At 66.5% G+C, this 110,335-nt stretch carries 114 protein-coding genes, 1 tRNA gene and 1 riboswitch (1 of these 116 cut by a window edge); of the genes, 59 read left to right on the top strand and 56 right to left on the bottom strand.

The features are described 5' to 3' along the window. Positions 1–2 precede the first annotated feature (2 nt). Positions 3–2,315 (bottom strand): heavy metal translocating P-type ATPase, encoded by a 2,313-nt coding sequence (locus tag AABA51_RS12960; RefSeq protein ID WP_338272344.1) that lies wholly within the window; start codon positions 2,313–2,315, stop codon positions 3–5. Between the two features lie 92 nt (positions 2,316–2,407). Here AABA51_RS12960 and AABA51_RS12955 point away from each other — a divergent pair, with 92 nt between their 5' ends. Together AABA51_RS12955 and AABA51_RS12950 are read left to right on the top strand one after the other, a co-directional pair. Next, a complete protein-coding gene (locus tag AABA51_RS12955; protein ID WP_338272341.1) occupies positions 2,408–2,848 on the top strand; it encodes a MerR family transcriptional regulator in 441 nt (146 codons plus the stop codon). Then, entirely contained in the window at positions 2,845–3,180 is a 336-nt protein-coding gene (locus AABA51_RS12950) for a YnfA family protein (protein WP_338272340.1), read from the top strand. The genes AABA51_RS12955 and AABA51_RS12950 overlap by 4 nt, the downstream gene beginning before the upstream one ends. A gap of 20 nt (positions 3,181–3,200) precedes the next feature. Here AABA51_RS12950 and AABA51_RS12945 read toward each other — a convergent pair whose 3' ends face one another. Together AABA51_RS12945 and AABA51_RS12940 are read right to left on the bottom strand one after the other, a co-directional pair. Further along, positions 3,201–4,514 carry an MFS transporter gene (locus AABA51_RS12945; RefSeq protein WP_338272338.1) on the bottom strand — a complete coding sequence of 438 codons (1,314 nt, stop codon included), beginning with the start codon at positions 4,512–4,514 and terminating at the stop codon, positions 3,201–3,203. Between the two features lies 1 nt (position 4,515). Continuing rightward, positions 4,516–4,773, bottom strand: coding sequence for a metal-sensing transcriptional repressor (locus tag AABA51_RS12940; protein ID WP_119136427.1), 258 nt, complete (start codon positions 4,771–4,773; stop codon positions 4,516–4,518). Positions 4,774–4,846: 73 nt separating this feature from the next. Between AABA51_RS12940 and AABA51_RS12935 the strand changes: the two genes are divergently transcribed. From AABA51_RS12935 to AABA51_RS12920, 4 genes are all read left to right on the top strand, one after another. Further along, positions 4,847–5,197, top strand: a complete 351-nt coding sequence (locus tag AABA51_RS12935; protein ID WP_338272335.1) for a hypothetical protein — start codon at positions 4,847–4,849, stop codon at positions 5,195–5,197. A gap of 55 nt (positions 5,198–5,252) precedes the next feature. Next, entirely contained in the window at positions 5,253–5,978 is a 726-nt protein-coding gene (locus AABA51_RS12930; RefSeq protein ID WP_338272334.1) for a HupE/UreJ family protein, read from the top strand. A 15-nt stretch (positions 5,979–5,993) separates the two neighbouring features. Beyond that, positions 5,994–6,842, top strand: a complete 849-nt coding sequence (locus AABA51_RS12925; RefSeq protein WP_338272333.1) for a hypothetical protein — start codon at positions 5,994–5,996, stop codon at positions 6,840–6,842. A gap of 442 nt (positions 6,843–7,284) precedes the next feature. Then, complete coding sequence (locus AABA51_RS12920) at positions 7,285–8,010, top strand: class II aldolase and adducin N-terminal domain-containing protein (protein ID WP_338272332.1); 726 nt, start codon at positions 7,285–7,287, stop codon at positions 8,008–8,010. 258 nt (positions 8,011–8,268) lie between these two features. Here the strand turns inward: AABA51_RS12920 and AABA51_RS12915 are convergent, their stop codons facing one another. The 5 genes from AABA51_RS12915 to AABA51_RS12895 all read right to left on the bottom strand — a co-directional run bounded on the left by AABA51_RS12915 (position 8,269) and on the right by AABA51_RS12895 (position 12,173). Continuing rightward, positions 8,269–9,840: a GMC family oxidoreductase gene (locus AABA51_RS12915; protein ID WP_338272331.1), complete on the bottom strand. Its 1,572-nt coding sequence runs from the start codon at positions 9,838–9,840 to the stop codon at positions 8,269–8,271. 20 nt (positions 9,841–9,860) lie between these two features. Further along, positions 9,861–10,382 carry a Twin-arginine translocation pathway signal gene (locus tag AABA51_RS12910; protein WP_338272330.1) on the bottom strand — a complete coding sequence of 174 codons (522 nt, stop codon included), beginning with the start codon at positions 10,380–10,382 and terminating at the stop codon, positions 9,861–9,863. A gap of 53 nt (positions 10,383–10,435) precedes the next feature. Next, entirely contained in the window at positions 10,436–10,831 is a 396-nt protein-coding gene (locus AABA51_RS12905; protein ID WP_338272328.1) for a VOC family protein, read from the bottom strand. Between the two features lie 105 nt (positions 10,832–10,936). Continuing rightward, complete coding sequence (locus AABA51_RS12900; protein WP_338272327.1) at positions 10,937–11,230, bottom strand: ribbon-helix-helix domain-containing protein; 294 nt, start codon at positions 11,228–11,230, stop codon at positions 10,937–10,939. 130 nt (positions 11,231–11,360) lie between these two features. Continuing rightward, positions 11,361–12,173, bottom strand: a complete 813-nt coding sequence (locus AABA51_RS12895) for a class II aldolase/adducin family protein (protein ID WP_338272326.1) — start codon at positions 12,171–12,173, stop codon at positions 11,361–11,363. A gap of 154 nt (positions 12,174–12,327) precedes the next feature. Between AABA51_RS12895 and AABA51_RS12890 the strand changes: the two genes are divergently transcribed. Then, entirely contained in the window at positions 12,328–13,248 is a 921-nt protein-coding gene (locus AABA51_RS12890; protein WP_338272325.1) for a LysR family transcriptional regulator, read from the top strand. Between the two features lie 142 nt (positions 13,249–13,390). Here AABA51_RS12890 and AABA51_RS12885 read toward each other — a convergent pair whose 3' ends face one another. Further along, on the bottom strand, positions 13,391–15,799 hold the full coding sequence (locus AABA51_RS12885) for a hybrid sensor histidine kinase/response regulator (protein ID WP_338272324.1): 2,409 nt from the start codon (positions 15,797–15,799) through the stop codon (positions 13,391–13,393). Positions 15,800–16,089: 290 nt separating this feature from the next. Continuing rightward, positions 16,090–18,540 (bottom strand): hybrid sensor histidine kinase/response regulator, encoded by a 2,451-nt coding sequence (locus tag AABA51_RS12880; protein ID WP_338272323.1) that lies wholly within the window; start codon positions 18,538–18,540, stop codon positions 16,090–16,092. Between the two features lie 776 nt (positions 18,541–19,316). Here AABA51_RS12880 and AABA51_RS12875 point away from each other — a divergent pair. Then, entirely contained in the window at positions 19,317–19,922 is a 606-nt protein-coding gene (locus tag AABA51_RS12875; RefSeq protein WP_338272322.1) for a response regulator, read from the top strand. 6 nt (positions 19,923–19,928) lie between these two features. Here AABA51_RS12875 and AABA51_RS12870 read toward each other — a convergent pair whose 3' ends face one another. Next, positions 19,929–20,555, bottom strand: coding sequence for a hypothetical protein (locus tag AABA51_RS12870; RefSeq protein WP_338272321.1), 627 nt, complete (start codon positions 20,553–20,555; stop codon positions 19,929–19,931). Positions 20,556–20,773: 218 nt separating this feature from the next. Here AABA51_RS12870 and AABA51_RS12865 point away from each other — a divergent pair, with 218 nt between their 5' ends. Next, a complete protein-coding gene (locus tag AABA51_RS12865) occupies positions 20,774–21,457 on the top strand; it encodes a fumarylacetoacetate hydrolase family protein (RefSeq protein ID WP_425328811.1) in 684 nt (227 codons plus the stop codon). Positions 21,458–21,493: 36 nt separating this feature from the next. Here the strand turns inward: AABA51_RS12865 and AABA51_RS12860 are convergent, their stop codons facing one another. Beyond that, the gene (locus AABA51_RS12860) at positions 21,494–22,588 is read right to left on the bottom strand and encodes an ester cyclase (protein ID WP_338272320.1); all 1,095 of its coding nucleotides are present in this window, start codon (positions 22,586–22,588) and stop codon (positions 21,494–21,496) included. A 186-nt stretch (positions 22,589–22,774) separates the two neighbouring features. Between AABA51_RS12860 and AABA51_RS12855 the strand changes: the two genes are divergently transcribed. The 13 genes from AABA51_RS12855 to AABA51_RS12795 all read left to right on the top strand — a co-directional run bounded on the left by AABA51_RS12855 (position 22,775) and on the right by AABA51_RS12795 (position 35,821). Next, positions 22,775–24,031 (top strand): ABC transporter substrate-binding protein, encoded by a 1,257-nt coding sequence (locus AABA51_RS12855; RefSeq protein WP_338272319.1) that lies wholly within the window; start codon positions 22,775–22,777, stop codon positions 24,029–24,031. A gap of 162 nt (positions 24,032–24,193) precedes the next feature. After that, on the top strand, positions 24,194–25,216 hold the full coding sequence (locus AABA51_RS12850) for a carbohydrate ABC transporter permease (RefSeq protein WP_338272318.1): 1,023 nt from the start codon (positions 24,194–24,196) through the stop codon (positions 25,214–25,216). Positions 25,217–25,229: 13 nt separating this feature from the next. Beyond that, on the top strand, positions 25,230–26,114 hold the full coding sequence (locus AABA51_RS12845) for a carbohydrate ABC transporter permease (RefSeq protein ID WP_338272317.1): 885 nt from the start codon (positions 25,230–25,232) through the stop codon (positions 26,112–26,114). A 5-nt stretch (positions 26,115–26,119) separates the two neighbouring features. Further along, positions 26,120–27,172, top strand: coding sequence for an ABC transporter ATP-binding protein (locus AABA51_RS12840; RefSeq protein WP_338272316.1), 1,053 nt, complete (start codon positions 26,120–26,122; stop codon positions 27,170–27,172). 26 nt (positions 27,173–27,198) lie between these two features. Next, positions 27,199–28,509 carry a histidinol dehydrogenase gene (hisD, locus tag AABA51_RS12835; RefSeq protein WP_338272314.1) on the top strand — a complete coding sequence of 437 codons (1,311 nt, stop codon included), beginning with the start codon at positions 27,199–27,201 and terminating at the stop codon, positions 28,507–28,509. Next, a complete protein-coding gene (locus tag AABA51_RS12830; protein WP_338272312.1) occupies positions 28,506–29,570 on the top strand; it encodes an ester cyclase in 1,065 nt (354 codons plus the stop codon). Before hisD ends, AABA51_RS12830 begins: the two co-directional genes overlap by 4 nt. Further along, complete coding sequence (locus AABA51_RS12825; protein ID WP_425328844.1) at positions 29,570–30,334, top strand: SDR family NAD(P)-dependent oxidoreductase; 765 nt, start codon at positions 29,570–29,572, stop codon at positions 30,332–30,334. Before AABA51_RS12830 ends, AABA51_RS12825 begins: the two co-directional genes overlap by 1 nt. Further along, the gene (locus tag AABA51_RS12820) at positions 30,331–31,356 is read left to right on the top strand and encodes a LacI family DNA-binding transcriptional regulator (RefSeq protein WP_338272310.1); all 1,026 of its coding nucleotides are present in this window, start codon (positions 30,331–30,333) and stop codon (positions 31,354–31,356) included. The genes AABA51_RS12825 and AABA51_RS12820 overlap by 4 nt, the downstream gene beginning before the upstream one ends. Continuing rightward, positions 31,353–32,354 carry an ester cyclase gene (locus tag AABA51_RS12815; RefSeq protein WP_338272309.1) on the top strand — a complete coding sequence of 334 codons (1,002 nt, stop codon included), beginning with the start codon at positions 31,353–31,355 and terminating at the stop codon, positions 32,352–32,354. The genes AABA51_RS12820 and AABA51_RS12815 overlap by 4 nt, the downstream gene beginning before the upstream one ends. Continuing rightward, entirely contained in the window at positions 32,351–33,316 is a 966-nt protein-coding gene (locus tag AABA51_RS12810) for a cupin domain-containing protein (protein ID WP_338272308.1), read from the top strand. Before AABA51_RS12815 ends, AABA51_RS12810 begins: the two co-directional genes overlap by 4 nt. Further along, positions 33,316–34,437 (top strand): cobalamin-independent methionine synthase II family protein, encoded by a 1,122-nt coding sequence (locus AABA51_RS12805; RefSeq protein ID WP_338272306.1) that lies wholly within the window; start codon positions 33,316–33,318, stop codon positions 34,435–34,437. Before AABA51_RS12810 ends, AABA51_RS12805 begins: the two co-directional genes overlap by 1 nt. Beyond that, on the top strand, positions 34,434–35,120 hold the full coding sequence (locus AABA51_RS12800; RefSeq protein ID WP_338272305.1) for an alpha/beta fold hydrolase: 687 nt from the start codon (positions 34,434–34,436) through the stop codon (positions 35,118–35,120). The genes AABA51_RS12805 and AABA51_RS12800 overlap by 4 nt, the downstream gene beginning before the upstream one ends. A gap of 8 nt (positions 35,121–35,128) precedes the next feature. Further along, positions 35,129–35,821, top strand: a complete 693-nt coding sequence (locus AABA51_RS12795; protein WP_338276584.1) for an RraA family protein — start codon at positions 35,129–35,131, stop codon at positions 35,819–35,821. A gap of 6 nt (positions 35,822–35,827) precedes the next feature. Here the strand turns inward: AABA51_RS12795 and AABA51_RS12790 are convergent, their stop codons facing one another. Beyond that, on the bottom strand, positions 35,828–38,125 hold the full coding sequence (locus tag AABA51_RS12790; protein WP_338272303.1) for a xanthine dehydrogenase family protein molybdopterin-binding subunit: 2,298 nt from the start codon (positions 38,123–38,125) through the stop codon (positions 35,828–35,830). 35 nt (positions 38,126–38,160) lie between these two features. Continuing rightward, positions 38,161–39,336 (bottom strand): type III PLP-dependent enzyme, encoded by a 1,176-nt coding sequence (locus tag AABA51_RS12785; protein WP_338272301.1) that lies wholly within the window; start codon positions 39,334–39,336, stop codon positions 38,161–38,163. A 128-nt stretch (positions 39,337–39,464) separates the two neighbouring features. Here AABA51_RS12785 and AABA51_RS12780 point away from each other — a divergent pair, with 128 nt between their 5' ends. Beyond that, a complete protein-coding gene (locus tag AABA51_RS12780; RefSeq protein ID WP_338272299.1) occupies positions 39,465–39,896 on the top strand; it encodes an Lrp/AsnC family transcriptional regulator in 432 nt (143 codons plus the stop codon). A 16-nt stretch (positions 39,897–39,912) separates the two neighbouring features. On the opposite strand, the gene selD is transcribed toward AABA51_RS12780, so the two are convergent. Continuing rightward, positions 39,913–42,045, bottom strand: coding sequence for a selenide, water dikinase SelD (gene selD / locus AABA51_RS12775; protein WP_338272298.1), 2,133 nt, complete (start codon positions 42,043–42,045; stop codon positions 39,913–39,915). 75 nt (positions 42,046–42,120) lie between these two features. Continuing rightward, positions 42,121–44,529, bottom strand: a complete 2,409-nt coding sequence (gene hrpB / locus AABA51_RS12770; protein WP_338272297.1) for an ATP-dependent helicase HrpB — start codon at positions 44,527–44,529, stop codon at positions 42,121–42,123. A 159-nt stretch (positions 44,530–44,688) separates the two neighbouring features. Here hrpB and meaB point away from each other — a divergent pair, with 159 nt between their 5' ends. Then, entirely contained in the window at positions 44,689–45,684 is a 996-nt protein-coding gene (meaB, locus tag AABA51_RS12765; protein WP_338272295.1) for a methylmalonyl Co-A mutase-associated GTPase MeaB, read from the top strand. 325 nt (positions 45,685–46,009) lie between these two features. Here meaB and AABA51_RS12760 read toward each other — a convergent pair whose 3' ends face one another. The 11 genes from AABA51_RS12760 to AABA51_RS12710 form a co-directional block, all read right to left on the bottom strand. Then, on the bottom strand, positions 46,010–46,279 hold the full coding sequence (locus AABA51_RS12760) for an HlyU family transcriptional regulator (protein ID WP_338272294.1): 270 nt from the start codon (positions 46,277–46,279) through the stop codon (positions 46,010–46,012). Between the two features lie 149 nt (positions 46,280–46,428). Then, positions 46,429–46,944, bottom strand: coding sequence for a hypothetical protein (locus AABA51_RS12755; protein WP_338272292.1), 516 nt, complete (start codon positions 46,942–46,944; stop codon positions 46,429–46,431). After that, on the bottom strand, positions 46,941–48,941 hold the full coding sequence (gene rpoD / locus AABA51_RS12750; protein WP_338272290.1) for an RNA polymerase sigma factor RpoD: 2,001 nt from the start codon (positions 48,939–48,941) through the stop codon (positions 46,941–46,943). The genes AABA51_RS12755 and rpoD overlap by 4 nt, the downstream gene beginning before the upstream one ends. A gap of 110 nt (positions 48,942–49,051) precedes the next feature. Further along, on the bottom strand, positions 49,052–50,992 hold the full coding sequence (gene dnaG / locus AABA51_RS12745; protein ID WP_338272289.1) for a DNA primase: 1,941 nt from the start codon (positions 50,990–50,992) through the stop codon (positions 49,052–49,054). 84 nt (positions 50,993–51,076) lie between these two features. Continuing rightward, positions 51,077–51,646 (bottom strand): sarcosine oxidase subunit gamma, encoded by a 570-nt coding sequence (locus AABA51_RS12740; RefSeq protein WP_338272288.1) that lies wholly within the window; start codon positions 51,644–51,646, stop codon positions 51,077–51,079. After that, the gene (locus AABA51_RS12735) at positions 51,639–54,572 is read right to left on the bottom strand and encodes a sarcosine oxidase subunit alpha family protein (RefSeq protein WP_338272286.1); all 2,934 of its coding nucleotides are present in this window, start codon (positions 54,570–54,572) and stop codon (positions 51,639–51,641) included. Before AABA51_RS12735 ends, AABA51_RS12740 begins: the two co-directional genes overlap by 8 nt. After that, a complete protein-coding gene (locus AABA51_RS12730) occupies positions 54,569–54,832 on the bottom strand; it encodes a sarcosine oxidase subunit delta (protein WP_338272285.1) in 264 nt (87 codons plus the stop codon). The genes AABA51_RS12735 and AABA51_RS12730 overlap by 4 nt, the downstream gene beginning before the upstream one ends. Before the next feature lie 13 nt (positions 54,833–54,845). Continuing rightward, positions 54,846–56,099 (bottom strand): sarcosine oxidase subunit beta family protein, encoded by a 1,254-nt coding sequence (locus tag AABA51_RS12725; protein ID WP_338272283.1) that lies wholly within the window; start codon positions 56,097–56,099, stop codon positions 54,846–54,848. Between the two features lie 106 nt (positions 56,100–56,205). Then, complete coding sequence (locus AABA51_RS12720; protein ID WP_338272282.1) at positions 56,206–56,745, bottom strand: hypothetical protein; 540 nt, start codon at positions 56,743–56,745, stop codon at positions 56,206–56,208. A gap of 22 nt (positions 56,746–56,767) precedes the next feature. Then, on the bottom strand, positions 56,768–57,331 hold the full coding sequence (locus AABA51_RS12715) for a TadE/TadG family type IV pilus assembly protein (RefSeq protein ID WP_338272280.1): 564 nt from the start codon (positions 57,329–57,331) through the stop codon (positions 56,768–56,770). Positions 57,332–57,347: 16 nt separating this feature from the next. Then, positions 57,348–59,015 (bottom strand): TadE/TadG family type IV pilus assembly protein, encoded by a 1,668-nt coding sequence (locus AABA51_RS12710; protein ID WP_338272279.1) that lies wholly within the window; start codon positions 59,013–59,015, stop codon positions 57,348–57,350. 242 nt (positions 59,016–59,257) lie between these two features. On the opposite strand from AABA51_RS12710, the gene AABA51_RS12705 reads away from it, so the two are divergent. Continuing rightward, positions 59,258–60,691 carry a Glu/Leu/Phe/Val family dehydrogenase gene (locus AABA51_RS12705; protein WP_338272278.1) on the top strand — a complete coding sequence of 478 codons (1,434 nt, stop codon included), beginning with the start codon at positions 59,258–59,260 and terminating at the stop codon, positions 60,689–60,691. Positions 60,692–60,697: 6 nt separating this feature from the next. On the opposite strand, the gene AABA51_RS12700 is transcribed toward AABA51_RS12705, so the two are convergent. Beyond that, positions 60,698–61,222, bottom strand: a complete 525-nt coding sequence (locus AABA51_RS12700; protein WP_338272277.1) for a hypothetical protein — start codon at positions 61,220–61,222, stop codon at positions 60,698–60,700. Positions 61,223–61,403: 181 nt separating this feature from the next. Here AABA51_RS12700 and AABA51_RS12695 point away from each other — a divergent pair, with 181 nt between their 5' ends. The 3 genes from AABA51_RS12695 to AABA51_RS12685 all read left to right on the top strand — a co-directional run bounded on the left by AABA51_RS12695 (position 61,404) and on the right by AABA51_RS12685 (position 63,859). Further along, positions 61,404–62,315, top strand: a complete 912-nt coding sequence (locus AABA51_RS12695) for a pirin family protein (protein WP_338272276.1) — start codon at positions 61,404–61,406, stop codon at positions 62,313–62,315. 70 nt (positions 62,316–62,385) lie between these two features. Then, positions 62,386–63,162 carry an alpha/beta fold hydrolase gene (locus tag AABA51_RS12690; RefSeq protein ID WP_338272275.1) on the top strand — a complete coding sequence of 259 codons (777 nt, stop codon included), beginning with the start codon at positions 62,386–62,388 and terminating at the stop codon, positions 63,160–63,162. A gap of 115 nt (positions 63,163–63,277) precedes the next feature. Then, complete coding sequence (locus AABA51_RS12685; RefSeq protein ID WP_338272274.1) at positions 63,278–63,859, top strand: transposase; 582 nt, start codon at positions 63,278–63,280, stop codon at positions 63,857–63,859. Between the two features lie 57 nt (positions 63,860–63,916). On the opposite strand, the gene AABA51_RS12680 is transcribed toward AABA51_RS12685, so the two are convergent. From AABA51_RS12680 to lepA, 3 genes are all read right to left on the bottom strand, one after another. Then, complete coding sequence (locus AABA51_RS12680) at positions 63,917–64,234, bottom strand: hypothetical protein (protein WP_338272273.1); 318 nt, start codon at positions 64,232–64,234, stop codon at positions 63,917–63,919. A 173-nt stretch (positions 64,235–64,407) separates the two neighbouring features. After that, entirely contained in the window at positions 64,408–65,250 is an 843-nt protein-coding gene (locus tag AABA51_RS12675; RefSeq protein WP_338272272.1) for a DUF4747 family protein, read from the bottom strand. A gap of 623 nt (positions 65,251–65,873) precedes the next feature. After that, positions 65,874–67,673 carry a translation elongation factor 4 gene (gene lepA / locus AABA51_RS12670; protein WP_338272271.1) on the bottom strand — a complete coding sequence of 600 codons (1,800 nt, stop codon included), beginning with the start codon at positions 67,671–67,673 and terminating at the stop codon, positions 65,874–65,876. 458 nt (positions 67,674–68,131) lie between these two features. On the opposite strand from lepA, the gene AABA51_RS12665 reads away from it, so the two are divergent. Beyond that, on the top strand, positions 68,132–68,455 hold the full coding sequence (locus tag AABA51_RS12665) for a hypothetical protein (protein WP_338272270.1): 324 nt from the start codon (positions 68,132–68,134) through the stop codon (positions 68,453–68,455). A gap of 183 nt (positions 68,456–68,638) precedes the next feature. Here the strand turns inward: AABA51_RS12665 and AABA51_RS12660 are convergent, their stop codons facing one another. Beyond that, positions 68,639–69,073: a low molecular weight protein-tyrosine-phosphatase gene (locus AABA51_RS12660; RefSeq protein ID WP_338272269.1), complete on the bottom strand. Its 435-nt coding sequence runs from the start codon at positions 69,071–69,073 to the stop codon at positions 68,639–68,641. A gap of 103 nt (positions 69,074–69,176) precedes the next feature. Between AABA51_RS12660 and AABA51_RS12655 the strand changes: the two genes are divergently transcribed. Further along, on the top strand, positions 69,177–69,860 hold the full coding sequence (locus AABA51_RS12655) for an NAD-dependent deacylase (RefSeq protein WP_425328810.1): 684 nt from the start codon (positions 69,177–69,179) through the stop codon (positions 69,858–69,860). 258 nt (positions 69,861–70,118) lie between these two features. Here the strand turns inward: AABA51_RS12655 and AABA51_RS12650 are convergent, their stop codons facing one another. The 6 genes from AABA51_RS12650 to thiM form a co-directional block, all read right to left on the bottom strand. After that, complete coding sequence (locus tag AABA51_RS12650; protein ID WP_338272268.1) at positions 70,119–70,616, bottom strand: copper chaperone PCu(A)C; 498 nt, start codon at positions 70,614–70,616, stop codon at positions 70,119–70,121. Between the two features lie 49 nt (positions 70,617–70,665). Further along, the gene (locus tag AABA51_RS12645) at positions 70,666–71,034 is read right to left on the bottom strand and encodes a hypothetical protein (RefSeq protein WP_338272267.1); all 369 of its coding nucleotides are present in this window, start codon (positions 71,032–71,034) and stop codon (positions 70,666–70,668) included. A gap of 99 nt (positions 71,035–71,133) precedes the next feature. After that, a complete protein-coding gene (locus AABA51_RS12640; protein ID WP_338272266.1) occupies positions 71,134–71,898 on the bottom strand; it encodes a 3-oxoacyl-ACP reductase in 765 nt (254 codons plus the stop codon). Then, positions 71,895–72,701: a bifunctional hydroxymethylpyrimidine kinase/phosphomethylpyrimidine kinase gene (thiD, locus tag AABA51_RS12635; protein ID WP_338272265.1), complete on the bottom strand. Its 807-nt coding sequence runs from the start codon at positions 72,699–72,701 to the stop codon at positions 71,895–71,897. Before thiD ends, AABA51_RS12640 begins: the two co-directional genes overlap by 4 nt. Then, complete coding sequence (gene thiE / locus AABA51_RS12630; RefSeq protein WP_338276582.1) at positions 72,698–73,306, bottom strand: thiamine phosphate synthase; 609 nt, start codon at positions 73,304–73,306, stop codon at positions 72,698–72,700. The genes thiD and thiE overlap by 4 nt, the downstream gene beginning before the upstream one ends. Further along, entirely contained in the window at positions 73,306–74,094 is a 789-nt protein-coding gene (thiM, locus tag AABA51_RS12625) for a hydroxyethylthiazole kinase (RefSeq protein ID WP_338272264.1), read from the bottom strand. The genes thiE and thiM overlap by 1 nt, the downstream gene beginning before the upstream one ends. A gap of 71 nt (positions 74,095–74,165) precedes the next feature. After that, a riboswitch (TPP riboswitch) is annotated at positions 74,166–74,261 on the bottom strand. Positions 74,262–74,354: 93 nt separating this feature from the next. On the opposite strand from thiM, the gene AABA51_RS12620 reads away from it, so the two are divergent. Further along, complete coding sequence (locus tag AABA51_RS12620; protein WP_338272263.1) at positions 74,355–75,299, top strand: DMT family transporter; 945 nt, start codon at positions 74,355–74,357, stop codon at positions 75,297–75,299. Positions 75,300–75,335: 36 nt separating this feature from the next. On the opposite strand, the gene AABA51_RS12615 is transcribed toward AABA51_RS12620, so the two are convergent. Then, positions 75,336–76,652, bottom strand: coding sequence for an acetamidase/formamidase family protein (locus tag AABA51_RS12615; RefSeq protein ID WP_338272262.1), 1,317 nt, complete (start codon positions 76,650–76,652; stop codon positions 75,336–75,338). Positions 76,653–76,803: 151 nt separating this feature from the next. Further along, positions 76,804–77,094: a 50S ribosomal protein L28 gene (rpmB, locus tag AABA51_RS12610; protein WP_338272261.1), complete on the bottom strand. Its 291-nt coding sequence runs from the start codon at positions 77,092–77,094 to the stop codon at positions 76,804–76,806. Positions 77,095–77,294: 200 nt separating this feature from the next. Between rpmB and AABA51_RS12605 the strand changes: the two genes are divergently transcribed. From AABA51_RS12605 to ribD, 4 genes are all read left to right on the top strand, one after another. Beyond that, a complete protein-coding gene (locus AABA51_RS12605) occupies positions 77,295–77,960 on the top strand; it encodes a DUF2161 domain-containing phosphodiesterase (protein WP_338272260.1) in 666 nt (221 codons plus the stop codon). Further along, positions 77,942–78,361: a secondary thiamine-phosphate synthase enzyme YjbQ gene (locus tag AABA51_RS12600; RefSeq protein ID WP_338272259.1), complete on the top strand. Its 420-nt coding sequence runs from the start codon at positions 77,942–77,944 to the stop codon at positions 78,359–78,361. Before AABA51_RS12605 ends, AABA51_RS12600 begins: the two co-directional genes overlap by 19 nt. 158 nt (positions 78,362–78,519) lie before the next feature. Next, complete coding sequence (nrdR, locus tag AABA51_RS12595) at positions 78,520–78,990, top strand: transcriptional regulator NrdR (protein WP_338272258.1); 471 nt, start codon at positions 78,520–78,522, stop codon at positions 78,988–78,990. A gap of 3 nt (positions 78,991–78,993) precedes the next feature. Then, entirely contained in the window at positions 78,994–80,091 is a 1,098-nt protein-coding gene (gene ribD, locus AABA51_RS12590) for a bifunctional diaminohydroxyphosphoribosylaminopyrimidine deaminase/5-amino-6-(5-phosphoribosylamino)uracil reductase RibD (RefSeq protein WP_338272257.1), read from the top strand. Between the two features lie 37 nt (positions 80,092–80,128). Here ribD and AABA51_RS12585 read toward each other — a convergent pair whose 3' ends face one another. The 3 genes from AABA51_RS12585 to AABA51_RS12575 form a co-directional block, all read right to left on the bottom strand. Continuing rightward, positions 80,129–82,150 carry a capsular polysaccharide biosynthesis protein gene (locus tag AABA51_RS12585; protein WP_338272256.1) on the bottom strand — a complete coding sequence of 674 codons (2,022 nt, stop codon included), beginning with the start codon at positions 82,148–82,150 and terminating at the stop codon, positions 80,129–80,131. Positions 82,151–82,157: 7 nt separating this feature from the next. Next, positions 82,158–83,285, bottom strand: coding sequence for a polysaccharide biosynthesis/export family protein (locus tag AABA51_RS12580; protein ID WP_338276580.1), 1,128 nt, complete (start codon positions 83,283–83,285; stop codon positions 82,158–82,160). Between the two features lie 94 nt (positions 83,286–83,379). Further along, positions 83,380–84,669, bottom strand: a complete 1,290-nt coding sequence (locus AABA51_RS12575) for a capsule biosynthesis protein (RefSeq protein WP_338272255.1) — start codon at positions 84,667–84,669, stop codon at positions 83,380–83,382. 169 nt (positions 84,670–84,838) lie between these two features. Between AABA51_RS12575 and AABA51_RS12570 the strand changes: the two genes are divergently transcribed. The 9 genes from AABA51_RS12570 (at position 84,839) to AABA51_RS12530 (ending at position 91,360) form a co-directional block, all read left to right on the top strand. Continuing rightward, positions 84,839–85,426: a riboflavin synthase gene (locus AABA51_RS12570; protein WP_338272254.1), complete on the top strand. Its 588-nt coding sequence runs from the start codon at positions 84,839–84,841 to the stop codon at positions 85,424–85,426. A gap of 141 nt (positions 85,427–85,567) precedes the next feature. After that, complete coding sequence (locus AABA51_RS12565) at positions 85,568–86,146, top strand: hypothetical protein (RefSeq protein ID WP_338272253.1); 579 nt, start codon at positions 85,568–85,570, stop codon at positions 86,144–86,146. Between the two features lie 111 nt (positions 86,147–86,257). Continuing rightward, a complete protein-coding gene (ribB, locus tag AABA51_RS12560; protein WP_338272252.1) occupies positions 86,258–87,388 on the top strand; it encodes a 3,4-dihydroxy-2-butanone-4-phosphate synthase in 1,131 nt (376 codons plus the stop codon). Next, positions 87,388–87,936: a 6,7-dimethyl-8-ribityllumazine synthase gene (locus AABA51_RS12555; protein WP_338276578.1), complete on the top strand. Its 549-nt coding sequence runs from the start codon at positions 87,388–87,390 to the stop codon at positions 87,934–87,936. Before ribB ends, AABA51_RS12555 begins: the two co-directional genes overlap by 1 nt. Next, positions 87,933–88,436: a transcription antitermination factor NusB gene (gene nusB, locus AABA51_RS12550; RefSeq protein WP_338272251.1), complete on the top strand. Its 504-nt coding sequence runs from the start codon at positions 87,933–87,935 to the stop codon at positions 88,434–88,436. Before AABA51_RS12555 ends, nusB begins: the two co-directional genes overlap by 4 nt. 1 nt (position 88,437) lies before the next feature. Further along, positions 88,438–88,980: a GNAT family N-acetyltransferase gene (locus AABA51_RS12545; protein ID WP_338272250.1), complete on the top strand. Its 543-nt coding sequence runs from the start codon at positions 88,438–88,440 to the stop codon at positions 88,978–88,980. A gap of 261 nt (positions 88,981–89,241) precedes the next feature. Then, a complete protein-coding gene (locus AABA51_RS12540) occupies positions 89,242–90,189 on the top strand; it encodes a calcium/sodium antiporter (protein ID WP_338272249.1) in 948 nt (315 codons plus the stop codon). Between the two features lie 101 nt (positions 90,190–90,290). Beyond that, a complete protein-coding gene (locus AABA51_RS12535) occupies positions 90,291–90,602 on the top strand; it encodes a hypothetical protein (RefSeq protein WP_338272247.1) in 312 nt (103 codons plus the stop codon). Between the two features lie 299 nt (positions 90,603–90,901). After that, entirely contained in the window at positions 90,902–91,360 is a 459-nt protein-coding gene (locus tag AABA51_RS12530; RefSeq protein WP_338272246.1) for an MmcB family DNA repair protein, read from the top strand. A 59-nt stretch (positions 91,361–91,419) separates the two neighbouring features. Here the strand turns inward: AABA51_RS12530 and AABA51_RS12525 are convergent, their stop codons facing one another. Continuing rightward, entirely contained in the window at positions 91,420–91,617 is a 198-nt protein-coding gene (locus AABA51_RS12525; protein WP_338272245.1) for a DUF6324 family protein, read from the bottom strand. A 40-nt stretch (positions 91,618–91,657) separates the two neighbouring features. On the opposite strand from AABA51_RS12525, the gene AABA51_RS12520 reads away from it, so the two are divergent. Together AABA51_RS12520 and AABA51_RS12515 are read left to right on the top strand one after the other, a co-directional pair. Next, a complete protein-coding gene (locus AABA51_RS12520; protein WP_338272243.1) occupies positions 91,658–92,167 on the top strand; it encodes a GNAT family N-acetyltransferase in 510 nt (169 codons plus the stop codon). A 52-nt stretch (positions 92,168–92,219) separates the two neighbouring features. Further along, positions 92,220–92,296, top strand: a tRNA-His gene (locus tag AABA51_RS12515). 7 nt (positions 92,297–92,303) lie between these two features. Here AABA51_RS12515 and AABA51_RS12510 read toward each other — a convergent pair. Beyond that, positions 92,304–92,624, bottom strand: a complete 321-nt coding sequence (locus tag AABA51_RS12510; protein WP_338272242.1) for a DUF6476 family protein — start codon at positions 92,622–92,624, stop codon at positions 92,304–92,306. Between AABA51_RS12510 and AABA51_RS12505 the strand changes: the two genes are divergently transcribed. Further along, complete coding sequence (locus AABA51_RS12505) at positions 92,623–93,642, top strand: RluA family pseudouridine synthase (RefSeq protein WP_338272241.1); 1,020 nt, start codon at positions 92,623–92,625, stop codon at positions 93,640–93,642. The genes AABA51_RS12510 and AABA51_RS12505 overlap by 2 nt on opposite strands. On the opposite strand, the gene AABA51_RS12500 is transcribed toward AABA51_RS12505, so the two are convergent. Next, a complete protein-coding gene (locus AABA51_RS12500; protein ID WP_338272239.1) occupies positions 93,639–94,295 on the bottom strand; it encodes a DUF4386 domain-containing protein in 657 nt (218 codons plus the stop codon). The genes AABA51_RS12505 and AABA51_RS12500 overlap by 4 nt on opposite strands. Before the next feature lie 213 nt (positions 94,296–94,508). Here AABA51_RS12500 and rpoH point away from each other — a divergent pair, with 213 nt between their 5' ends. The 7 genes from rpoH (at position 94,509) to bfr (ending at position 98,261) form a co-directional block, all read left to right on the top strand. Continuing rightward, positions 94,509–95,405 (top strand): RNA polymerase sigma factor RpoH, encoded by an 897-nt coding sequence (gene rpoH / locus AABA51_RS12495; protein WP_338276577.1) that lies wholly within the window; start codon positions 94,509–94,511, stop codon positions 95,403–95,405. 188 nt (positions 95,406–95,593) lie between these two features. After that, entirely contained in the window at positions 95,594–96,571 is a 978-nt protein-coding gene (locus AABA51_RS12490) for a Gfo/Idh/MocA family protein (protein WP_338272238.1), read from the top strand. Then, positions 96,571–96,876: a DUF4389 domain-containing protein gene (locus tag AABA51_RS12485; RefSeq protein WP_277827784.1), complete on the top strand. Its 306-nt coding sequence runs from the start codon at positions 96,571–96,573 to the stop codon at positions 96,874–96,876. Before AABA51_RS12490 ends, AABA51_RS12485 begins: the two co-directional genes overlap by 1 nt. A 57-nt stretch (positions 96,877–96,933) precedes the next feature. After that, positions 96,934–97,179, top strand: coding sequence for a CDGSH iron-sulfur domain-containing protein (locus AABA51_RS12480; protein ID WP_338272237.1), 246 nt, complete (start codon positions 96,934–96,936; stop codon positions 97,177–97,179). 94 nt (positions 97,180–97,273) lie between these two features. After that, positions 97,274–97,447 (top strand): hypothetical protein, encoded by a 174-nt coding sequence (locus AABA51_RS12475; RefSeq protein ID WP_338272236.1) that lies wholly within the window; start codon positions 97,274–97,276, stop codon positions 97,445–97,447. Next, positions 97,444–97,680 (top strand): (2Fe-2S)-binding protein, encoded by a 237-nt coding sequence (locus AABA51_RS12470; protein ID WP_338272235.1) that lies wholly within the window; start codon positions 97,444–97,446, stop codon positions 97,678–97,680. Before AABA51_RS12475 ends, AABA51_RS12470 begins: the two co-directional genes overlap by 4 nt. A 95-nt stretch (positions 97,681–97,775) precedes the next feature. Then, positions 97,776–98,261: a bacterioferritin gene (gene bfr, locus AABA51_RS12465; RefSeq protein ID WP_338272234.1), complete on the top strand. Its 486-nt coding sequence runs from the start codon at positions 97,776–97,778 to the stop codon at positions 98,259–98,261. A 4-nt stretch (positions 98,262–98,265) separates the two neighbouring features. Here bfr and AABA51_RS12460 read toward each other — a convergent pair whose 3' ends face one another. From AABA51_RS12460 to AABA51_RS12425, 8 genes are all read right to left on the bottom strand, one after another. Then, complete coding sequence (locus AABA51_RS12460) at positions 98,266–99,201, bottom strand: M28 family metallopeptidase (RefSeq protein WP_338272233.1); 936 nt, start codon at positions 99,199–99,201, stop codon at positions 98,266–98,268. Between the two features lie 2 nt (positions 99,202–99,203). Beyond that, complete coding sequence (locus tag AABA51_RS12455; RefSeq protein ID WP_338272231.1) at positions 99,204–99,455, bottom strand: hypothetical protein; 252 nt, start codon at positions 99,453–99,455, stop codon at positions 99,204–99,206. Between the two features lies 1 nt (position 99,456). After that, the gene (locus tag AABA51_RS12450; RefSeq protein WP_425328809.1) at positions 99,457–101,289 is read right to left on the bottom strand and encodes a M3 family oligoendopeptidase; all 1,833 of its coding nucleotides are present in this window, start codon (positions 101,287–101,289) and stop codon (positions 99,457–99,459) included. Positions 101,290–101,429: 140 nt separating this feature from the next. After that, positions 101,430–101,786 carry an AAA+ family ATPase gene (locus AABA51_RS12445; RefSeq protein WP_338272230.1) on the bottom strand — a complete coding sequence of 119 codons (357 nt, stop codon included), beginning with the start codon at positions 101,784–101,786 and terminating at the stop codon, positions 101,430–101,432. 52 nt (positions 101,787–101,838) lie between these two features. Beyond that, positions 101,839–102,849, bottom strand: coding sequence for an endonuclease/exonuclease/phosphatase family protein (locus AABA51_RS12440; RefSeq protein ID WP_338276572.1), 1,011 nt, complete (start codon positions 102,847–102,849; stop codon positions 101,839–101,841). 14 nt (positions 102,850–102,863) lie between these two features. Beyond that, on the bottom strand, positions 102,864–103,583 hold the full coding sequence (locus AABA51_RS12435; RefSeq protein ID WP_338272229.1) for a J domain-containing protein: 720 nt from the start codon (positions 103,581–103,583) through the stop codon (positions 102,864–102,866). A gap of 51 nt (positions 103,584–103,634) precedes the next feature. Then, positions 103,635–104,105: a GNAT family N-acetyltransferase gene (locus AABA51_RS12430; protein ID WP_338272228.1), complete on the bottom strand. Its 471-nt coding sequence runs from the start codon at positions 104,103–104,105 to the stop codon at positions 103,635–103,637. Further along, entirely contained in the window at positions 104,102–104,713 is a 612-nt protein-coding gene (locus AABA51_RS12425; protein WP_338272226.1) for a VOC family protein, read from the bottom strand. The genes AABA51_RS12430 and AABA51_RS12425 overlap by 4 nt, the downstream gene beginning before the upstream one ends. A 73-nt stretch (positions 104,714–104,786) precedes the next feature. On the opposite strand from AABA51_RS12425, the gene AABA51_RS12420 reads away from it, so the two are divergent. From AABA51_RS12420 to AABA51_RS12400, 5 genes are all read left to right on the top strand, one after another. Beyond that, the gene (locus tag AABA51_RS12420; protein ID WP_338272225.1) at positions 104,787–105,353 is read left to right on the top strand and encodes a 5-formyltetrahydrofolate cyclo-ligase; all 567 of its coding nucleotides are present in this window, start codon (positions 104,787–104,789) and stop codon (positions 105,351–105,353) included. 56 nt (positions 105,354–105,409) lie between these two features. Continuing rightward, complete coding sequence (locus tag AABA51_RS12415; RefSeq protein WP_338272224.1) at positions 105,410–106,234, top strand: TIGR00282 family metallophosphoesterase; 825 nt, start codon at positions 105,410–105,412, stop codon at positions 106,232–106,234. Next, the gene (locus AABA51_RS12410; RefSeq protein WP_338272223.1) at positions 106,224–107,141 is read left to right on the top strand and encodes a DMT family transporter; all 918 of its coding nucleotides are present in this window, start codon (positions 106,224–106,226) and stop codon (positions 107,139–107,141) included. Before AABA51_RS12415 ends, AABA51_RS12410 begins: the two co-directional genes overlap by 11 nt. A 103-nt stretch (positions 107,142–107,244) precedes the next feature. Continuing rightward, positions 107,245–109,026 (top strand): SLC13 family permease, encoded by a 1,782-nt coding sequence (locus AABA51_RS12405; RefSeq protein ID WP_338276569.1) that lies wholly within the window; start codon positions 107,245–107,247, stop codon positions 109,024–109,026. Positions 109,027–109,049: 23 nt separating this feature from the next. Then, on the top strand, positions 109,050–109,412 hold the full coding sequence (locus AABA51_RS12400) for a hypothetical protein (protein WP_338272222.1): 363 nt from the start codon (positions 109,050–109,052) through the stop codon (positions 109,410–109,412). A 54-nt stretch (positions 109,413–109,466) separates the two neighbouring features. On the opposite strand, the gene bchJ is transcribed toward AABA51_RS12400, so the two are convergent. Continuing rightward, positions 109,467–110,057 carry a bacteriochlorophyll 4-vinyl reductase gene (gene bchJ / locus AABA51_RS12395; RefSeq protein WP_338272221.1) on the bottom strand — a complete coding sequence of 197 codons (591 nt, stop codon included), beginning with the start codon at positions 110,055–110,057 and terminating at the stop codon, positions 109,467–109,469. Between the two features lie 3 nt (positions 110,058–110,060). Then, positions 110,061–110,335 carry the 3' portion of a magnesium-protoporphyrin IX monomethyl ester anaerobic oxidative cyclase gene (bchE, locus tag AABA51_RS12390; RefSeq protein ID WP_338272220.1) on the bottom strand. 1,396 nt of this gene lie beyond the right edge of the window, so 275 of the gene's 1,671 nt are visible here — the last part of the coding sequence; its start codon lies beyond the right edge, outside the window; the stop codon is at positions 110,061–110,063.

The following is a 110,335-nucleotide window of genomic DNA, read 5'->3' as shown; positions in this document are numbered from 1 at the left end:
CCCTATGCCTCGCGGTCCGGGTTGAACCGCAGCAGACGCAGCGCGTTCAGCGTGACCAGCACCGTCGCACCGGTATCGGCCAGAATGGCGATCCAGAGGCCGGTCATACCAAACACCGTCGTCACCAGGAACACGGCCTTCAGCCCTAGGGCGATGGTCACGTTCTGGCGGATGTTGGCCATGGTGGCGCGGCTCAGCCGGATCAGCCCGGGCACGTCCGTCACCTTGTCGCGCAAGATCGCGGCATCGGCCGTTTCCAGCGCCACATCGGTGCCCGACCCCATCGCCACGCCGACGCTTGCCTGTTTCAGAGCGGGCGCATCATTGATGCCGTCACCGATCATCATCACGCCGCCGCCCTCGGCCATCGTCTTGATGAAGTTCAGCTTGTCCTCGGGCATCATGTCGGCGCGGAACTCCATGCCCATGCCGCCCGCGATGGCCGCCGCCGTGCGTTCGTTGTCACCGGTCAGGATCACCGACCCGACGCCAAGCGCCTTCAACTGCTGCACCGCTTTGACCGCATCGGTGCGCGGCTCGTCGCGCATGGCGATGATCCCAAGGCCACGACGCTCGCGGTAGATCACCACTGCCGTCTTGCCCTCTTCTTCCAACTGCGTTGTCCGCCGCAGGCCAAGCCCGTCCAGCGCCCCCGCGTCGGCGGCATGGCGGGGCGAGGCGACCCAGGCTTTCGCATCGCCGACAATGGCCTCTACGCCCTTGCCGATGATCGCCTTCGCTTCGCGCGACGGCAGGGCGGCGATGCCCGCTTCCTTGGCGCGGTTCAGGATGGCTATGGCCAACGGGTGGCTTGAGCCGTTCTCGACCCCGGCAGCGACCGCCAGCAGTTCAGCCTCGGTCACACCGTCGAAGGCGATGACGTCGGTGACCACGGGGCGGCCATGGGTCAGCGTGCCGGTCTTGTCGAAGGCCACTTTCGTCACCTTCGCAGTCGCCTCGATCACGGCACCCCCCTTCATCAACAGCCCGCGCCGCGCCCCTGCCGACAGCGACGAGGCGATGGAGGCGGGAACCGAGATGACCAGCGCGCAAGGGCAGCCGATCAGCAGCAGGGCCAGACCGCGATAGATCCAGGTATCCCAGGCCTGATCAAAGGCCAGCGGCGGCACCAGCACGACGAGCAGCGAAACGCCGACGATGGCGGGCATGTAGATGCGGCTGAATTTGTCGATAAAACGTTCGGTCGGCGCGCGAGAGGTTTCGGCCTCTTCCACCAGCTTGATGATCCGCGCGATCGTGTTGTCCTCGGCGGCCTTGGTGACCTGCACGCGCAAGGCGGCCTCGGTGTTGATCGAGCCTGCAAACACTGCATCGCCCGGCCCCTTGGTCACGGGCATGCTTTCGCCAGTCACCGGGCTGTCATCGACGCCCGACGTGCCCTCGACGATCTCGCCATCGGCCGGAACCCGGTCGCCGGGGCGCACCAGCACCATCTGGCCGATGCGCAGCGTGTCGGCGGCCACCTCGCGTGTTGCGCCGTTCTCCTCAACCAGCGCAGTCTTGGGGATCAGGTTTGCCAGCGCCCGGATTCCGTCGCGCGCCTTGTTTGCGGCCACGCCTTCCAGCACCTCGCCCACGGCGAACAGGAACACGACGAGCGCCGCCTCTTCCGCTGCCCCAATGAACAGGGCACCGACGGCGGCGATGGTCATCAGCATTTCAATGGTGAAAGGCATTCCGGCTTGCAGCGCCGAAAACGCCCGCCGCGCCACCGGTGCCACACCGATCAGGCAGGCGGCGATGAAGGCCCAGTTGGCGATGTCTTCGGACGCAAGCAACTTGACCGCCCAGGCGGTGGCCAGCAAAAGGCCGGTACCGATGACCAGGCGGCCTTTGCCGGTTTCAAACCAGCGCTTGCCCCGGTCGGCGGGGTCGTTGTGGACGTGGCCGGGCGCGCCATGTCCATCCTCATCTTCGAAGGACGCTGCGGCGGCCTTGGCCATCGTGTTGGACGAAGTGTCGTGGTCATGTCCGGCATGATCCGCGTGATCAGATCCAACGTGGCCATCGTCTTTCCCGGCGTCCAGCGTACCGGGCATCACGAAGGCCTTGGCTTTTTTGGCCTTGGTGGCCCCGATGCCAAAGCCCAGCTTCGTCACCGCCGCCTCGATCTTGTCGCGCGGCGTGGTGCCCGGCTCCAGCTTCAGAGTCAGCTTTTCCGCCATGACCGCCACGTTGACGTCGCTGACCCCCGGAAGCCGCTCTACTGCCGTCCTGATCTTGACGGCGCAGGATGCGCAGTCCATCCCGGTGACGACCCACTCCTGCGATTCGGCCTCTGATTTCTGTGCCATTTCAGACCTTTCCCACCGGAGTCTTGGCACCGGTTGCAACTGTTCAGGTTCCTCTGTAATCTCTCTAGTAACTAGAGGTGCAAGGATAAACCATGCTCACCATCGGAAAACTGAGCGATGCCGCCGGGGTCAAAGTGCCGACCATCCGCTACTATGAAGAGATTGGCCTTCTGCCCGAGGCCGAACGCAGTGCAGGCAATCAACGGCTTTACGGCCAAAAGGCGCAAGAGCGGCTGACCTTCATCCGCCATGCCCGCGAACTTGGGTTCCCGCTTGATGCCATCCGCGACCTCCTTAGCCTGTCGGACCGGCCAGACCAGTCTTGTGCGGCCGCCGATGCCATCGCCTCGGCGCAGCTTGCAGCGGTCGAGGCGCGCATCGCGCGGCTCGTGGCGCTCAAGGCCGAATTGGAGCGGATGCTGGTCCAATGCGCGGGGGGCGTGATTGCCGATTGCCGTGTGATCGAGGTTTTGGGTGATCATGCAAAGTGCCACGCGGACCATGCCGGACACCTGAGCGAGGTCACCGGATGAGTTCCGCCTCGACCGTGGCGCTGTATGCCCTTGCCGCACTGGCCGAGATCGCCGGGTGCTTTGCCGTCTGGGCCTGGATGCGGCTTGGGGCCTCGGCGTTGTGGCTTGTTCCCGGTCTCGTCTCCCTTGGTGCCTTTGCCTTGCTGCTCACACTCGCCCCGACCGATGCTGCCGGAAGGGCCTTCGCGGCCTATGGCGGCGCCTATATCGCCGCGTCCCTGGTATGGCTTTGGGCAATCGAGGGCCAGCGCCCGGATGGCTGGGATGTCACCGGGGCCACGGTCTGTCTGATCGGGGCGGCGATCATCCTGTTTGCACCGCGCACCGCCTGAAGTCTTGGGTGCGGGTCCAGTCAGGCGGTCCGGCGCGGCCAGCGCGGGTGCAGCGCATCTATCATGACGGGATGTCGGTGTGTTCCGTCATGACCCTCGCGCAGGTGCGGGTGATCGGGGGCAAGGTCTGCGTGGTCGTGCTCCAATTCCACCGGGTCATGGGCGGGCCAAAGCCGCAAAACGGCGAGCATGGCAACGATGCCGACAGCCGCAAGCCCGAGTGCGGCCTGCGCCAAACCGAACGCCGACCCAAGCCAGCCTGCCAACGGATAGGTGATCAGCCAGCAGGCGTGCGACAGCGCGAACTGTGCTGCAAAGACGGCGGGTCTGTCTTCGGGGCGGGCAGAGCGGTTCAGGATGCGCCCGATGGGGGTTTGCGTCAGCGAAAAGCCAAAACCGATCACCGCCCACAAGGCCATCAGGGCGACCAGCCCCGGCATCAGCGGTGTCATCGCCACCCCGGCCACCATCAGCCCGGCCCCACCCAGCATCACCGGGCGGTCCGCCAGATGGTCCAGCAGGCGCGGCAGCAGGACTGCCGCCAACATCGACCCCGCGCCAAAGGCCGCAAAGGCCAGCGCCACCTGCGATCCGCCCAGACCAAACCGTGCCTGCACCAGAACAACCGTGTTCACGTAGATCATTGCGCCTGCCGCCGCGACCGCCAGTTCCATGACCATCAGCCCCCGCAGGCGCGGCGTGGCCAGATAAATGCGGATGCCCTTGGTCGTGCTGGCCCAGAACTGCTCTTCCTCTGCCGGTGCGCGCATCGGCAGGGCAACCGTAACCACCAGCAGTGCAGACAGCACAAATCCCGCGACCGTGCCCCCGAACAGCACCGGAAAGCTGACCACCGTCAGCAGGGCAGCGGCCAGAATTGGCGAAAGCAACTGCTCCAGATCCTCGGTCAGTCGCATCAGAGACAGCGCGTTGGTATAGTCGCGCTCGCCCGGCAGCACGTCGGGGATGGTGGCCTGAAACGCCGGGGTGAACCCGGCCGAAGCCGCTTGCAGCACAAATATCAGGACGTAGACCTGCCAGACCTCGGTGACAAACGGCAGGAACAGCACGACGCCTGCGCGGATCAGGTCCAGCGCCAACAGAAACGCCCGGCGCGGCAGCCGTTCGGCCAATGCGGCGGTGACCGGGGCCAGAGTGACATAGGCAATCATCTTGATCGCCAGCGCCGTGCCGAGCACCAGCCCGGCATCCGCCCCAGCGAGTTGCCAGGCCAGAAGGCCAAGCGCCACAGTGGTAAGCCCCGTGCCGACCAGCGCGACAAGCTGTGCTGCGAACAGGTGTCGGAAAGTGCGGTTGCGCAGCGTGTTCAGCATCTTACAGCAGCTTGGTCAGGGCTTTGATCTCGGCCAGATCGTGATCGCCCCCGGCCGTGACGCAGTGGTCAATGTGGTCGTGGATCAATGCCCGCTTCGCCTCGGCCACCGCGCGTTCAACGGCGTGCAGCTGGGTGGCCAGATCGACGCAAGGCCGCCCCTCCTCGATCATGCCGATGACGCGGCGCAGATGCCCCTCGGCGCGCTTCAGCCGGGTGGCGATGGCGGTGTGACTTGCGTGGACATGAGGTTCTGACATATATCGAGCCTATCCCCCCTAGGGGGATGAGGCAAGCAAGGAACAGGGGAGTGCATCCCTGAAGGATAAGGCCATGAAAAGGCGCTTTGCAGGGTGGGGCAGGTTTTGGTCGCTGTGTGCGTCTATTGTGATGGCGCTATCGCTGGCCGCCGCGCCTGCCATCGAGGCCGTCAAGCATGGCCCCGGCGCGATGGCGGCCGAGGCTGACCACCGCACTTATCATTCCGAGCACGGCCATTCCCATGACATGCCAAGCGGCCACCATGATTCCGGTGACCATGATCATGTCAGCGCGGTCGTTCTTGCCCCTCATGGGGCCACGTTCCATGCGCCACCAACGCGCATTCTTCGACCGGACGGCATGGTCGCCGCTAGCACGATCCGCGAGGGCCCGCGACGGCCACCGCGCCTGATGATCATCTGAGCCGCCGCCTGCGTCAGCAGGCGGTCAGACCGTTTCATCAGTCAGGATCAACGATATGACACCCAATTCCCGGGCGCTTCTGCGTCCCCCTGTACCATGGCCAGCCTTTGCTGCGCTCTGCACACTTCTTGCCTCCCTGCTTCTGGCAGGCGCGGCCCTTGCCCATAATGTCACCGAAGGCGACGCAGGCTATGTGCAAGAGGTGACGGGCTTTCGCCCCATCGCCTTCATCTACCTCGGCGCCAAGCATATGGTGACGGGTTACGATCACCTCCTGTTCCTCGCGGGGGTGGTGTTCTTCCTTTACCGGTCGAAGGACATCGCCACCTACGTCAGCATCTTTGCCATCGGCCACTCGGTCACGATGATCGCGGGTGTCTGGTGGTCCATCTCGATCAACGCCTACATCATCGATGCGATCATCGCGTTTTCGGTGGTTTACAAGGCGCTCGACAACCTCGGCGCGTTCCGGCTGTGGTTCGGGGTGCAGCCGGATACCAAGGCTGCGACGCTGATCTTCGGACTGCTGCATGGCTTTGGTCTGGCCACCAAGATTCAAGACTATGACATCTCGCCTGATGGCCTTCTCGGCAACCTCATTGCGTTCAACGTCGGTGTCGAACTTGGCCAGTTGATGGCACTCGCCCTGATCCTGACCGCGATGACGCACTGGCGGGCGCGACCTGCCTTTGCCCGGCAGGCTTATGCCGCGAATGTCCTGATGATGGTGGCTGGCTTTGCCCTGATGGGCTTGCAGATCACCGGTTATTTTGTCGCCTGAAAGGAGGGCTGACCCATGACCAACCGTTTTGATACACCGAAAGCCCCCCTGCGGGCGGAACCACGGACGCTGGCAACAAACGTCCAGTCGGTGCCCGCCACCCCCGGCGGGCTGATCCGGTCCACCCTGTTTGCAGCCGGGGCGGCCGGGGCAATCCTCGTCCTCTTCTGGCTTCCTGCCGAATACGGCATCGACCCGACCGGCGTCGGCGGGCTGACTGGCCTGACCGAGATGGGCGAAATCAAGCAGCAACTCTCCGCCGAGGCAGAGGCCGATGCACAAGCGGCCGTAGCTTCGGCCGTGGCCCCCGCAATCCCGACTGCCGCCTTGGTGCCGGAGGAGGTCTTGCAACGCTTTGACAGGATCGATGCCCAGCTTGCCGCCCTTGCCACAGTGATCGGTGCCCCCGTCGGCACAGAAGAACCGGCTCCTGCGCCCGAACTGGCACCGCAGCCCGCGCCGGTCGCCGAAGTCCCCGTCGCCGTGATTCCCGACCCCGACCCCGTCGAAGCGGCGGTAGCTGAGGCTACCGAAGCCGCCCCTGCGGCCCCGGAGTGGCGCGACGAAGTCAGCTACACTCTTGCCCCCGGCGAGGGGGTCGAGGTGAAGCTTGTGATGGAGGGAGGCCAAGTCGCCCGTTTCGCCTGGACCGCGAACGGCGGTGTCGTCAACTACGACACCCATGCCGACGGCGGCGGACAGAGCATCAGCTACGAACAAGGCCGCGCCGTTCCTGAACAGGCAGGCGAACTGGTGGCAGCCTTCACCGGCAACCATGGCTGGTTCTGGCGCAACAGGACCGATGCGCCGGTCACGCTGACCTTGCGGACAGCTGGCCAATACGCCGAGATGCGCGCGCCCTGAACCTAGTCGCACCCGGTCACCATCTTGGCGACCGGGTGCGGTCAGCGAAAAGTGCTCTTCGTTTGTGCTTGAACCATGCCAACTCCCCAGAGAAGGTTCGACGCCAGTCCCGTTCCCTCCGCCACCAACCCTCATCCTTTGTTCTTTTGCGGATTTCGCATCGAGCCTGGGCGCTGGCCCCTCGGGGGGCGCGGCAGGCCTTCGGGCAAGCGTCGTTTCGCGCCAAGCTTCGGGCAGGGTCCCCCTGTCCCGGACGGGGCGCTGTGGCTTTGTCCCGCACACCTTTCTTGTGGCGCGGCAGAGGCGGCTGCACGCCGAAAGTGCCAAGACCGGATCGAACCCGTCTGCCAGCCCCCCAGACCGCTTCATGTGCCATCTGCAAGCAACTGGACGGACCGGCACCAGCCCGCTAGCCTCGGCGCGGATTGGAGAGGAGCCGCCGATGAATTACGCCCAGACCCGCGCCGATCTGGCAGCAGCCTTTCGGCTGACCGCGCGGGAAGGCATGCACGAGGGGGTCGCCAACCACTTTTCCATGGCGGTCAATGAGGACGGGACGCAATTCCTGATCAATCCCCGGCGGCATTTCAGCCGTATCCGCGCCTCGGATCTTTGGGTGATCGACGCCAACGACCCCGATAGCGCCAGGGGGGAGGATGCGCCCGATCCCACCGCATGGGGCTTGCATGCCAGCCTGCACCGCCATGTGCCGCATGCGCGCTGTGCCATGCATGTGCATTCCACCTATGCCACCGTGCTGGCCAGCCTTGCCGACAGCCGCTTGCCGCCCATCGACCAAAGCACGGCGATGTTTTTCAACCGCATCGTGATCGACGAAGACTATGGCGGCCTCGCGATGGAGGAGGAGGGGACGCGCTGCGCGCGCATGTTCCAGGACCCCTCGATCCGCACCATGGTGATGGGCAATCACGGGGTGCTGGTGATCGGGGAGACCGTCGCCGAAACCTTCATGCGGATGTATTATTTCGAGCGGGCGGCGCGCACCTATGTCCTCGCTCTGGCGACGGGTCGTCCCTTGCGCGAACTCTCGCCCGAGGTGGCCGAACTGACCGCCCGCCAGCAAGAGGGCGATCCACAGGCCGAGGCCGATTTCATGCGCGGCATGCGCATGGTTCTGGACGCCGAAAGCCCCGATTACGCCCATTAGGCGCGGCCCTTGGCCGCTGCCGCTTGGCACGGAATGGCGGACGGTCGGTCGTGGGTCACAAGACCCCGGCCTCGCGGGGATGCGAGGGCGGCTTGCCCCGGAGCGATCAATCCCCATCGCGGCCAGCGCGGCCGTCGTCGGGGTCGCCGGCGCGGTCGGCTCGGCCTATGTGAACAGGAAAGCCGCGCCCCGGGGGACGCGGCTTTGCCAGTTGGTCTTGGCCTCGGGCACCAGCGGATGCCCGAGCTTCGGCCGGGATCAGAGAGTTCCCGCCGACATCTGCCGCGCGATATGGTCTGCCTGACGGATCGCCAGCGCCACGATGGTCAGCGTCGGATTTTCCGCCGCGCCGGTCGTGAATTGCGAGCCGTCCGAGATGAACAGGTTCGCGATGTCATGCGTCTGTCCCCAGCGGTTGACCACGCCGTCACGCGCATTCTCGGACATCCGGTTGGTGCCGAGGTTGTGCGTCGACGGGTAGGGCGGCGTCGGGAAGGTGCGGGTCGCGCCCACCGCCTCGTAGATCGCCTGGCCCCGGGCATAGGCGTGGTTGCGCATCGCGACATCATTGGGGTGATCGTCGAAATGCACGTTCGCCACCGGCAGGCCGAACCGGTCCACGACATCGTGGTTCAACGTGACGCGGTTGGTTTCCTGCGGCATGTCCTCGCCCACGATCCACATGCCCGCCATGTTCTCGTAGCTGTCGAGCGCCGAGGTGAACTCGCGCCCCCAGCCGCCGGGATCGAGGAAGGCCGCCATGAAGGGCAGGCCGAGCGACAGCGTTTCCAACTCGTAGCCCGCGACGAAGCCGCGCGACGGATCGTGGCGCGCCTCGTCCTGGATGATGCCCGCCATGGTCGTGCCGCGCCACATCTTCACCGGTTGGTCGAACACGCCATAGACCGAGCCCGTGACATGGCGCATGTAGTTGCGCCCCACCTGGCCCGAGGAATTGGCGAGCCCGTCGGGGAACATCGACGAGGCCGAATTGAGCAGGAGCCGCGGGCTTTCGAAGGAATTGCCCGCAACGGCCACGATGCGCGCCCGCTGGAACTGCAGATTGCCGTCCCGGTCGAAATATTCGACCCCCGTCACCAGACCGCGGTCATCGTGCAGGATGCGCGCGACATGGGCGTTCTCGCGCACCTCGAGGTTGCCGGTCGCCTCGCCCCTCGGGATGTCGGTATAGGCCGCCGACCATTTGGCGCCCCATTTGCAGCCCTGGAAGCAAAAGCCCGTCTGCTGGCAGGCCGGACGCCCGTCATTGTCGGCCGAGTTGATCGCCATGCGCCCGGTATGCACCTCTTCGTACCCCAGCGCGCGGGCGCCCGCTTCGAAGACCTTGTAGTTGTTGTTGCCGGGCAGGCCCGCGCGGCCGCCGGTGCGGGTCACGCCCAGCTTGGTTTCGGCAAGCTCGTACCACGGCGCCATCTCGGCTTCGTCGATCGGCCAGTCGAGCAGGTTCGCCCCCTGAACGCGGCCATAGGTCGTCGCGGCCTTCCATTCATGCGCCTGGAAGCGGATCGAGGCACCGGCCCAATGGGTCGTGGTGCCGCCCACGGCCTTCACGATCCAGGCCGGAAGACCCGAGAAATCCCGCGCGACCCGCCAGTCGCCGGATGTGGTGCGCGGGTCGGTCCAGGCGAGCTGCCCGAAACTTTCCCATTCGTCGTTGATGTAATCCTCGGGCAGGTAGCGCCCGCCGGCTTCCAGCGCCACGACGCTGACGCCACGCTGGGCCAGTTCGTTGGCCAGCACGCCGCCGCCTGCGCCCGTGCCGATGATGACGACCACGCCGTCGTCGTTGAGGTCGAATGGAGCTGCCATGGTGTGTCCTCCCTTTCAGATCACAGCCAGGTGATGTCGTCGAAGCCACGGTAGAGATATCCACCCTGGCTGTAGCTTTCGCCCTCGTAGCCGAAGAGCGGCCAGACCTCTTTCTGGTTGTAGAGGCCGGTCACCAATCCGCCGCGGATCTGCTGGAAGAAGGGGCTGTCCTCCATGGCGCGCAGGATATCGACGCGGTCGCGTTCCCATCCGGTGCCGAGATAGCTGGGAAAACCGCGCCCACGGGCGGCCGCATCCAGCGCCGCGATGCCGGCGGTGATCGCCGCGGCCTGCTCCGCGCTGTCATAGCCGCGCACGGCGACCACGTAATATTCGTCGGCGACGTGGTCGTGCGGGTAGATGTCGCGCGCCATCTGCACCAGCGTGGCAAAGGTTTCGGGGTCCAGGTGGGTCGTCTCGATCGCCCAGGCGGCATTGGGCGCGGCGATGAAGCCTGCCCCCACCACAAAGGCACCCGCGGCGCTGGCACGTGCCAGAAGCTGGCGACGTGTCAGACCGCGTGGGGTCTCATGCTTGCTCATGTCTCTTCCTCCCTTGAAATGTGGCGGTGCCTCCCCGCACCGCGCCGGGCCGGTCACTGGAACCGGCCACCTCTTTGCAGAACTTCGATCTGGTAGCCGTCCGGGTCCGCGACGAAGAAGAAGCGCGCGATCACCTCGCCCGCCGGGGCGAAATCGACCAGCTTGCGCGGCGCAAGGCCTGCGGCTTCGAAACGGGCATGTTCGGCGGCGGCATCGGTGACGGAGACCGCGAAATGGCCATAGCCGTCGCCAAGCTCATAGGGCTCCGTCCGCCCCTTGTTGACGGTCAGTTCCAGCTCGAACGCGCTCTCTGCGTTCGACAGGTACACCAGTGTGAAATCGGGAAAGTCGAGCCGATCCGCCACGCTCAGCCCGAAAGCCTCGCGGTAGAAGGCGATCGATCTCGCCTCGTCCAGCACGCGGATCATGCTGTGGATTGCCTTGGCCAATACCCTGTCTCCTGTCCGTTGTCGCGGGTTGGAGAAGGATAGACCGGGGGTCGTGGCGGGCGGGTAGTATCGGGATACTACCCGGTCGGAATGCGGCGTATCGCGCTATTCGGCGGCCATCCGGGCCGCTTGCTCGCGCGTGCCCGAGGCCATGAACACAAGGCAGGCGGTGCGCAAGAGGGAGGTGAAATTCGGCGGTTCGCCCCGCAAGATCAGCACCTCGGAATGCAGTTGCGAGATGAAGGCGGGCGTGCTCAGCCCGTCACGGGCCGATATCTCGTCCAGAAGATCCCAGAACGCGTTTTCCAGCCGGATGCTCGTGCTCTGGCCGTTGATCCTGAGCCGCCGCGTGGTCAGGGCGTACCGCTCGGGGTCTTGTCCGGCAAAGACTTCACACATGGCTTCCTTCCCCCTTTCTTGAAAGTTGAAGGGCACCCGCCTGGCCGGGCGGATGCCGCAAGGTGATGAAAAAAGGTTCCGTGCAGCGACGCGTCCTGTCCAGAACATTCGTCGCTGCAACCGCAAAGGTTCAGTCGAACATGTCGGGTTGATCGACCACCAATTGGTTCCAGATCGTCTGGAAATGCAGCCAGCCGATATACTCGCTGCCCACATGCTCGCGCGAATAGCGGGCGCGGTCGGCCGGAATGCGGATGGGCTCTATCCCCGACGCGGCGATGGCCAGCTGCTGCTGGCAGCACCGTTCCAGCGCGATGAACCAGAAGGCGGCACTTTCGATGGAATGCCGGCTGGCGGTCAACAGGCCGTGGTTCTGATGCAGCGCGGCCTTCACGCCCTTGAACGCCTTGGCCACGTCCGATCCCGCATGGTTTTCCACCGCCACCGCGCCGCCCTGTTCACCGATCACCACGTGATCCTCGAAAAAGGCGCAGGCATCTTGCGTGATCGGGTCGATGGGCCGTCCCGTCGCGCACCAGGCAGTTCCATGGACCGTGTGAGCATGGCACATGGCGATGATGTCGGGATGTTCCTCGTGCACGTTGGCATGCAGGATGAACCCGGCGCGATTGACCGCGTGGGTGCCCTCGACCACATGGCCTGCATGATCCACGAGGATCAGGTTCGACATCTTCACCTTGTCGAAATGCACGCACATCGGGTTGGTCCAGTACAGCTCGGGCCGTTCGGGGTCGCGCACCGTCAGATGGCCCGCAAATCCGTAGTCGAACCCCTGCAGCGCAAAGGCCCGGCAGGCGGCCACCAGTCGCTCCTTGCGGTGGCGCCGTTCCTCCTCGACGGTGGCGAATTCCGGCAGTTCCGGAAAGATCAGCCCGTCTTGTTCGGGCTGGTAGATGGAAACGCGATTGCCGAGATCGAGCATGGGTCTGTTCCTCCCCCAGGATGCGGTGACGCGGGCGGGGGCGCTGCGGCCTCCTCCCTGCCGCGCGGCCCGACCGCCCTGCGCGCAGTATTGAAACATGCCGCCGAACCGGCAATTCTGATATGGCAATAACTGTTATTGCGATGGGGGATAAATGCGGGACGATCGACTTGTCGAGATGCGGGTGTTCCGCGCGGTGGTGGAAAGCGGCGGCTTCAGCACTGCTGCGCGTCTGCTGGGGGCAAGCCAGCCCTTCGTCAGCCAGACGATCCAGCGGCTCGAAGCGCGGCTCGCGACCAAGCTTTTGCACCGCACCACGCGTGGACAGCGCCTGACACCTGCGGGCGAGCGCTTCCTCGAGGCGGCGCGACATGCGCTCGACACGGTGGAACGTGCCGAGGCGACCTGGCAACAGGAGGCGGCCTGGCTCGACGGGCGGCTCCGCGTGTCCGCGCCCATCGCCTTCGGGCTTGACCGTGTCACGCCCTTGATCCCGGACTTCCTCGCCCGCCATCCGGGCCTGTCGCTCGATCTGCGGCTGACCGACGATCACGAGGACCTGATCGCCGACGGGATCGACGTGGCGATCCGGATGGGTCCATTGACCGATTCAACCCTGCGTCACCGCCGCCTGTGCAGGTTGAGCCGCTTGGTCGTCGCGGCACCGTCCCTCGTGCATCGTTACGGGGTGCCCATGACGCTGGACGCGCTTGGGCAGATGCCCATGATCGCCTGGGATGCCACGCGCGAACATCTCAACCGCTGGAATTTCGTCAAGGACGGGACGCAGCTGTCCTTTCATGCCCGCAGCCGGTTCCGGGGCAATCAGGGGATGTCGCTGTTCCAGATGTGCCTTGCGGGTGTCGGCGTGATGCGGGTTGCCGAACATCTCGCGCGGCCCGCGATCCGCGAAGGGCGCTTGGTCGAACTGTTGCCCGACCACGTGCCCTCCGACGACACGGCGATCCAGGCCGTGTTTCTGCCCGAGCGCGACATCGTTCCCCGGATCCGCAGCCTCGTCGACATGTTGGTCGACGCGTTCCGCGCCCCCGATTGGGAAGGGCGGCGACCCTGAAATCGGGGCGGATGCGGACCCGATCGCCTTCACCTGTCCCGTGCCTCCGCAGGACAGCGTCCGACCCAAGGCGTGCACTGCCCTATCGCAACGCGCGACCGGAAAATGCCCCCGCCGTCCGGTCGATGATGGCGCAGGCCCATCACTCCTCGGAAAGGGCCGGTTGCTTGGGGGCGTCGATGGCCTGCCGCACGGCCCTGACCAGCTGCGATCCCGACACCGGCTTTGACAAGACGCGGGCGAACGGCATGTCTTCCCCCGCGACAAGCCTGTCTGTCCGCGCGCTGACCAGAACGACAGGGGGCGCGGGGTCCAGGTCCGCGACATGCCGCGCAAGCGTCAGGCCATCCACCCCCGGCATCTGAAGATCGGTGACAAGAACGGACCACCCCGCCTCCCGTTCGGACAAGGCTTCTTGCGCCAGCACCGCATCGGTTTCGCAATAGGCTTCCGCCCCCGCCGTCTCCAGCATCGCGGCCAGGGCCATCGCCACATCGGGCATGTCGTCGACCACCAGCGCCCGGACACCGGCCAGCAGGTTGGGTTCGATGACATCCTCCTGTGCCGCACCGGCCTGCGGGCGATTGGCCGTGGCGGGGTCTGCCTTGGGGGCGTTGACGGGCCATGCGACGGTCATGGTCGTCCCCGCACCCTCCTCGGTATCGATCCAAAGGGACGCCCTGTTGAAGCGCAGGATGCGCGCAACGATCGGCAGGCCCATGCCCATGCTCAGGCCCCGTGCGCCGTCGGCTGCAAAGGTGTTCTGGAACATCCGCGCGCGGACATCTTGGGAGATGCCGACCCCCGTATCGCTGATCCGCAGCAGCGCCATCTCGACGCCCGGTCTGACCAATGCGCCCGCATCGGGATGCCGCGCGGGCAGGGGCGTTCCCGCCGCAAGGACCGAAATCTCGACCTTCGCGGGCCGTTCCGGCACGCCCGCATCGCGCGCATTCAGCGCAAGCTGCATGACCACCTGCAAGATCTGGGTCGGGTTGCCCCTGACCTTCACGGGATTGTCCGGCATCTTGATCCGCAGATCGTGGCATTTCGTGCGCCGCTTGCCGATCAGCGCGACGGCCTTGGCGACCAGCGCGCCCAGATCCTGTTCCTCGTCGGATGTGTCGGTGCGGGGCATGTCACGATGCGCCTCGATCAGGTCCCGCGTCATGTCCACGGCGCGACGGAGCTGAACAAGGCCATCGGCAACCGCCCCGTCTGCCGCATCCATGCCCGTCAAACGCTCGATGTTCCATGTCACCAGGCCCAAGAGGTTGTTGATCTCGTGGGCCAGCCCGCCGGTCACTTCGGCGACCGCCGCGCGTTGGTGTTCGCGGGCCAGGCTTTCGCGCAGCTCGGTCAGCGTGTCTTGCGTGGTCAGCCAGCGCTCCTGCTCTTCGGTCACGTCGAAACTGACCCCCGCGAGGCTGCGCGGCTTGCCTCCCGCATCGCGCGCGCTGACGCCGACGAAGATCTTGATCCAGACCCAGTCGCCCTGCGCGTTCAGGCGGCGGTAGGTCACCGTGCAGGATGCCAGATCGCCCGCCACCAGCCGCCCCACGACATCCTGAAGCATGGGCCGGTCCTCGGGATGCGTGGCCTGCCACCACTGGTCCGACCTTTGCACCGGCTCGAGCCCCATTTCCCGCGCCCATCTTTCGTTGAACACGGCAAGGCCCGCCGGGATGTCGTAGCTCCAGACATAGCCGCCCGCCGCATCCAGAACGCGTTCGAGCCATTGTTCCGCTGTCTTGAGGCGCGTGACATCGACCACGACGCCCTCCCAGATCACCCATCCGTCCGGCAGATCCCGCGGCACCGCCTCGGCCCGGACCCAGCGCGGCGCGCCCGGGGCGACGAGCCGCGTTTCCATGGCGAATGGCGTCTTGCGGCGCAACGCGTCACGGATTCGCGCCATCCACCTGGCGTGATCTTCCGCCGGGAAGTTGGCCATGGCCGACAAGGGTTCGGCGAGAACACCCTTGCGCGCCACGCCGAGCAGATCGAGGAAGGAGCCGTTCACATAGGTGAACCGCGCGATATCCTGACCGGGGGCTTGCAGCATGGCAAAGGCCCCGCCCAATATGGTCTTGCCGGTCAGGGTGGCATGACCTGCGCTGCTCTCGGCGATCTTGCGCGCCTCGGCGGCCCTGCGCGGTTCGGTTATGTCCTGAAAGGTGAAGAGCGCGAATGGCCCATGGGCGGCTGCGCCCAACAGGATCGTGCGGCTGCGCCCCCATTTGTCGGTGACGCGATGCTCTGACGGGGGGGGCACCCGACCCGTGCGCCGGTGCGCCTCGACGCTTGCAAGGATCCGGTCGAGCGCGCCCTTGCGCTCGGCCTCGTCGGGATAGGCGGTCTTTGCCCAGCCAGTCAGGTTTCCCAGCTCACTGGCGCGATAGCCGAATGTCGCGGTGAAGCGTGCATTCACCTCCAGCGCCCCGGCGGGATCGCGCAGGTCGTGCAGGGCGGCGGCCACGGGAAGATCTTGAAACAGATCGGCGACCCCGCTCTCCCGGCCGTGCTGCGTATCGAGGGTTTCTGCGGTCACGGAACGCATCTCCGCCCAGAATGCTGCATCTGCGGACCCCTCCGGAACTTGGTTCCCGCGCGCATGACGTGGCGGAGCGAACGGGTCGCGCCGCGCCAAAAGAGTTAATTATAGATATAAAGAACGCGCCATGGATGTAAAAAAAACTTAAGGATAACATTAAATCTTAAGTTTTGGTTTGCCACGATCCGCGCGTAGGCGCGCTGTCCGCGCCAGCCCGCCGCCGGCTTCCCCGACCTTGGATGTTCCGATCCCACGATCAAATGTCCCGCGGGCGATGCGGGAGCGTGTCAGCAGGCGCCGGGATCGACCCGTGCCGCCAGCGCCGCGCGGGTCCGCGACGCAAGGCTGCGCGCCAGCGCGGTTCCCTCTGCGACGGCGGCCCTGTCGCCTGCCCGTGCCGCGCGGTCGATCTGGTCGAGCACTTCGCCCAATGCGGTCGCACCACAGACTTTCGCCAGACCGGACAGGCGATGCACCTCTTCGGACATGGCGGCGAATTCATCCGTGGTCCGGGCGCTCGACACGTTGGACAGCACCGTTTCGGTCTCGGCGTTCAGGTTGCCGAACAGTTCGATCGCGAAATCCGGGTTCTCGGCAAGCCAGTCCACGGCTTCGACATCGATGAGCGCCTCACCCGAGGGGCGATGATCCATCGGTGCCGCCCCCGTCGCCTGCCCCGGTCCGAGGTAGCCGGGCAGGGCGGCGGCATCGACCGGTTTCGTCAGGCAGGCGGTCAGCACCCCCGCCACCACCAGTGCGGAGCTTTCGGGATTTTGCTCGGCCGTCACGCCGAGGATCGGGGTCCTGGCATTCGGGCCATCCCCGTCGCGGATCATGCGTGCCGCGCTTGCCCCGTCGAGCCCCGGCATGCGCAGGTCCATCAGGATCAGGTCGAACCGCGCGTGCTCGGCTTCGGCCACGGCTTCCCGTCCGTCCGCCACCGCCACGATCTGCGCGCCGCGCATCTCGAGGTCCCGGGCGGTCACGCGGCGGATGATCTCCTGGTCCTCGGCCAGCAGGATGCGCAGCCCGCCCAGATCCGTGGCTGTCGTGACCGGTTGCCCAAGGGCTGCCCCCGTCGTCCGGGGCAAGATGACCTTGGCGCGAAAGGTGGACCCGACGCCCGGCGCGCTGTCCACCTCGACCCCGCCGCCCATCGCCTCGGCAAGCCCCCGGCAGATGGCTAGCCCAAGACCGGTGCCACCGGGATCGAGCGTGCGCGCGCTGTCGAGCCGTGCGAATTCCTCGAACAGGCTTTCTTGATCCTCGGCGGATATGCCGATGCCCGTATCGGTGACCGACAGCGTCAGTTCGACCCGGTTCCCCGGCAGCGGCCGGGACACCAGCGCCAGCGTGATCTTTCCGTCCTGGGTGAATTTGGCGGCATTGGTTCCGAAATTCAGCAAGATCCGGCGCAGCGCTGCCGCATCGCCAAGAACCATCCCGATCTCGCCCCCCACCGCCACGTTGATCCTGTTGCCATTGCGCGCGGCGATGGGGCGCAGGATTTCGGCGGCGTCATGCACGAGGCGCGCGGGATTGAGCGGGCTCCAGTTCAGGCGCACCTCGCCCGTACCGATCCGCGCGATATCGAGCAGGTCTTCGAGCAGGGCGAGCATGTCATGGGCATCGCGCCGGGCCCGGTCGATCAGCTCGCCCCCGTCCGAGATGGGATCGCCGGTGGTCAGCATGTCGAGCAGCGCCAGTTGCGCGACAAGCGGCGTGCGCAATTCATGACCGATGACCCCGATCAGCTTTTTCTGCCGGGTCTGGGCCACGCGCAACGCCTCGACCAGCCGGGATGTCTCGTCGGCCTGTGCCTCGGCGGCCTTGCGCGCCACGCGCTGCATCACGTAACGCGCGCGGATCGTGTCGGCACCGACCAGGAGCAGGATCGTCGCAAGCACCGACAGAACCGGCCAGATGCTGCTCAATCCCAGCAGGAAAACGGGGCGATAGGGGGCCGATACCAGCAGGGTCCAGTTGGGGGCCAAGGTGAGCCGCTGCATGGCGACGATCCGGCGACCCTCCCCGGGGTCGAGTTCGGCACCGATCAGAACGGTCGCGCCGTCCCCTTGTGCCGCATCCAGGAACCCGGTGGGCAAGGGGGCCATTCTGTAGCGCTCGATGTTGTCCGAATGCGCGATGATGCGCTGCGATCCATCCACGATGGCCGAGACATGGCCCTGTGGTAGACCCTCTTCGGCCAGAAGACGCGACAGGTGCCCCGTGTCGAAGGACATGTAGAGATATCGCCCCCGCATGTAGGGGCTTGCCGCAGGGACGGCCGCCGCCAGCGTGAAGACGTATTCGCCCGCAACCTGCCCCATGAAGGCATCCGACACCGCCGGACGCCTAGTCAAGGCAGCCTCGCGTTCCGCCGCCACGATCTGCCGCGCATCGCTGCGGGGAATGGCGTCGGGAAGTGGCCCGTCCGTCCGGGTCTGCATGACGATCTCGAGCGATGGCCCGGACAAGGACAGGACGAACCAGCCCCCGAACAGGTCGCCCACCCGTTCCGCCTCGCGGCGGATCTCCGCGATATCTGTGCCGCGGGCCAGCCCATCGGACCGCGCGATCGTCAGAAGTGCGGCGCCATAGGCGCTCAACTGCCTGTCGACGAGCCCCGCCTCGGCGTGCAGCAGCGCGTCGAGATAGGCAATGTCGCGCCGCTGTTCGAGCCGTCCCGCCGCAAGGATCGAGATCACGGCCGCGATCAGGACGGCAATGGTCGCCATGGCCAGTTGCCACGGAGGGGAAATCTTTTGGGTCGGCGCTTCTGTCGGTGCGGCCACGAGCCGGTGATCCCTGAACGAACCCGAACCGATGGGCAAAGAAACCTGCACGAAAGCACATGGGCGGGCGGGAAAAACCCGCCATGTCGTCCCGATTGGGCATACGGCCCGGACCAAGGGATACGGTACAGCGACGGCCCGGGCATGGTCCTGCCCCGGCTGCGCGCAGCTTGGGGCCAACACTGCCCCTAATCACAACACCCGATCACATCACCCGATCGGAACCATGCCCCGAGGGGCGCGGATCTGGCGAAACGGCTGAGCCCTGATCATGCCACGGTACGGCGCGCGCGGTGTGGTGCCGTATTCCCGCCCGGATGCTGTCGAAGTCGGCCCGTCCTTCGGGGCGACGCCCGCACCTTTGGCTGACCTTCGGCGTTCGTCCGCGTGCTGGCCATCACCATACTTGCAAGGCGCAACTATAGTCCAGTCTTCAATTTTGGCTCTGAAAACGAAACTTAGGGGTCCGTGCGGCATGGGCCGAAGGACCCGATGCAAGCCCATGTATTGGCGTTGCAAATCGGATTCCGACCCGTTCGGCCGGGCCGCGCGCAGGGCAAAAGCTTGCTTTCGACAAAAAAGGCGATCTTTTTGTCGGTCCAATGTTTTTTTAGTAGGACTGTCTCGAATTCTGCGACCACCTGTCGTAGACTCAACTTACGTTGTGTTCGTACTAGCCAGCTCGCGTGTTTTGAGGGCACCCAAGTTGGAGCGACTCCATGAAAATCCTGATCGCTGATGATCACGCGCTGCTTGCGCAAGCCATTTCCGAAAGCCTGTCCCGTACCTCTGCTTTCGAAGTCTCCATCACCTTCACGCTTCAAGGCACGCTCGACGAGCTGAGCCTTGCGCAATACGACGTCATCATGCTCGACCTGCGCATGCCCGGCATGCATGGCCTGGCCAGCATCACCGAGGTGATCGCCAAGGCCGGCGACGGCAAGGTTGTGCTTTTTGCCGGTCAGGTCGACCGCCAGTTCCTCGACGATGCCATCACGCTCGGGGTGAAGGGCTTCATTCCCAAGACCCTGCCGCTCAAGTCGCTCGAGATCGCCCTGCGGCTGATCGCGACCGGGCAGACCTTCATCCCCCATGCCGAGCCGTCGGCCGCGGTTCAGGTGGACGACAAGCGCCCGCCGCTGTCTGATCGCGAGATCCATGTGCTGCGCCTTGCCGCCGATGGCGAGACCAACAAGGAAATCGCCCGCGAGATCGCGAATACCGAGACGCAGGTGAAGATGATCATGCGCAACATCTGCATGAAGCTGGCCGCGCGCAACCGCGCCCATGCCTGCATCATCGCCCGCGAACGCATGCTGATCTGAGGGCCGTCAGGTCGAGAGCCGCACCGGCGCGAGCGGGTCGTTTTGTGGCCCGCCCGCAATCCTGCTGCCCTGATCCGCGCGGTCCAAAAGCTGCACGCGCATGTGGCGGTGGTTGCTCAGCGCCGCAGCCAGCGCCATGGCAAGCTGCGGGCGCGTCACGGGCAGCCGGATGCTCGCATCGGCGATCAGCGCCCGTTCGCACGACAGGTCCAGCCGCGAAAAGGTGACCGAGCCCATCACGACGGGCAGGTCGGGCGCATCTTGCCGGAACTGCGCCAATGCGGTGATCGCCGCGTCGAGGTCCGTGAAATAGTCGATCCCGACCAGCACGATCTTGTCCTCGACCAGATGCCCTGCGCGCTGCCCCGCATCGCCCAGGCCGCTGCACATCTCGACCCCGCCTGTATGCTCGTCGAGCCAGCCCGCATGTTCGAGCACCTGGCAGGAGGGATCGGCCACCATGAGGATCTTGCGGGCGCAGACCTCCGCCCCCAGAAGATGCGCCGCAGCCGCGCGCAGATCGGATGGCGGGGCGTCACGGGTCTCGGGCGGCATGGCCGTCTCGGCGGCCTTGCCGGCGTGATCGCCCGAAAGCGCGCTCACCCATCCCTTGAGACCCTGCCAAACCGCCATGCGCGATCACTCCGCTATCCGGCGAATCATGCCCAAAAACCGGAACGAGCGCGATCTATCGTAAGATCGCGGGGCCAACCTTAGTTTTGCCGGCGCGCCGCGCGCGTGCATGCTGTTGCGATCCGTCCCGCAATCGACGAATGACAGGGGGCAAGACCGCCACAGGTGACCCGGCGCGAACGCCCGGCGGCGCAAGTCAAGGAGCAAGGAAGCAGGCCATGTCCGATCCCGTCATCCCCGCCCCGCAGGTGCCCATGATCCCGACCCAAGGCGGCGGTGCCTTCCCGGTGCGGCGGGTCTATTGCATCGGGCGCAACTTTGCCGCCCATGCGGTCGAGATGGGCCATGACCCCGACCGCGAACCGCCCTTCTTCTTCCAGAAGAACCCCGACAATCTCGATCCGTCGGGCCTTTTTCCCTATCCCGCGCGCTCGCAGGACGTGCATCACGAGGTCGAGCTGCTCGTCGCGCTCAAATCGGGCGGCACCGACATCCCGATCGAGACCGCGCTCGATCATGTCTGGGGCTATGGCATCTGTCTCGACATGACGCGGCGCGACCTGCAAGGCGAGGCGAAAAAGCTCGGGCGCCCGTGGGAGATCGGCAAGGCCGTGGAACGGTCCGGCCCGGTCGGCCCCCTGCATCCGGTCGCGCAGACCGGGCATCTGGGTCGGGGCGAGATCACGCTGCACGTGAATGGCGAGCTCAGGCAATCTGGCGACCTGAACCAGATGATCTGGAAGGTTCCAGAGATGATTTCCTATCTCTCGCAGTATTTCGAACTGGCGGCGGGCGACGTGATCATGGCGGGCACGCCCGCAGGCGTCGGCCCGGTCCAGCGCGGCGACCGGATGGAGGCCCGGATCGAAGGTTTGGGCGAGCTTTCGGTGACGGTCGTCTGACCCTCTGCCGCCGCGCCGCGCTGTGGGGCCCGGCCCTCAGCGCGGGGGCTTGGCCCCATGTGGTCCGAGCGCGCGCGCCATCACGTCGACACCCATCTGGCGAAACAGGTCCAGCATGTCGAGCGGCACCCAGTTCTCGCGGATCAGCCCTTCGTGGTGCAGGTAGAAATCCATCACCCGCATGAAGACCGGCTTGCCCGTGGGCGGCATCCCGCAAAAGCCCCCGCCCATATGCATCGCATAGACCGAGGGCCAGCCGCCCGTGACCGAATAGGGCCCGTCGCCGATGCGGATGTAATGGCCCGCGCCATGGCGGGCGCGTTCGGCGGTCACCTCTTCGAACGTGCCCTGCGGCCGGTGAAAGGCCACGCGGAACGGCATTTGATGACCATCGACGAACCCGTCGAGCCCCCGCGTCGTGCCGATGCCTGCCGGCCCGTACCACATCATCTTTGGGTGCCAATGCTCGCGCTGGGGCATGGCGATCAGCGCCTCGCGCGACAGCCGGCCCCGGTCGTCGAATTCGGCCAGCGTCTTGTGCATCGCCAGCGTCTGTTCGAGGCTGTCACGTCCCAGCACAGGGTCCGAGGGGTCCAGCCTGACGCCATCGGCCGTGATCGGTCCCTGCCACGGCTCCTCGACCCCGAGCGAGGGGGCAAGGGGCCACAGCCCCGCCTGCCGCATCAGGTCGAGCACATCCCACAACAGGTTGGCCTGCACCACCTGTCCCGCCTCGTCGATCTGCCAGACCTCGCCATAGCGCAGCGTCACGGTCTTGCCGGTGGCGGGGATGCCCAGCCAATCGCCCCGCATCGTGCCGCAATAATGGCCCATCGCGGCAAAGTAGCGCCGCCCGAGATAGCAGCCGCCGACCAGGATCAGGTCGCGGCGCTCCAGGTCGGGCAGGGCGGTCTTGAGCGGCCACCAGACACCGGCCAGCGCCGCCGCATTGCCCGCCATCTCGTTCATCGGATGGGCCACCCGCCACTGCGCATCGGGCCGCGCCATCCGGGCCAAAGCCTCGGCCATCTTGGCCGGAGAGGCTTCGGCCAGCGCGTCCAGCTGGCTCTTGAAGGCGGTTCGGGTCGCGCTGTCGGGCGAGGCGTCGGGGGCAAATCCATCTGACAACACGGGTGTCTTTCCTTTGGCTGTCGGGTCCTGTCCGCGCAGCCTTGGCCGAGCGCCGCGGGGCGCGCAACTTTTTTCTTGCATACGCATGCAAAAACCTTGAGCCTACATCCGGGAGCCAGCCGCTTTTGGCGATTCCCGTGCGGATCTGCCGCCGGTGAAACGGGCGCCTCGAACAGGGAGAAAGACATGAACAAGACGCTTCGCGGGCTGACGCTTTCGGCCCTTCTGGGGGGCAGCGCGCTGGCCATGACGGCGGGCGCGGCGCTCGCCGATTGCGGCATCACTGAAGGCCGCGTTTCCATCATCGGCAATGAATTCCCGGCGATCCAGGCGGTCGCGGCCCGTGCGGCCGAATGCGCCGCCGGCGGCGTGGAGGTGAACGCAAACCTCACCTCGCAGCACCAGACGCTGAACGTGGCGGGCATGTCCACGACGCCCCCCGAATACACCAGCGCGATCATCGCGAATTCGTCCATCGTGGCGCTGATCAACGACGACGTGATCCGCCCGCTGAACGATCTGGTGGCGGCCCATGGCGAGGGCATCCAGCCCCATCAGCTGATCACCATCGACGGTGACATCATGGCGGTCGCCTTCATGGCCAATGCCCAGCACCTCGTCTACCGCGAGGATGTGCTGAACGATCTGGGGCTTGCCGTGCCCACCACCTACGAGGAAGTTCTCGCCGCCGCCGAACAGATCCGCGCCGCGGGCGTGATGCAATACCCGGTCGGCGGGGCCTACGCGGCGGGCTGGAACCTCGCGCAGGAATTCGTGAACATGTATCTCGGTCATGGCGGGCAGTTCTTTGCCCCCGGCTCGGCCGAAGTGACCATCAACAACGAGGCCGGTGTCGCCGCGCTCGAGATGATGGCCGCGCTCAGCGCATACATGAACCCCGATTTCCTGACCCATGACAGCAACGCCACCTCGACCGAATGGATGGCGGGCAACGTGGCGCTGATGAACATGTGGGGCTCGCGCACGCAGGTCCTGATGGAACCCGAAGGCTCCGCGCCCGAGGTCCATACCAACACCCGCGTCGGTGGCCCGCTCATGGTGGGCGACAGCGGCGTGCCTGCCACGACGCTCTGGTGGGATGGCTGGACGGTGGCCAAGAACGCCTCCGACGCCGATGCAGAGGCGACCTTCCGCGCGCTCGCCCATGCGATCCAGCCCGGTCTCCTGAACGACGAGACCCAAGCCATGGCCGTCTGGATGATCGAAGGCTACGAGCCGACGCCGGTGTCCTCGGGGGTTCTGGCCACGATCTCGGCACAGGCGCAGCCCTATCCGATGCTGCCCTACATGGGGCTCTTGCACACGGCGCTGGGCGACAACATCGCGCCCTTCCTGCAGGGCCGCGCCAGCGCCACCGAGGTGCTGGAGGCCGTCGAGGCCGCCTATACCTCGGCCGCGCGTGAACGTGGCTTCCTGAACTGAGGCTTTGCCCGGGCATCGGCGGCGGTCTCTCGCCCCGCCGATGCCAATCCCCTGCTTTCCCGACTTTCGCGCGGCCCCTTTCGGGGTGGCCGGACCGCCGCTGACCCCATCGCGGGCGCAGGCCACCCGCCTGCCGCACCCCGACGACAGCAGGACGCCGACATGAAACACCGCACCTTCTTCTGGTTCTTCCTGCCGACGGCGGCCGCGATGCTTCTGTTCATCGCCTTTCCCATCGTCTCGGTGCTGATCCAGTCGGTCTATGCGCCGCATGAGCAGGTGATCATCGAGGTGGAAAACTGCGGCCCCTTCGGCTGCACCACCACCACGACCGTCGATCAGGAGGCGACCCGCGCCCTGCGCGAGGCGCAGCCGATGGGCCGGTTCGTTGGGCTCGACATCTATTTCAACCGCGCGCATCTGGCCGTGTCCGAGATCGGCACGCTCTGGGCCAATGCGCCCGATCTGGGCACGTTCTTTTCGCGGCTTCTGGGCCTGCCCTTCTACGGCGCGCTGTCCTTCACGTTGACCTACACCTTCCTCGTGACGCCCTTTTCGCTGATGCTGGGCTTTGTCATCGCGCTGTCGGTCAATGCGCTGCCCCGCATCCTGCGCGGCCCGACGATCTTTTTCTCGCTCCTGCCGATGATCGTGACGCCGCTGGTGGGGGGGCTGATCCTGTTCTGGATGATCGACAGCCGGGGCGTTCTGGGGGCCTTTTTCCAGTATCTCAGCGGCGATCCCGACCTGTCGGTCAAGGCATCGACCCCGATGATGTGGGTGATGCTGATCGTCTACGGCATCTGGTCATCCGCCCCTTTCGCTTTCGTCGTCTATTACGCGGGGCTTCAGACCGTGCCGCAGGACACGCTGGAATCGGCCATGATCGACGGGGCGACGCGCTGGCAGCGCATCCGCTACGTGATGCTGCCCCATCTTCTGCCGCTCACGACCTTCATGGCGCTGATCAAGATCATGGACAATTTCCGGGTCTTCGAGCCGATCATCAGCTTTCAGGCCAGCGCCCATGCGCAATCGCTGAGCTATTTCATCTATTCCGACCTTGGCGGCGAAACGCGGCTCCTGTCGTCGGCTGCGGCGACATCGGTGCTCACGATCATCGGCATCGTGATCTTGCTGTCGCCGGTTCTTGTGCGCACCTGGCGCAGTTTCGGCAAGGCCTGAGAGGGGAACCACCATGTCCACCAGCATCGCCGACCGCCGCCCCGCGACCCTGCGCGTAGCCCTTGGCGCCTTCCTCGTCTTCTGGCTCGTCCTTGCGGCCTTTCCCTTTCTCTGGACGCTCTGGGGCTCCTTCAAGGTCGAGGGCGATTTCTTTTCCCGCGCCGACTGGATGAACGCGATCTTCGGCACCCTGACCGTGGCAGAAACCGGCGCGCCCTTCACAGGTGACGGCTATTACGGCGCCTGGGTGCAGGAAGAATTCTGGCGCGCGGGCCTCAATACCGTGATCGTCACCGTGTCGGTGGTGGTCATCTCCCTGACCTTCGGCACGCTCGGGGGCTATGCGCTGTCGCGCTCGCCCTATCGCTATGCCTTCTGGCTCCTGATCCTCGCACTGGTCTTCCGCGCCATGCCGCCGATCACGCTTGTGTCGGGCTATCTGCTTCCCTTCTTCGAATGGAACCTCTGGGGGCATCTGCCGACCACCATCATCGTGCTTGTCGCGATCAACCAGCCCTTCACGCTCTGGATGCTGACGAGCTTCTTCCGCAACATCCCCAAGGATCTCGATGAAAGCGCCATGGTCGATGGCTGTTCGCGCTTCCAGGCGTTCCGGCATGTCATCATCCCGGTGATGTGGCCGGGCGTCATCACCACGGGGCTCTTTTCCTTCCTTCTTGCCTATAACGATTTTGCCGTCACCTCGATGCTGCTTTCGCGCGAGAACCTGACCATGGTGCCCAAGATCGAAAGCTTCCTCGGCACCACCCAGACGCGTGGCAACGTGATGTTCGCCGTCGCCTCGGTCGTGTCGGTGACTGCTCCCCTCTTCATCCTCGTGATGTTCTTCCAGCGCCAGATCGTCAGCGGCCTGACCGCCGGCGCCGTGAAAGGATAACCAACATGGCCGATATCCAGTTGCAGAACCTGTCCAAACGCTGGGGCACCTTTGTCGGCGTGCAGACGATGAACCTGCATATCGCGGACGGGGAATTCCTCGTGCTGCTGGGGCCCTCGGGCTGCGGCAAGACCACGACGATGCGCATGATCGCGGGGCTCGAGGATGCGACCGAGGGCGACATCCTGATCGGCGGCGCCCGCGTCAACGATCTGGAACCCAAGGATCGCGACATCGCCATGGTGTTCCAGTCCTACGGGCTTTACCCGACCATGACCGTCTATGAGAACATCCGCTTCCCGCTCAAGGTGCGCGGCATCCCGCAATCCGAACATCACGAGCGGGTCATGCGCGCATCGGCCACGGTGGAACTGGACGATTTCCTGCAACGCAAACCGGCGGCTCTGTCGGGCGGGCAGCGGCAGCGCGTGGCGCTGGCGCGTGCCATCGTCCGCAAGCCCAAGGTGTTCCTGATGGACGAGCCCCTGTCGAACCTCGACGCGAAACTCCGCGTCTCGACCCGGGCGCAGATCAAGAACCTGCACCACGAGCTCAAGACCACGACGATCTACGTCACCCATGACCAGATCGAGGCGATGACGCTCGCCGACCGTGTCGTCGTGATGAACAAGGGTGCGGTCCAACAGGTCGGAACGCCGCTCGACATCTACGACCGGCCCGCCAATACCTTTGTCGCGGGCTTCATCGGCAGCCCGGCGATGAACCTGATCGAGGGGCGGATGACAGGTGGCGTGTTCGAGGCGGATCGCGTCCGCATCCCGGGGTTTACCGGCATCGCCGATGGCCCCGTCACGCTGGGCTTCCGGGCCGAGGATGCGCGCATTGCTGAGAGCGGCGAAATCGCGGCCCCCGTCTATTCGATGGAGCTTTTGGGCGATGCCTCCATGGCCACGGTTCAGGCCGGCGGCGCGCTGGTGGCGATCAAGGCCGCAAAGGATTTCATGGCCCAGATCGGTCAGCCTATTGCCGCCCATGTTCCGGCCGATATCTGCCACCTGTTCGACGCGGCCACGGGCCAGCGGATCGAACGCCCCTGACCCGTTCTGCCAAGGAAGAGACAGACATGGCCATCACCCACCTTAAATCCGGCAAACCCGAAGCCGAGCGCGCCGAGGATGACGCCGCCGTCCGCGCGACCGTCGAAAGCATCCTCAAGGATATCGAGGCGCGCGGCGATGCGGCGATATCGGATCTCAGCCAGAAATTCGATGGCGTCACCCGCCCGGGCTTCCGCCTGACCGCCTCCGAGATCGAGGCGGCGGTGAACCGCGTCTCGACCCGCGACATGGAGGATATCCGCTTCGCGCAGGACCAGATCCGCCGTTTCGCGCAGGCGCAGCGCGCCTCCATGACCGATATCGAGATCGAAACGCTGCCGGGCGTGATCCTTGGCCACAAGAACATCCCCGTGCAATCGGTCGGCTGCTACGTGCCGGGCGGCAAGTTTCCGATGGTCGCCTCGGCCCATATGTCGGTTCTGACGGCCTCGGTCGCGGGTGTGCCGCGCATCGTGGCCAGCGCCCCCCCGGTCAAGGGCGAACCCCATCCCGCCATCGTGGCCGCGATGCACATGGGTGGCGCGCATGAAATCTACATGTTGGGCGGCATCCAGGCGGTGGGTGCCATGGCCATCGGCACCGAAACGATCGAACCCGTCCACATGCTCGTCGGTCCCGGCAATGCTTTCGTGGCCGAGGCCAAGCGCCAGCTTTACGGCCGCGTCGGCATCGACCTGTTCGCCGGTCCGACCGAAACCATGGTGATCGCCGACGATACCGTCGATGCGGAGCTTTGCGCCACCGACCTCCTGGGGCAGGCCGAACATGGCTACAATTCGCCCGCCTGCCTGATCACCAATTCCCGCAAACTGGCCGAGGCGACCCTGGTCGAGATCGACCGCCTGCTCGCCATCCTGCCCACCCGCGACACCGCCGCCGTCAGCTGGCGCGATTATGGCGACGTGATCCTGTGCGACACCCATGACGAGATGCTCAAGGTCGCCAATGACATGGCCTATGAACATGTGCAGGTCATGACCGACCGCGATGATTGGTATCTCGAGAACATGCACAGCTATGGCGCGCTGTTCCTGGGGCCGCGCACCAATGTCGCCAATGGCGACAAGGTCATCGGCACCAACCACACCCTGCCCACGAAAAAGGCGGGCCGCTATACCGGCGGGCTCTGGGTGGGCAAGTTCCTCAAGACCCACAGCTACCAGCGCGTCACGACCGATGCTGCGGCGGCGATGATCGGCGAATACGGCTCGCGGCTCTGCATGCTCGAGGGTTTCGTGGGCCATGCCGAACAATGCAACATCCGGGTGCGCCGCTACGGCGGCAAGAACGTGCCCTACGGGGTCGCCGCCGAATGACGCCCGAGGCGCTCAAATCGCTGATCGCGCCTTTGCGGGCCGCCGCCGCCACCGCGACGGCGGATGGCCTGCGGGGCGCGCTTGGGGATGTCATGGCGCCGGATGCCGATCTGCGGCTCTGCCATCCCTTCGGCGATCTGACCGGGCCGGAGGCGCTCTTCGACACCTGCTATGCGCCGCTTCTGGCCGCCATGCCCGATCTGGAACGCCGAGACATGATCGTCATGGCGGGAACCACGCCCGAGGGTCAGGATTGGGTGGGTTGCATGGGCAATTACATGGGGACCTTCACCGCCCCCTTTCTCGGCATCCGCCCGACCGGGCATCTGGCCCATATGCGCTACCACGAATTCTTCCGGGTAGAGGAGGGGCGCATCACCCAGATGCAGGCGATCTGGGACATTCCCGAACTGATGATGCTGGCAGGCGTCTGGCCCATGCCCCCGCAGCTCGGGGCCTATCTGGCCACGCCCGCGCCGATGTCGGGGGATGGGCTGTCGGTCGCGGGCGACGGGGCACTGGCCATGGATCACGTCATCGCCATGCTCACCGATCTGTGCCGCCACCCGGGCAATCCCGACCCGGCAATCATGCAGCTCGACCGCTACTGGCACCCAAGGTTCAACTGGTATGGCCCTGCGGGGATCGGCACCGCGCGCGGCACCGCCGGTTTCCGCAACTGGCACCAGATCCCCTTTCTCCAAGCCATGCCCGACCGCAAGCTCGACGCCTTGGGCGACCTGATGTCCCACTGGATCGGAGAGGGCGATTACGTCTGCGAAACCGGCTGGCCCAACATGCGCCTGACCATTTCGCAAGACGGCTGGATGGGCATCGCCCCCGCAGGCCGCGAGGTTTTCTTGCGCAGCCTCGATTTCTGGCGGCTCGAGAACGGCCTGATCCGCGAGAACTGGGTTCTGGTCGATCTGCTCGATCTCTACCGGCAGATCGGCGTCGACGTTCTGGCGCGGATGGCGATGTTCAACAAGGCGCGCAATCTCGGGCCGATCGATCTGCCGGGCGGCATGGAGCCTGTCGCAGGCGCGGGGGGGACGGCATGATCGATCTGCCCCAAACCCCCTCCTTCCGGCTCGATGGCCTGCGCGCGCTCGTCACCGGTGCCTCCTCCGGCATCGGGCTTGGCGCTGCCGCCGCGCTGGCAGGGGCGGGGGCGCATGTCACGCTCGTCGCCCGCCGTCAGGCCGAGCTTGACGCCGTGGCCGAGGCGATCCGGGCTGCGGGCGGGCAGGCGCAGACGCTCGCCCTCGACATCACCGATATCGCCGTCACCGCCGATGCCGTCGCGGCCCACGGCCCCTTCGACATCCTCGTCAATTCGGCGGGGCTCGCCCGCCACGCCCCCGCGCTCGACACCACGCCCGAGGATTACGACGCCGTCATGGGCCTGAACCTGCGGGCCGCGCATTTCCTGACCCGCGCCGTGGCGCGCGGCCTGATCGACGCGGGCAAACCCGGCAGCCTGATCACCATCTCCAGCCAGATGGGCCATGTCGGCGGCCCCGACCGCAGCGTCTATTGCGCCTCCAAGCACGCGATCGAGGGGATGACCAAGGCGATGGCGCTCGAATGGGCCCCGCATGGCATCCGCGTGAACACGGTCTGCCCCACCTTCATCCGCACGCCCCTTGGCGAACAGACGCTCAAGGACCCCGCGAAAAAGGCGTGGATCCTGTCCAAGATCAAGCTCGGCCGCGTGGGCGAGATCGCCGATATCATGGGGCCGGTGGTCTTTCTCGCCTCGCCTGCCGCAGCCCTCATCACCGGCACCCATCTTCTGGTCGACGGCGGGTGGACCGCCGAATGAGTGACGCGCCCGCCAAGGTCACCGCCCATGATGTCGCGCGGCTCGCGGGTGTCAGCCAATCGGCGGTGAGCCGGGTCTTCACCCCCGGTGCCTCCGCCAGCAAGGCGACCGTGGCCAAGGTGCGCGCGGCGGCCGAACAGCTGGGCTATCGCCCCGATCCGCTTGCACGCGCCATGATCACGGGCCGCACCCGGATCATCGGGCTGGTCGTGGCCTATCTCGAAAACCAGTTCTACCCCGTGGCGCTCGAACGCCTCAGCCGCGCGCTGCAGGATCGCGGCTACCACATCCTCGTCTTCATGGCCGAGAACTCGACCGAAAAGGTGGCCGAGGTGGTGCAGGAACTGATCGATTACCGCGTCGACGGGATCATCACCGCCTCCGTCTCCATGTCCAACGACCTGACCGCGCGGCTTCTGGCGCTGGGCATTCCGGTGGTGAACTTCAACCGGGGCCAGGATGATGCGCGGCTGACCGACATCACGTCGGACAATGTCGCGGGCGGGCGGCGCGCCACCGAATTCCTGATCGCGGGCGGCCACACACGCATCGCCCATGTGATGGGCTGGCAGGGGTCCTCGACCGGCCGCGACCGCGCCGAAGGGTTCCGGCAGGCGATGGAGGCCGCAGGTCTTGCCCCGATCGCGATGGTCGACGGCATGTATGCCCGCGACACCGCCGCCGCCGTCGCCCGCGAATTGTGCCAAGGCCCCAACCGCCCCGATGCGATCTTCGTCGGCAACGATCACATGGCTTTCGCCGTGATGGATGAATTGCGCTTCGGCCTCGGTCTCGACGTGCCGGGCGACATCTCGATCGTGGGCTATGACGATGTGCCCATGGCCGCCTGGCCCGCCTATGACCTGACCACGATCCGCCAACCCGTCAACCGCATGGTGGGCGCCACGGCGGAGGCGCTGCTTGGCCTGATCGAGGGCACGGCCAGCCCCCAGAAAACCCGCATCGACGGCCCGCTGATGGTGCGCCGCTCGGCCCGCATTCCACAAGGATACAAGCCATGAAGGGCTTTTCGAACCGCTGGAGCGATTTTCCCGATTATATCCTCGGGATCACCCGCGACATCTGGGAAGGCCGCGACATCGCGGGCCTGAACCATTGGTACGCCCCCGACATCCCGGTCCGCACACCCATGGGGGTGGCCACCGGCAATGCGGGCGTCATCGCCTCGACCATGGCGACCCTGCACGAATTCCCCGACCGCGAATTGCTGGGCGAGGATGTGATCTGGTCCGAAACCGATGGGCATTACCTCTCGTCCCACCGTATCCTGTCGACCGGCACTCACAGCGCCGACGGTTATTTCGGTGCCGCGACGGGGCGGCGCTTCGCCGTGCGCGTCATCGCCGATTGCGCGGCACGGGCCGATGTCATCGACGACGAATGGCTGGTGCGCGACAATGGCGGGCTGATCCGCCAGCTCGGGCGCGATCCCCGCGATTTCGCCCGCACCCTCATCACGCGCGAGGGCGGGCCGGAGACGGCAAACCGCCCCTTCACCCCCGCTGCCGATTGCCCCGGCTCCTATACCGGGCGCGGCAACGACAATCCCTGGGGCGCGCGCTATGCCGAAACGCTCACGCGGATCATGGCGGGCGATCTGGCCCATGTGACGGGCAGCCACGACCGCGCCGCACAAGCAGACCATGCAGGCGCCCGCCACCTGACAGGCGCACGCGCCATCGCCGACAGCTGGATGGGCTTGCGCGCATCCTTCCCCTCGGCGCGCTTCACCATCCACCACGTGATCGGGATGGAGGGCGGCCTGATGCCGCCGCGCGCCGCGATCCGCTGGTCGCTCGACGGCACCCACGACGGCTGGGGCGCCTTCGGCCCGCCCACCGGCGCGCCCGTCCATGTCATGGGCATGGCCCATGCCGAATTCGGCCCCTTCGGCCCCAATGGCCCGCGCGAGACCGGGGGACTGCGCCGCGAATGCGCGCTCTGGGACGAGATCGCGATCTGGAAACAAATCCTACTGCACACAGGTGACACGGAATGACCCCGCAAGAGATGGAAGCCCGCATCGTCCGCTACGGCGATCTCAGGCCCTGCAAGACCGCCTTCATCGACGCCCATACCCCCGGCTCGAACCAGAAGGAGAATTTCACCATCATCGGCGGCGGCGTCAGCGAAAGCCCCGATCAGCATGTCCATATCCGCGACACGCCCGGCTTCAACATCGGCGCGGCGGGCCAGCCACCCAAATGCCGCAACAGCCTGCACAGCCACCGCACCGCCGAGGTGTTTTTCGTCCTCAAGGGGCGCTGGCGCTTTTTCTGGGGCCGCTGGGGCACGGCGGGCGAGGTGGTGCTTGAAGAGGGCGACATCTTCAACATTCCCACCGGCATCTTTCGCGGCTTCGAGAATATCGGCACCGATTACGGGATGATCATGGCCATTCTGGGCGGTGACGACGCGGGCGGCGGCGTGATCTGGGCCCCGCAGGTGATCGAGGATGCGCGCGATCATGGCCTCGTTCTGGGCCGGAACGGCAAGCTCTACGACACCAAGCAGGGCCAGCACCTCCCCGATGGGGTGGATCCCATGCCGCTTCTGACCGATGCGGAACTGGCCGCTTTCCCCGAACCCACCACCGCCGATGTCGTGCCAGACTTCGTCGCCCGCTACTGGGACCTCATGGCGCTGTCCGACCGGCAGCCTGCCCGCGTGATCGCCGCCGATGGCGTCTTGCGCGACCGCCCCGGCTTCGAGGTCGAATTCCTCTCGCGCGGCTCGATCCCCGACACGCCCTACACCACCGAACGGCACGAGGTGCTGATGCCCATGCGCGGCCATTGGCGGCTGTCATGGGACGGCGGCGCGACCGTTCTCAACCCCGGCGACACCATGGCCGTGCCTCCCGGCATCGCGCGCAGCCTCACGCCTTCGATGACGGGCGAGGCCTCGCTCTACCGGGTGCGCAACACCGATGACCCCGCCGGCCTGACACGGAGATTGTGATGACCCTTCTTTCCACCCATGTCGGCAGCCTGCCGCGCAGCCAGAAGGTCGTGGATTTCCTCTTCGCCCGCGAACGCGGCGAGGATTACGACGCGGAGGCCTTCGACGCCTGCATGGCCGAGGCCGTGATGGAAAATGTCCGCCGCCAGAAAGAGGCAGGCATCGACATCGTCTCGGATGGCGAATGCTCCAAGATCAGCTACGCGACCTACGTGAAAGACCGCTACACCGGCTTTTCCGGCGACAGCCCGCGCAATGCGCCCGCCGATCTCAAGATGTTCCCGACCTTTCTCGACCGGCTGGCGAAATCGGGCGGCACGCCGACCTATGCGCGCCCGCAATGCACCGGCCCCGTGACCTCGAAAGGGCAGGGGGAGCTGCAAAAGGACATCACCAATCTCAAGGCCGCGATGGCCGCCCACGGGGTGGAACGCGGGTTCATGAACGCCGCCTCGCCCGGCGTCATCTCGCTGTTTTTGCAAAACGCCCATTACCCCGACCGCGCCGCCTATCTCGAGGCGCTGGCCGATGCGATGCGCGATGAATACAAGACGATCCTCGAGGCGGGTCTCGACCTGCAACTCGATTGCCCCGATCTCGCGCTGTCGCGGCACATGCTTTTCACCGATCTCAGCGATGCCGAATTCCTCGCGGTGGCCGAAACCCATGTCGCAGCGCTCGAACGCGCGCTGGACGGTCTGCCCACCGACCGGGTGCGGCTCCATATCTGCTGGGGCAATTACGAAGGGCCGCATTGCTGCGACATCGACATGGCCACGATGTTCCCGCTCCTGATGCGGGTGCCCGCGCGCTACGTCCTGTTCGAAACCGCCAATCCGCGCCACGGCCATGAATGGACCGTTTTCCGCGACCGGGCGGGGGATATCCCCTCGGACAAGGTGTTGGTGCCCGGTGCCGTCGACACGACCACGAATTTCATCGAACACCCCGATCTGGTCGCCCAGCGTCTGGAACGCTTCACGGCGATCGTGGGCAAGGACCGCGTGATCGCGGGCAGCGATTGCGGTTTCGGCACCTTCGCGGGCTTCGGTGCCGTCGATCCCGAGATCGCATGGGCCAAGCTCGCCACCCTGTCCGAAGGGGCAAGGCGCGCGGCATGACGCCCCTTGTCCTGATCCCCGGCATGATGTGCGACGCGCGCATGTGGGGAAAGCTGCCCGATGCGCTGGCCCCCCGGCCTGTGCATCACGCCCTGCCGGTGGAGGGCGAGAGCATCGCCGCCATGGCCGCGGCGATCCTGTCTGAGGCCCCGCCCCGTTTCGCGCTGGCGGGCCTGTCGATGGGCGGGATCGTGGCGATGGAGATGCTGGAACAAGCCCCCGACAGGGTCGAACGGCTGGCGCTTCTCGACACCAACCCGCTCGCCGAACGCGCGGAGGTCGCGGCCCGCCGCGCCCCCCAGATCGCGCGCGCTTTGTCAGGCGACCTCCGGGGCGTGATGCGCGATGAACTCAAACCCAATTACCTCGCCGATGCGGGCGATACCGCCACGCTCGACCTGTGTCTTTCCATGGCCGAGGCGCTGGGCCCCGAGGTGTTCCGCCGCCAGTCCATCGCGCTGCGGGACCGTGCCGACCGCACCGCGACACTTGCCCGCTTCACCGGTCCCGCGCTTGTCCTGATGGGGTCCGAGGACCGCCTCTGTCCCCGCGACCGCCACGACCTTATGCATGCGCTCATGCCGCAATCGCGGCTGGTGATCGTGCAGGGGGCGGGCCATCTGCCGCCGCTCGAAACCCCCATCCGCCTTCGCACCGCCCTCAAGGACTGGCTTTCCCCATGACACCGACCATGACCCCCGATCTTCTCGACCTCCTGTCGCGCGTCGACACGCCGACCGTCTGCAACGCCATCGAGGTGGCGCAGGGCAAGCGCGGCTTTGCCGCCTTCACCCGGGGCACCATGCTCTGTTCAGAACCGGGCCGCGCCATCGTGGGCCATGCCGTCACCGCCCAGATCGCGGCCCTTGCGCCCCCCACCGAACCGCCCGAGATCATCCGCGCCCGCCGCATGGCCTATTACAAGGCGATGCATGACGGCCCCAAACCCTCCGTCGCGGTGGTCGAGGATCTCGATTACCCCCAGTGCATCGGCGCCTATTGGGGCGAGGTGAACACCACGATCCACAAGGGCTTCGGCATGTCGGGCGCGCTGACCAATGGCGTCATGCGCGATCTGGGCGATCTGCCCGACGGCTTTCCCGTGGTGGCAGGCTCCATCGGCCCCAGCCACGGCTTCGTCCATGTCCGCAGCCTCGGGGAACCCGTCACCATCTTCGGCCTGACCATCGCCCAGGGGGACCTGATCCACGCCGACCGCCACGGCGCGCTCGTCATCCCGCCCGAGGTCGTGCCGCAGCTGGCCGGCGCGATCCGCAAGCTCCTGGAGACAGAGCGCCTGATCCTCGATCCCGCGCGCCAGCCGGGGTTCGATTTCGCGGCCTTCGAAGCGGCCTGGGCCGCCTTCGAAAAAGCGCGGACCTGAACGCCCCTATTCGGCGGCGATCCGCGCGGGCTTCTGCAGCATGTCCCAGACCCGCGCGGGCGTGAACGGCATGTCGACCTGCCGCACGCCAAGCGGCCAGAGCGCATCCTGAACCGCGTTGGCGACAGCGGCCAGCGCGCCCACCGTCCCCGCCTCGCCGCAGCCCTTCATGCCCAGCGGGTTCGCGGTCGAGGGGACGGGTTCGGTGTGGAACGCGATAAAGGGCGCATCATCGGCGCGCGGCATCCCGTAATCCATGAAGGTCGCGGTCAACAGCTGCCCCGTGTCGTCAAAGACGACATGTTCGGTCAGCGCCTGCCCGATCCCCTGCACCACGCCGCCATGAACCTGCCCCTCGGCCAGCCTCGGGTTCATCAGGTTGCCGAAATCATCGACCACCGTGTAGCGGTCCACCCGGACCGCCCCGGTATCGCGGTCGATCTCGACCTCGGTGATGTGGCAGCCATTGGGATAGGACCGCCCCGGCAGGGTGCGCGTCTCGGTCACCTTGGCCAGATCGGGGCGTCCGGCGGCGCGGGCGCGTCCCGCCGCCTCGATCAGCGTCACCACCACGTTCGACCCCGGCGCGCGGAACACGCCTTCTTCCGCGTCAAAGCCGATATCGGCCCGGTCCATATCCTCGGCCAGAAAGGCACTCAGCCCCGTGATCAGCGTCTCGGCCGTGGCGCGCATCGCCATGCCCTGCACCGTCACCGACCGCGACCCGCCCGTGCCGCCGCCATGGGCGATCAGGTCGCTGTCGCCCTGCACGATCTCGATGGCGTCCAGCGGCAGGCCCGTCTGGTCATGCAACAACTGCGCATAGACCGTCTCATGCCCCTGTCCGTTCGACTGGGTGCCGACATAGACCTTGGCCCCGGTCGCCGTGATCTCGATCGTCGCGGTTTCCGACGGATCGCCCAGAATGCTCTCGATGTAATAGCACAGGCCCAGACCGCGCAGCTTGCCCTGCGCCTCCGATGCCGCCCGCCGCTTGGCAAAGCCCGCCACATCGGCCTCTGCCTCCGCGCGCGTCAGCACCCGGTGGAAATCGCCCACGTCGTAAAGCTCGCCCGTGGCGCTCCGATAGGGAAATTGCGCGCTTGCGATGAAATTCCGCCGCCGCAACTCCAGCGGGTCCACCCCCAATTCGCGCGCCGCGAAATCCATCGCGCGTTCCAGCGCATAGATCGCTTCGGGCCGCCCCGCGCCGCGATAGGCGTCGATCTGCGTCGTGCTCGTATAGATGCCGCGATTGCGGAAATGGTAGGTCTGCACGTCATAGGTGCCGGTCAGAACCTTGGAATAGAGCGATGACTGGATGTTCATCCCGAAATTCGACGGATAGGCCCCCATGTTCGACAGGCTGTCGGTGCGAAAGGCCACCAATTTCAGATCGGCATCGAAGCCCAGCGTGGTCGTCACGATCAGGTCACGCCCGCCATTGTCCGACAGCATCGATTCCGTGCGCTCGCCCATCCAGCGCACCGGGCGGCCCAGCATCCGCGCCGCCTGTGCCGCGAGCAGGTTCTCGGGGTAATTCATCCCCTTCATCCCGAACCCGCCGCCCACATCGGGGTTGGTCACGCGCACCCGATCCTCGGACCAGCCAAACCACTTGGCCAATTCGCCCTTGGTGCCCCAGACGCCCTGACCGTTGACGGCCAGATGGATACGCTCGCCCTCGGGCTCGGCGTAGCAGCCGCGCGGCTCCATGCTGTTCACGATCACCCGGTTGTCGTGGCTCGTATGGGTCACGACATGGGCAGCCCCCGCCAGCGCGGCCTCGGTCGCCGCCGCATCCCCCATGGCGAAATCATAGGCCACGTTGTCGGGGGCCACCTCGTGCAGCACCTCGCCCCCCGGCGCGATATCCAACTTGGCGGGCCTGTCCTCCAGCTCCAGAATGATCAGCTCGGCAGCATCCTTGGCCTGCGCAAGGCTGTCGGCCACGACAAAGGCCACGGGCTCGCCCACGAAGCGCACCCGTCCCTCGGCCAGAACGGGGCGCGCAGGCAGGGGCGGGCGCGATCCGTCGCCGTTCTTGACGGGTGCATATTTCATCGCGTTCTTCAGACCCGCTTGCGCCAGATCCTCCGCCGTCAGGACCAGATGGACACCCGGTGCCTCCCGCGCCTCGGACACGTCGAGCGCCGTGATGACGCCATGGGCCGCCGTGCTGCGAAAGACAAAGGCATGGAGCGCGCCCTCGGGCGCGATATCGTCCACATAGCGGCCCTTGCCGGTCAGAAACCGCGTATCCTCCAACCGGGTCACCGGCTGGCTGGTTCCGAACTTGCTCATCGCTTGCGCCCCTTTTCGTATCCCGTGACGGGACACTAGGCGCATGGGCGGTGGTGTCCAGTGCCGCTTGGCTCGTTCAGCGCCCGCACCGTCGCCAGCCGCAGGCCCCCGTAGCCATTGAACCGCGTCACCGTCGCCGTGGAATAGGCCCCCATCCCGTCGATCAGCAGGTAATCGCCCTCCGCCATGTCGCAGGGCAGGGGCAGTTTGCCCGGCAACCGGTCCAGGCTGTCACAGGTCGGCCCCCAGACCAGCCTGTCACGGGCTGCGCCCGCCCTTGCCCGCCCGTCGGGGGCCATCACCCGGATGCGGTCGGTCATGCCCATCAGCGGCTGTTCCGCCAGCGCCCCGTAGATGCCGTCGTTCAGATAGACCTCGCCCATGCCGCGCAGCGATTTCACCCGCAGCGCAAGGCTGACCGCCTCGGCCACCAGCGCGCGCCCCGGCTCGCAGACAAGCGTGGGCGCCTCCTCGCCAAAGACCTCCCGCACCGCCGCCCCGATCCGCGCGAAGATCGCGTCGAGCGGCGGCACCTCGCCCCGCATCCTGTGCGACGGAAACCCCCCGCCCACGTTCAACCGCGCAAGCCGCACGCCTGCCGCCCCCGCGATCCGGCCCGCCGCCTCGATATAGGCCGCCCAGGCCTCGGGGTCCGCGCATTGCGTTCCGGGGTGAAAGGTCAGGGCAGGGCGGAACCCAGCCCCCGCCACCTGCGCCAAAAGCGCCACGGCCTCCGCCTCCGTCGCGCCGAATTTCTCGCCGAAATCATAGGCCGCGCCGCTGACCGCCAGCTTGAACCTGACCGCGACCTCCGCCCCCGGCGGCAGCGCCCCGTCCAGCTTGCGCCATTCCCCCGGCTGATCCACGCTCCAGGACGCGACACCGGCAGCCACCCCCATCGCGATCTCCGACCGCGACCTTACCGGGTTGTGGTAATGCAGCGCCGCCTCGGGGCTCAGGGACCGCACCAGCGCGATCTCGGCGGGCGAGGCCACGTCGAACCCCGCCACCCCCGCCGCCATCAGGTTGAGCAACACCGCCTCCGCCGGATTGGCCTTGACCGCATAGGTCACCATCCCCGGAAACCCCTCGCAAAACCGCCGCGCGCTGGCCTGCAACACCTCGGGCGACAGGAACAGCACCGGCTCGTCAGGCGCTTCCGCCACAAGGTAGTCGCGCGGGCTCCGGTGCAAGGGCCGTGTCTCGCTCATGCGTCTGTCCTTTGTCTTGCCGCTCCTCTCCCCAAGCCTGCCGCCAAATCCGGGCGATTTCTCTGGTCACTCTGCGCGAAATGCCCGATCATGCCGTCATATCGACAAAACTGATGGCAAAATGCCCCATGGATGATCTCGACCGCGATATCCTGCGCCTTCTGGCCGGTGACGCCCGCATGTCCGTCGCCGTCATCGCCCGAAGGCTCAAGGTCGCGCGCTCGACCGCCCAGGCCCGCCTCGAACGCCTCGAAAGCTCCGGCGTGATCGCGGGCTACACCCTCCGTCTGGGCGAGGCGCTGCGCGCGGGCCGCATCCGGGCCAGCGTGCTCCTCTCCGTCGATCCCCGCAGCCAGCCCGCCATCCTCGCCCGCCTCAAGGCCGTGGCCGAGGTCGAACGCATCCACACGATTTCCGGCCGCGTCGACCTGTTGCTCGAGGTCGGCGCTCCCACCACAACCGCGCTCGACGCCATCCTCGACCGCATCGGCGAGATCGAGGGCGTCCGCTCCTCCGAAAGCCTCATCCACCTCTCGACGAAACTCGACCGCACCCTCTGACGGGCAGGGCCCCGCCTCAGGAAAACACGATCCGCTGCCCTTCGGTCACCACCCCGATCTGTGCTGCGTCAAACCCCGCCCCGATCAGCGCCGCAACCGCGGCCTCCGCCCGCTCTTCCGGCACCGCGGCCAGCAATCCCCCCGCCGTCTGCGGATCGAACACCAGATCGCCCAACGCCCCCTCCGGCACCGCGACCCTTTCCCCCAGCGCCGCCCGGTTCTGCGCCCAAAGGGTCGACCGCACCCCCAGCCCCGACAGCCGCAGCGCCCCCGCCAGGACCGGCACTTCCGCCAGGTCCACCTCCGCCCCCACGCCCGACGCCGCGCAGATATTGCCCAGATGCCCGGCAAGCCCGAACCCCGTCACATCCGTCATCGCATGGGCCACGGGCGCCAGAACCGCCGCAGCTCCCCCCTGCGCCTGCCCCATCCGGGTCCAGGCCGCCGCCACCTCGGCCCCTGTCGCCAGCATCCGCATCTCGCCCGCCAGGACCACGCCGGTCCCGATCCCCTTGGTCAGGATCAACGCATCCCCCGGCCTCGCCCCCGCCAGCGTCACCGGGTCCCGCTCCAACAGACCCGTCACCGTGAAGCCGATGGTCACCTCGCTGCCCATCGACGAATGCCCGCCCACGACCGCGACCCCCTCGGCCGCGAAAACCGCGCCCGCCGCCGCCATCACCTCGTCCAGCCACGCGCCCTGCATCCGTGCCGCCATCCTTGGCAGGATCACGCTGGCCAGCGCCGCCTGGGGCCGCGCCCCCATGGCCCAGATATCGCCCAGCGCATGAATGGCCGCCACCCGCGCCACAAGGGCCGGGTCCTCGGCAAAGCCCCGCAGATGATCGGTCGAGATCACCTGGCGCGCCCCCCCGACCTCCAACACCGCCGCATCATCCCCGGGCCGCCCGCCAAGAACACCGGTCAGCGCCCCGGCGCCCAGCTTCGCCCCGCATCCGCCGCAGGGCGCAGGGCCCGCCATCTCGCTTGCCACGCCCTTGGCAGCCCCATCGGGCGCGCGCGGCCCCGTCATCGCGGGCAGATCGCGCAAGCCCTCCATGAACCGCGCATCGATCCGGTCCTTCCAGCGCCACATCGCGGGCCCCGCCACCACGAAACCCGCCTTTTCCGCCAGCGCCGACTTTCCGCCGAGCGAGACGAGCTTCAGGAAATCGCGCTGCGGGGCAAAGCGCCGCCGTTGCGCCCCCACCAGGTCCGCGCGCAGGTTCCAGGCCAGGACCGGGGCCGCGCGCACGGCGAAAACACCCGCCTTGGGGCGCGGCGCATGGCTCAGATACACGCAATCGCCCGCCCCGTAGATCTCCGGGTGACTGACCGAGCGCAACTGGTCATCGACGACCATGTAGCCGTCCCGCATCTCCATCCCGCAATCCGCCAGCCAGCCATGCGGCACGGCACCTGCCGCCCCCACCACCAGGTCGGCCTCGACCACGCGCCCCCCCTCCAGATGCACTGCGCTGGCACCCACGCGCAGCGGGGCCGCCCCCTCGATCCGCGTGATGCCATATCCCTCCATCGCCGCGATTAGCCGCCCCCGCGCCGGATGCCCGCCCAGCACCGCGCCCCGGTCGATCACGCAAACCTCCGCCGCCCGGCCAAGCCCGCGCATCCGCTCGGCCATGGCCATGGACAATTCCACCCCCGCGATGCCGCCCCCGATCACCGCGATCCTTGCCGGGCCTTCCCCCTCGCAAAACGCCGCCCACCGATCCGCGAAAGCGCCAAGCGGCTTGGCCGCCACCCCATGTTCGGCAAAACCCGGCAGATCGCCCATCTCCGATGTGATGCCGATATCGATGGACAAGAGGTCATAGGCGAGGGGCGCGCGCCCCGGCACCGACACGCGCCGCGCCACCGGATCGATCAGATCGACCGCCCCCAGCACCAGCCGCGCGCCTGCGAACCGCGCCAGCCGCACAAGGTCGATCTCCAGCGCCTCCCTCGGGTAATGCCCCGCAACATGGCCGGGCAACATGCCCGTATAGGGGGCCGAGGGTCCGGGGTTCACCAGCGTCACCCTGACCCCGGGCACGGGCCGCATCCCCCAGCGCTTCAACACCAGCGCATGCGCATGCCCGCCCCCGACAAGAACCAGCTCCCTGACCAGCGGCACCGACCCGTCGCGCATGTCCGTCCTTCTCTGTTTCCCAAATATCCCGGGGGAGTCGCCAAAGGCGACGGGGGCAGCGCCCCCAACCTTGGCCTACCCCCCGCGCGGCTTCGCCCGCAAGGTCGCTTCCGCCGCACGCGGGTCCTCGGGCCAGGGGTGGCGCGGATAGCGCGCGCGCATCTCCTTGCGCACCTCGGCATAGGACCCGTCCCAGAACCCCGGCAGATCATTCGTCACCTGCACCGGGCGCGATGCGGGCGACAAAAGCACCATTTTCAAGGGCATCCTGTCCGGTCCCACAACCGGATGCACCTTGGTGCCAAAGACTTCCTGCAACCGCAGCGCCACTTCCGGCACCTCGCCCGAATAATCGATGGGAATGGCACGGCCCAAGGGGCTTTCCCATGTCGCGGGCGCAAGCCTGTCGACCTCCGCCATGGCCGGATGCCCCAGCCACAGCCGCAGCGCCTCGGTCGGATCGAACCGGCCGAGGTCGGCGGCACTCCGCTCCCGCGTGAGCCAGGGCGCCAGCCACTCCTCCAACGCCGCGAGCAACGCCTCGTCCGACACATCCGCCACGCCAGAGACCGCGATCCGCGCGCGCAACAGCCGCGCCTTCTCACTCCAGTCCAGCGCCGACAATCCCAGGTCGCGAACCCCCTCGATCAGCGCCGCGATGACCGCCTCGGGCGGCGCATCGCGCCAGGCGCGATCCTCCAGCACCAGGGCGCCAAAGCGTTCCTGCTGGCGTGCCTCGACCCTCCGATGGCGCTTCGACCAATGGCAATGATCGACCCAGGCGATGCGATCGGCATAGAGCGCGCGCAACTCCGCCTCGGACAGCGCCACGGCCTGCCGCACCCGCGCCTCGCGCCTGTCGCCGTCCAGGTCGGTGGCCACGATCAGGCGTTGGCCCGCCAGCCCGTCCCCCTCGGGCAGGATCGCGCCCGCCCCGCCCGACAGGACATAGCGCGGGGCCTCGCCCGACCGCCGCAAGCCGATCCTGTCAGGATAGGCCAGCGCCGCCTGCGCGCCCGGGGACAACCTCTCTCCCGCCTCGTAGCGCCTGAGCCTCCTCGCCTCCTCCCGGATCTGCGCCACCGCGCCCCGATCCGCCCCCATCCCGCCCGGATCCTCCAGCGCGCGCAAGCGCAGCATCAGGTCGGTGCCCTGTCCCCTGAGCGGATCGCGCGCCGCAAGAAGCGCCGCAAGGCGCGCCGCGCCCGCCCCCCCGGTCACCACCATATGCCCCAACCGGGGATGCAGCGGCAGCCGCGCCAGCGCCCGCCCATGCGCCGTGATCCTGCCCTGACCATCCAGCGCGCCCAACTCCGCCAAAAGCGCGCGCGCTTCCGCCAGCGCCCCCTCGGGCGGCGGCGTGAGGAAGGCCAGCCCCTCGGCCCCGCCCCAGATCGCCAGTTCCAGCGCCAGCCCCGCCAGATCCGTCGCCGCGATCTCGGGCGGCGGAAAGGCGGGCAGCGCGCCCTCCGCGCCCTTGGTCCACATCCTGTAGCAGATGCCGGGGGCCACCCGCCCCGCGCGCCCGCGCCTTTGATCGGCCTCCGCCCGGCTCACCGGCTCCGTCACCAGCCGCGACATGCCCGATGCCGGATCGAACCTTGCCCGCCGCGCACGGCCCGCATCGACGACCACCCGCACATCCTCGATGGTGAGCGAGGTTTCCGCGATGGCCGTGGCCAGCACCAGCTTGCGCCCCTTTTGGGAGGGCCGGATCGCCGCGCGCTGATCCTCGATCCGCATCGCGCCATAAAGCATGTGAAGCGCCACATCCCCCGGCAAGGCACCCTGCAGCCGTGCCGCCACCCGCCGGATTTCCCCCTCTCCCGGCAGGAAGACAAGACACCCGCCCTCGGTCGCGGCCAAGGCCTCCAGCACTTGCCCCGCCACCGCCTCCTCCAGCCGCCGATCCTTGGGCAATGGCCGCTCCAGGTGCCGCGTCTCGACCGGATAGGCCCGCCCCTCCGACGTCAACAGCGGCGCATCCCCCAGCATCGCCGCCACCGGCCCCGCATCCAGCGTCGCCGACATCACCACCACGCCCAGATCGGGCCGCAGCGCCTGCCTTACCTCCCAGACCAGCGCCAGCCCCAGATCGGCATTGAGCGAGCGTTCGTGGAATTCGTCGAAGATCACGCAGCCCACGCCCGGCAGGTCCGGCTGATCCTGCACCATCCGCGTCAGGATGCCCTCGGTCACCACCTCGATCCGTGTCGCCTCCGACACCGCGCTCTCGCCCCGGATGCGGTAGCCCACCGTCCGCCCCACCGGCTCGCCCAGCATCTCGGCCATCCGCTCGGCGGCGGCCCGCGCCGCCAGCCTGCGCGGCTCCAGCATCACGATCCGCCCCGCCACCTGGTCCATCAGCGCGGGCGGCACGCCCGTGGTCTTGCCCGCCCCGGGGGGCGCCTGCAGCACGGCCCGCCCCTCCCGGGCAAGGGCCGCCTTCAGCGCGGGCAGGATCTCGTCGATGGGCAAGGGCACGCGCGTCCGGCTCCCGTCAGGGGTGAATGCCCTTCACCTGCGCCAGCGCCCCGACCGCCGTCAACCGGCGAATGCCGCTCGGCACTGGACAGGCCGCCGCGTGCCGGGGCAGATACGGGGACCAATGCGCGCGCCCCGACCCGAAAGAACGCCCAGCCCATGACGGATGCCCCCACAGCCCGCGATCTCGCCCCCCGCATCCTTGCAGGCGACCGCCGCGCCCTTGCCCGCGCCGTCACGCTCGTCGAAAGCACCCGCCCCGATCACCGCGCCGACGCCACCGCCCTGATCGAAGCCTTGCGAAAACCCACGGCCGATCTCGGGCGGCAGGCGCTCCGCATCGGCCTCTCGGGCACGCCGGGGGTCGGCAAATCCACCTTCATCGAGGCCTTCGGCATGGCGCTGGTCGAGGGTGGCTTGCGCGTCGCGGTTCTGGCCGTCGATCCCTCCTCCTCCCGCTCGGGCGGCTCGATCCTGGGCGACAAGACCCGGATGGACCGCCTCTCGCGCGAACCGGCCGCCTTCATCCGCCCCTCGCCCTCGGCCACGCATCTGGGCGGCGTCGCCCGCCGCACGCGCGAGGCCGTGGCGCTCTGCGAGGCGGCGGGCTTCGACGTGGTGCTGATCGAAACCGTGGGCGTCGGCCAGTCCGAAACCATGGTCGCGCAGATGTGCGATGTCTTCGTCCTCCTGCTCGCGCCGGCGGGCGGCGACGAATTGCAGGGCGTCAAACGCGGCATCATGGAAATGGCCGACCTGATCCTCGTGAACAAGGCCGATGGCGACCTCAAGCCTGCCGCCACCCGCACCGTCGCCGATTACGCGGGCGCGCTGCGGCTCTTGCGCAAGCGCCCGCAGGACCCCGAGGGTTTCCCCAAGGCGCTGCCCGTCTCCGCCATGACAGGCGCAGGCATCGCAGAGGCCTGGGCCGAGGTGCAGGCGCTCGCCCGCTGGCGCAAGGATCAGGGTTGGTGGGACCGCGCCCGCGCGACCCAGGCCGCCCATTGGTTCGAGGCAGAGGTGCGCGAGGGCCTATTGTCCCGTCTCCACCGCGACCCCGACCTGCGCCGCGCGATGGCCGATCAGGCCAAGGCCGTGGCCGAGGGCCGCCTCACCCCCGACGCCGCCGCCGCCGAAATCCTCTCCAACCTGTAGGGTGGGCAATCTGCCCACCAAAACCACCCCACCGCCTCACCGCCGCCGCCCGCATGGTGGGTCCGCGTGGTGGGTCCGCATGGTGGGTCTGCGTGGTGGGCAGATTGCCCACCCTACGCCTCCCCCCTCAACCAAATCTCAACCCGACCATGCTTGCACCCGCGTCCCAAACGGCCCCCGGACCCGTTGCACGACCCCCGTCAAGACCGTTCGCGGCCATGCCCAACAAACCCTTGCCCGGCCCCATCCCCGGCAAGATCCCGTTCACATCTCTCGAAAAATCTTAACCTATCGGTCATTTTCGGCCGAAAATCGTAACCCGATCTTAACCGAAAATCCGCTCACCCTGCTCGTCGATGACCTGCTTGGCCTTCCGGATGGAAAAGGCTTCGGCCTCCTCCAGCGTCTGCAACGTATCGGCTCGCATCAGCTGATGAACCTTGGTTTCCCCGCCCAGATCCTTCTCGATCCGCGCCGCCACCCTGTATCCGCCCGCGGCCCGCTGCGGCTCGGGGAAGATACGGAAATCCTTGTAGATTTCCGGCTCCTTGCCGGGTTTGGCGCTGCTGCCGAAAAGGCGGGAGAAGAGGGACATTGGGATGCGCTCCGTTCTGCCTAAGAGCCTAAACCTAGAACAACTAAATTGATCAAGAAAGGTTCAATAAGCTACGCAGTCAAAACTAGATTTCAAAAATTTAAAGGCAGCAGTGTTCTTGGTTTAAAAGCACCAATGCAAAAGCCGCACTACTCGTCGAAGTATTTAGGTAGATCTGTAAATATTCCTGATTTAATTACGTTCTTTTTATCATGCGCAGCATGCACACTTCGTTTATTCTTTCCAGGGCGCATCCCGCCATGCCTCTCTACGTATTCTATGTATGAGTTCCTCGAGAAGCTAGCGAACTCTTTTAATTTAGTGCAAAAAAACTCATCATTCCCGATACTGCTACCTAAGAACACAATTAAAAGGTCAATGTTCAGGTCAAGGTAGTCGTGAATATCTCCAATAATTTGTTTTTCATTTCCATCCGCACCTTCAAATTCGATTCGAAAAAACTTGTTCGCTGTATATTGAAAGGCACCTTTGGAAATGGTCTTTACTTGAATTGCGCGCGTTTCTTTCCTTCGGTATGCCCATATATCGACTGCAGGCGAATTTCCTGTCGGCATCGCAATCGTGAAGCCTAGCCTCGCAAGTTCGGAGGCCACGAGATATTCACCGACCTGCCCTGTCGAATGCAGATTTGCTTTACCGCTCACTGATCGAGGAAACTCCGCAGCTTCCGGCTCCGGCTCGGATGCTTCAGCTTCCTGAGCGCCTTGGCCTCGATCTGCCGGATACGCTCGCGGGTCACGCTGAATTGCTGGCCCACTTCCTCGAGCGTGTGGTCGGTGTTCATCCCGATCCCGAACCGCATGCGCAATACGCGCTCCTCACGCGGCGTCAGCGAGGCCAGAACCCGCGTCGTCGTTTCCTTCAGGTTCTCCTGAATGGCCGAATCGAGCGGCAGGACGGCATTCTTGTCCTCGATGAAATCGCCCAGCTGGCTGTCTTCCTCGTCGCCGATCGGCGTCTCGAGGCTGATCGGCTCCTTGGCGATCTTCATCACCTTGCGGACCTTTTCCAGCGGCATCTGCAGCTTTTCGGCCAATTCCTCGGGCGTGGGCTCGCGGCCGATCTCATGCAGCATCTGCCGCCCCGTCCGCACCAGCTTGTTGATCGTCTCGATCATGTGGACCGGGATACGGATCGTGCGCGCCTGGTCGGCGATGGACCGCGTGATCGCCTGCCGGATCCACCATGTCGCGTAAGTGCTGAACTTGTAGCCCCGGCGGTATTCGAACTTGTCCACCGCCTTCATCAGGCCGATATTGCCTTCCTGGATCAGGTCCAGGAATTGCAGGCCGCGGTTGGTGTATTTCTTGGCGATGGAAATCACGAGCCGCAGATTGGCCTCGACCATTTCCTTTTTCGCCTGGCGGGCTTCTTTCTCGCCCTTTTGCACCTGGTTCACGATGCGGCGGAATTCGCTGATATCAAGGCCCACGTATTGGCCGACCTGCGCCATGTCGCTGCGCAATTCCTCGACCTTGTCGCGGGACCGCTCCATCAGCGCCTGCCAGCCACGCCCGGCCTTTTCGGCCATCCGGTCGCACCAGGCCGGGTCCAATTCGCAGCCGCGATATTCGTCGATGAATTCGCGCCGGTTGATCCGCGCCTGGTCGGCCAGTTTCACCATGGCGCTGTCGATGGCCATGATCCGGCGGTTGATCCCGTAAAGCTGATCGATCAGCGCCTCGATCCGGTTGTTGTGCAGGTGCAATTCATTCACCAGCACCACGATTTCCGAGCGCAATTGCTGATAGATCGCCTCGTCCGATTTGGAGAAACTGCCATCCTCGTTCAGCGTCGCGGAAATGCGCTTGTCCTGCATTTCCGACAGCTTGACGTAATCGGCGGCAATCCGGTCCAGAATGTCCAGAACACGCGGTTTGAGCGCCGCCTCCATGGCGGCAAGGCTCATGTTGGCCTGTTCGTCCTCGTCATCCTCGTCATCGGCCGCGCGGCGGATCGGCTCGCCATCGGCGTCCAGCTCCTCGTCCGCCTCGCCCCGCGCCTCGACCGGCTGCGGTTTCGCGCTGGCGACAGGGGCCACCACCGGCTCGTCGTCATCCTCGCCCATCGACCGGCCAAAGGTCGCGTCGAGATCGATGACATCGCGCAGCAAGATGTCCTCGTCCAGCAATTCGTCGCGCCAGATCGTGATCGCCTGGAAGGTCAGGGGGCTTTCGCAAAGCCCTGCGATCATTGTGTTTCTGCCCGCCTCGATCCGCTTGGCGATGGCGATCTCACCCTCGCGCGACAGGAGTTCGACACTCCCCATCTCGCGCAGGTACATCCGCACCGGGTCGTCGGTCCGGTCCAGCTTCTCGGTCTCCGACGACGCCAGCGCCACCTCGCGCGAGCTCGAGGTTTCCACCAGGTCGGTGGACCCCTTGTTCGCATCCGCGTCCTCGTCGGCCTCGTCATCCTCGATGACGTTGATGCCCATCTCCGACAGCATCGACATCACGTCCTCGATCTGCTCCGAGGACACCTGCTCGGGCGGCAGGACGGTGTTGAGCTGGTCATAGGTGATGTAGCCGCGCACACGCGCTTCCGCGATCATCTTCTTGACCGCAGCCTGGCTCATATCGAGCCCGATGTCGGTTTCCTCCCCGTCCTGCGGCTTGCGATCTTCGGTGTCTTTGGCCATGGGCGGGCTTCCTTTGGCGGTTCGTGGCGCGAAGCCGGCGGGGCGGTCGGGTCGCCGAATCTTTGCTACTGCAACTTATGTAAGGCGAATCACTGATTCGCATAGGGCACTTAACGGGTTTTCTTCTCCCAGACGCGGGCCTCTATCAAGGCACGCAGACGATCCGACAGCGCGTCTGTGTCTTCGCTGACAGCGCCTTGCATGTCCGAGCCCGCAGAACGACCCGCCGTAAGGCGGCGCTGAACGGCGTGGTTGAGACGGCGACCAAGCCGCGTATCCCCCTCGGATAAATGGTCAAGATCCTCCAGTGCCTCGGTCATCTCGGCCTTCAGCGCGCGCTCGGCGTGATACTTCGCGAACTCCTCGGTCAGGCAGGCCTCGGCACGCGCTGCATCCGGCGGGCCCGCAAGGATCGGGTTGATCCGCAGATGGGCCATCGACCGCAGGCTTTCAAGGGCGGGCCCGAGACCGGCGGCGGTGCAGGCCGCCGTCATCGCCGCGTCATCCGCCGCCTCGGCGGTCAGGATCAGGTCGACCAAGGCCGCATGATCGGCGTGGCGGGGCGCAAGCCGGTCAAGATCGGTCTCGAACCGCGGGGCAAGCGCGGGATACCGGCAAAGCGTAGCGAGGATCAGCATCACCCGCAGGTCTTCGGCCGACAGCGCCCCCGACCCGAGCGCGGAGGATCGCGTTTCGGCCAAGGGCATCTGCGCTTCGGCAAAGCCGCGACCACGCCAGGGCGCGCGGTCGCGTCCCTGTTGCGCGGCGGGCCGGAACAGCGCGCGGCGCAGATCGGCCAGCGCTTCGCCATAATGGCGGCGCAGGCCCTGGTCGGGGATCTGGCCGATGGCCTGCCGTAACCGGCGGTCGAGGGCCGCGCGCCGCTCGGGCGTGTCGAACACCTGCCCCTCGGTCTCGCGCCGCCAGAGCATCCGCACCAAGGGTTCTGAGGCATCAAGCTGCGCCTGCATCGCGTCGCGTCCGCGCGCCTTGATCAGCTCGTCGGGGTCCAGCCCCTCGGGCATCAGGCAAAAGCGCAGCGTCTTGCCGGGTTCGAGCATCGGCAGGGCCAGATCGACCAGCCGCAGCGCCGCGCGCAGGCCCGCCTTGTCGCCATCCAGCGCGATGATCGGCTCATCGGCGATCCGCCACATCAGCCGCAACTGGTCGGCGGTGATCGCGGTCCCCAAGGGCGCGACCGAGGCCCCAAAGCCCGCCTGAACCAGCGCGATCACATCCATGTAGCCTTCGGCGACGACAAGGGGCTGGCCCTTGCCCGCCGCGTCCCGCGCAGGCCCGTGATTGTAGAGCGCGCGTCCCTTGTCGAAGAGCGGGGTTTCGCGGGAATTGAGGTATTTGGCCCGGGCATTGGGGTCCATCGCCCGCCCGCCAAAGCCGATGCAGCGCCCGCGCGCATCGCGGATCGGGAACATGATCCGGTCGCGAAAGGCGTCATAGGGCGCGCCGCCGTCATCGGGACGGGTGGCGATGCCGGCCTCGACCACGTCGGCCTCGGGGATGCCCTTGCCGGTCAGGGCCGTCAGCGCGCCTTGGCGGATGCCGGGCGCGAAACCGATCTCGAACCTGTCGAGCGCGCTGGCATCGAGGCCGCGGCGATCCAGATAGGCGCGCGCCTCGGCCGCGGCACCGGTTTTCAGCTGAAGCCGGTAATGCGCGACGGCGGCCTCCATCGCGGCGGCAAGCTTGGTGGCGCGGTCGGCCTGTTTCGCGGCTTGGGGGTCGCGGGCAGGCATCTGCATCCCGGCCTCGCGGGCGAGGATTTCGACAGCCTCCATGAAGCCCACATTCTCGGTTTCCTGCACGAACCCCAGCGCGTCGCCTTTGGCGTGGCAGCCGAAACAGTAATAGAACCCCTTGCGGTCATCGACGTGGAAACTGGCGGACTTTTCCTGGTGGAACGGGCAGGGGGCCCAGAAATCGCCCTTGGCCTGGTTCGATTTGCGATTGTCCCAGATCACCTTGCGGCCCACGACCTGGCTGATCGGGACGCGGTTGCGTAACTCGTCAAGGAAGCCGGGCGGGAGACTCATGCCTAGTAATATCGGGGGGGGGACGGGCCCTGTCCAGATGCGCTGCCAAGAAAGGCTGGGGATGAATTTCCGGTAGACGTGATCTCAGGGCACGCTGTGCCCGTCGCGGGCCCGCCGCGCGGCCACGGCCGTCATGGCACGGGTCAGCTCATGCACGGCGCTGTGGGCCATGGACCGAAAGACGAAGATCTCGAACGCCGCGCCGCCCGGATGCAGGATGAGGCAGGACATATGCCCCAGAAGCGTGCGCCGCGCCGATCCCTTGGGGCAGGCGGCGGGGGACAGGTCGATCGGGACAAGGCGGGCCAGCACATCGCGGCTGTCCGCCCCGTCGAGACAGAGATGCGCCCAAGCGTCGGATTGATCGATCAGCGCCGCATGCGCGGCAAGGGTCTGCGCGGGGGCCGTCCCGATCAGGAATGCCTGATCAAGACCCGACCACGCGATCCGCGCGGGGCCCGCGTCGTGAAAGCTGCCCGGTGCGGGAAAGGGCAGGCCATGGGCCGCCTGCAGGGCTGTGCCGACAGCCGCTGTCTGAGCGCGGAGCGGCAGGATGGCCCAGATCGGCGCTTGCGGGGCTTCGGTCAGGGTCACGCCGCCGACACTGACCGGGGTCAGGCCATGGGTGGGCGATAGCGCGATCAACTCAGCCACGGGCGCGCCCTCCCTCTGGGTCGAAGAACACGGGCGATACGACCTCCACCTTTGTCCGGATGCCGCGCAACGCATCGACCATCATGATCTCGTGCCCCTCGCGGTCCGGCCCATGACGCAAGAAGGCGAGCGCGATCATGTGGCCCAGCGTGGGCGAGGATCCGACCGAGGTGACATATCCCTGATCGTGGCGCGCGACATGTGGGTCATCCTGGTTGAAGAGCCGCGCGCCTGCGGTCAGAACCCCACCAGCCTCAATGGGTTTGAGGCCCACCAACCGCTCCCGCGCGGGGGCGAGCAGGCCGGGGCGGGCGGCGGCGGCCTTGCCGATGAAATCCTTCTTGGCCGACAGCATCCCCTGCATCCCGATGTCAAAGGCGGTGACGCGGCCATGGATCTCGGCATGGGTGATGAAGCCCTTTTCCAGCCGCAGGACGTTCAGCGCCTCCATCCCGTAGGCACCGCCGCCCAAGACCTCGGCCCGGGCGACGAGATCGCGGTAGAGCGCCGCCCCATTGCGCGCGGGCACGGCGATCTCATAGGCGCGCTCACCGGAAAAGGAGATGCGGAAAAGCCGCGCCGCGATGCCATGCACCCGCACTGTGCCGCAGCCCATGAAGGGGAAGGCCGTATCGTCGATGGGCGCGTCCAGAACCCCGTTCAACAGCGTGCGCGCCAGCGGCCCCGCGATGGAAAACTGCGCCCATTGTTCCGTCACCGACAGGAACCGCACGTCCAGATCGGGGCAGAGCGCCTGCGCGGCGAAATCCATATGGGCCATGACCTGCCCGGCAGCGGCGGTGGTCGTCGTCATGACGAAGTGATCTTGTCCCAGACGCGCGCTGGTGCCGTCATCCATGACATGCCCATCCTCGCGCAGCATGAGGCCATAGCGGACGCGGCCGACAGGCAGGGTCGAGAAGGTGTTCGTATACAAGAAGTCGAGGAAGGCGCCTGCATCCCGCCCCATGATCTCGATCTTGCCCAGCGTCGAGACATCGACGATGCCCACCGCGTTGCGCACCATCGCCACTTCGCGGCCGCAGGCTTGCTGCCATGTCGTCTCGCCCGGCGCGGGGAAATAGCTGGGGCGATACCACAGACCCGCCTCGATCAGGGGCGCACCGCGCGCGACACTGGCGTCATGGCTGGTGGTGAAGCGTTCGGGGGCAAAGCCCTTGCCCTCGGCGCCTGCGCCCATCGCCTTGAGCGTCACGGGAACAAAGGGCGGGCGGAAGGTCGTGGTGCCGGTGTCCGCGATCCCGCGCCCCGTGGCATCGGCCAGGATGGCGAGCGCCCCGATATTCGACGATTTGCCCTGATCGGGGGCCATGCCCTGCGTCGTGTAGCGCTTCATGTGCTCGACGGAGGCGAAGCCCTCGGCGGCGGCCTGTTTCACATCCTTGGTGGTCACGTCATTGGCGAAATCGAGCCAGGCGCGGCCCGCTGCCGCCACTGCCCAAAGCGCGCGGCCCCGGCCCGGATCGTCGCTGGCCGGGGGCAGAGCGATCTTGCGCGGTTTGCGGCCAAGGGCCGCGAGCGCCCTGAGCGCCGCCTCATGCCCCTCGCGCAGGCAGCCCGCGACAGACAGCGTGCCGTTGCAGGACCCCGCCGGATGCAGACCGGGCACGGCCGCAGGCGCGGGCACAAACATCGCGCGCGCATCGTCCCAGACGGGTCGCGCGCCCAGATGGCAGGTCAGGTGCACCGCCGGGTTCCATCCCCCCGAAACCCCAAGGCAATCGAGGTCCAGCCGCTGTTCGGTCCCGTTCCGGCGGATCGTCACCTCGCTCAGGCCAAGCCGTCCGCGCGTGCCTACGACCTCGGCCCCGGCGATCAGGCGATAATCGCCTTGCACCACCGCATCGGGGCGGGGGTCGATCACGGTGAGCCTGGAAAACCCCTGCTGCCCGGCAAGCGCCGTAATGGTGCGATGGGCGTGGTCGTTGGTGACGAAAAAGCCGATGCGGCGGCCCGGGGCCACGCCGAAACGCTCCGCATAGGTGGCGATGGCCGAGGTCATCATCACGCCGGGTCGGTCATTGGCCGGAAAGGCGATGGGCCGTTCCAGGGCACCGGTGGCCAGCACCGCCTGCCGCGCCCTGATCCGCCAGAAGGTTTCGCGCGGCAGGTCGGGGTCGGGGGCCAGATGCAGCCCGGTGCGTTCCAGCGCCCCGTAGCTGCCGTCATCATAGACGCCGGTCACGGCGGTGCGCAGCATGATCCGCACATTGGGCAGGCTTTTCAGATGGTCGAGCCAGACCTGCGCCCAAGCGGCTGCGCCCAGCTCTCCGATCTGGCCATCCTGCGGGCCGGTTTGCCCGCCTGCGACCATCGCATCCTCGGCCAAGATCACATCGGCCCCGGCCTCGGCTGCTGTGAGCGCCGCCATGATCCCCGTGATGCCCGCCCCGATCACCAGCACATCGCAAAAGGCGAAAGCCTTTTCCGACGGCGCGCCGCCTGCCTCGCCCGACAGCGCGCCAAGACCCGCCGCGCGGCGGATCAGCGGCTCGTAGACCCGTTCCCAGAAGCTGCGCGGCCACATGAAGGTCTTGTAGTAGAACCCCGCGCCGAGAAAGGGATGCAGCAGATCGTTGACCGCCATCAGGTCGCGGTGCAGCGGGCCGAGGTGGTTCTGGCTGATGACCTCGAGCCCCTCGTAGATCTCCTGCACGGTGGCGCGGATATTGGGCATTCGGTCAGGGCCGTTGCCCACCGTCACCAGCGCATTCGGTTCCTCGGAGCCTGCGGTCAGGATGCCGCGCGGACGGTGGTATTTGAACGAGCGCCCGACCAGCCGGATATCATTGGCCAGAAGCGCCGAGGCGACCGTATCCCCCGCGCGCCCCGTCACCCTTTGCCCGTTGAAGGTGAAGGTGACATTGGCCGCGCCTTCGCCCTGCCATGTGCTGCCGACCCTCATCGCGCCCCCTCGCGGGCGAGCGTCGCACCGGCGATCGCATGGGTCACCGTGTTGCGCGACACGACCAGCCATGCGCCGCAGCCCGCCCCGTGATACCACAATTCGCGCGTTGGCCCGGCGGGGTTGTCGCGGTTGTGCAGGTGGTCGTCCCAAGCGGTCGGCGGCGCGTCGGGGGCGGGGCGCTTCATATGGGTTTCATGCCCTTTGCAGGTGAATTCGCGGATGTCGCGGGGCCCGCATTGGGGGCAGGGGATGAGCATCTGGTCCGGCCTCTCAATGAAGGTTGTGCTGGCTGCCCGTGCCCTCTTCGTCCATCAGGCCATGGCCCGTGGCGAAACGGTCGAGACGGTAGCGCGCGGCGGCGGGGTGCGGTTGGTCGGTCGCGATCAGATGGGCAAAGCAATCGCCCGATCCCGGCACCGCCTTGAACCCGCCGTAGCACCAGCCGCAATTCAGGTAGAGACCCTCGACATGGGTGCGGTCGATGATGGGCGATCCATCGGGCGACATGTCCATGATGCCGCCCCAGCTGCGCAGCATCCGCGCCTGTCCGATCACGGGCATCAGCGTCATCGCGGCCTCGACCACATGTTCGGCCATGGGCAGGTTGCCGCGCGCGGCATAGGAGGCGTAGAAATCCAGATCGCCACCAAAGACCAGCCCGCCCTTGTCGGATTGGCTGATGTAGAAATGGCCCATGCCATAGGTCACCACATGGTCGATCACGGGTTTCAGCCCCTCGGTGACGAAGGCCTGAAGGATGTGGCTTTCGATGGGCAGACGCATCCCGGCCATGGCCGCCACCTGGCTCGAGCGTCCCGCCACCACGATCCCGACCTTTTTCGCCCGGATGGAACCGCGCGTGGTCTGCACGCCGGTCACGCGCCCGTTTTCGATGTCGATCCCCGTGACCTCGCAATTCTGGATCAGGTCGACGCCGCGCCGGTCGGCGGCGCGGGCAAAGCCCCAGGCCACCGCGTCATGCCGCGCCGTGCCGCCGCGCGGATGGTAAAGCCCGCCATAGATCGGGAACCGCGTCTGGTCATAGTCGAGATAGGGCAGGATCTCGCGGCAGCCGTCGCGGTCCAAGAGGATCGCATCATCGCCTTGCGCGATCATCATGTTGCCCCGCCGGGCCGCCGCGTCGCGCTGCCCGTCGGAATGGAACAGGTTGATGACGCCGCGCTGGCTGTGCATCACGTTGTAGTTCAGGTCCTGCTCCAGCCCTTCCCAGAGCTTGAGGGAATGGGAATAGAATTCGGAATTGCCGGGAAGCCCGTAATTGGCCCGCACGATGGTGGTGTTGCGCCCCACGTTGCCGCCGCCCAGATAGCCTTTCTCGAGCACCGCGACATTGGTCAGCCCGTGCCGCTTGGCCAGGTAATGCGCGGTGGCCAGCCCGTGGCCGCCGCCACCGATGATCACGATGTCATAGGCACCTTTCGGCGCGGGGTCGCGCCAGGCTGGCCGCCAGCCGCGATTGCCCGTGATCCCCTGTGCCAGCACCTGCCAGCCCGAATAGCGCATGTTCTGCCCCTTGGCCGTCCTGCAGGGGCACTATCGGGGTGTGATCGGGCAAAAGAAAGCCCAGCCGCGACACGGGCGGGCATGCGCGCGACGCGGCATGGCCGGGTCAACAGCTGTTCTGTGTTTCGTAGGGGACCTGGCCTGCGTATCGCGGCCGGGTAAAGGTGAAATTCGTGAAGGTGATCAGGTCGATGCCCATATTGAAGGCCGGGCGATAGGGGATGAAGGACTGCACGAGGATCAGCCGCTCGGCATCGACCATGTCGGGCAAGAGATCGCCCATGTCGACGAGGTTGGACGTGAACAGCGCCGCTTCGCCGTTGGTGGCAGCGGACCATTCCACGCAATGGCTGTCGGTCTCGGCCTCATACACGATCTGGGAGACCCGCAAGCGTATGCCGCCGGTGTTGCGCACAAGACCATCCACCAAGGTCGCGTAACCGTCGATGTCGCTCCGCCGCAAGGTCATCGTCTGCCGCGAGATCACGTCGGAAATCGCATAGGTCGCCTTGATCGAGCTGTTGTAGCTGCGAAACGCGTCGAAAAAGACGAAACTCGAGATGTAGCACCACGCAAGAACCGGCGTGATGATGGCCGTCTCCATCGCGATGGCGGCCCGTTCGTCGCGCCAGAATCTGCGGATCATCCCTATCGGCATGGCCATCCCCTCATTGCGGTTCGTTCACGAAGACGGAGGAGGCGACGATATGCAGACCGCCCGTGTCGTCGCGCACGAGGTTCAGGCCAAAGCCCGAAAAGGGCAGGAGCCGGTCCACGATGGCGCAGACACGGATCACCACGAGGTCATTGTTCTGACCCTGCCGGAATTCGTTCGCCGGCTGGATCGTGAGGTCCCGGCGATCGACGCAAGACACATCCGCCGCAGGCAGGGCATAGGTTGTCGTGTCGATCACGCGCAGATCGACCACCAGCACGGTGTCGCAATCGGGGATCGCGCCGGTGTTGTCGCAGATCGCCTCCGAAATATCGGCGGCGGTCAAGGCACGGGGCTGGCCGGTTTCCGCATCCGTGATGGTGCGCGCAAGCCGCAACAGGCGCACCGCCTCGTCCAGTGAGCGTTCCAGCAAAACCTGCCGCGTCAGGATCACGCCATTCTCGAAAACCGCGATGAACAGGGTGATGACGACCGGGAACATGATGACGAATTCCATCGTCGCGGTGGCCCGTTCATCGCGCGCGAAACGGGTGATCAGCTTGCACAGACCGGTCATGCCTTGCCCCCCGTTGTCATTGCACCAGCCGCAGGCGGTTGATCGATTGTGCGATCGAGGCAAAGGCATTGCCGATATTGGCATCAGTGACGTTGTAATGATGCGCAGGCGAAGACGCGCAGGCCTGCATTGCGGTCTGTCCGCTCTCGGGCGCTGCGAAGGCGATGGTGAAGATCACGATGCCGCGCGCCTTTGCGGCGGTGCAGACCGCATTCAGCCTCTGGTCGCCGATGGTCCCGTTCGGGGCGACGAATTCGTCAAAGACATTCGGGAAATCGAATTGCGCCTGAAACGCCATGATCGCGGGCTGGCGCCAAGCGTTCACGGTGGATGGCACGCCGTCATGCATGAGCCAGCCATCGGGGCTGAACATGTCCAGAAGCAGGGTGACAAGCGACATCTCGTTCCAGACGTCGCGGTAATCCAGCTGAACGGCCGCCGCCTCGCCATCGGGAAAGTTCCGCCAACGGTCATGGGCTTCGTGCCAGTATTCGTTCCATTGCGCGTAATAGACCGAGATGTTTCCCGTGGCCGGATCGCGCCAGAAGGGGCTGGGGCCTGTGCGGTAGGCGGGCTTCAGGTCATATTGCCGAGAGCTCGCCCCATCGGTCATCAAGACGATGACCTTGGCGGTTCCGGTGTCGTCATAGGCTGCCGGACGCCCCTGGAAATCGGCATGGACATCGCCGCTTGTGATCAGGCCCGACAGGGCCGGGCGTGCTGTGGGATCGAGAAGGGCGGCGGCCCAACGCATCCCCACGTCGATGGCCGTGGCCCCCCTTGGGTCCAGCGCATCGATGGCCGCGTGCAGGTCGGCGATGCTGTTGGACCAGGGAACGACCTGCGCACGTGTCCCCCTGTTGCAGGCAGGTTGGGTGATGGGACGCTGACCATACGTGAGGGACGAGAAATGCCCAAACCGCTGCAGCGGGACCGTCGGGTTCAGACCCAGATCGGGATCGACCGTGGCGAAGGTGTAATGCTGATCGTAGAAGCGGGCGCAGGTCGAATAGCTGTGCTCGTTGGTCAGCGCATAGACCGAGGCAAGTTCGGGCCCGATGTTCACCGTGTAATCATAGGGGATGAGCGACACGGATACGAATTGCTCGCCCGTGCCATTGCCGTTTGCGGCCATCACGGTGCTGACGAAATTGCGGGCCGCCGGTCGCAGGTCATTGATGCGATAGGTCGGGTCCTCGTTCATCGAACCCGAATGGTCGAGCACCAGCGACACCTCGATGTTGCGGGTGCGCTCCTCGGCGGCACCCGCAGCGTAGGAGGTCAGGATCGGCTGACCGAAGAGGTTCATGAACAGGGTCTGGGTGTCGATTTCGGCCCGCGCCGTGACGCGGCGGAAATTGATCCCCGGCTCGACCTCCACCCGGAGCCGATAGTTCTCGAGACCCGAGGTCGCGAAATAGTTTTCGACCACGGCGCGGGGGCTTTGCGTCTGCGTCAGCGAGGCTGCGGCCAGAACCGCCCGGTCCAGCGTGTATTGCAGCTGCACGCGCTGCGTTTCGAACCGCATGACATCGATGGCGATCCCGCCGATCCCCACCATCAGTACGAAGACGACGGTGGCAAAGATCGTGGTGGAGCCATCCTCGCGCCGCCAGAAACGTCGCGCCAGCCGGTGCAGCGCACCCCCCGCAAGGGTCTGCTGGAATGCTGTCGTTCTGTGCATTGCGCAGGCTCCGGCCAATTCCGTCTTCGGGCATTCCCGCGCTGCGGGCCATGCCGTCGCACTGATTGCCGTGCGAGCAGGGCGAAAATGGGGCAGCTTCTTGCACGAAAGACGGTCGTCGCATCTTCTTGCGCGTCGCCGGGCATCGAATGGGTTGAGACACGTGCCCGGCTGTGCACTCCTGAAGGTTGAGTCGGCGCGGGCCTGACCGTCCGACCAACCGGCAGTGGGAGGAGATGCCAATGAACCCGCGTAGTGGTGAACCGAGTTTCCGACAATCCGTGGACCTGATGTTCACCCGCGCCGCAGCGCTGATGGATCTGCCCCCGGGGCTGGAAGAAAAGATCCGCGTCTGCAACTCGACCTATACCGTGCGCTTCGGCGTCCGCCTGCGGGGCGAGATCCATACCTTTACCGGCTATCGGTCGGTCCATTCCGAACACACCGAACCGGTCAAGGGCGGTATCCGCTACGCGCTGTCCGTCAACCAGGACGAGGTGGAGGCGCTGGCCGCGCTGATGACCTACAAATGCGCGCTGGTGGAGGCGCCCTTCGGCGGGTCAAAGGGTGGGCTTTGCATCGATCCCCGCCAATGGGACCAGGACGAGATCGAAAAGATCACCCGCCGTTTCGCCTATGAGCTGATCAAGCGCGACCTGATCCACCCGGCGCAGAACGTGCCCGCCCCCGACATGGGCACGGGCGAACGCGAGATGGCGATCATCGCCGATCAATATGCACGGATGAACACCACCGACATCAACGCGCGGGCCTGTGTCACCGGCAAGCCGATCCATGCGGGCGGCATCCAGGGGCGGGTCGAGGCGACGGGCCGGGGGGTGCAATACGCGCTTCAGGAATTCTTCCGCCATCCCGAGGATGTTAAGGCTGCGAAGCTGTCCGGCACGCTCGACGGCAAGCGCGTGATCGTTCAGGGCCTTGGCAATGTGGGCTATCACGCGGCGCTGTTCCTCTCGACCGAGGACGGGTGCAAGGTCACCCATGTGATCGAACGCGACGGAGGGCTGTCGAACCCGGACGGGCTCGACATCGTGGCCCTGCGCGACTGGATCATCCGCAACGACGGCGTCAGGGGCTGCCCCTTGGGGATCTATCACGAAGATGGCGCCAAGCTCTTGGAGGCCGAGTGCGACATCCTGATCCCCGCCGCGATGGAAGGCGTGATCAACATGCACAACGCCCCCGCGATCAAGGCCCCGCTGATCATCGAGGCGGCGAACGGCCCGGTGACGGCGGGCGCCGATGAAATCCTGCGCCACAAGGGGACGGTCATCATCCCCGATCTCTACGCCAATGCGGGCGGCGTGACGGTCAGCTATTTCGAATGGGTCAAGAACCTGTCGCATATCCGCTTTGGCCGGATGCAGCGCCGCCAGGAAGAGGCGCGCCATCAGCTCATCGTGGACGAGCTCGAACGCATCAGCCGCGACAGTTCGATCAACTGGACGCTGTCACCCGGCTTCAAGGAGAAATACCTGCGCGGCGCGGGCGAGCTTGAGCTGGTGCGCTCGGGCCTCGACGACACGATGCGCGCGGCCTACCAGTCGATGCGCGAGGTCTGGTGGACCCATGACAATGTGACCGACCTGCGCACGGCGGCCTTTCTCGTCAGCATCGACCGGGTGGCGAAAAGCTATACCGCCAAGGGGATCTGAGGCAGTTCAGCGACGGCGGGGCAATTCGCCCCGCTGCTCGGCGACGATGATCCGGATCAGGTCGGCGACCGGTTTCGCCTGGCTTCCGGCGGTCGCCCCGCCCACGGCCACGCGCCGTCCCGACCGGTACCAGAGCGCCGGCGCATAGACCCGGCCCCGCGTCGTGGGGGCCTTGAGCCGCACCAGGAACCCGCCTGCGGGCTTGAAGGCAAAGATCGACCGGTCGACGCTGTCGACCTCGTCATGGGTGAACAGCACACGCCCGCCCGCCTCGCGAAGCGCGCTGCGCGTCAATTCCAGCGTCACGCCCGTGGCCAGCCAGACTTTCCACGACAGGTAGAGCGCACCCGCCCCCATCACGATCAGGAACAGGAGCCAACCGGGATCGGCAGGCGGCGTTGCCGCCGCGACATAGATCAGCAACAGCCCCAAAAGCCCCACGACACCCGTCGTGAACACGCGCCGGATCGGATGCGGATCGATCGTGGCCAGCACCTCGTCCGGGTCGGGGGTCTTGTCGCGTTTCGCCATCTCTTGCTGCCGTCTGTCCGCCGTGACTGCCTGATGCCCCTTAGCGCGTCAGGCAAGGATTGGCGAGGGGGCGGCCATCCGTGTCCCTGCACCAATGCACACTCACCCTGTGGGGCGCTCCATTGCACGGCCTTCTGCGCCTGCTACATCTGTCCCGACACGTCAGATGAGGGATGTTGCCATGTCGATCCGCCCCGTTCTCGAAACCCGCAAGGCCCGCCCGACGATGGAAGGCGCAGGCGTCCACCTGCACCGCGCCTTCGGCTTTCAGGATCCGACCGAACTGGACCCGTTCCTGCTCTTCGACGATTTCCGCAACGACCACCCCGATTTCTACCGCGACGGCTTTCCCTGGCACCCGCACCGGGGGATCGAGACCATCACCTATGTGCTGGCGGGCACGGTCGAACATGCTGACAGCCTTGGCAATCGCGGGCGGCTTGGCGCGGGTTCGGTCCAATGGATGACGGCAGGATCGGGCATTTTGCATCAGGAAATGCCGCTGGGGAACGCCAAGGGGCAGATGCATGGGTTCCAGCTTTGGGGCAATCTGCCCGGCAGCCAGAAGATGACCGCGCCCCGCTACCAGGACATCCAGGGCGCCGATATCCCCGAGGTGACGGATGACGACGGCACCCATGTGCGCGTCATCACCGGGGAATTCTGGGGCAAGCGCGGCCCCGTCGACGGGATCGCCGCCGATCCGCAATATCTGGACGTGACCGTCCCCGCCGGTCTGCGAAAGACCTTTCGGATCGACACTTATCGCCGCGCCTTTGCCTATGTTTTCGATGGGGCTGCGTCCTTTGCCGATGCCTCCCGCCCGCAGGGTGTGCTGCTCGAGAAAGAGGTCATGGGCCAAGAGGTCAACATCCGCGACCTGTCGGGCGACCGCACCCTGGTGCGCTTTGGCACGGGCGACGAGGTGACGGTTCAGGCCGGGCCGAAAGGCGTGCGGTTCCTCCTGATCTCGGGCGCGCCGATCGAGGAGCCGGTCGCGTGGCACGGGCCTATCGTCATGAATACGCAGGCGGAATTGCAACAGGCGATGCGCGATCTGCGCAACGGAACCTTCATCCGGCCCGCGCATTGACCGGCCTCGCCTTGTGCCGTTTCCGGTTTGCTCTGGCCATCGGCCCGCGGCTTGCCCTATCCCTTGAGCCATGCTGCGCATCCTGACCGAGGGCGACGAGAGCGCCCAACCGCCCATCCTGATCGCCCATGGCCTGTTCGGCTCTGCCCGGAACTGGGGCGTGATCGCGAAACGCCTGTCCGACACGCGCCGCGTGATCACGGTGGACATGCGCAACCATGGCGAAAGCGATTGGACCGACAGCCACAGCTACCCCGACCTGGCCGAGGATCTGGCCGAGGTGATCGCGGCCCACGGCGGGCAGGCGGATGTGCTGGGGCACTCGATGGGGGGCAAGGCGGCTATGGCCTTGTCCTTGTTGTATTCTTCGGCGGTGCGCCGGTTGATCGTGGCCGATATCGCGCCGGTCGCTTATGGCCATACCCAGCAGCATCTGATCGACGCGATGCGGGCCATCGACCTGTCCCGGGTCGAGACGCGGGGCGATGCGGACCGGCAGCTGGCGGCGCATGTGGAGGCCGCGGGCGTGCGCGCGTTCCTGCTCCAATCGCTTGATGTCAAAGCGAAAAAATGGCGTTTGAACCTGGATGTGCTGGAACGCTTCATGCCCGAGATCCTGGGCTGGCCGGAGCTTTCGGGGGCCTTTGAGGGGCCTGCGCTGTTCCTGTCGGGGGCAGCCTCCGACTACGTGAAGCCCGAGCATCGCCCGGCGATCAAGGCGCTTTTTCCGGGCGCGAAATTCGCCAAGATCCCCGGCGCGGGCCACTGGCTGCATGCCGACCGCCCGCGCGAGTTCGAAGCGGCGATCCGTGCGTTTTTCGGCGCCGGGGCTGTCGGGACGGCGTAGGGAAAACGTAGGGTTCCTGTCGTGCATCCGTCGTTACAGCCGCAGGGCGGGGCGGCGCGGGTCGGGCCGCAGCCGTTTACGCAGCCTTAACCCTGTTTCGGGCAGGCTGATCCCGATGTCGGAGTATCGCCGCCCGCCCGTGACCGGGGCCATCGTGTTCTTCACCGTGACGCTTGCGGCGCGGGGCGGGGATGTGTTGGTGCGCGAGGTCGGTCTGTTGCGCGACGCGGTGCGGGCGACGCGGGTCGAGCGGCCATTCGGGATCGAGGCATTCGTGGTTCTGCCCGATCATATCCACGCGGTGTGGCAGATGCCGCCGGGTGACCGGGCCTACGGCGTGCGATGGGGCGCGATCAAGTCGCGGTTCACCCGCGCGGTGCGGGAGAAGTACGGGTCGGATGGATCGGGGTGTAGGGTGGGGTTCCACCCCACCGATGGCGCACGGGTCGGGCCGGGGGTGGTGGGGTGGAACCCCACCCTACGGTCGGCGTCGAAGATCCGCAAAGGCGATGCGGGGTTGTGGCAACGCCGGTTCTGGGAGCACCACATCCGCGACGAGGCGGATTATTGGGCGCATGTGCGGTATTGTTGGTGGAACCCGGTGAAACACGGGTTCGTCACGCGGCCGGAGGATTGGCCGTTTTCCTCGGTCCATCGGGATGGGCGGTATGTGCCGGGGATGGATTTGGGGGTTTAGGGTGGGTGAAACCCACGCGAGTGTGTGGGGGGGAGGGGAAATGTTCCTTGCGGCTTACTAAACATCCTCGTCGTCAAGCGGATCAGCTTCATTCTTAATTTCCGCTACATCAACAAGTATTGCAGCAGCGGCTAAGCCTGCGAAAATTGAATATGAGAATAAAAAATATGCAATAGCGCTGGTTACATTATTCGTGTATGCCAAATAAAAAACAGATGCAAAAAGTGCTGATATTTGCACAAGAACGAAATGAAAGAATGCAGAAACGACCCGCAAAAAGAAGCTTTTCTCTCCACCTTCTTGGATGGCCGCCAAAAACAAACCTCTCGAAAGCGCAATAAATATCGCAATTGCTCCTAGCGAAAATGCAGTCAAGCTGGGGAGTATGGTAAAGGCTAATGATGGCCACTCATCAGCATGCCGTATTGTCCCGTTATCGTACCAAAGGCTGTTTGTGGCCAATGTGAATAAGATTGCGCATAGAAGATAAGGTGAGCGTAGCAACGAGACGATGCCACCATAGGCTCTCCAATATGTTTGATATGCGTTCACTCAGCAGCCTGTCCAGCGATAACACGAAGGAGAGTCACGCTGCTGTCACTTGACTTAAGGTCGCGCGATAAAATCCTAGGCTTAGCTGCAGTATTAATTTCATCTGCTGATCCATCTTCCAACTTGCCCTTTGCAATCACATGGCCGTTTTCTGCGCCCACCTCAATCTCGGCCTTTAGTTCTTCGTCGAGTGCGATAGTATTTGCGTGACTTGATTTCGTGTACTTTGATATTTGTCTTTTGACCCCGCGATTGCGAAGCTTGTCTATTAGGTCTTTTTTCTCTTGTGCAAGGCTATCGCCAGCATTTGGTATGGAAAAGTCAATCTCTAGGGATTTCAGAACTGGGAGGTTGTAGATCCTTTCAACTGTGCCTATCTCTGGCAATACGGTCACGGAGAGATCGATTTGTAATTCATTTGCAACTGGAAGAAGCACAGCCCGAAAGGCGCTGCCTAGAGAGGTCGGCGAGATAGTTTCACCTTCATCGTTCTTTATTTCTGAGAATAAAGAGTGATCCGACTCTCGAAACGACCAAGAAAACATTTTTGATGGATAGCCAAAGTCTTTGGCGCCATCCACTAAAAGTGCCTGCACATCAGTTTGTTCCATGGAGGACTCTTGGATAGCTTTTCCTGCGAGTCGATGCCATACTCCTATCTTCCCATGGAAAAGCCCATCTAACCTTTTTGTCGGAGGAGTCAGTTTGGCATACCAATCTCGGCCGTAAGCTTGTCCTTCTTTTTCACAAGAAATTTCAAAAATCTTATGATATATGCCGTCAGGATGTGGATCGGCAGCAACATTTATAACCGTATACTTTGCGGACCGCTTTCTCATCGTACCTCCAACCACTTGAAAAATAATTGTCGCAGAACGTCTTTATTTTCAGTCCGAGCTTTTCAGCCTGTCCCTCGAATTGAGCGGAACGTTAAACCCATCCACCTTCAACGCATTTTAAACGCGCTCTGCGACATCTCCACCTCCTTGACCCGTCCCATCACTGCGCCGACATCCCCGGCACCTCGGCCATGAGGGCGGGCACCGAGATGTCTTCATCGAAACGCAGGTCGGTTGCCGAAACGGCCATGGATACCCTTTTGATATTCTAAGTGTATCGAAAGTTTCTCACCCTGTCACCAGCCATGGTGCGCCTCAAGGCGCACCCTACGCGGGGGCGGCGGTGCCGGGGTGGAGCCGGGCCTGTGGGGGGGAGGGGTTGGTGGGTTTCACCCACCCTACGGGGTGGTGCGTCTCAAGGCGCACCCTACGCGGGGGCGGTGGTGCCGGGGTGGAGCCGGGCCTGTGGGGGGAGGGGGTGGTGGGTTTCACCCACCCTACGGGGGGCGTCGTGACAGGCGGGGCGTGAGGGGGACGCGCGTGGGCCGGGCTGAAGCCCGGCCTACGGGTTGTATCGAGGATTGGTTTCCGGCGGGGGTTACGCGTGGTGGGTTGCACCCACCCTACCCATCCATCTTGAGCGCGTTGATGAAGGCCGATTGCGGGATCTCGACCTTGCCGAACTGGCGCATCTTTTTCTTCCCGGCCTTTTGCTTGTCCAACAACTTCCGCTTGCGGGTCGCGTCGCCGCCGTAGCATTTGGCCGTCACGTCCTTCCTGAGCGCGGCGATGGTTTCGCGCGCGATCACGCGGCCGCCGATGGCTGCCTGGATCGGGATCTTGAACATGTGGCGCGGGATCAGGTCCTTGAGCTTTTCGCACATGGCCCGCCCCCGCATCTCGGCCCGGTCGCGGTGGACCATGATCGAGAGCGCATCGACCGGTTCGTCATTCACGAGGATCTGCATCTTGACGAGGTAATCCTCGCGGTAGCCGATCATCTGGTAATCGAAGGAGGCATAGCCCTTGGTCACCGATTTCAGCCGGTCGTAGAAGTCGAAGACCACCTCGTTCAGCGGCAGGTCATAGACGACCATGGCGCGCGAGCCGGCATAGGTGAGGTCGAGCTGTTCGCCGCGCCGGTCCTGGCAGAGTTTCAGCACGTCGCCGAGATATTCGTCGGGGACAAGGATGGTCGCCTTGATCCGCGGCTCCTCGATATGGTCGACATGGGTCAGGTCGGGCATGTCGGCGGGGTTGTGCAGCTCGATCATGGAGCCGTCGCGCATGTGGACATGGTAGATGACCGAGGGCGCGGTGGTGATCAGGTCGATGTCATATTCACGCTCGAGCCGGTCGCGGATGACCTCGAGGTGCAGAAGCCCGAGGAACCCGCAGCGGAAGCCGAAGCCAAGCGCTGCGGAGGTTTCCATCTCGAAGGTGAAGGAGGCGTCGTTGAGCGCGAGTTTCTCCATCGCGTCGCGCAGGTCTTCGAAGTCATTCGCATCCACGGGGAAGAGGCCGCAGAAGACCACGGGGATGGAGGGTTTGAAGCCCGGCAGCGCGGTGGCGCATTGCTTTTTCTCATGCGTGACCGTGTCGCCCACGCGGGTGTCGCGGACCTGCTTGATCTGGGCGGTGAAAAACCCGATCTCGCCCGGTCCGAGTTCCGCGATGTCCTGCATGGCGGGTTTGAAGACGCCCAGGCGGTCGATCTGGTAGGTGCCGCCGGTTTTCATCATGCGGATGCGGTCGCCCTTTTTCACCACGCCGTCGATGACGCGGATGAGGACGACGACGCCGAGATAGGGGTCGTAATAGCTGTCGACGAGCATCGCCTTGAGGGGCGCGTCGCGTTCGCCCTTGGGCGCGGGCAGGCGAGTGACGATGGCCTCCAGCACCTCGGGGATGCCGAGGCCCGTCTTGGCCGAGATCGGCACGGCGTCGGAGGCATCGATGCCGATCACATCCTCGATCTGTTCCTTGACGCGGTCAGGCTCGGCCGCGGGCAGGTCGATCTTGTTGAGGACGGGCACGATTTCATGGTCGGCATCGATGGCCTGGTAGACATTGGCGAGCGTCTGCGCCTCGACCCCCTGGGAGGCGTCGACGACCAGAAGCGAGCCTTCGACCGCCTGCATGGAGCGGCTGACCTCGTAGGCGAAATCGACATGGCCGGGGGTGTCGATGAGGTTCAGGATATAGGTGTGGCCGTCCTGGGCGGGGTATTCGATGCGGACGGTGTTGGCCTTGATCGTGATGCCGCGCTCGCGCTCGATATCCATGCTGTCGAGCAGCTGCTCCTGCATGTCGCGTTCGGCGACCGTGCCGGTCAGCTGGATCAGCCGGTCGGCGAGGGTGGATTTGCCGTGGTCGATATGGGCGACGATGGAGAAGTTGCGGATGCGGTTGAGGTCGGTCATGGCGGCCTGCATGGGGTATGGGTTGCAGGGGGAGATAGCGGAAGGGTGGGGGCAGGGGAAGGGGATGCGGCGATTGAGGCGGTCGGCAGGGTGACACGATTGCATACGTCGGAATCAACTATATCAGCGGCGGAAATGCGCCCCCAGCGCGTTAACAGCGGGCCGAGGGCCGGCCGCGCCATCAAGCTGTAAGCATGCCTTCGGCATGACGGGCCTGCCCCGGGCCCGGCGATTTGGTGACGCTGGGTGCTTCGCTCGGGCAGCAAACGGACTTGGTAGGCATAAAGCGCTTGGAATGTCCGTTGGATCGCCGACCCCAGGCCCGTCGATGGCGCGGGGTCATGCTTCCGGGCACCCTGTCGCATCCGCGTGGACTTGGCGCGCGATTCGGCGCAGAATGGGTGGATAACCGGGCAAAAGACCCGACCCCGAGGCAGTTTCAGATATCGAGGCCCGAGATGACCCGACGCTTGTCCATCCTGTCCGCCCTTGCGCTGGCCGCGCTGGGCGTGATCGCAGCGCCCCAGACGGTCGGGGCCAATGTGATCGAACGCGCATGCCTGCAATCGGGGCGGCCCGCCGCCAGCCGGGCGCTGTGCGATTGCATCGGGCGCGTGGCGCAACAGACCCTCACCGGTGGCCAGATGCGCGCGGGCGCACGGTTTTTCCAGGACCCCCAGCGCGCGCAGGATGTGCGCCAGTCCAACCGCCGCAGCGACGAGGAATTGTGGCGCGCCTGGCGCAATTTCGGCGATACCGCCGAAGCGATGTGCCGGTCCTGAAACCCTGACCCGGCGCTGCCGCTAGAGCGCGTCGCGTTCCTTCGCAGTCACGCGCCGCACTCCAACCTTTTGATGTCGCATGTCCGGGGAGCGCAAAACCGGTTCCCGTTTTTGCGAGACATGCTTTCTGAGTCCGCATGTCCGGGGAGCGCAAAACCGGTTCCCACTTTTGCGCGACATGCTCTAAAGGCTTTCCGCCCAAGCCCCCGCCGCCTGCACGATCTGGGCGGCCACCCCGTCGAAATCGCGGGTGTAATACGGGTCGGGCACATCGCCACCGCCCAGGGGATCGAGGTAGAGCGCCAGCCGCGCCCCGCCGCCGGGGTCAAGCGCCTGCAGGTCGCGCAGGTTCTGCCTGTCCATGGCCAGGATCAGGTCGAAGCGCCGGAAATCGGCGAGGCTCACCTGCCGCGCGCGCAAATCCGCCATCGCAAGGCCGAGCCGCCGCCCCGCCGCCTGCATCGGCGGATAGGGCGGTTCCCCCACATGCCACGCGCCCGTGCCCGCGCTGTCGACCTGCGCCCCGTCGCCCAAGGCGGCGCGCAAGGCGGCCTCGGCGGTGGGCGAGCGGCAGATATTGCCTAGACAGACGCAGAGGATGCGGGTGGGATGGGGCATCGGATCGGGACCTTTGGGGCTGCCGCATGAACCGCAAGACCTTTAGCCTCTCGCCGCAGCCTCTGGCCAGCCCCGCCCGGACCATCGGGGGGCAGGGGGGCTGATGCGGATCGTCATCCTGACCGGGGCGGGGATTTCGGCGGAAAGCGGGCTTGGCACCTTTCGTGACAAGGATGGGCTCTGGACGCGTTACGACCTGTCGGAGGTCGCCACCCCGCAAGGCTTTGCGCGCAACCCCGCGCTGGTCCATGCGTTCTACAATGCGCGCCGGGCCAATGCGCTGGATGCCGCGCCGAATGCCGCGCATCGCGCGCTGGCCCGGTTGCAGGGCGCGCGGGCGGGCGTGACGCTGGTCACGCAGAATGTCGACGATCTGCATGAACGCGGCGGCGCGCGCGAGGTCATCCACATGCATGGCCAGATCACCCGCGCGCTTTGTGCGGCCTGCGATCATCGCTGGGAGGCACCGCGCGTGATGGGACGGGACGATGCCTGCCCCGCCTGCGGGGAACGGATGACGCGGCCCGATATCGTCTGGTTCGGGGAATATCCCTATCACATGGACCGCATCGCCGAGGCCTTGGCGGCCTGTGATCTTTTCGTCGCCATCGGCACCTCGGGCGAGGTCTATCCGGCGGCCGGTTTCGTCGAGGAGGCGGCGGGTTTCGGGGCCGAAACGCTGGAGATCAACCTGGAGCCTTCCGCGCCGGGACGGTTCGACCGGGTCATCACCGGGCCCGCGACCCGCAGCGTTCCCGCCTGGGTCGCGGAGGTTCTGGGCGGTTAGAGCGCGTCGCGTTCCTTCGCAGTCACGCGCCGCACTCCAACCTTTTGATGTCGCATGTCCGGGGAGCGCAAAACCGGTTCCCACTTTTGGGCGACATGCTTTCTGAGTCCGCATGTCCGGGGAGCGCAAAACCGGTTCCCACTTTTGGGCGACATGCTCTGGAGCGGGCTCGAAAAAACGCGCCCGCCTGTCGGAGGAAACAGGCGGGCGCAAAAGGGGGCGCCGGACAAGGGAGGAGGTCGGTGCCCCTGTTCGGTCTCAGCCGCCGTGGCCGTGGCCCTGACCATGGCCCTGGCCGTGCTGCATGCCGCCGCCATGGGCGGGCATGCGGTCGAGATCGACGGGCACGGTCACGGTCAGGGGGGCTGCGGTTTCGAATTCGAGCGTCACGGTGATCTCGTCGCCATGGGCAAGCGGCTGGCGCAGGCCAAGCAACATCACATGCAGGCCGCCGCGTTCCAGAAGCACGGTTTCGCCTGCGGGAAGCGGAATGCCGTCTTCCAGCTCGACCATCCGCATCACGCCATCCGCGTTCTGGATATGGGTGTGCAATTCGACGCGGTCCGCGATGTCGGAGGTCACGCCGACGAGGCGGTCATCGCTGTCGCCGGTGTTCGTCACGGCCATGAAGGCCGCGCCCGAGATCGCCATCGGGCTGGCGGCGCGGGCATAGGGGTCGGTCACCTGCACTTGGGCGAGGGACAGGTTGGGCAGGGCGGCAAGCGCGCCTGCGAACAGGATGGATTTGAAGGACATGGGTCCGGTCTCCGGTCTGGATGAGGATGGGAAAGGTCAGGGGATCGCGTCACGCCGGGACGGGCGGGGCGCGGGCCTGACCGCCGGGGCTGGCCCCGGTCGGCATCCAGTCGGAGATATGGGGGATCAGGGCCGCCGCGCGGCAGGTTCCGGGGGGAACCGGCGTGGCGGGGGCGGGCGGCAGATGGCCTGCGGTGATCACGCAATCGAGGCAGATGTCCCGGTCGAGCGTGACCGGCGCGCCATCGGCATCAAAGAGCGGCAGGCCGTCATGGGCCAGAACCACGGGCGTGGGCCCCGTGACCGAGCAGAGCTGCCGGTCGGCGGCCATCGCGCCGCGCGCCATCCCCAGCCCGATGCCGGTCAGCACCAGCACGAGGATCAGCGGGGGCAGGAAAAGGGCGCGCAGGCGGGTCATGGGCGCTATCTGCGCGAAAGCTTCCCCTTGGGGGAACGCGACAAAACGACAGGTGGTCCGGCGCGGTCGCGGGCGGGCCGCGCGCGCCGGACCTCTGCCTCAGCCAAAGACGAGGCCGCCATCCACGACCAGGTTCTGCCCCGTCACCGCCCGCGCCCAGGGCGAGGCGAAGAAAAGCACCGCATCGGCCATCTCGGCGGGCGTCGTGACATGTCCAAGCGGCGTCTGGCCCGCCACGATGTCAAAGACCGCCTCGGGCGTGGCGCGGCTGGCATCGGTGGTGCGCAAGAGCCCGCCCGAGACCATGTTGACCGTCACGCCCAAGGGCCCCAGTTCCTTGGCCGCTGTCCGGGTGAGCGCCAGAAGCGCGCCCTTGGCGGCGGTGTAATCGTGGTAGGGCACGACCGGGTTCTGGAACAGGTTGGTGCCGATGGTGATGACCCGGCCAAAGCCTTGCTGGGCGAAATGCGGTCTGAGGGCCTGGATGCAGGTGAGCGCGCCGCCCAGGGCGGTTTCGGCCTGCGCCGCGATCTCGGCCCAGGTGAGCTGGTCCAGATGGCTGCGCGCCTCCCCGTTGAAGGAGAAATCGGCCAGCGCGTTATGGACGAGCACATCAGGCGTGCCGAAGCGCGCGGTGATTTCCGCGACCATGGCTGTGACGGCGCCCGCATCGGTCACATCGGCCTGAAAGGCCGCCGCGCGGGGCCCGAGGGTTTCGGCCAGCGCCTCCGCCTCGGTCCGGCTGTTGCGGTAGTTGATCGCCACCCGCGCGCCGTGATGGGCAAAGGCCGTGGCGATGGCGGCCCCAAGGCCCCGGCCCGCGCCGGTGACAAGGACGGTGAGATCGGAAAGCGGTCGGGTCATGATTGGGGGTCCTCGAAGAAAGAGTGGAAATGGTGGGTGGGGCCGTGCCCCTTGCCGACACTCAGCGCATCGGCGCGGGCGATGGCGCGGGCGACATAGGTCTTGGCCCCAAGCGCCGCCTCGGGCAGGGGCAGGCCGCGCCCCAGGAGCGTCGCCAGCGCAGAAGACAGCGTGCAGCCCGTGCCATGGGTCTTGCGCGTGGCATGGCGGGGACCGGGCAGCCAGGTCAGGCCCTCAGCCGTCGCGAGCAGATCGGGGCATGCGCCGCCCGGCAGATGCCCGCCCTTGAGCAGCACCGCCTTTGGCCCCAGCGCCAGCAGGGCTGTCGCCTGATCCTCCATCGCGGGGGCGCTGTCCGCCTCGGGGCGGTCGAGCAGGTCGGCGGCTTCGGGCAAGTTGGGCGTGAGGATCGTGGCCCGCGCCAGCCCCGCGCGCAGCGCCGCCACGGCATCGGCCTGCAACAGGCGGTCGCCGCTTTTGGCCACCATCACCGGGTCGAGCACGATGGGGGCAGACAGCCCGTCAAGCGCCCCCAGAACCGTGTCGACCATGGCGGCCGTGCCCAGCATGCCGATCTTGACCGCGTCGATGCGGATATCGTCGCGCAGGCTGGCGATCTGGGCCGCGACGAAAGCGGGGTCGATCATCCGGACCCCGCTGACGCCTTGGGTGTTTTGCGCGGTGAGCGCCGTGATCGCGGCCATCGCATAGCCGCCATTGGCCGAGATCGCCTTGATATCGGCCTGTATCCCGGCCCCGCCCGATGGGTCGGAGCCTGCGATGGACAGGATATTGGGGATCATGCCGCCCTCCATTCCGCGACGAGGGCCGCCGTGGCCGCCTCCGGATCGGGGGCGCGGGTGATGGCGCTGACCACGGCCATGCCGATGGCCCCGGCCCCCTTGACCGCGCTCGCATCGCCATGGGCCAGCCCGCCGATGGCATAGGTGGGCAGGCCCGTCGCCGCGACGATGGCGGCAAGACCCGCAAAGCCGATGGGGGCTGCATGGTCGGGTTTGGTCGCTGTGGCGCGGACAGGCCCCGCGCCGATGTAATCGACGCCCCGGGGCACGCGCCCCGCCTGCGCGATGGTTTCGACCGAGAGGCCAAGGATCATGCCCTTGGGCAGGCGGCGGCGGATCGCCGTCGCATCCCCGTCGCCCTGGCCCACATGCAGGCCATGCGCGCCGGTGGCGATGGCGACCTCGACCCGGTCATTGACGATGAGCCGCGCGCCAAGGCTTGCCACCTGCGGCAAAAGCCGCGTGACCAGCGCCGCGAGATCGGCATCGGGGGCGCTCTTGTCGCGGATCTGGATCAGGCTTGCGCCGCCCCGGGCTGCGGCCAGCACCTGGTCGGCGACGGGCAGGGGCGCATGCGGATCGGTGATGGCATAGACCGGGCCCATCATGCGCGGCTGACCCTTGCGCCGGTCGTGAGCGTCTCGGGGGTGAGGGCGGCGAGCGCGTCCAGAAACGCGGTCTGGAAACTGCCCGGCCCCTTGGCGCTCTGGGCGGCCCTTTCGCCCGCAAGCCCGTAAAGGGCGAGCGCCGCGACGGTCGCTTGCAGGGCGGGCTGGCCCGGCAGAAAGGCCGCGATCACGCCGTTCAGCGAACAGCCCAAGGCCGTGACACGCGGCATCAGGGCATCGCCATTGGCGACCCGGTAGGCCGCGCTGCCATCGGTGACGTAATCGACGGCACCCGAGACGGCCACGACCGCGCCGGTGCGCTGGGCCAGATCGCGGGCGGCGTCCTCGGCCGCCTCGACGGGATCGGCGGCATCCGCGCCGCGCCCCTTGGCCCCCGCCCCCGCAAGGGCGAGGATTTCGGAGGCATTGCCCCGGATCACTGTCGGCTTTTCCTTGAGCAGATCGGCGCAAACCTCCTGCCGGAAGCGCGTCGCGCCGACACCCACGGGGTCGAGCACCCAGGGGCGGCCATTGGCCCGCATCACGCCCGCCGCCGTCACCATCGCCTCGGCCCATGCCGGATCGAGCGTGCCGATATTGACCGAGAGCGTCTGCGCGAGCCCCGCGAAATCCGCCACTTCCTCGCGCGCATGGACCATGGCGGGGGAGGCGCCCACCGCCAGAAGCACATTGGCCATGATGTTCATGGCGACGTAATTGGTGATGCAATGCACCAGCGGGGGCGATTGCCGCATCCCCGCGAGATAGAGTCCTGTGGTGTCCATTCTCGGTCATCCTCCCGCCAGTGTGGGAGGGCCGGAGCGGGTGCGCGAGGGGCCATGACCGGACCCCAGGGGATGCACCCGCAGCGGACTCCCTACGCCAGCATGATCTGGTTCAGGTTCAAAGGGTGCTTCTCAGCCCGGTCGCCCGGACGCCCCTGTCGCGGGACGCAAGATGCCAGCCCGCGCGGCACCGTCAAGGGAGGGAGCGACCGACGAAGGAGGGATGGACGCGGGGCGGGGGAGGTTCTACCGATCCGGCCATGACCCATGCCCCCGACACGCCCGCCCCAGATCGCATCCTTGCCGGTGTGGCCCTCATGCTGGGCTTTTGCGTGACCGCGCCGCTTCTGGACGTGGCGGCGAAACTGGCCTCGGACAGCGTCCCGGTGGGCCAGGTCACGGCGGCGCGGTTTGTCGTGCAATGCGCGCTGATGGCCCCGCTTGTGCCCCTGATGGGCCTGTCGTTCCGGGTGGCGCGTGCGCAATGGTCGGCGCTGGCCCTGCGCGCCGTGTTCCTGATGGTGGCGACCTTTTGCTTCATCGCGGCGATTGCGGTGATGCCGCTTGCCGATGCGCTGGCCATCGCCTTCGTCTCGCCCTTCATCGTGCTTTTGGTGGGCAAGTTCTACCTGGGCGAGGATGTGGGTCCGCGCCGGGTGGGGGCGGCGCTCGTGGGGTTTCTGGGCGTGCTCTTCGTCATCCAGCCAAGTTTCGCGGCCTTTGGCGCGGTGGCGCTGTTGCCGCTGGGGACGGCGGTCTTTTTCGCCTTCTACATCCTCGTCACGCGGGGGCTGTCGCGGCGGGTCCATCCCGTGGCGCTGCAATTCCACACCGGGCTGATCGCAAGCCTGATCTGCCTGCCGATCCTGTGGCTTGCCGATGGCACGGGGTCGGCCATGCTCGACCCGGTCCGGCCGCAGGGAATGGCCTGGGCCTGGCTCATCGGGGTGGGGTTCTTTGCGGCGCTCAGCCACATGATGATGACCTATGCGCTGTCGCTGGCGCCTTCGGCCACGCTGGCGCCGCTGCAATATTTCGAACTGCCGGTGGCGACGCTGTTGGGCTACCTGATCTTTGCCGATTTTCCCAATGCGCTGGCGCTGGCGGGCATCGCGATCATCATCGCGGCGGGGCTTTACATGATCCACCGCGAAAGGGTGACGGCGCGCAGGTTGGTCACCGAACGCGCCGCCCCCCCGATCTGAGGCGGCGGACCGGACAGGCCCGCAGCCCTTGGGGCGTCAGAGCCCGTATTGTTCCCGCGCGAAATCGCCAAGGCCCACGGCATCAAGCTTTGCCAGCGGCGCAAGGAAGGTCACCTGGATCACGCCCGGCGCGCGCCCGATCTCGATCGCGCCATTGACGGTGGCGCGGTTGCGCACCTCGGCCACGCTCATCCCCAGAAGGGTCGCGGCCCGCGCAAGGCCGTTGTCGATGGCCGCGTTGAGATTGGCGGCCGTGCCGATCACGGAAACCGGGGCCAGCGCCTCGATCTCGGTCACGCCCCATTTCGCGGCAAGGCGGCGGCCCTTGGCCATCTCGGCCTCGGTGAAGGGGCGGGCAAGGGGCGGCAGATCCTCGACCAGCGGGAACAGGACGGGGCCGTCGATGGGGTAATCCTTCACCACCTCGACCTGCAGCGTCACGCTGCCCGCCACATCCATCGTGTGACCGGCGATTTCCCCGTCACCCTGGCCTGCATGCATGTCGCCCATGTAGACGCCCGCGCCCGGCACCTTGACCGGGCAGACGATGATCGCGCCCGCGCGCACCGCGTCGATATCCATGTGGCCGTCGGTCTTGTGCTCGGCCAGCTGCTCGGCGGTGATCGCGTAATCATGCGGCGCCCCCACGAGGAAAGCCCCGAAATCCCCCGCATTGTGGCTGTCGGGCATGGCCATGGAGGGGCAGGTCCCCAGCTGCCCCATGAAGGGCCGCATCCGCACAAGCGTGCCCGGCATGTCGGAGGGGGCGAAGGTCAGGATGGAATGCTGGCGGCTCTGGTCGGGCAGGGCCGCGTAATGGTCGGCATCGCGCGCGATGGTTTCGGCGGCGGCTTGCGGCAGGGTCAGGCCCACGGCGCGGGTCTCGTCGAAGGTGACGGTGTAGCCGTGCACGATCTCGAAGGGTTTGACCGCATTCCCGCAGGCATCGCATTTGACCGCATCCTGACCGATTCCCTCCACATGGGTTTCGGGCCAGGTCGTGTCGCAGACCGGACAGCGCGCGGCGACATAGGGGTCGCCAAGGCAAAATCCCTCGGGCGAGCTGTCATGCCCCGAGGCGGTGGCCACCGAGGTCACGGTGATGTCGCGGATGCGGATCGCGACTGCATCGCCCACTTCGGCCCCTTGCACGAAAACGGGCCGCGTCACCTCGTGACCGCCGCGCAGGCGGGGCGTGATCATCGGGCCCCAGCAGCCCGGCGCGGTATTGGCGATGATCGTTCCGCCGTTTTCCACCGGCCCCAGCATGGGTTCGTTGGGGTCCAGAACGCTGTTGGTAAACTCGGAAACCACGACGCTGCGACGCGACGGGGATTTGCTTCCATCCGGCATGTTGCCCTCCCTCGGTTGTGTTCACGAGCCGAGCATAGACCGCGCGCGGGGCGCGGCAATCCTGCTACTGGGCCGGAGGGGGACACAAAACGGAAAACGCCCCGGCGGGCGATGCCGCGGGGCGCCTCGACACATGGGTCGGTCGGAAGGATCAGGCCTGTGCGGCCTGTGCCTTTTCGATCTCTTTCTTGATCTTGAGCGCCTTGTCGGACAGCTCGGCATCCTTGGCTTTCGCCATGAACGCGTCGAGGCCGCCACGATGGTCGACCGTGCGCAGCGCCGCGTTCGAGATGCGCAGCTTGAAGCTGCGGTTCAGGATGTCCGAACCCAGCGTGACATCGGTCAGGTTGGGCAGGAAACGGCGGCGGGTCTTGTTGTTGGCATGGCTGACATTGTTGCCAGTCATCGGGCCTTTGCCGGTCAATTCGCAGACGCGCGACATGGGGTGATCCTCGACAGCTCAGAAACGGAAAGGGCGTGTGGCATGGCCCACGCCCGCAAATCTGGGCGGGGGATACGGGGGCGACCTGCCGGAGTCAAGCCGGGAATCGGCATGGGCCGATAACCCCCCGCTTGTCGCGGCCCGCGTCGGGGGGCAGGATGGGCGGACCCGGCACCAGACCGGACCGGAGGGGGCAAGTCTTGCACGAAACCGCGCTCTACCCGCCCGTCAAGGCGTTTCTCGAAGCCGCGGGCTACGAGGTCAAGGCCGAGATCGGGCCCGCCGATGTCGTGGCGCTGCGCGCGGGCGAGGATCCGGTGATCGTCGAGCTGAAAACCGCCTTTTCGCTGGCGCTGTTCCACCAGGGCGTCGCGCGGTTGTCCGTCAGCGACCGGGTCTATCTGGCGGTGCCGCGCGGCACGGGGCGGCGCTGGCTCAAGGCGCTGGGCGAGAATACGCGGCTTGCCCGGCGGCTGGGTCTGGGGCTGATGGTGGTGCGCCTGTCCGATGGGCAGGTCGAGATCGCCTGCGACCCCGGCCCCTATGCGCCGCGCAAATCCGCCCCGCGCCAGCGCGCCCTGATGCAGGAATTTGCAAAGCGGCAGGGCGACCCGAACATGGGCGGCACCAACGGCCAAAGGATGACCGCCTACAGGCAGGATGCCATCGCCTGCGCGCGGCACCTGTTGGGGGCGGGTCCGTCGCGCGGCGCGGCGGTCAAGGCCGCGACCGGTGTGGCGCGCGCCACGACGCTGATGCGCGACAATCACTACGGCTGGTTCGAGAAACAGGGCACGGGCATCTATGCCTTGTCCGAGACGGGCCGCGCCGCGCTGGAGGAGGCGGGATGCAGACCGAATTCGTGATCGACACCCATGGCCCCGGCATGGTCGAGTTCACCGCCGATGTGGCGCGCTGGCTGGCGCGGTCGGGCGACGGGCTTGTGACGCTGATGATCCGCCACACCTCGGCCAGCCTGCTGATCCAGGAAAACGCCGATCCCGAGGTGCAGGAGGATCTGATCGACTGGCTGGGCCGCCAGGTGCCGCCCGCCGATCACCCCGCGATGTCCTGGTTGCGCCACGTGGCCGAGGGGCCCGACGACATGCCCGCCCATATCAAGGCCGCACTTCTGCCCGTCAGCCTGCAGATCCCGGTTGCGGGCGGGCGGATGCGGCTGGGCACATGGCAGGGGATTTATCTTGTGGAACATCGGCTTGCGCCCCATCGCCGCCGGGTGGCCGCGCTGTTCCAACCCATGGGGTGAGGCATGCAAGCCCCACATCCTGTGGGCGTGAATTGCCATCTACCCAATACTTGACGGCTCGCCTATAGTGCCTGTGGATAACAGGGGCACCAGACCCCATGGATGAGGCAGGGGCAGGCCATGGCGGGCCGCCCGAGGGACGAGAGAGGGGGAGGCCGATGCGCTGCCCGTTTTGTGGAAATGTCGATACGCAGGTCAAGGACAGCCGTCCGGCCGAGGATCATGTCGCCATCCGGCGGCGCCGCTTCTGCCCGGCCTGTGGCGGGCGCTTCACCACCTATGAGCGCGTGCAGCTGCGCGACCTGGTGGTGGTCAAATCCAATGGCCGCCGCGAGGATTTCGACCGCGACAAGCTGGAACGCTCGGTGCGCATCGCGCTGCAGAAACGCCCGATCGAACCCGAACGGATCGACCAGATGGTCTCGGGCATCGTGCGCCGTCTCGAAAGCATGGGCGAAACCGACATCTCCTCGAAACAGATCGGCGAGATCGTGATGGAGCGGCTCGCCGCCATCGACACGGTCGCCTATGTCCGCTTTGCCAGCGTCTACAAGAATTTCCAGGCGACGGACGATTTCGAGGATTTCCTGGCCGAGCTGGCACCGCCTCAACCCAAGTCCGAAAGCTGATCCATGGCGTCCACCGCGGACGCCCGCTTCATGCGGCTGGCGCTGAACCTCGGCGCGCGGGGTCTGGGCCGGGTCTGGCCCAACCCTGCGGTCGGCTGCGTGATCGTGGCGGGCGGGCGCGTTCTGGGCCGGGGCTGGACGCAACCGGGCGGGCGGCCCCATGCCGAAACCGTGGCGCTGGCCCAGGCCGGGGCGGCGGCGCGCGGGGCCACGGCCTATGTCAGTCTTGAACCCTGCAACCATCACGGCCTGACACCGCCCTGTTCGCATGCGCTGGTCGCGGCGGGCATCGCGCGGGTCGTCGTGGCCATGGGCGATCCCGATCCCCGCGTGGCGGGCCGTGGGCTCGAGACGCTGCGCCAGGCGGGGCTCGAGGTCGTCACCGGCATCTGCGCCGACGAGGCGGCAGAGCTCCATCGCGGCTTTCTGACCCGCATCGGGCAGGGGCGGCCCATGCTCACCCTGAAACTGGCCAGTTCCGCCGATGGCCGCATCGCCACCGCGACCGGCGAAAGCCAATGGATCACGGGGGCCGAGGCGCGGCGGCAGGTCCATGCCATGCGCGCGCGCCATGATGCGGTGCTGGTGGGCGCGGGCACGGCGCGCGCCGATGATCCCAGCCTGACGGTGCGGGGGCTTGGCATGTCCCATCAACCCGTGCGCGTGGTCCTGTCGCGCAGGCTCGATCTGCCCCTCGACAGCGCGCTCATGCGCAGCGCGGGGCAGGTGCCGGTCTGGCTCTGCCATGGCCCCGATGCGCCCGAGGCGGCGCGCAACGCCTGGGACAGCGCAGGCGCGCGCCGGATCGAGGTTTCCGCCGGTCCGGGCGGGCAGCTCGACCTTGGGCAGGTGATGGCGGGCCTGGGGGCTGCGGGCCTCACGCGGGTCTTCTGCGAAGGGGGCGGGATGCTGGCCGCGGGGCTACTGTCCGCCGACCTGGTGGATGAGCTGGTGGTGATGCAGGCGGGCATGGTTCTGGGGGCCGAGGGCACGCCGGCCGTGGGCGCGATGGGCATCGCCGCCTTGGCCGAGGCCCCGAGGTTCCGCCTGCGCGAGACGCGCGACATCGGCGGCGATGTTCTGGCGATCTGGTCGCGCTGACGCGCGCGCACCGGGAAAACCCGGGTTTTCCGGCCTTTCACCGCCGCCAGAGCCAGCTTTGCCCCGCAAGCCACCCCTGGATGAGCGCCAGCGCGCGCAGGTCTGCCCCGGCCCGCATCCCCGTGCCGCTCGCCAGCCGATCCACCGCGACCTCCACAGGGCAGGGCAGGCCCGTGACCGGATCGTGGTAGCGCGGATAGGCGATCAGGCAGGCATGGGCGAGCGCCGCAAGGCTGGGCCGCGCCCGCCGATGCGCGGGCACCGGACCCAGATCGCGCGTCAGCCCCCAACCGGCGTAGAACGGCGCGCCCAGAACCGTCACCGGCACACCCCTCAGCAGCGCCTCGAACCCGAGGCCCGAGGTCATGGTGACGACCCGGTCCACCTGTGGCAGCAAGGCGGCGCTGTCCACCTTGGACACCACCGCATCGGCAAGCCCCTGTGGCTCGACCGCGCCCGCGCGCAGCCCGGCGACCACATCGGGATGCGGTTTGTAGACAATCCACCCCTCGGGATGCAGGTCGCGCGCCGCAGCCAGCAGCGCCGCATTGCTCCGCACCTCCCCCGCGCCCAGAAGGATCGAGGCGTCATCCTCCACCTGCCCGGGCACGAGGATCACCTCCCGCCCCTCGGGCAGGGACAGGTCGGGCGCCTCCCCGCCAAGGTTGTATTTCGTGAGCCCCAGCGCCACCAACCGCGCCACCAGCTTTTCGGCGCGGACCAGCCGCTTGGGGTCAAGCCCTGCGGCCTCGGCGATCAGCCGGTCCAGACGGCTTTCGCGGCTCGGGTCATAGTAGATGCCCAGGTCGTCCAGAACGAGCGACAGGGGCGGCACCAATTCCGCCCCCAGACCGCGCGAGCGCAGGAACCCGTCCTCCACCCTGTGTAGCGACCGCTTCGCACCCTCGCAGGCCCGGCGCAGCCCCCCCGTCTCGCGCCCCGCCCAGACCATGACCGGGCGGCCATCTGCGGCGGCCTTGACCGGGTCATCTTCGAACCGCAAAGGCCCGAAAGTTTGCACCAAGTGCCGCCGTTTCCAGGCCCGCATCCCCACGGCCACATGGCCCGCCCGATCCTGCCGCCAGGCGCGCGCCTGCGCCTCGAGCGTGCCGATCACATCCTCCAGCTCGCAGAGCCGGTCGCGGTAGGGGTCATACCAGACAGGATGCAGGATCAGGGTCGCCGCCGCCATCTGCGCGCGCGTCAACAGACGCTGGCGGCGCGCGGGCGTCAGGCGGCGATCCTCGGTCAGACCCCATCCGGCATAGAAGGGCAGGCCGAAAACCACCGGCTTGTGGCCCGCGAAAATCGCCTCGAACCCCAGAAGCGAGGTGACGCAATAGACCGCGCGCGCGCCCTCGAAGAGCCGACGAGGCGCGATGGGCCGATCCTCCAGCGTGACGCCGGGGGGCAGGGTCGCGGCGTCGAAATGGCCGGGCCTGTGACCGGCCTGCGTCTCGGGATGGGTCTTGATCACGATGGGCGCGCCGGGGTGATCCTCCTGCGCATGGGCCAGCATCTCCGCGAAACTATGGGCGTTGGCCCCGCCCAGCCGGATCGCGGCATCGCCTCGCGTCTGGTCGATCAAGAGCACGTAACCGGGCGGCGGCGGCTCCAGCGTCGGATCGACGGCGGCGTATTTGGTCAGATGCGCCTCTGCGATCCGGGCCAGCGCATCCCGCGCCCGGTCCAGAAGGGCCGTGTCATCCAGCGGATGCGTCGCCAGAAGCGTTTCCAGGTCCGAGGGCCGGCTTGCGTCGAAATACACGCCGCTCCGGTCGATCACCAGGCCCAGCGGCGGATCGCCCGCCCGCCCGGGATGCAGCGAGCGCAGAAAGGCATCCTCTACCCGCACCACATGAGCGCCGGTGGCCGCCGCCACCCTTTCGCCGCGCGCGGCATAGGGCGAATGGCCCCAGACCAGAACGTCATCCTGCGGTCCGGGCCTGCCCAGCTTCAGCGCGTATCCCGACAATGTCAGGATACGGCGCAGGCGGGCATTGGTCAGGAAGCCCGCGGTATAGGGATAGCCGCGCCGCGCCTGGCCCGCATTGGCCATGGCCGCATCAATTGCCTGCGGCCGAACCGACCGTCTGCGCCGCGCCAAGCGTGCCGGTCAGCGCGCTGATCGCATTGTTCCACTGCGTGATCGGGGCGGCGGTGACATAGACCGTATCGGCATCGCGGATAACGAAATCGCGCGCCTCGAACATGCCGGTGGGCGCGGTCAGGTCCAGCACATAGACCATGCGCTGCGCCCCGATCAGATCGTCGCGCCCCAGGACGGCGCGCGCGATTTCCTGCGGTTCGTTGCGCAGCACGAAAACGCCCGTGGGGTCGGCCAGAAGCGGGTTCAGACCCCCGACCGAGGCGATGGCCTCGATCGCCGAGATCACCTGGCTTTCGAAAGGCACGATGGTCTGCGCCCCCGTGGCCCCCAGCGCGGTAAAGGACCGCCCGTCCTCTTCGACAAGGATGCGGTCGCCGCCGCGCAGCGCGATATCGACCGACGGGTCACGGAACAGGTCCTGGAACCAGATCGTGCCGCGATGATGGCCGCGCACCACGGTGACCTGTGCGATCTCGGGCGGGACGGTGACGCCACCTGCCGCCGCCAGCATCGACGACAGCGTCCTTGTGGGCCGCTCGATCGGATAGACACCCTGCCCGCCGACGACACCCGTCACCGTCACGGTCGATCCGTCGCCCGCCACGCGGCGCACGATGATCTGCGGATCGGGCGTCTGTTCGTCGAGGTTGCGGGTGATGACGCCCCTCAGCGCCTCGGGCGTGTTGCCCGCCGCCCGGATGCGCCCCGCATAAGGGATGAAGATGAAGCCCGCGCTGTCGACCTGCACTTCCTCGATCTGGGCGGCCGATGCGCCCTGACCGGCCAGAAGCCCGTCGGTCACGTTTTCATAGATGGTAAAGGAAATGCGGTCGCCGGGCCGGATGATGTCGCTGTCCGACAGGCCCGCATTCACCAGTTCCGGCGGAAAGCCGAGCGCGGGCACGACCGCCGTTGCCGCCGTCACGCGCTGGTTCACCTCGACCACGAATGCATCGCCCTCGCGCTGAACGGAACCCGCGAAGATCTCGTTGCGCGTCGGGCCAGACCGCGGCAGCAGGCCACAGGCGCCGACAGCGGTCACGAGCACGCACAGCACGCCGATGCGCGCGCTGCGAAAAGCCATCGATGTCACGGGGTGGCTCCTTGTTGCCTTGAACTGCCTCGGTACTCTTTTTTCGTCAATCTATCGATTTTCCACTTTCGATGCCAGCATTTGTTCAGGTGACGAGCCGCAGGTGTTGCCGTGGTGCCGGTCTGCCCGCCTGAAGCGCCTCGTAGGGGTCCTCGGGCGACAGCATCATGTCCACCACCTGCCGCAGCAATTGCCGCCGTCCGCGCGCCGAATAGAAGCTGCCGGTGATCTGCGAGGTTTCGAGCAGGAAATGCCGGTAATCGCGGTAGGCGCGGCTGTCGGGGCGGGTCGGGTTCTGGAAAAACGCCTCCAGCGGCTGGTCGGATACGAATTCGGGTTTCAGGTAGACCGCCTGCCCGAAGGCTTTGAGCGGCAGACCCCGCCAAAGCGCCTGTTGGGCGGCGGTGGAATTGACCGTCACGGCCGATCGCGCATCGTTCAAGAGCCGCGCGAGCTTGCCGCCGCGCAGGTAATGCACCCGCCCGCCCACGCCATGGGCGCGGGCGATGCGGTGGATATCGGCGCGAAGGGGCGTGCGCCCATCCTCCAGCGGATGGGCCTTGAACACCAGGTGATGATGCGCGGGCGCGCCGCGGGCAAAACCCTCGATCAGCACGGACAGGAATTGCTCCATCCGGTCAAAGGGCCCGTGGTCGCGGAAACTGGCGTCATGTTCGAGCTGCAAGAGCGCGAGGTGATAGGGAAAGCCGCCGGTCTTGACCCGCCATGTCGCCAGGCTGCGATCCAGCCAATGGAGGGGCATCAGCGCCAGCCGCCGCAGGTAGAGCCGGAATTCCTGCCCGACGCTCAGCGCCCGATGGGTGCGGAACCCGGCATAGGCGCGGTTCAGGACAAAGACGAAGAAATGGTAGAGCGCGCCGTAAAAGACGTGCTGGCGCATGTCGCCCCAGCGCGCGGGTGCATCGGGCAGGTCGAGATCGAGCCCCTCGAGCGCCTGGCGCATCTGGGCGACCGACATCTCCATGATCCGCGAATGCCCGTTCGCGCCACCGCGTTCATAGGTGATCCAGTAGGGGCGCAGATAGCCTTCCTCGAAGACATGCACGGTGATGCCGCGCGCGCGGGCGGCGGCGATGGCCACGGCATGGATCGGCCGCGTGTCGCCGTAAAGCACCAGATCGGTGACGCCCTTTTCATCCATCAGACGGGCGGCGCGCGGGGCCCAATCCTCGGGCGGGTCGACATGGGCGATATAGCCGGCCCGGTCGGACCAGAAGATCTCGTCACCCCGGTTGAACCCCACCCGCCAGGTCCGCGCGCCCGCCGCCCGCAGCATCCGGCCCAATTGGTCGAAAAACGGCCCGTGCGGGCCTTGCAGGAACAAAAAGACGCGGGTCGCGTGGCTGGGGGCCATGATCGGGATCACTCGTAAAGCCCGCGAAAAATGCGGGGATGCCTCGATCAAATCAAGCCAAGGCGGCGGCCACGGGGCCAAAAGATGGCGCAAGGGTGACGTATCGCACCCTTGAAGGCCGGCCCTGCGCGTGGTTTCTGACTGTCGAGACCATCAGGGGGCGAGGGCGATGTTCACCGGAATTGTGACCGATCTGGGCGAGATCCGCGCCCTGCACCAGGCGGGCGATCTGAAAGCGCGCATCGGCACGGGCTATGACACGAGCGGCATCGCCATCGGCGCCTCCATCGCCTGCGACGGGGTCTGCCTGACCGCCACCGCGCTGGGCGAGGATTGGTTCGAGGTCGATATCTCGGCCGAAACCGTATCCAAGACCAATCTGTCCGATTGGGCCCCGGGCCGCCGGATCAACCTCGAACGCTCGCTGCGCGTGGGCGACGAATTGGGCGGTCACATCGTGTCGGGCCATGTCGATGGTCTGGCCGAGGTCATCGCCATGTCGGACGAGGGCGACAGCACCCGCATCACTTTCCGCGCGCCCGAGGCCTTGGCGCGCTACATCGCGCCCAAGGGGTCGGTCGCGCTGAACGGCACCTCGCTCACGGTGAACGAGGTCGAGGGCGTGACCTTCGGCGTGAACCTGATCCCGCACACCAAGACCGTCACGACCTGGGGTCAGACGAAGGTGGGGGACCGCGTGAACCTCGAGATCGACACGCTGGCCCGTTACGTGGCCCGGTTGCAGGATTGGCGCTGAGCTTTCGGACGGCGCGCCCGTGGCGGCTGCGGATGCCTCCGGCGGGGATATTTTCGAAACAGAGAAGCATCGGTCCGTCATGGCGATCCCGCTGGACGCCCCTGAGCCCCGATGCCATCCTGCGAGGACGGAGGGCGCATCATGAGCGGGCTGGGGCATAACGGCGGACCGACGATGGAGGCGGGCTACGGCTTTCGCAAGCTGGCCTGGACCAAGGCGCGCGCGGCGCTTCTGCCCAGCCTGCCCTTGGAGGTGGTGCGGCTCCGCGTGAAGCGCGCCGAGCGGCTGGGCCTGCCCTACAGGACCTATGCCACGATCCGCGCGACATCGGGGCAGGATATCGTGGCCTTTCTCTTTTCGGGCAATGCGCTCGACCTGCGGCGGGGCGAGACGCGGCTGTCCGCGCCCGTCGCCGCACGGCTTGGCACGCTTGACGGGGCGGCGACCCGGCTTGCCGCCATCTATGCGCCCACCGCGCCCGAGGCGGTTCTGGCCGCCCAGCCCGAGCTGATCGAGGGGGCGGGCCGCGCGCCCGCCTTCACCGCGCCCTGGCGCGAAACCCGCGACAGCCTGCGCGCGCTCATGGCAGGCCACAGCCTGCCCGCCGATGCCGTGGTTCTGGTGGCGGCCACGGGCATCGAACGCGGCTGGGGGTCGGTCGCGGGCTTTGGCGGCGTTCTGGACCGCGACGTCATCTTCGGGACACCGGGCGCGGCCTAGTCATCGCGCAGGGCATGGTCTATGTGCGGCCCTGCAGGGGTCGCGCGGATTGCGCCCCTGCCGGGCACGGGCTATCTGCCGCCAGACCCGCCATGCGGCAAGAGGACGACGATGACGCAACCCTACGAACAGCCCGGCCCCGTCGAGCGCGACTGGTCGGACGCGATTTCCCCCATCGAGGAAATCCTCGAGGAGGCCCGCAACGGCCACATGTTCATCCTCGTCGATCACGAGGATCGCGAGAACGAGGGCGACCTGGTGATCCCCGCGCAATGGGCCACGCCCGATGTGATCAATTTCATGGCGACCCATGGGCGCGGGTTGATCTGCCTGTCCATGACGAGCGCCCGGATCGACGAGCTGGGCCTGCCGCTCATGTCGACGAACAATTCCTCGCGGCATGAAACCGCCTTCACCCTGTCGATCGAGGCGCGCGAGGGGGTGACGACCGGCATTTCCGCCGCCGACCGCGCGCGCACCGTGCAGGTGGCCATCGATGCCAGCCGGGGGGCCGCCGATATCGCCACCCCCGGCCATGTCTTTCCGCTGCGCGCCCGCGATGGCGGGGTGCTCGTGCGCGCAGGCCATACCGAGGCGGCTGTCGACATCAGCCGCCTTGCGGGCCTCAACCCCTCGGGCGTGATCTGCGAGATCATGAACGAGGACGGCACCATGGCGCGGCTGCCTGACCTCGTGGCCTTCGCGCAGCGCCACAACCTCAAGATCGGCACGATCAGCGACCTGATCTCCTACCGTCGTCGGCATGACAACCTCGTCAAGCTGCGCGAGGAACGCACGATCACCAGCGAATTCGGCGGCGACTGGACCCTGCGGATCTACACCGACGAGACCCAAGGGGCCGAACATATCGTCCTGGTCAAGGGCGACATTTCCGGCCCCGATCCGGTTCTGGTGCGGATGCATGCGATGGACCCGCTGCTCGACGTGGTAGGCACGGGCCCCCGTGGCCGGGCCGGGGAATTCGGCGATGCGATGCGCCTCATCGCCGCCGAAGGGCGCGGCGTCCTGGTCCTCTTGCGCGACCTGACCATGAAGCTTGCCGTGGGCGACGAGGTCAGCCCCCAGATCCTGCGCCAATACGGTCTGGGCGCGCAGATCCTGTCGTCCTTGGGCATCAGCGAGATGATCCTTCTCACCAATTCGCCCAAACCGCGTGTCGTGGGTCTCGAGGCTTACGGCCTCTCGATCACCGGAACCCGCAAGATCTCGGAGCTTGGATGATGGCCGGACATTCCGACAACGACATGGGCCTGCCCGCCTTCGACAAACCGGTCAAGATCGCCATCGTCATCGCCCCCTATTACACCGCCATCGCCAAGGCCCAGCTTGATGCCGCGCGCGCCGTGCTGGATCAGGCGGGCGCCACCCATGAAACGATCGAGGTGCCGGGCTCGCTCGAAATCCCGACCGCCATCGGCATCGCGCACCGCCTGTCGAATTTCGACGGCTTCGTCGCGCTGGGCTGCGTGATCCGGGGCGCGACCAGCCATTACGACGTGGTCGTGAACGAAAGCAGCCGCGCGCTGACGCTTCTGGGGATGCAGGGGGTCTGCATCGGCAACGGCATCATCACCGTGGAAAACCGCGAACAGGCCGAGGAACGCGCCGATGCCGCGCGGCTGAACACCGCGGGCGGGGCGGCGGCGGCGGCCCTCTACCTCATCGCGTTGACGCGCCGGTTCGGCCAGCCTAAAGGCGGCGTCGGTTTCAAGCCCCGCCCCGATGTGATCGAGGTCGCGGGCGATACGAAAGGCCCGACCACGGCATGACCGACGATCCCGATCCGACCCCGCGCCAGCCCAAACCCCCCACGCGCGAGGAACGCCGCCAGATGAAATCGGCAGCGCGGCTCTATGCCGTGCAGGCGCTCTTCCAGATGGAGGCCTCGGGCCAGACCCGGCAGGTGGTGCGCCGCGAATTCGAGACGCACCGCTTCGGCGCGATCTACGAGGGCGAGGAGATGGCCGAGGGCGATCCCGATCTCTTCGCCAAGACGCTCGAGGATGCGGTGACCTGGCAGGCGAAGATCGACCAGATGACCGACCGCGCGCTGGTGGCGAAATGGCCCATCCATCGCATCGATCCCACGCTGCGCGCGCTCTTTCGCGCCGCCGGGGCCGAGCTTGTGGCGGGCGACGCCCCCCCCAAGGTCGTGATCAGCGAATATGTCGATGTCGCCCGCGCCTTTTTCCCCGAGGGGAAAGAGCCGAAATTCGTCAATGCCGTGCTCGACCACATGGCGCGCGAGGCAAAGCCCGAGGCGTTCTGACTTGGCCGCCACAGCCCCGGTGATCGACACCGCGCGGCTCCGCCTGCGCCCCCATCACGACGGCGACCTGCCCGCGATGGTCACGATGTGGTCCGATCCGGACGTCGTGCGCTTCATCGGCGGCAGGCCCTTTGCGCCGGACGAGATTGCGGCGCGGCTGGACCGCTACCGCGCGATGTGGCCCGCCCATGGGCATGGCTACTGGGCGGTGGAGGATCGGGAAACCGGCACCTTTCTGGGCGAGATGGGGCTGGCGCGGTTCGGTCGCGATCTCGGCCCGGATTTCGACGATTGGCCCGAAGCGGGCTGGGTCCTGTCGCGCCCGGCCTGGGGTCGGGGGATCGCGACCGAAGGCGTGGCTGCCATGTTGGGCTGGGCCGACAGGGCATTCGGGGCCGCGCGCCTTGTCTGCATGATCGAAGAGGGGCATGTCGTCTCGCGCCGCGTGGCCGGGCGCTTCGGGTTCTCTCCCATGCGGACTGCCGTGTTTCGCGGGGCCGCCGTGACCCTTCTGACCCGTGCGGGGCCGGAGGCGGGGCGCTAGAGCCTGTCGCGCAAAAGTGGGAACCGGTTTTACGCGCCCCGGACATGCGACATCAAAAGGTTGGAGGGCGATGCGTGACTGCGCATGAACGCGACGCGCTCTAGCGCCTGTTGCCCGCAACGGGGGCGCGGTTGGCACCCCGACAGACCGCCCGTGACCGCGCCACGCCCCGGCCTGACCGGCCCGCGAAATCACCGCCACGGGGGCTTGCCGTGACCCCTGCCTCCCCCCACCTGAGCCGAGGGGACAGGCCGCGCAAGCATGGCGCCGCCGCCCGGTCGCGAGGGACGGATGGATATCTTGATGGTGGTGATCGGCCTCGCGCTCCTTCTGGGCGGGGGCGAGGGGTTGGTGCGCGGCGGTGTGGCGCTGGCCACACGGATGCGGCTTCCCATGGCGGTCGTGGGCGCGGTGGTTCTGGGCTTCGGCACCTCCATGCCCGAGATGCTGACCTCGGTCTCTGCCGCGCTTGCCGGTGCGCCGGGCATCGCCATCGGCAATGTCCTGGGCTCCAACATCGCCAATATTCTCCTGATCCTCGGGCTTGCCGCCCTGATCGCGCCCGTCACGGCTGAAGCCGCGGGGGTGGAGGATCGTATCTGGCTCATCCTCGCCACGATCATGGGCATCGGCGTGATCCTTGTGGGCGTCACCGTGGGCCGGGTCGAGGGCGCGATCCTGCTCGCGGCCCTCGCGCTCTATATCTGGCGGCAACTGGGCCGCGACGGCAGCGCGGAACTCGTGCCCGAGATCGTGATGGGCGTGGCCCCGATGCTGCTCTACATCCTTGGCGGGCTGGCCACGCTGATCGCGGGTGCATGGCTTCTGGTCGAGGGGGCAAGCGGCATCGCACGGGCCATCGGCATCAGCGAAACCGTGATCGGCCTGACCGTGGTGGCCGTGGGCACCTCCCTGCCGGAACTGGCCACCTCCATCATCGCCGCCCGCCGGGGGGAGGCGGGGCTGGCGCTGGGCAATATCCTTGGCTCGAACGTGTTCAACATCCTGGCCATTCTCGGTCTGACGGCCGTGATCGTGCCCATCCCCGTGCCTGCGGCGCTGTCCATCGTCGATCTGGCGCTGGTCGCGGGATCGGTGGCGCTTCTCCTCCTGTTCCTTGCCACGGGGCGGATCGGGCGCGGGGCGGGCGCGGGCTTTCTCGCGGTCTATGCGGGCTATATCGGCTGGCTCGCGCTGTCCTCTGCCTGATTTTCGGGCAATCGCGCGCCGATCTTGCGACCCTGATGTCGCGCCCCCTTGCAAGGCACCGGGCGCGGCATAGACTTCATTCCAAGCAACAGGAGTCGCCCATGCCTGACCATATCCGCTTCATCCTGCGTCACGCCGCCTTTGGCCTTGTCATCGCGCTGGCCTTCGTGGGGATGCTTCTGGCCTTCGACGTGGGCGGGCTTTGGCATCTCGTGACCCATACCGCCGAAGGGCCGATCGCCCTTTTGATGCTGGTCGTCTTCTGCACCATCACCTTCGGCTCGGCCCAGATCGGCTACAAGATCATGACCATGGGCGAGGATGACGACGACGATCGGGGCGGCAAGCGCGACGCGATCCGCAGCTATGACGCGATCCCGATCCCGGTCCGCACCGACGACCGCCGCCGCTGACCCATCACGCCCTCACGAAAAACGCCGCCCCTGATCAGGGCGGCGTTTTCCTGTGACGGGGACCGCAGCATCCGTGGAGGCGTCAATTCCCGAGGACCTGTAAATACAGGTGGGCGCCAGGTAATCGAACCAGGATCCGATCAGAGCCAGCTCCCTCGGAAATGCTTAAGGCCACCGGAATTTTGCCACAGGCACGGGACGAGCAGATCCGTCAACACCGCAGATAGGGGTCATGGCAGATTCTGACAAGGCCTGCGCCCACCTTGCCTTTGTTCCGCAAATGTTCCATCTTTCCGCCCATGTTCGACCCGGCCCCCCATGCCCCCGACGCGCTTGCCCCCGGCCAGCTTCTGGCGCGGGGCGTGTGTCGGCATCTGCGCAGCCATGATTTCGTGACGCTGCCCGAATTCACCCCCGAACGCGGCAAGCGGCTGGATGTGATGGCGCTTGGGCCAAGGGGTGAGCTGTGGGTGATCGAATGCAAATCCTCCCGCGCCGATTTCACCTCGGACGCCAAGTGGGAAGGGTATCTGGAATGGGGCGACCGCTATTTCTGGGCCGTGGACGACGGCTTTCCGACCGATCTCCTGCCCGATGGCACCGGGCTCATCATCGCCGATGCCTATGACGCGGAAATCCTGCGCATGGGGCCCGAGGTGAAATTGCCCCCCGCGCGCCGCAAGGCCGTGACCCAGCGCTTCGCGCGCCACGCGGCGCTGCGCCTGCAATCCCTGCGCGATCCGGGGCTGGTGCTATGATGTCGCCTGTCCGGGACGCGGAAAACCGGTTCCCACTTTTCCGCGACAGGCTGTAACGCTCAGCGCTGCTTCTTGCCCATCGCGCGGGCCGCCGCCGCCGCCGCGCGCAATTCCTCGGCGATCTCCTCGGCCTCTTCGGGGTCGAAGTCGAGCGGCAGGTCGATCCCATCGCCCTCCACGTAGATCCTGACCATGCCAAGCGTCGTCGGCCCGATCTGCAAATTCGCCGCCATGTCGCTTTCGCTGTTGATGCCCATCGGTGCCATCTCCAAAACTGAAGACCGGAGGTAGCGGCAGATGGCGCTTTCTGCAAGCGAGGTGGTGCTTGATACCCTGCGCATCGGCGATGCGGGCTGGCTGATCCAGCGCCATGCCGAGCTTTATGCCGCCGAGGCGGGCTTTGACGCGAGTTTCGAACCGCTCGTCGCCCGCATCCTGGCCGATTTCCTCGACCATCACGACCCCGCCCGCGAACGCGGCTGGATCGCGCGGGCCGGGGGGCGCCGCCTTGGCTCCATCTTCTGCGTCGCGGGGCCCGCGCCCGACACCGCCAAGCTGCGCCTGTTCCTCTTGGAGCCGCAGGCGCGGGGCATCGGCCTTGGCCAACGCCTGCTCGACACCTGCATGGAATTCGCGCGCGGGGCGGGCTATGGCCGTATGACGCTCTGGACCCATGAAAGCCACCGCGCGGCCTGCGCGCTTTATGCGCGAAACGGCTTTGCCTGCATCGCCTCGAAACCCGTTCACAGCTTCGGCCAGGACCTCGTGGAACAGGAATGGGCGCGCCCGCTTTCCCCGCGCGCCTGACCCCTTGCAATCCTCGGCCCCCGGCGCTATCCCCCGCGCCAGACACTGTTGTGCCGGCGTAGCTCAGTTGGTTAGAGCGCCTGATTGTGGATCAGGAGGTCCCCCGTTCGAGCCGGGGCGCTGGTACCATCCCCCCTCATTCCACCGGTATCTCGCGGATCATCTCCCGGCTTTCGCTGTCGAAAACCCGGATCATCCCGTCATCGCCCACGACGACCACGCGCCCCTCGACCACGCTGATCCCGACCAATCCCACGCCATCCGGCAGCACGAAATCGCCCGGCGCGACGAACACCGGCGCGCTTTCGGCGTTCAACCGGATGACAAGCACCGCGCTGATCGCTAGAACCCCGCCGATCATCGTCACGGTCAGAACCGTCACCAGCCGCTTCAGCCAGCGCAGCTGGGGGGGCAGATCGCCCCCGGCACCCGAGGTTTCAGGAGGCTCCACGCCCATGCCCACCCATATCGTGACGGTCGAAATCGGGCCGGACCCGGCCCCCCGCCTTGATAAGGCACTGGCCCGCGATGTGCCAGAGCAGGCGCATCTGAGCCGCTCGCGCCTCATGCGCCTGATCGCAGACGGGGCGGTGCGCCTGAACGGCACCCCCGTCACCGACCCCCGCACAAAGGTGGCCGAGGGCGATGTGATCGCCATCACGGTCGAGGAATCCGTCGATGTCGAAACCGCCCCCGAGGCCATCGACCTCGACATCCGCCACGAAGACGCCGACCTGATCGTCATCAACAAGCCCGCCGGCATGGTCGTCCATCCCGCCCCCGGCTCGCCCGGCGGCACGCTCGTCAACGCGCTCCTCCATCATTTCGGCGGCAACCTGTCGGGCGTGGGCGGCGAAAAGCGCCCCGGCATCGTGCACCGCATCGACAAGGATACATCGGGCCTTCTGGTCGTCGCGAAATCGGATGCCGCCCATCACGGGCTGGCCGATCAATTCGCCGCCCATAGCGTCGACCGTGAATATATCGCGCTCTGCCACGGGCTGCCCGATGCCGCCGACCCGCGCCTGAACGGGGTCAAGGGCGTGAATTTCGAACCCGGCGCGATCCTCAAGATCACCACCCAGCTCGCCCGCCACAAGACCGACCGCCAGCGTCAGGCGGTCCTGTTCCAGGGCGGCCGTCACGCCGTCACCCGCGTCCGGGTCGAGGAACCGCTCGGTCCCGTCACCCTTGTGACCTGTCGGCTGGAAACCGGGCGCACCCACCAGATCCGCGTCCATATGGCCCATGTCGGCCATGCCCTCGTCGGCGATCCCGTCTATGGCGGCCGGCGCAAGGTGTCGGACAAGACGCTGGGGGCGGATCTGGCCGAGCGCATCAACACCTTTCCCCGGCAAGCGCTCCATGCCGCGCGGCTGGGCTTTGTCCATCCCGTGACGGGCGAGGAAATGGCGTTCGAGGCCGATCTGCCCCCCGAGATGGCCGAGCTGATCGAGGCGCTCCGCGCGCTCTAACCCCGCGCCACGCGCGCCCCGAAGAGCAGCACCAGCGCAAACCAGCTTTCCGCGACCAGCGCCACGCCATAGGCAGGCTGCACCAGCGCGTTCCACTCAGGCGCCGCGATGCGTGTGACACTGCCCGTGACATAGACCAGCGCCGTCGCCGCCAAAAGCCAGGGCAGCGCGCGCGGCACCCATCCCGATCGCGCCAAAAGCCACGCGGTCAGCCCGGTATTTGCCGCAAACAGGATCAGCCCCAGGTCATAGCCGATGCCATGCACCTCCATCAGGCCGCGCACCAATCCCGCCTCCACGCCCGCGCCGCGCAGCGCCAGCGCATCGACCGCCACCAGCGCCAGCAGGCTTGCCGCGATCACCGCTGCCTGCATCAGCCGGAACACCATCGCCGCCAGCGCCACGGGTTCCGACACAAAGCGCAACAGCCGGTAAAGCAGGATGGCCAGCGCCACATCGGCCACGATCATTGCCACATCGAGCAAGATCGCCCCCCGTAACAGTCCCGGCGCGGCAAGGATCGCGGCCAGCACCCCCTCCGCCGTGCCGGGCGCAAGCAAAGGCCCGCGAAAGATCAATTCCGCGCTCATCCCGCAAAGGATGATCACGACATAGAGGCATCCGGCGATGCGCGCTTGGGTTCTGGCAGGCATCTTGCCTCCTTCCCTGTGGCCACCCTTTGGCTGAAGCCGTTCGGATCGGCTCTGAAACATGTGCACACATGCACGTGAAATCACGGTAACGCGACTTGCTGTTCGCAATCGCAAGATGCACATTCTGAACCGAAACGTTCACTTCGGCTCTTGACGAAAAGTTAAGCGGGTTTACATAAACCGCAACAGGAGCCTAACAGGGGGTCCATGCCCATGTCGACCTACGCAAATCTCCCGGCCCCGTCGCCGGAACAGGGACTGAACCGCTATCTTCAGGAAATCCGCAAGTTCCCGATGCTGGAACCCGAGCAGGAATACATGCTCGCCAAGCGCTGGGTCGAGGATCAGGATACCGAAGCCGCCCACCAGCTCGTCACCAGCCACCTGCGCCTGGCCGCCAAGCTCGCCATGGGCTACCGCGGCTATGGCCTTCCCCAGGCCGAGGTGATCTCCGAGGCGAATGTGGGCCTGATGCAGGCCGTCAAACGCTTCGATCCCGAAAAGGGTTTTCGCCTTGCGACCTATGCGATGTGGTGGATCCGCGCCTCGATCCAGGAATACATCCTGCGGTCCTGGTCCTTGGTGAAACTTGGCACGACCTCGGCGCAGAAAAAACTCTTCTTCAACCTGCGCAAGGCCAAGGCCCGCATCGGCGCGCTGGAAGAGGGCGATCTGCGCCCCGAAAACGTCGCGCGCATCGCCCATGACCTCGGCGTGACCGAGGATGAGGTGATCTCGATGAACCGGCGTCTGTCGGGCGGCGACGCCTCGCTCAACGCCACCATCGGGTCGGATGACGACGGGTCGGCCCAATGGCAGGACTGGCTCGAGGATGAAAGCGCCAACCAGGCCTCCGATTACGCCGAGCGCGACGAATTCGACCAGCGCATGGCGCTCATGTCCAAGGCGCTCGAGGTGCTGAACGAACGCGAGCGCGATATCCTGACCCAGCGCCGGTTGCAGGATGAACCCGTCACGCTCGAGGATCTGTCCTCGGTCTACAATGTCAGCCGCGAACGCATCCGCCAGATCGAGGTGCGCGCCTTCGAAAAGCTGCAAAAGCGGATGCGCGATCTGGCCCGCGAACAGGGGATGCTGGCGACCGCCTGACGGTCCCGCGATCCTCCCATGCCGCCGCCTGTCGGGTCCTCCCCCCGCGGGCGGCGGTTTTGTTTCCGAAACGTGAACAATGAACCCCCGCCTTCGGAAACCGTTTACGTCTGCCCCGAAAAATTAACCCTGTGGCAAGACATTCGGGGTCTTTCCCGCCCCCCTGCCGCCGCGCTACGCCTGTTGCCATGACACGCGATCACATCCGATGGGGCATCCTTGGCGCCTCGGGCTTTGCCCGCAAGACCATGGCCCCCGCGATCAACGAGGCGCGCCGCTCGCGCCTTGCCGCCATCGCCACGCGCGACCCGTCCCGCGCCGCGCCCTTTGCCGCCATCGCGCCGGGGCTGAAAATTCATCAATCCTATCAGGAACTTCTGACCGATCCCGAGATCGACGCCGTCTATATCCCGCTGCCCAACGCGCTCCATGTGGACTGGTCGATCCGCGCCGCCGAGGCGGGAAAATCCGTGCTCTGCGAAAAGCCCATCGCGCTGAAATCCGGCGAATTCAACGATTTGATCGCCGCCCGCGACCGCACCGGCCAGATCATCGCCGAAGCCTGGATGCCCGCCCATCACCCCCAATGGCACAAGGCGCGCGCGCTGATCGCCAAGGGCGCGCTGGGCAAGCTTCATACCGTCACGGGCGCTTTCACCTATGGCCTTGAAGATCCTGCAAATATTCGCCTTTCCGTCGATCTTGCGGGCGGCGCATTGCGCGATGTGGGCGTCTATCCGATTGGTGCCTTCCGCTTTGCCACGGGGCTGGAGCCTACGATTCTCTGGGCCGATGCGACCGTTGAAAACGGCGTCGACACCTCGACTTGGGTGCAGGCGCGCGCAGGTGACATCCGCTTTTCCTTCCACGTCTCGATGCGCGCAACCCGTTATCAAACCATGGTTTTTCAGGGCAGCGCGGGCCGGATGACCCTCACCGCGCCCTTCAACGCGGGCCAATATGCGCAGGCCGATCTGCTCCTCGCCCACGACGGCCAGCCGTTCGAGACCCATTCCTTCCCCGAAGCGCGCCAATACGCGCTCCAGGTCGAGGCGATGGCCGCAACCCTTCTCGACGGCGCGGATTTCCCCTATCCTCTGGAAACCGCGCGCGGCACCCAGATCGCCATCGACGCGGTTCTGGACAAACTGGGGATGTCACGATGATGGATCGCAACGACGACGAAAGGATCGCTGGCCGCCTGAACGGGGACCAACCGGAATCTCCCCGTGAAAGCATGGCCTTGCGCCTTGTTCACATGGTGATCATCGCCGTCATGCTCAGCCTCGGCCAGACCGTTCTGACGCTTTTGACGGTGGTGCAATTCGTGGTGATGCTGATCAATACCGGCGAGCGCAACCAGCGCCTTGCCGATTTCGGAACCGATCTCGGCATCTGGATGGCCAAGGCCGCGCGCTATCAATCGGCGGCCTCCGACGTGAAACCCTGGCCCTGGACCGATCTGGATTGACGCTGCGCGCAAGCGGCCCAAGTTGCGGACAATCATCCAGCCAAGGAACCCTGCCAGATGTCCGACAACATACCCGTCATCGCCCAGAAAGCCCCGTTCCCCGTCGAGGTGACCGAGGGAAAAACCTATTTCTGGTGCGCCTGCGGCAAATCGCAAAAGCAGCCGTTTTGTGATGGATCTCATAAGGATACGGGCTTTCAGCCGCAGAAATGGACCGCCGAAAAGGACGGAAAGGTCTTCTTTTGCGGCTGCAAGGCCAGCCAGCGCCAACCGCTCTGCGACGGGTCTCACAACAAGCTTTGAGGCCGGGTCACAATAATTAGCCGATCCTTTTAGTAAGGATTGACGTGTCCGACTGAATTTGTCAGGTTTGGGCCATCCCGTTGCGAGGTGGCCCATGACCCGTCCCACGACCTCATCGCCGCGATCCGTCCCCGCCGCCGGTCCGGTGGCGCTTGCCGCGGACCTCCTGTCCGAATTCGGCGCGGCCTGCTGTCCGTCCCTTTCGGCCATGATCGAGCGGCTGATCGACCGGCAGGCCAATCCTGTCAGCCGGGGACAGCGCCCATGATCGTCTGTTCCTGCACCGGCATCAGCGACACCGACATCCACGGCGCCATCGACTGGATGCGCGCCGCCGATCCCGACACGATCATCACCCCCGGCAAGGTCTATCGCGCGCTGGGCCGCAAGGCCGATTGCGGCGGCTGTCTGCCCCTGTTTCTCGCAACGATGGAGAGCTCACCCGCCCTTGGCGTGCCCGCCGACCTGCGTGGCCTGCGCCGCCGCAAGGCGCGTCCTTGACGCGGCCCCCGTGAAATTTCGGACGTGAATACATAGGTTTGACCAATCACCAGCCCTGGGGGCGACGCCCCCGGCCAGGAAAAGGAGAACATGCCATGAAAGGCGACGCCAAGGTCATCGACTATCTCAACGCGGCGCTGCGCAGCGAATTGACGGCGGTCAGCCAGTACTGGCTCCATTATCGCCTGCAGGAGGATTGGGGCTACGGCCGCATCGCCGCCAAATCGCGCGAGGAAAGCGTGGAAGAGATGCACCATGCCGACCGGCTGATCGAACGCATCATCTTTCTGGGCGGCCACCCGAACCTGCAAAAACTCGACCCGCTGCGCATCGGCCAGACTTTGCGCGAAACGCTCGACGCCGATCTCGCCGCCGAACACGACGCCCGCACCCTCTATATCGAGGCGCGCGATCATTGCGAAAGCGTCAAGGATTACGTCTCCAAGGCGCTCTTCGAAGAGCTGATCGCCGACGAGGAAGGGCATATCGACTTTCTCGAAACCCAGATCGATCTCTTCGACCGTCTGGGCGAGGCGAATTACGGCCTGTTGCAGGCCAAGCCCGCGAACGAGGCCGAGTGATCGCTCACCCCGCCTGATGCGCGACCGCCGCCACCGTGGCGACGGTCAGCCGCGTCGCTTCGGTCAACCGGTCGAAATCGATCCGGTCGACCGTGTCGGCGGTCGAATGATAGCCCGGCGCGCCTTCGACCGCCGCCCCGTCGTAAAAGCCGATCGCCGGAAAGCCCGCCGCCTCAAAGGGCATGTAATCGCTGCCCCAGATGTCGGATCGCGCGATGGTGAGCCGCGTATGCGCCGCCGCCATCCGCGCCGCGACATCGCCCGCCGCCTGCGCCGCCGCGTCATTCTCGGGCCGCGCGTTCCCCTCATCCGCCTCGATCCAGAAGGGCGCATCGGGGCCGGGATGGCTATGGCCCAACATGTCGAGGTTCAGCATCAGCCGCACCCGCCACCCTTTGGACCGCGCCATCGCGGCAAGGGCGGCAGAGCCGCGATAGCCCTGTTCCTCGCCCGCAAACGCTACCGAAACCAGACCACAGGGCAGGGCGGCCCCGGCCAGAATCCGATGCGCCTCGATCATCGCGGCGACGCCCGTCGCATTGTCATTGGCACCGGGCGCAAGCCGCATCGGGGTTTCGGACAGGCTGTCCATATGCGCGCCCACCACGATCACCCCGCGCGGATCGGCGGGCGATCCCGCGACCACGTTGTGGCGCAGCAATCCGCCCTCCATCGTGAAGGGCAAGAGCGCCAATCCCCCCGGCGCGACCCCGATCTCGCGAAAGCCCTGGGCCACGTGCGCCGTAACCTGCGGGAAATCGGGGTGCAGCGTGTAGCGCGTCGGAAAGCCCGCCAAGGCCACGACCGTGGCGCGCAACCGCTCGGGCGAAACCTGCGCGACCAGCTCCGCGATCCTGTCGCCCTCGGTCCGGCCCACACGTGGCGCAAGACAGGCCAGCGCCCCCGCGATGGTGTCCCGCCGCGTCAGGCGCAAGGGCACGGCTAACGCCCCCCGCGCAGCCAGCGCAGCGCCGGCACCACGTCGAGCGAGGCAACGGCGAGCCCCAGGGGCAGCATCCACAACCCCAGCACCGGCAAAAACGCCAAAAGCCCGCCCATCATCAGCAAGACCCCAAGCACCAACCGCCCCCCCGGCGGCACGACCTGCCGCACGCGCACCAGGAACCGCCGCGCCCGCGTCTTCCAGCGCGACAGCTCCGCGTCCGACAGGAAAGGGATGCGGCTTTTGCCCATCTCAGGCTTCCATCGCCTCCAGCTCGTCGATGAAGCCCTCGATCATGCTCAACCCCTTGTCCCAGAACGCAGGGTCCGAGGCATCCAGCCCGAAGGGCGCCAGCAAGTCCTTGTGATGCTTGGACCCGCCCGCCTTGAGCATGTCGAAATACTTCTCCTGAAAGCCCGGCGTGCCTTCCGCATAGACCGCGTAAAGCGCGTTCACCAAGCCGTCGCCAAAGGCATAGGCATAGACGTAGAAGGGCGAATGCACGAAATGCGGGATATAGGCCCAGAAGGTCTCGTAGCCTTCCATGAAATCGAACACCGGCCCAAGGCTTTGCGCCTGCACCGACATCCAGAGCGCGTTGATATCCTCGGGCGTCAGCTCCCCCTCGCGGCGGGCGGCGTGCAGCTTGCATTCGAAATCGTAGAACGCGATCTGGCGCACGACCGTGTTGATCATGTCCTCGACCTTGCCCGCCAGCAACACCTTCTTCGCGGCATCGTCCTTGGCCTCGGCCAGCATCTTGCGGAAGGTCAGCATCTCGCCAAAGACGCTCGCCGTTTCCGCCAGCGTGAGCGGGGTGGAGGACAACAATTCCCCCTGGCCCGCCGCCAGCCGCTGGTGAACACCATGGCCCAGCTCATGGGCCAGCGTCATCACGTCCCGCGGTTTGCCGAGATAGTTGAGCATCACGTAGGGATGCACCTCCGCCACCGTCGGATGGGCAAAGGCGCCGGGCGCCTTGCCCTCCTTCACGCCCGCATCGATCCAGCCCTGGGTGAAGAACGGCTCCGACAGCTCGGCCATGCGCGGATCGAACCCGGCATAGGCCTCGGTCACGAGCTTGCGCGCCTCCTCCCAGCCGAAGATGCGGTTCTCCTCCATGGGCAAGGGCGCGTTGCGGTCCCAGACCTGCAACCGCTCCAGCCCCAGCCACTTGGCCTTGAGCGCGTAATAGCGGTGCGAGAGCCGCGGATAGGCCGCGACGACCGCGTTGCGCAGCGCCTCGACCACCTCGGGTTCCACGTGATTGGACAGGTGCCGCCCCATTTGCGGCGTCGGCAGCTTGCGCCAGCGGTCCGAGATTTCCTTGTCCTTGGCCAGCGTGTTGTGGACCCGTGCGAACAGCGGCAACCGCTCGGCGAAACCGTCGGCCAGCGCCCGCGCGCCCGCCTCGCGCCGCGACCGGTCATGGTCGGTCAACAGGTTCAGCGTCGCCTCGATCCCCAGCCTGTCGCCCTCGACCTCAAAGGACATGCCCGCGATCGTCTCGTCGAACAGCTTGTTCCACGCGCTCGCCCCCACGACCGATTGATCGTGCAGGAATTTCTCCAGTTCATCGGACAGCTGGTAGGGCTTTCTCGCCCGCATCCGGTCGAAAACCGGCTTGTAGCGCGCCAGCGCCGGGTCGCCGCCAAAGACCGCCGCGTAGCCTGCATCGGGGATGCGGTTGAATTCCAAATCGAAGAATACGAGCGCGGTGGTATAGGTCGTGATCTTGTCCTGCATGTCGGACATGAACTTGGCCCGGCCCGCATCCGTTGTGTGCTGGTAATACCGCAGGCCCGCATAGGACATGATCCGCCCCGCCACCACGTCGATCCGCTCGTAGCGGCGCACGCAAGCCAGCATGCCGGCCGTGTCCAGGCCCGCCAGCTTGCCCTCGTAATCGGCGGCGAAATCCGCGCATTCCTGCGCCAGCCAGTCCAGATCCCGCTTCAACTCCGGCGCATCGGGCGCGGCATAAAGATCGCTCAGGTCCCAATCCGGCAGATCGCCCAAGGGCGCCCCACCCCCATCGCGCGCGGCATCACGGGGCAGGGGGGCGGAAAACTGGGACATCAGCATGGACAGACCTTTCGGAATTCGTGTTCCCGCCAGATATGGCCCCCCGCGCGCCCAGTCTCAACCCACGGCGCGCCTGCCTCTTCATCTTGGCCCAAAAACTCCGGGGGAGGCGCGGAACGCGCCGGGGGCAGAGCCCCCTCTCACAACTCCACCTCGCCCCCCTCGCCGACCTCGGGCAGGGGCGCTTCGCCCCAGGGCGGCGCATCGGGGCTTCGGCGGATCAATATGTCGCCATTGGGCAGCCGCTCGGGCAGTTCGTAGTAGGACAGATCATCCACCACCTCGCCCAGGCGCTCCAGAAGCGGCATCAGCTCCTCCTCGAAAAAGGGCCGCGCGCTGTCGAGCATCGGGCGCATGTCTTCAAGGAGCCGCTCGAGGATCATCCGGCTTCCCTCCCCCAAAAGGTCGAGCCCCTCACCGAACCCGCCGCCCTCGTCCTGCGCCGCAGCGGGGGCGGCCGCCACCAGCGCAGCCGCGAAAAGCATCCTGAACCGCATTCCCATCCCCTCCGTGTCCACCAAGCGCATATGGGAAGGCCGCCGCCCCCTGTCACCCCTCCGCCACCAGGTCGAGCGTCACCGGGAAATGATCCGACGCCGCCAAAAGCGCATCGCGCAGCCCCTCGTTTTCCCAGCAATCGGGGTCTTCGAACGGGTGCCAGACCCGCCAGCGCCGCGCCATGGGCCGCAGGTCGGGCGAGACCATGATGTAATCCAGAAGCGCCGAGATATAGCGCCCCTCCGATGCGATGTAGAACCGCGCCGTGGTGGGCGCGGCGATGATCCGGCGTTCCAGCGCGCGGGCGGCATTGGGATCGAAAAGCGCGCGCTCGGGCTCCTCGCCCCAGCCCATCACGATCTCGATCCCCGACCGCCCGAACAGGTCCTCGAAGACATCGAGCCCCGGACCATCGTTCAGATCGCCGAGCAGGATCAACGGCTCCCCCTCGTCCAGATGGGCCAGGACCCTCTGGCGCAACCAGATGCATTGCGCCAGCTGCTTGCGCCGGTTCGCGATGGCCAGCTTCATCGCCTGATCGGCGTTTCGCGCCCCATGGGGCGCTTTCGATTTCACATGCACCCCGATCATCCGCATCACGCCCAGGGGCGTGTCCAGCCGCATCTCCAGCGGCGGCTTGGAAAAGGTCACGACATCCTCGGTCGCATCCACGTCCAGATCGATCCGGAAACTCTGGTCGAACCGCGGCGCGCCCAGGTCGCTTGGCGCATGGCGGGCGCGGATCACGTCGGGATCGAAAAGCAGCATGATCTCTTGCTGCGTGTCATTGGCAAAGCCCAGGCAGACCTCGCGCGCCCGGATGCCCGCTTCGCGCGCGAAAGTGGCAAGCGCCACCGCGCCGTTGCGGTGCCGCGACACGTCGGGCGCTTCGACCACCAGGATGCCGTCGGCATCCATCGCCCGAAAGACGGTGATCAACCCCGCGATCTGCTCGGCCCGCGTCACGTTGTGCCGCCCCGACCAGGCGTTGGTGTCCAGAAGCCGTCCCTTGTCGTCGAACAGCTCGTGGAACCATTCCACGTTATAGGTGGCGATGCGCAGGGCGCGCGCGTCCATCACACCCGCTCGGGCGCGCGACCGGGCGACCGGGCCGAGATTTCCTCCCAGGCGCGGTTGACGGCGATCAGGCGTTTCTCGGCCAGTTTCACCGCCTCCTCCGGCACGCCGCGCGCGATCATGCGGTCGGGATGGGTCATGCGCACCTCGGCCCGCCATGCGGCGCGGATCTCGTCCATCGGGGTCTCGGGGCTGACACCCAGAACCGCATAGGGGTCGGGGGCGGCATCGGGGACGTGGCGCGCGCGCATCCGGCGGAACTGCGCCTCCTCCATCCCGAAAATCTCGGCCACGCGATGCAGGAAGGCATCTTCGGCCGGGTGGTAATCGCCATCCGCCGTGGCGATATGGAACAGCCCTTCCATCAGGTCGCAGAGCACGCTGTCCACCCCGCAGGGTCGCCCCTCGGCACGGAACATCGCGGCGATGCGGGCGGCATAGGTTTCGAAGCCCGCCACATCCTCCCGCGCCAGGTTGAAGACGCGGGCCGCCGCGCGCTCATCCTCGGGCGGGATATGGAACACCTGCCGGAATGCCGTCACCTCGTCGCGTGTCACCAGCCCGTCGGCCTTGGCCATCTTGGCCGACAGCGCGATGACGGCGATGGTAAAGGCGACGGTCCGTTCGGGCGGCGCGCGCAGCTTGTCGAACACCGCCGAAAGGCCTTCGCCCTTGGCAAGCGCGGTCAGCGCCTCGGTGATGCGGGTCCAGAGCGACATGGCTCCATCTAACCCCAAGACAGCCCGCTTGTCAGGCGAAAGCGCGAAAGATCACAGGATTTTCTGCATCAGGACCAGATCGTGCCAGCGCCCGAATTTCCACCCCACCTGCGGCAGGCGGGCGATCTCGCGATAGCCTATGGCGGCGTGAAAGGCCGCACCGCCCGCATTCTCGCCCGCCACGCCCGCGATCATCGAATGATGGCCCATGGCCTTCGCCTCCGCCTCGGCGCGGGTCATCAGCGCGCGCCCCAGACCGCGCCCGCGCGCCGCCCTCGCGATATGGATCGAATGTTCCTGCGTATGGGCATAGCCGGGGCCTGCGCGGAATTGCGACCATGTGACGAATCCCACGACGGCACCCCCCTCGCAGGCCACGAAATACGGCTGTTGCCCGATCTGGGTCGCAAGCGTGGCGGGGTCTTTCTCGGCGGTGGTAAAGGTGTGGCTCGTCTCGCGGATGATGATGTTCCAGATCGCCGCGATGGCCTCCGCATCCTCGGGCCGGCCCGCGCGGATCACAGCACGACCTCACCCTTCGGCGTTGCGATAACGACCTCCATCCGGGGCGCATCGGCCTGGGTCACCGTGACCCGCGCATCCGTGATCAGGGGGGCAAGGGCCGCCCGCAATCCCTCGGCCTGCGGCGAGAACAGCCGCAACGCAGCAAGCTTTGCCCCCACATCCGTCAGGCGCGGGGCAGGGTGGGCCACCCCCTCCCACTGGATCAGCGCGGGGAAGAGCCCGTCAAAGGGCAAGATGCCGTCCACCGGCACCGCCATGCGCCAACGCAGATCGCCGCGCGCCAACGACCATGGCACGCCCGCACCGGGCGGGCAGGCCGCCAGCGCCGCCTCCAGATCGTCGCAGCGGCAGATCCATGTCGTGGCGCGCGTTTTCCCCGTGAACCGGTCCAGGTCGAACCAGCGCGGCTGGGCCGGGGCCTGTCCCTCGGGGTCGATGGCGATCACCTCTAGGTAATCCGCCCCCAGCCCCATCAGCCGGTTATGCGTGCCCATCGCCGCATGCTGCCCGCCGCCCTGCAAGGGCAGGCCAAGGGCCGCCTCCACCGCTGCCGCGCCGGTTTCCAGATCTTCGGCCGCCACCGCGATATGGTCGAGTGTGAGCATCCTGTCGCCTTTCCCTGCCGTCCTGTCGCGCCCCGCCTTGCGCGCGCCCCGTAAAGGGTTTTGGGTCCCTCCCATGAGCGACGTCAAGGCCAGCCTGCGCCAATCCGCCTTTGCCGCGCGCCAGCGCGCTTTCGACCTGCGGCACGAAAGCGGGGCGGTCGCGCGCGCCACCGCGCATCTTCTGGCGCTGATCGGCCCGGCCCATGGCCTGACCGTCGCAGGCTACATGCCCATGCGCTCCGAGATCGATCCCCTTCCCGCCATGACGGCGCTGCACGAACAGGGCGCGCGGATCTGCGTGCCGGTGATCGCGGGGCGTGGCCAGCCGCTCGATTTCCGCGCCTGGACGCCCGAGGCCCCGATGATCGACGGCCCCTTTGGCGCGCGCATCCCCGAAAGCGGCGATTGGCTGACGCCCGACACGCTCATCGTGCCGCTCGTGGCCTTCGATCACGGCTGCAACCGTCTGGGCTATGGCGGCGGCTTCTACGACCGCACGCTCGCGCGCCTCGCGGCCACCCGTCCCGTTCGTGCCATCGGCCTTGCTTTTGCCGCGCAACGCCTGCCCAGCCTCCCCGTCGAACCCACCGATGTGGCGCTCGACGCCATCGTGACCGAGGATGGCATCCTGCGCCCCTGACCCCAGCCCTCCATTTCCACCTTGCCCAAGCGCGCGCCGCGACCTAAGCCCGGGCCATGCGTATCCTCTTTCTCGGCGATGTCATGGGCCGCGCGGGCCGGGCGGCGATCACGGAAACTCTGCCGCGCCTGCGCGTCGACTGGCGGCTCGATTTCGTCGTGGTCAATGCCGAGAACGCGACCGGCGGCGCGGGGCTGTCCGCCGCCCATGCCAAGGCGGTGCTGGATGCCGGGGCCGATTGCATCACGCTGGGCGATCACGCCTTCGACCAGCGCGAGATGCTGCAATTCATCACCGAGGAGCCGCGCATCCTGCGCCCGCTGAACTACGCCAAGGATGCGCCGGGCACAGGCGCGCGCGTGTTCAAGACGACGCGGGGCCGTCAGGTCCTTGTCGCGCAGGCCTTGGGGCAGGTCTTCATGAAACGCCCCTTCGACGACCCGTTTTCCGCGCTCGACGGCATCTTGCGCAAATACCCGCGCGGCGGCGCGGTTCAGGCGGCCCTGATCGACATCCACGCCGAGGCGACATCGGAAAAGATGGCGACAGGGCATTTTTGCGACGGACGCGCCAGCGTCGTCGTGGGCACCCATACCCATGTGCCGACGGCCGATGCGATGATCCTGCCCGGCGGCACCGCCTATCAGACCGATGCCGGCATGTGCGGCGATTACCATTCCGTCATCGGCATGGAAAAGGCCGAACCGATGCGCCGCTTCATCACCGGCATGCCCAAGGACCGTTTCACCCCCGCCGAAGGGCCTGCGACGCTGTCGGGGCTCTTTGTCGAAACCGATGACAAGACCGGGGCCGCGACCGCCGCCCATGCGATCCGGCTTGGCGGGCGGCTTGCGCCGCAGGGCCCGCCCGATGTGGCGTGATCTTCCGCGCGAGCGGCTGGGTTACGTCCTGATCCTGATCCTGTGCGGCGCGGGCTGGGGTCTTGGCCAACCCATGTCCAAGATCGCGGTCTCCGAGGGCTATCGCCATTTCGGCATCATCTTCTGGCAATTCGCCATCGCCGTCCTGCTTCTGGGCGCGATGAACCTGGCGCGCGGCGGGCGGCTGCCCTGCGAACCGCGCCACCTCCTGTTTTACACGATCATCGCCCTGATCGGCACGCTCCTGCCCAATTCGGCAAGCTATACGGCCGCGATCCACCTGCCATCCGGTATCTTGTCCATCGTCTTGTCGCTGATCCCGATGCTGGCCTTTCCCATCGCCCTGGCTTGGGGGCTCGACCGGTTCTCGGCCCGGCGGCTCCTGGGGCTTTGCCTGGGGCTTTCGGCCATCGTGCTGATCGCGGCACCGGGCACCAGCCTGCCCGATCCCGCCATGGTCTGGTGGCTGCCCGTGGCGCTCATCGCGCCGCTCTTCTACGCGGTGGAGGGCAATTTCGTCGCCCGTTACGGGACCGAGGGGCTCGATGCGCTGCAGGTCCTTCTTGGCGCATCCATCGTGGGGATGGTCCTTGCCCTGCCGCTCGCGGCCATGACCGGGCAATTCATCTCGCCCCTGCCACCATGGGGCGCGCCCGATGTCGCGATCATCATCTCCTCGGTCAGCCATGCCTTGGCCTATACCGCCTATGTCTGGCTCGTGACGCGGGCGGGGTCGGTCTTTGCCGCGCAGGTGTCCTACCTTGTGACGGGCTTCGGCATCCTCTGGGCCAAGCTGATCCTGGGCGAAAGCTATTCGCCATGGGTCTGGGCGGCGCTCGCGCTGATGATGGCGGGCCTGGCCCTCGTCCAGCCGCGCAAACCGCCCGAACCTGTGCCTGCGGAATAGGCATGGCGGCCCGGCCGCCACCCCGCCCACGTGGCAGCGCTTGCCGCGCCTTGTCCAATCGCTACACTCGACCTCCGGCGCGCCTCCCGCGCAAGGACGCATGATGATCGACCTGCCCCTGTCCCAGACCGGCCAAGGCCTGCTGACGCTGGCGCTGCTTGTGCTCATGTTCGCGCTCTTCCTGCGCGAGCGCTGGCCGACCGAGGTCGTGGCCATCGCGGGCGTCTCGGTCCTGTTGATCCTCGGGCTTTTGCCCTTCGACCGCGCGACCGAGGTTCTGGCCAATCCCGCGCCATGGACCATCGCGGCCATGTTCATCGTCATGGGCGCTTTGGTGCGCACCGGCAGCCTCGACCGCCTCACCAAGTTTGCCGAGGCCAAGGCCGCCTCCAACCCCACCATCGCGATCACGGCGCTTTTGGGGATTGTGGCACTGGCCTCCGCCTTCATGAACAACACGCCCATCGTGGTGATCATGATCCCGGTCTTCGTGCAGATTTCGCGGATCCTCGACACCTCCGCCTCCAAGCTTCTGATCCCGCTCAGCTATGCCGCGATCATGGGCGGCACGCTGACCTTGATCGGCACCTCCACCAACCTGCTGGTCGATGGCGTCGCCCGGACCGAGGGGCTGGAACCTTTCACCATTTTCGAGATCACGCCCATCGGCCTTGTCGTCGTCGCATGGGGGATGATCTACCTCACCCTCATCGGTCGCCACCTTTTGCCCGAGCGCAGTTCGATGGCCGCGATGCTGGGCGCGGGACGGTCCAAGGCCAAGTTCTTCACCGAGGTCGCGGTGCCCGAGGATTCCGCCCTGATCGACCAGAAGGTGACCGAGGTCGACATGTTCAAACGCGACGGCGTGCGCCTGATCGACGTGTTGCGCGGCGATGCCTCGCTCCGGCGCGCGATGGATCAGGTCGTGCTGCAGGCGGGCGACCGCATCGTCCTGCGCACCGACATGGCCGAGGTTCTGGGGCTTCAGGCCTCCAAGGAACTCAAGACGGTCGACAAGCTGTCGTCGGTCCGTACCACCACGGTCGAGGTGCTGATCACCCCCGGCGCGCGGCTGGTGGGGCGCACCTTGGGCGATCTGCGCCTGCGCCGCCGCTACGGGGTCTATCCCCTGGCCGTGCATCGGCGGAACCAGAATATCGGCACCCAGATCGACAACCTGTCGATCCGCGTGGGCGACACGCTGCTCCTCGAGGGCGATCCCGCCGATATCCAGCGGCTTGCCGCCGACATGGATCTTGTCGATGTCTCCCAACCCTCCGAACGCGCCTATCGCCGGGCCAAGGCCCCCATCGCCATCGGGGCCATGGCGGGGATCGTGGCGCTCGCTGCCTTCGACGTGGCCCCGATCCTTGCCTTGGCCGTCATCGCGGTGGCCCTCGTGCTGATGACGGGCTGCATCGACGCGGACGAGGCGTTTTCCTTTGTCGAGGGGCGCTTGCTTGCGCTCATCTTCGCCATGCTCGCCGTGGGGGCGGCACTCGATCACACCGGGGCCATCGAACTGATCGTGGGGCGGGTGGCGCCCGCGCTCATGGACCTGCCGCCCTGGGTGCTGGTCTGGGCGGTCTATTTCATGACCACGATCCTGACCGAGATCGTGTCCAACAATGCCATCGCCGTCATCATGGCCCCGATCGCCATCGCGCTGGCCGAGGCCGTGGGCGTCGATCCGCGCCCGCTCGTCGTGGCGGTGATGATCGCGGCCTCTGCCTGTTTCGCTACGCCCATCGGCTATCAGACCAACATGCTGGTCTACGGGCCGGGGGGCTATCGCTTTACCGATTTCATGCGGATCGGTATACCGCTGAACCTGAGCCTCGGCGTGGTCGTCTGCCTTGCGATCCCGCTGTTCTGGTCACTCTGACCCCAGACCCGAAAGGTCCTGCCATGCGCCGCGCCCTCTTGTCCGCCCTGACCCTCGCCACGCTGGCGGCCTGCGCCACGGGGCCTGCCATGCCCGAACGGGTGACGCTCGACGCCACGCTTTTGTCGGTGGGGATGAGCGATGGCTCCACCTGCCTTGGCCCTGCGCCCGAAACGGCGGCGGAAACCGGCTGGTCGGGCACGCTGACGGGTTGCGCCAGCCCCTATCCCTATACGGTCGAGATCGATCCAGGCACCAATCCCGTGCGCTTCATCTTGCAAGAAATCCTGGGCGAGCGGCTGATCCGCCCCATCGCGACCGTGACGATCACCGATGCCACGGGCCGCGACCGGGTGTTCCAGTCGCCCGAACCGATCACGGAATAACGTCGGGGGAAACCTGCAGGTTTCCCACACGGAAAACCCGGGTTTTCCGCCCCCTCACCGCCCCCGCCGCAGCTCGAACCGGCAGGCGCGCGCGCCCTGCGCGCAGCAGGTCGTCTCGACCACCTGCCACCCCGTCCCGCAGATCGCGGTGAACAGCCGCTCGAACACCGCCGCATGCCAATGGCACAGCGGCACCTCCGACACCTCGCCCCGCACCACCGGGTTGTCCAGGATCGCGAAAACCGGCGGAACCCCCGGCTCCAACCGAAATTCCCCCGATCCGCAAAACGTCCAGGCATGTTTCGCAATCGCTTTGGACAGGATCGGCACCGACAGCCGCGCGGGCAAGAGCTTCAGCACCGCCTGCGCCGCCTTCGGGATGCGATGGGCCAGGATGTAATCCCCCGTCCGCCGCCCCGCCTCTGCCGCCAGCCGCGCCGCATCCTGGGGCAGGGCCTGCCGCACCATTTGGTGCAACCGCGCCGCAGGCCCCTCCGCGATCAAGCCTTTCGCAGGGTCGGGCAGCGTGATGATCCCGGCCATGGCCAGGATATGGGCTGTCTCATCGGGCCCCCGCGCCGCCTCCAGCACCGGCACGAACTGCAAGATCGCATTGGGCCCGATCCGGGCGCTTGCCTCGGCCATGGATCATTCGGCGGGGATCTTGCCCGCCTCCTCCATCTGCTGCTCCCCGCCACCGCAAGCCTTGATGGCCTCCGGCGTGGCCTTCACCTCCGCCCCGTTGGGCATCTTGAAATCGCCGGCTCTGGACAGCTTCGCCGCCCGTTTCTGCGCCGCGATATCCTGCTTGGACTGCCAATCCTCCATCTGCGCAGGCGCGATCGTCCGCGTCCGGTCGAAGTTGAAGTTCAGCTTGCCCTTGGATTGCGGCCCCCAGTAATCGACCTTGCCCAGGTCATAGA

It is taken from the genome of Roseicyclus marinus (assembly GCF_036322625.1).
GTDB lineage: Bacteria > Pseudomonadota > Alphaproteobacteria > Rhodobacterales > Rhodobacteraceae > Roseicyclus > Roseicyclus marinus_A.
The sequence above is the reverse complement of the archived record's forward strand: the minus strand, read 5'-3'. Positions and strand labels throughout refer to the sequence as shown.

Coding starts and splice junctions, on each gene's coding strand:
- AABA51_RS12935 (WP_338272335.1), top strand. CDS start 4,847: ATGAAAAGGCGCTTTGCAGGGTGGGGCAGGTTTTGGTCGCTGTGTGCG.
- AABA51_RS12870 (WP_338272321.1), bottom strand. CDS start 20,555: ATGGCGGTTTGGCAGGGTCTCAAGGGATGGGTGAGCGCGCTTTCGGGC.
- AABA51_RS12470 (WP_338272235.1), top strand. CDS start 97,444: ATGATCGTCTGTTCCTGCACCGGCATCAGCGACACCGACATCCACGGC.
- AABA51_RS12565 (WP_338272253.1), top strand. CDS start 85,568: ATGAGCGGGCTGGGGCATAACGGCGGACCGACGATGGAGGCGGGCTAC.
- AABA51_RS12800 (WP_338272305.1), top strand. CDS start 34,434: ATGACGCCCCTTGTCCTGATCCCCGGCATGATGTGCGACGCGCGCATG.
- AABA51_RS12950 (WP_338272340.1), top strand. CDS start 2,845: ATGAGTTCCGCCTCGACCGTGGCGCTGTATGCCCTTGCCGCACTGGCC.
- AABA51_RS12810 (WP_338272308.1), top strand. CDS start 32,351: ATGACCCCGCAAGAGATGGAAGCCCGCATCGTCCGCTACGGCGATCTC.
- AABA51_RS12445 (WP_338272230.1), bottom strand. CDS start 101,786: ATGCGGTTCAGGATGCTTTTCGCGGCTGCGCTGGTGGCGGCCGCCCCC.
- AABA51_RS12760 (WP_338272294.1), bottom strand. CDS start 46,279: ATGTCCCTCTTCTCCCGCCTTTTCGGCAGCAGCGCCAAACCCGGCAAG.
- AABA51_RS12455 (WP_338272231.1), bottom strand. CDS start 99,455: ATGGGCAAAAGCCGCATCCCTTTCCTGTCGGACGCGGAGCTGTCGCGC.
- AABA51_RS12880 (WP_338272323.1), bottom strand. CDS start 18,540: ATGGCGACCATTGCCGTCCTGATCGCGGCCGTGATCTCGATCCTTGCG.
- AABA51_RS12600 (WP_338272259.1), top strand. CDS start 77,942: ATGCAGACCGAATTCGTGATCGACACCCATGGCCCCGGCATGGTCGAG.
- AABA51_RS12685 (WP_338272274.1), top strand. CDS start 63,278: ATGTCGGAGTATCGCCGCCCGCCCGTGACCGGGGCCATCGTGTTCTTC.
- AABA51_RS12695 (WP_338272276.1), top strand. CDS start 61,404: ATGTCGATCCGCCCCGTTCTCGAAACCCGCAAGGCCCGCCCGACGATG.
- AABA51_RS12805 (WP_338272306.1), top strand. CDS start 33,316: ATGACCCTTCTTTCCACCCATGTCGGCAGCCTGCCGCGCAGCCAGAAG.
- AABA51_RS12615 (WP_338272262.1), bottom strand. CDS start 76,652: ATGCCGGATGGAAGCAAATCCCCGTCGCGTCGCAGCGTCGTGGTTTCC.
- AABA51_RS12640 (WP_338272266.1), bottom strand. CDS start 71,898: ATGACCCGACCGCTTTCCGATCTCACCGTCCTTGTCACCGGCGCGGGC.
- AABA51_RS12735 (WP_338272286.1), bottom strand. CDS start 54,572: ATGAGGGTCGGCAGCACATGGCAGGGCGAAGGCGCGGCCAATGTCACC.
- AABA51_RS12945 (WP_338272338.1), bottom strand. CDS start 4,514: ATGCTGAACACGCTGCGCAACCGCACTTTCCGACACCTGTTCGCAGCA.
- thiD (WP_338272265.1), bottom strand. CDS start 72,701: ATGATCCCCAATATCCTGTCCATCGCAGGCTCCGACCCATCGGGCGGG.
- AABA51_RS12940 (WP_119136427.1), bottom strand. CDS start 4,773: ATGTCAGAACCTCATGTCCACGCAAGTCACACCGCCATCGCCACCCGG.
- AABA51_RS12815 (WP_338272309.1), top strand. CDS start 31,353: ATGAAGGGCTTTTCGAACCGCTGGAGCGATTTTCCCGATTATATCCTC.
- AABA51_RS12620 (WP_338272263.1), top strand. CDS start 74,355: ATGACCCATGCCCCCGACACGCCCGCCCCAGATCGCATCCTTGCCGGT.
- AABA51_RS12420 (WP_338272225.1), top strand. CDS start 104,787: ATGAGCGACGTCAAGGCCAGCCTGCGCCAATCCGCCTTTGCCGCGCGC.
- AABA51_RS12705 (WP_338272278.1), top strand. CDS start 59,258: ATGAACCCGCGTAGTGGTGAACCGAGTTTCCGACAATCCGTGGACCTG.
- AABA51_RS12500 (WP_338272239.1), bottom strand. CDS start 94,295: ATGCCTGCCAGAACCCAAGCGCGCATCGCCGGATGCCTCTATGTCGTG.
- AABA51_RS12675 (WP_338272272.1), bottom strand. CDS start 65,250: ATGAGAAAGCGGTCCGCAAAGTATACGGTTATAAATGTTGCTGCCGAT.
- AABA51_RS12785 (WP_338272301.1), bottom strand. CDS start 39,336: ATGAGCGAGACACGGCCCTTGCACCGGAGCCCGCGCGACTACCTTGTG.
- rpmB (WP_338272261.1), bottom strand. CDS start 77,094: ATGTCGCGCGTCTGCGAATTGACCGGCAAAGGCCCGATGACTGGCAAC.
- AABA51_RS12830 (WP_338272312.1), top strand. CDS start 28,506: ATGACGCCCGAGGCGCTCAAATCGCTGATCGCGCCTTTGCGGGCCGCC.
- selD (WP_338272298.1), bottom strand. CDS start 42,045: ATGCGCGACGGGTCGGTGCCGCTGGTCAGGGAGCTGGTTCTTGTCGGG.
- AABA51_RS12720 (WP_338272282.1), bottom strand. CDS start 56,745: ATGATCCGCAGATTCTGGCGCGACGAACGGGCCGCCATCGCGATGGAG.
- AABA51_RS12525 (WP_338272245.1), bottom strand. CDS start 91,617: ATGGGCATCAACAGCGAAAGCGACATGGCGGCGAATTTGCAGATCGGG.
- dnaG (WP_338272289.1), bottom strand. CDS start 50,992: ATGAGTCTCCCGCCCGGCTTCCTTGACGAGTTACGCAACCGCGTCCCG.
- hisD (WP_338272314.1), top strand. CDS start 27,199: ATGGCCATCACCCACCTTAAATCCGGCAAACCCGAAGCCGAGCGCGCC.
- rpoD (WP_338272290.1), bottom strand. CDS start 48,941: ATGGCCAAAGACACCGAAGATCGCAAGCCGCAGGACGGGGAGGAAACC.
- AABA51_RS12895 (WP_338272326.1), bottom strand. CDS start 12,173: ATGCTCGATCTCGGCAATCGCGTTTCCATCTACCAGCCCGAACAAGAC.
- AABA51_RS12930 (WP_338272334.1), top strand. CDS start 5,253: ATGACACCCAATTCCCGGGCGCTTCTGCGTCCCCCTGTACCATGGCCA.
- AABA51_RS12715 (WP_338272280.1), bottom strand. CDS start 57,331: ATGACCGGTCTGTGCAAGCTGATCACCCGTTTCGCGCGCGATGAACGG.
- AABA51_RS12535 (WP_338272247.1), top strand. CDS start 90,291: ATGCCTGACCATATCCGCTTCATCCTGCGTCACGCCGCCTTTGGCCTT.
- AABA51_RS12490 (WP_338272238.1), top strand. CDS start 95,594: ATGACACGCGATCACATCCGATGGGGCATCCTTGGCGCCTCGGGCTTT.
- AABA51_RS12400 (WP_338272222.1), top strand. CDS start 109,050: ATGCGCCGCGCCCTCTTGTCCGCCCTGACCCTCGCCACGCTGGCGGCC.
- bfr (WP_338272234.1), top strand. CDS start 97,776: ATGAAAGGCGACGCCAAGGTCATCGACTATCTCAACGCGGCGCTGCGC.
- AABA51_RS12660 (WP_338272269.1), bottom strand. CDS start 69,073: ATGCCCCATCCCACCCGCATCCTCTGCGTCTGTCTAGGCAATATCTGC.
- AABA51_RS12555 (WP_338276578.1), top strand. CDS start 87,388: ATGGCCGGACATTCCGACAACGACATGGGCCTGCCCGCCTTCGACAAA.
- AABA51_RS12790 (WP_338272303.1), bottom strand. CDS start 38,125: ATGAGCAAGTTCGGAACCAGCCAGCCGGTGACCCGGTTGGAGGATACG.
- AABA51_RS12925 (WP_338272333.1), top strand. CDS start 5,994: ATGACCAACCGTTTTGATACACCGAAAGCCCCCCTGCGGGCGGAACCA.
- AABA51_RS12540 (WP_338272249.1), top strand. CDS start 89,242: ATGGCGCCGCCGCCCGGTCGCGAGGGACGGATGGATATCTTGATGGTG.
- AABA51_RS12405 (WP_338276569.1), top strand. CDS start 107,245: ATGATCGACCTGCCCCTGTCCCAGACCGGCCAAGGCCTGCTGACGCTG.
- nusB (WP_338272251.1), top strand. CDS start 87,933: ATGACCGACGATCCCGATCCGACCCCGCGCCAGCCCAAACCCCCCACG.
- AABA51_RS12960 (WP_338272344.1), bottom strand. CDS start 2,315: ATGGCACAGAAATCAGAGGCCGAATCGCAGGAGTGGGTCGTCACCGGG.
- AABA51_RS12575 (WP_338272255.1), bottom strand. CDS start 84,669: ATGGCCCCCAGCCACGCGACCCGCGTCTTTTTGTTCCTGCAAGGCCCG.
- rpoH (WP_338276577.1), top strand. CDS start 94,509: ATGTCGACCTACGCAAATCTCCCGGCCCCGTCGCCGGAACAGGGACTG.
- AABA51_RS12585 (WP_338272256.1), bottom strand. CDS start 82,150: ATGGCCAATGCGGGCCAGGCGCGGCGCGGCTATCCCTATACCGCGGGC.
- thiM (WP_338272264.1), bottom strand. CDS start 74,094: ATGGACACCACAGGACTCTATCTCGCGGGGATGCGGCAATCGCCCCCG.
- AABA51_RS12580 (WP_338276580.1), bottom strand. CDS start 83,285: ATGGCTTTTCGCAGCGCGCGCATCGGCGTGCTGTGCGTGCTCGTGACC.
- AABA51_RS12425 (WP_338272226.1), bottom strand. CDS start 104,713: ATGCTCACACTCGACCATATCGCGGTGGCGGCCGAAGATCTGGAAACC.
- AABA51_RS12435 (WP_338272229.1), bottom strand. CDS start 103,583: ATGTCGCTCTGGACCCGCATCACCGAGGCGCTGACCGCGCTTGCCAAG.
- AABA51_RS12700 (WP_338272277.1), bottom strand. CDS start 61,222: ATGGCGAAACGCGACAAGACCCCCGACCCGGACGAGGTGCTGGCCACG.
- AABA51_RS12480 (WP_338272237.1), top strand. CDS start 96,934: ATGTCCGACAACATACCCGTCATCGCCCAGAAAGCCCCGTTCCCCGTC.
- AABA51_RS12855 (WP_338272319.1), top strand. CDS start 22,775: ATGAACAAGACGCTTCGCGGGCTGACGCTTTCGGCCCTTCTGGGGGGC.
- AABA51_RS12845 (WP_338272317.1), top strand. CDS start 25,230: ATGTCCACCAGCATCGCCGACCGCCGCCCCGCGACCCTGCGCGTAGCC.
- bchJ (WP_338272221.1), bottom strand. CDS start 110,057: ATGGCCGAGGCAAGCGCCCGGATCGGGCCCAATGCGATCTTGCAGTTC.
- AABA51_RS12890 (WP_338272325.1), top strand. CDS start 12,328: ATGCGGGACGATCGACTTGTCGAGATGCGGGTGTTCCGCGCGGTGGTG.
- AABA51_RS12645 (WP_338272267.1), bottom strand. CDS start 71,034: ATGACCCGCCTGCGCGCCCTTTTCCTGCCCCCGCTGATCCTCGTGCTG.
- AABA51_RS12920 (WP_338272332.1), top strand. CDS start 7,285: ATGAATTACGCCCAGACCCGCGCCGATCTGGCAGCAGCCTTTCGGCTG.
- nrdR (WP_338272258.1), top strand. CDS start 78,520: ATGCGCTGCCCGTTTTGTGGAAATGTCGATACGCAGGTCAAGGACAGC.
- AABA51_RS12865 (WP_425328811.1), top strand. CDS start 20,774: ATGTCCGATCCCGTCATCCCCGCCCCGCAGGTGCCCATGATCCCGACC.
- AABA51_RS12655 (WP_425328810.1), top strand. CDS start 69,177: ATGCGGATCGTCATCCTGACCGGGGCGGGGATTTCGGCGGAAAGCGGG.
- AABA51_RS12475 (WP_338272236.1), top strand. CDS start 97,274: ATGACCCGTCCCACGACCTCATCGCCGCGATCCGTCCCCGCCGCCGGT.
- meaB (WP_338272295.1), top strand. CDS start 44,689: ATGACGGATGCCCCCACAGCCCGCGATCTCGCCCCCCGCATCCTTGCA.
- AABA51_RS12850 (WP_338272318.1), top strand. CDS start 24,194: ATGAAACACCGCACCTTCTTCTGGTTCTTCCTGCCGACGGCGGCCGCG.
- AABA51_RS12875 (WP_338272322.1), top strand. CDS start 19,317: ATGAAAATCCTGATCGCTGATGATCACGCGCTGCTTGCGCAAGCCATT.
- AABA51_RS12505 (WP_338272241.1), top strand. CDS start 92,623: ATGCCCACCCATATCGTGACGGTCGAAATCGGGCCGGACCCGGCCCCC.
- AABA51_RS12410 (WP_338272223.1), top strand. CDS start 106,224: ATGTGGCGTGATCTTCCGCGCGAGCGGCTGGGTTACGTCCTGATCCTG.
- AABA51_RS12665 (WP_338272270.1), top strand. CDS start 68,132: ATGACCCGACGCTTGTCCATCCTGTCCGCCCTTGCGCTGGCCGCGCTG.
- AABA51_RS12485 (WP_277827784.1), top strand. CDS start 96,571: ATGGATCGCAACGACGACGAAAGGATCGCTGGCCGCCTGAACGGGGAC.
- AABA51_RS12510 (WP_338272242.1), bottom strand. CDS start 92,624: ATGGGCGTGGAGCCTCCTGAAACCTCGGGTGCCGGGGGCGATCTGCCC.
- AABA51_RS12530 (WP_338272246.1), top strand. CDS start 90,902: ATGTTCGACCCGGCCCCCCATGCCCCCGACGCGCTTGCCCCCGGCCAG.
- AABA51_RS12955 (WP_338272341.1), top strand. CDS start 2,408: ATGCTCACCATCGGAAAACTGAGCGATGCCGCCGGGGTCAAAGTGCCG.
- AABA51_RS12820 (WP_338272310.1), top strand. CDS start 30,331: ATGAGTGACGCGCCCGCCAAGGTCACCGCCCATGATGTCGCGCGGCTC.
- AABA51_RS12520 (WP_338272243.1), top strand. CDS start 91,658: ATGGCGCTTTCTGCAAGCGAGGTGGTGCTTGATACCCTGCGCATCGGC.
- AABA51_RS12780 (WP_338272299.1), top strand. CDS start 39,465: ATGGATGATCTCGACCGCGATATCCTGCGCCTTCTGGCCGGTGACGCC.
- AABA51_RS12690 (WP_338272275.1), top strand. CDS start 62,386: ATGCTGCGCATCCTGACCGAGGGCGACGAGAGCGCCCAACCGCCCATC.
- AABA51_RS12415 (WP_338272224.1), top strand. CDS start 105,410: ATGCGTATCCTCTTTCTCGGCGATGTCATGGGCCGCGCGGGCCGGGCG.
- AABA51_RS12570 (WP_338272254.1), top strand. CDS start 84,839: ATGTTCACCGGAATTGTGACCGATCTGGGCGAGATCCGCGCCCTGCAC.
- AABA51_RS12450 (WP_425328809.1), bottom strand. CDS start 101,289: ATGCTGATGTCCCAGTTTTCCGCCCCCCTGCCCCGTGATGCCGCGCGC.
- AABA51_RS12900 (WP_338272327.1), bottom strand. CDS start 11,230: ATGTGTGAAGTCTTTGCCGGACAAGACCCCGAGCGGTACGCCCTGACC.
- AABA51_RS12840 (WP_338272316.1), top strand. CDS start 26,120: ATGGCCGATATCCAGTTGCAGAACCTGTCCAAACGCTGGGGCACCTTT.
- AABA51_RS12730 (WP_338272285.1), bottom strand. CDS start 54,832: ATGCTCATCCCCTGCCCCCAATGCGGGCCCCGCGACATCCGCGAATTC.
- thiE (WP_338276582.1), bottom strand. CDS start 73,306: ATGGGCCCGGTCTATGCCATCACCGATCCGCATGCGCCCCTGCCCGTC.
- AABA51_RS12915 (WP_338272331.1), bottom strand. CDS start 9,840: ATGGCAGCTCCATTCGACCTCAACGACGACGGCGTGGTCGTCATCATC.
- AABA51_RS12795 (WP_338276584.1), top strand. CDS start 35,129: ATGACCCCCGATCTTCTCGACCTCCTGTCGCGCGTCGACACGCCGACC.
- ribB (WP_338272252.1), top strand. CDS start 86,258: ATGACGCAACCCTACGAACAGCCCGGCCCCGTCGAGCGCGACTGGTCG.
- ribD (WP_338272257.1), top strand. CDS start 78,994: ATGGCGTCCACCGCGGACGCCCGCTTCATGCGGCTGGCGCTGAACCTC.
- AABA51_RS12910 (WP_338272330.1), bottom strand. CDS start 10,382: ATGAGCAAGCATGAGACCCCACGCGGTCTGACACGTCGCCAGCTTCTG.
- AABA51_RS12710 (WP_338272279.1), bottom strand. CDS start 59,015: ATGCACAGAACGACAGCATTCCAGCAGACCCTTGCGGGGGGTGCGCTG.
- AABA51_RS12725 (WP_338272283.1), bottom strand. CDS start 56,099: ATGCGCTATTCGGGCTGGCAGGTGCTGGCACAGGGGATCACGGGCAAT.
- lepA (WP_338272271.1), bottom strand. CDS start 67,673: ATGACCGACCTCAACCGCATCCGCAACTTCTCCATCGTCGCCCATATC.
- AABA51_RS12650 (WP_338272268.1), bottom strand. CDS start 70,616: ATGTCCTTCAAATCCATCCTGTTCGCAGGCGCGCTTGCCGCCCTGCCC.